At 69.2% G+C, this 115,343-nt stretch carries 88 protein-coding genes and 3 pseudogenes (2 of these 91 running past the window's edge); 52 read left to right on the top strand and 39 right to left on the bottom strand.

Annotation, left to right across the window (positions count from 1 at the left end; all coding sequences use genetic code 11):
- A protein-coding gene (locus HDA32_RS15935) for an acyl-CoA dehydrogenase family protein (protein ID WP_179643944.1) crosses the window boundary here: on the bottom strand, positions 1-744 show its 5' portion. The gene continues 411 nt to the left of window position 1, outside the view; 744 of the gene's 1,155 nt are visible here — the first part of the coding sequence; it begins with the start codon at positions 742-744; its stop codon lies beyond the left edge, outside the window.
- Positions 745-926: 182 nt separating this feature from the next.
- On the opposite strand from HDA32_RS15935, the gene HDA32_RS15930 reads away from it, so the two are divergent.
- The 3 genes from HDA32_RS15930 (at position 927) to HDA32_RS15920 (ending at position 3,969) form a co-directional block, all read left to right on the top strand.
- Complete coding sequence (locus tag HDA32_RS15930) at positions 927-1,670, top strand: TetR/AcrR family transcriptional regulator (RefSeq protein WP_179643943.1); 744 nt, start codon at positions 927-929, stop codon at positions 1,668-1,670.
- A gap of 83 nt (positions 1,671-1,753) precedes the next feature.
- The gene (locus tag HDA32_RS15925; protein ID WP_179643942.1) at positions 1,754-2,587 is read left to right on the top strand and encodes an alpha/beta fold hydrolase; all 834 of its coding nucleotides are present in this window, start codon (positions 1,754-1,756) and stop codon (positions 2,585-2,587) included.
- Positions 2,584-3,969 carry a hypothetical protein gene (locus HDA32_RS15920; RefSeq protein ID WP_179643941.1) on the top strand — a complete coding sequence of 462 codons (1,386 nt, stop codon included), beginning with the start codon at positions 2,584-2,586 and terminating at the stop codon, positions 3,967-3,969. The genes HDA32_RS15925 and HDA32_RS15920 overlap by 4 nt, the downstream gene beginning before the upstream one ends.
- Positions 3,970-3,976: 7 nt before the next feature.
- Here HDA32_RS15920 and HDA32_RS15915 read toward each other — a convergent pair whose 3' ends face one another.
- Complete coding sequence (locus HDA32_RS15915; protein ID WP_179643940.1) at positions 3,977-4,183, bottom strand: hypothetical protein; 207 nt, start codon at positions 4,181-4,183, stop codon at positions 3,977-3,979.
- Positions 4,180-5,163 carry a non-homologous end joining protein Ku gene (ku, locus tag HDA32_RS15910; RefSeq protein ID WP_179643939.1) on the bottom strand — a complete coding sequence of 328 codons (984 nt, stop codon included), beginning with the start codon at positions 5,161-5,163 and terminating at the stop codon, positions 4,180-4,182. Before ku ends, HDA32_RS15915 begins: the two co-directional genes overlap by 4 nt.
- Before the next feature lie 182 nt (positions 5,164-5,345).
- Between ku and HDA32_RS15905 the strand changes: the two genes are divergently transcribed.
- Positions 5,346-5,576, top strand: coding sequence for a hypothetical protein (locus tag HDA32_RS15905; protein WP_179643938.1), 231 nt, complete (start codon positions 5,346-5,348; stop codon positions 5,574-5,576).
- A complete protein-coding gene (locus tag HDA32_RS15900) occupies positions 5,573-5,962 on the top strand; it encodes a hypothetical protein (RefSeq protein ID WP_179643937.1) in 390 nt (129 codons plus the stop codon). The genes HDA32_RS15905 and HDA32_RS15900 overlap by 4 nt, the downstream gene beginning before the upstream one ends.
- A gap of 83 nt (positions 5,963-6,045) precedes the next feature.
- On the opposite strand, the gene HDA32_RS15895 is transcribed toward HDA32_RS15900, so the two are convergent.
- Genes HDA32_RS15895 through HDA32_RS15875 form a run of 5 tightly spaced genes read right to left on the bottom strand, consistent with a single transcriptional unit; the run spans position 6,046 to position 11,081 of the window.
- Positions 6,046-7,329, bottom strand: a complete 1,284-nt coding sequence (locus HDA32_RS15895) for an ABC transporter substrate-binding protein (protein WP_179643936.1) — start codon at positions 7,327-7,329, stop codon at positions 6,046-6,048.
- The gene (locus tag HDA32_RS15890) at positions 7,326-8,528 is read right to left on the bottom strand and encodes a branched-chain amino acid ABC transporter permease (RefSeq protein ID WP_312863201.1); all 1,203 of its coding nucleotides are present in this window, start codon (positions 8,526-8,528) and stop codon (positions 7,326-7,328) included. The genes HDA32_RS15895 and HDA32_RS15890 overlap by 4 nt, the downstream gene beginning before the upstream one ends.
- Positions 8,521-9,411, bottom strand: a complete 891-nt coding sequence (locus HDA32_RS15885) for a branched-chain amino acid ABC transporter permease (protein ID WP_179643935.1) — start codon at positions 9,409-9,411, stop codon at positions 8,521-8,523. The genes HDA32_RS15890 and HDA32_RS15885 overlap by 8 nt, the downstream gene beginning before the upstream one ends.
- Before the next feature lie 3 nt (positions 9,412-9,414).
- Positions 9,415-10,278 carry an ABC transporter ATP-binding protein gene (locus tag HDA32_RS15880; protein WP_312863200.1) on the bottom strand — a complete coding sequence of 288 codons (864 nt, stop codon included), beginning with the start codon at positions 10,276-10,278 and terminating at the stop codon, positions 9,415-9,417.
- Complete coding sequence (locus tag HDA32_RS15875; RefSeq protein ID WP_179643934.1) at positions 10,266-11,081, bottom strand: ABC transporter ATP-binding protein; 816 nt, start codon at positions 11,079-11,081, stop codon at positions 10,266-10,268. Before HDA32_RS15875 ends, HDA32_RS15880 begins: the two co-directional genes overlap by 13 nt.
- A gap of 474 nt (positions 11,082-11,555) precedes the next feature.
- Here HDA32_RS15875 and HDA32_RS15870 point away from each other — a divergent pair, with 474 nt between their 5' ends.
- Complete coding sequence (locus HDA32_RS15870) at positions 11,556-12,176, top strand: TetR/AcrR family transcriptional regulator (RefSeq protein ID WP_179643933.1); 621 nt, start codon at positions 11,556-11,558, stop codon at positions 12,174-12,176.
- 300 nt (positions 12,177-12,476) lie between these two features.
- On the opposite strand, the gene HDA32_RS15865 is transcribed toward HDA32_RS15870, so the two are convergent.
- Together HDA32_RS15865 and HDA32_RS15860 are read right to left on the bottom strand one after the other, a co-directional pair.
- A complete protein-coding gene (locus HDA32_RS15865; RefSeq protein WP_179643932.1) occupies positions 12,477-14,084 on the bottom strand; it encodes a glycerol-3-phosphate dehydrogenase/oxidase in 1,608 nt (535 codons plus the stop codon).
- Positions 14,085-14,242: 158 nt separating this feature from the next.
- Positions 14,243-15,010 (bottom strand): IclR family transcriptional regulator, encoded by a 768-nt coding sequence (locus tag HDA32_RS15860; RefSeq protein WP_179643931.1) that lies wholly within the window; start codon positions 15,008-15,010, stop codon positions 14,243-14,245.
- A gap of 506 nt (positions 15,011-15,516) precedes the next feature.
- Between HDA32_RS15860 and HDA32_RS15855 the strand changes: the two genes are divergently transcribed.
- Both HDA32_RS15855 and HDA32_RS15850 read left to right on the top strand, forming a co-directional pair.
- Positions 15,517-15,696: a hypothetical protein gene (locus HDA32_RS15855; RefSeq protein WP_179643930.1), complete on the top strand. Its 180-nt coding sequence runs from the start codon at positions 15,517-15,519 to the stop codon at positions 15,694-15,696.
- 37 nt (positions 15,697-15,733) lie between these two features.
- Positions 15,734-16,207, top strand: a complete 474-nt coding sequence (locus tag HDA32_RS15850) for a TetR-type transcription factor C-terminal domain-containing protein (RefSeq protein WP_179643929.1) — start codon at positions 15,734-15,736, stop codon at positions 16,205-16,207.
- A gap of 24 nt (positions 16,208-16,231) precedes the next feature.
- Here HDA32_RS15850 and HDA32_RS15845 read toward each other — a convergent pair whose 3' ends face one another.
- From HDA32_RS15845 to HDA32_RS15805, 10 genes are all read right to left on the bottom strand, one after another.
- Entirely contained in the window at positions 16,232-17,629 is a 1,398-nt protein-coding gene (locus HDA32_RS15845; protein WP_179643928.1) for an FAD-binding oxidoreductase, read from the bottom strand.
- Between the two features lie 32 nt (positions 17,630-17,661).
- Complete coding sequence (locus HDA32_RS31825) at positions 17,662-18,309, bottom strand: NUDIX hydrolase (protein WP_179643927.1); 648 nt, start codon at positions 18,307-18,309, stop codon at positions 17,662-17,664.
- Between the two features lie 10 nt (positions 18,310-18,319).
- On the bottom strand, positions 18,320-18,733 hold the full coding sequence (locus tag HDA32_RS15835; RefSeq protein ID WP_218882486.1) for a dTMP kinase: 414 nt from the start codon (positions 18,731-18,733) through the stop codon (positions 18,320-18,322).
- Positions 18,734-18,743: 10 nt separating this feature from the next.
- Complete coding sequence (locus HDA32_RS30775) at positions 18,744-19,547, bottom strand: aminoglycoside phosphotransferase (protein ID WP_179643926.1); 804 nt, start codon at positions 19,545-19,547, stop codon at positions 18,744-18,746.
- A gap of 15 nt (positions 19,548-19,562) precedes the next feature.
- Positions 19,563-20,429, bottom strand: coding sequence for a GNAT family N-acetyltransferase (locus HDA32_RS15825; RefSeq protein WP_179643925.1), 867 nt, complete (start codon positions 20,427-20,429; stop codon positions 19,563-19,565).
- 74 nt (positions 20,430-20,503) lie between these two features.
- Positions 20,504-20,635, bottom strand: coding sequence for a hypothetical protein (locus HDA32_RS31460; protein WP_281370391.1), 132 nt, complete (start codon positions 20,633-20,635; stop codon positions 20,504-20,506).
- A complete protein-coding gene (locus HDA32_RS15820; RefSeq protein ID WP_179643924.1) occupies positions 20,632-21,753 on the bottom strand; it encodes a radical SAM protein in 1,122 nt (373 codons plus the stop codon). Before HDA32_RS15820 ends, HDA32_RS31460 begins: the two co-directional genes overlap by 4 nt.
- Before the next feature lie 201 nt (positions 21,754-21,954).
- The gene (locus HDA32_RS15815) at positions 21,955-22,176 is read right to left on the bottom strand and encodes a hypothetical protein (protein ID WP_179643923.1); all 222 of its coding nucleotides are present in this window, start codon (positions 22,174-22,176) and stop codon (positions 21,955-21,957) included.
- 548 nt (positions 22,177-22,724) lie between these two features.
- Positions 22,725-23,162: a hypothetical protein gene (locus HDA32_RS15810; RefSeq protein ID WP_179643922.1), complete on the bottom strand. Its 438-nt coding sequence runs from the start codon at positions 23,160-23,162 to the stop codon at positions 22,725-22,727.
- On the bottom strand, positions 23,159-23,533 hold the full coding sequence (locus HDA32_RS15805) for a recombinase family protein (protein WP_179643921.1): 375 nt from the start codon (positions 23,531-23,533) through the stop codon (positions 23,159-23,161). The genes HDA32_RS15810 and HDA32_RS15805 overlap by 4 nt, the downstream gene beginning before the upstream one ends.
- Positions 23,534-23,715: 182 nt before the next feature.
- Here HDA32_RS15805 and HDA32_RS15800 point away from each other — a divergent pair, with 182 nt between their 5' ends.
- Positions 23,716-24,747, top strand: coding sequence for a hypothetical protein (locus HDA32_RS15800; protein ID WP_179643920.1), 1,032 nt, complete (start codon positions 23,716-23,718; stop codon positions 24,745-24,747).
- A gap of 4 nt (positions 24,748-24,751) precedes the next feature.
- On the opposite strand, the gene HDA32_RS15795 is transcribed toward HDA32_RS15800, so the two are convergent.
- From HDA32_RS15795 to HDA32_RS15785, 3 genes are all read right to left on the bottom strand, one after another.
- Entirely contained in the window at positions 24,752-25,639 is an 888-nt protein-coding gene (locus tag HDA32_RS15795) for a 1-aminocyclopropane-1-carboxylate deaminase/D-cysteine desulfhydrase (protein ID WP_179643919.1), read from the bottom strand.
- A gap of 45 nt (positions 25,640-25,684) precedes the next feature.
- Positions 25,685-27,013 (bottom strand): MFS transporter, encoded by a 1,329-nt coding sequence (locus HDA32_RS15790; protein WP_179643918.1) that lies wholly within the window; start codon positions 27,011-27,013, stop codon positions 25,685-25,687.
- A gap of 141 nt (positions 27,014-27,154) precedes the next feature.
- Entirely contained in the window at positions 27,155-27,547 is a 393-nt protein-coding gene (locus HDA32_RS15785; protein WP_179643917.1) for a PPOX class F420-dependent oxidoreductase, read from the bottom strand.
- 307 nt (positions 27,548-27,854) lie between these two features.
- On the opposite strand from HDA32_RS15785, the gene fdh reads away from it, so the two are divergent.
- The 3 genes from fdh (at position 27,855) to nrfD (ending at position 33,116) form a co-directional block, all read left to right on the top strand.
- Entirely contained in the window at positions 27,855-31,103 is a 3,249-nt protein-coding gene (gene fdh / locus HDA32_RS15780; RefSeq protein ID WP_179643916.1) for a formate dehydrogenase, read from the top strand.
- Between the two features lie 82 nt (positions 31,104-31,185).
- Positions 31,186-32,055, top strand: coding sequence for a 4Fe-4S dicluster domain-containing protein (locus tag HDA32_RS15775; RefSeq protein ID WP_246335010.1), 870 nt, complete (start codon positions 31,186-31,188; stop codon positions 32,053-32,055).
- Positions 32,052-33,116: an NrfD/PsrC family molybdoenzyme membrane anchor subunit gene (nrfD, locus tag HDA32_RS15770; protein ID WP_218882485.1), complete on the top strand. Its 1,065-nt coding sequence runs from the start codon at positions 32,052-32,054 to the stop codon at positions 33,114-33,116. Before HDA32_RS15775 ends, nrfD begins: the two co-directional genes overlap by 4 nt.
- A gap of 31 nt (positions 33,117-33,147) precedes the next feature.
- Here nrfD and HDA32_RS15765 read toward each other — a convergent pair whose 3' ends face one another.
- Positions 33,148-34,680 carry a PucR family transcriptional regulator gene (locus HDA32_RS15765; protein WP_246334369.1) on the bottom strand — a complete coding sequence of 511 codons (1,533 nt, stop codon included), beginning with the start codon at positions 34,678-34,680 and terminating at the stop codon, positions 33,148-33,150.
- 145 nt (positions 34,681-34,825) lie between these two features.
- Here HDA32_RS15765 and HDA32_RS15760 point away from each other — a divergent pair, with 145 nt between their 5' ends.
- From HDA32_RS15760 to HDA32_RS15730, 7 genes are all read left to right on the top strand, one after another.
- The gene (locus HDA32_RS15760; protein WP_179643912.1) at positions 34,826-36,316 is read left to right on the top strand and encodes a sodium:solute symporter family protein; all 1,491 of its coding nucleotides are present in this window, start codon (positions 34,826-34,828) and stop codon (positions 36,314-36,316) included.
- A 74-nt stretch (positions 36,317-36,390) separates the two neighbouring features.
- On the top strand, positions 36,391-37,353 hold the full coding sequence (gene speB, locus HDA32_RS15755) for an agmatinase (protein WP_179643911.1): 963 nt from the start codon (positions 36,391-36,393) through the stop codon (positions 37,351-37,353).
- Positions 37,350-38,984, top strand: coding sequence for a thiamine pyrophosphate-binding protein (locus HDA32_RS15750; RefSeq protein WP_179643910.1), 1,635 nt, complete (start codon positions 37,350-37,352; stop codon positions 38,982-38,984). The genes speB and HDA32_RS15750 overlap by 4 nt, the downstream gene beginning before the upstream one ends.
- A 106-nt stretch (positions 38,985-39,090) precedes the next feature.
- A complete protein-coding gene (locus HDA32_RS15745) occupies positions 39,091-40,653 on the top strand; it encodes a purine-cytosine permease family protein (protein ID WP_179643909.1) in 1,563 nt (520 codons plus the stop codon).
- Between the two features lie 160 nt (positions 40,654-40,813).
- Positions 40,814-42,241 (top strand): aminobutyraldehyde dehydrogenase, encoded by a 1,428-nt coding sequence (locus tag HDA32_RS15740; RefSeq protein WP_179643908.1) that lies wholly within the window; start codon positions 40,814-40,816, stop codon positions 42,239-42,241.
- A gap of 115 nt (positions 42,242-42,356) precedes the next feature.
- Complete coding sequence (locus tag HDA32_RS15735) at positions 42,357-43,895, top strand: sodium-dependent transporter (RefSeq protein ID WP_179643907.1); 1,539 nt, start codon at positions 42,357-42,359, stop codon at positions 43,893-43,895.
- Positions 43,895-44,020, top strand: a complete 126-nt coding sequence (locus HDA32_RS15730) for a methionine/alanine import family NSS transporter small subunit (protein ID WP_179643906.1) — start codon at positions 43,895-43,897, stop codon at positions 44,018-44,020. The genes HDA32_RS15735 and HDA32_RS15730 overlap by 1 nt, the downstream gene beginning before the upstream one ends.
- Before the next feature lie 84 nt (positions 44,021-44,104).
- On the opposite strand, the gene HDA32_RS15725 is transcribed toward HDA32_RS15730, so the two are convergent.
- Entirely contained in the window at positions 44,105-45,001 is an 897-nt protein-coding gene (locus HDA32_RS15725; RefSeq protein WP_179643905.1) for a hypothetical protein, read from the bottom strand.
- A 91-nt stretch (positions 45,002-45,092) separates the two neighbouring features.
- On the bottom strand, positions 45,093-46,058 hold the full coding sequence (locus tag HDA32_RS15720) for a bile acid:sodium symporter family protein (protein ID WP_246334368.1): 966 nt from the start codon (positions 46,056-46,058) through the stop codon (positions 45,093-45,095).
- Positions 46,059-46,673: 615 nt separating this feature from the next.
- On the opposite strand from HDA32_RS15720, the gene HDA32_RS15715 reads away from it, so the two are divergent.
- Positions 46,674-47,072: a hypothetical protein gene (locus HDA32_RS15715; RefSeq protein ID WP_179643904.1), complete on the top strand. Its 399-nt coding sequence runs from the start codon at positions 46,674-46,676 to the stop codon at positions 47,070-47,072.
- 509 nt (positions 47,073-47,581) lie between these two features.
- Here HDA32_RS15715 and HDA32_RS15710 read toward each other — a convergent pair.
- A complete protein-coding gene (locus tag HDA32_RS15710; RefSeq protein ID WP_179643903.1) occupies positions 47,582-50,179 on the bottom strand; it encodes a penicillin acylase family protein in 2,598 nt (865 codons plus the stop codon).
- Between the two features lie 682 nt (positions 50,180-50,861).
- Positions 50,862-51,572, bottom strand: coding sequence for an IS1634 family transposase (locus HDA32_RS15705; RefSeq protein WP_376767018.1), 711 nt, complete (start codon positions 51,570-51,572; stop codon positions 50,862-50,864).
- Here HDA32_RS15705 and HDA32_RS15700 point away from each other — a divergent pair.
- Positions 51,509-52,123 (top strand): annotated as a pseudogene (locus HDA32_RS15700) (transposase); the annotation flags it as partial. The gene HDA32_RS15705 and the pseudogene HDA32_RS15700 sit on opposite strands and share 64 nt — an antisense overlap.
- On the opposite strand, the gene HDA32_RS15695 reads toward HDA32_RS15700, so the two are convergent.
- A complete protein-coding gene (locus HDA32_RS15695; RefSeq protein WP_218882484.1) occupies positions 52,104-53,600 on the bottom strand; it encodes an APC family permease in 1,497 nt (498 codons plus the stop codon). The pseudogene HDA32_RS15700 and the gene HDA32_RS15695 sit on opposite strands and share 20 nt — an antisense overlap.
- A gap of 199 nt (positions 53,601-53,799) precedes the next feature.
- Here HDA32_RS15695 and HDA32_RS15690 point away from each other — a divergent pair, with 199 nt between their 5' ends.
- The 7 genes from HDA32_RS15690 (at position 53,800) to HDA32_RS15660 (ending at position 65,997) form a co-directional block, all read left to right on the top strand.
- Positions 53,800-54,723, top strand: a complete 924-nt coding sequence (locus tag HDA32_RS15690; protein ID WP_179643902.1) for a LysR family transcriptional regulator — start codon at positions 53,800-53,802, stop codon at positions 54,721-54,723.
- A gap of 519 nt (positions 54,724-55,242) precedes the next feature.
- On the top strand, positions 55,243-56,865 hold the full coding sequence (locus tag HDA32_RS15685; protein ID WP_179643901.1) for an amidohydrolase: 1,623 nt from the start codon (positions 55,243-55,245) through the stop codon (positions 56,863-56,865).
- A 157-nt stretch (positions 56,866-57,022) separates the two neighbouring features.
- Positions 57,023-58,258, top strand: coding sequence for an MFS transporter (locus tag HDA32_RS15680; protein ID WP_179643900.1), 1,236 nt, complete (start codon positions 57,023-57,025; stop codon positions 58,256-58,258).
- 137 nt (positions 58,259-58,395) lie between these two features.
- Positions 58,396-60,450: an amidase gene (locus HDA32_RS15675; RefSeq protein WP_179643899.1), complete on the top strand. Its 2,055-nt coding sequence runs from the start codon at positions 58,396-58,398 to the stop codon at positions 60,448-60,450.
- 150 nt (positions 60,451-60,600) lie between these two features.
- Positions 60,601-62,256, top strand: coding sequence for an amidohydrolase (locus HDA32_RS15670; protein WP_179643898.1), 1,656 nt, complete (start codon positions 60,601-60,603; stop codon positions 62,254-62,256).
- 252 nt (positions 62,257-62,508) lie between these two features.
- Entirely contained in the window at positions 62,509-63,978 is a 1,470-nt protein-coding gene (locus HDA32_RS15665) for an aldehyde dehydrogenase family protein (protein WP_179643897.1), read from the top strand.
- Between the two features lie 672 nt (positions 63,979-64,650).
- Positions 64,651-65,997, top strand: coding sequence for an aspartate aminotransferase family protein (locus HDA32_RS15660; RefSeq protein WP_179643896.1), 1,347 nt, complete (start codon positions 64,651-64,653; stop codon positions 65,995-65,997).
- A gap of 781 nt (positions 65,998-66,778) precedes the next feature.
- On the opposite strand, the gene HDA32_RS15655 is transcribed toward HDA32_RS15660, so the two are convergent.
- Positions 66,779-68,296, bottom strand: coding sequence for a helix-turn-helix domain-containing protein (locus tag HDA32_RS15655; RefSeq protein WP_179643895.1), 1,518 nt, complete (start codon positions 68,294-68,296; stop codon positions 66,779-66,781).
- Here HDA32_RS15655 and HDA32_RS15650 point away from each other — a divergent pair.
- Together HDA32_RS15650 and HDA32_RS15645 are read left to right on the top strand one after the other, a co-directional pair.
- Positions 68,264-69,928: a purine-cytosine permease family protein gene (locus HDA32_RS15650; protein WP_218882483.1), complete on the top strand. Its 1,665-nt coding sequence runs from the start codon at positions 68,264-68,266 to the stop codon at positions 69,926-69,928. The genes HDA32_RS15655 and HDA32_RS15650 overlap by 33 nt on opposite strands.
- Positions 69,929-69,991: 63 nt before the next feature.
- On the top strand, positions 69,992-70,891 hold the full coding sequence (locus HDA32_RS15645) for a polysaccharide deacetylase family protein (protein ID WP_179643894.1): 900 nt from the start codon (positions 69,992-69,994) through the stop codon (positions 70,889-70,891).
- A 179-nt stretch (positions 70,892-71,070) separates the two neighbouring features.
- Here the strand turns inward: HDA32_RS15645 and HDA32_RS15640 are convergent, their stop codons facing one another.
- From HDA32_RS15640 to HDA32_RS15630, 3 genes are all read right to left on the bottom strand, one after another.
- Positions 71,071-71,883 carry an IclR family transcriptional regulator gene (locus HDA32_RS15640; RefSeq protein WP_179643893.1) on the bottom strand — a complete coding sequence of 271 codons (813 nt, stop codon included), beginning with the start codon at positions 71,881-71,883 and terminating at the stop codon, positions 71,071-71,073.
- A 111-nt stretch (positions 71,884-71,994) separates the two neighbouring features.
- Positions 71,995-73,215, bottom strand: a complete 1,221-nt coding sequence (locus tag HDA32_RS15635) for an aminopeptidase P family protein (protein ID WP_179643892.1) — start codon at positions 73,213-73,215, stop codon at positions 71,995-71,997.
- Positions 73,216-73,273: 58 nt separating this feature from the next.
- Positions 73,274-74,593: an MFS transporter gene (locus tag HDA32_RS15630; protein ID WP_218882482.1), complete on the bottom strand. Its 1,320-nt coding sequence runs from the start codon at positions 74,591-74,593 to the stop codon at positions 73,274-73,276.
- 470 nt (positions 74,594-75,063) lie between these two features.
- Here HDA32_RS15630 and glyA point away from each other — a divergent pair, with 470 nt between their 5' ends.
- From glyA to HDA32_RS30770, 7 genes and pseudogenes are all read left to right on the top strand, one after another.
- The gene (gene glyA / locus HDA32_RS15625; protein WP_179643891.1) at positions 75,064-76,374 is read left to right on the top strand and encodes a serine hydroxymethyltransferase; all 1,311 of its coding nucleotides are present in this window, start codon (positions 75,064-75,066) and stop codon (positions 76,372-76,374) included.
- Positions 76,374-77,606, top strand: a complete 1,233-nt coding sequence (locus HDA32_RS15620) for a sarcosine oxidase subunit beta family protein (protein WP_179643890.1) — start codon at positions 76,374-76,376, stop codon at positions 77,604-77,606. Before glyA ends, HDA32_RS15620 begins: the two co-directional genes overlap by 1 nt.
- 23 nt (positions 77,607-77,629) lie before the next feature.
- Positions 77,630-77,908 (top strand): sarcosine oxidase subunit delta, encoded by a 279-nt coding sequence (locus tag HDA32_RS15615; protein ID WP_179643889.1) that lies wholly within the window; start codon positions 77,630-77,632, stop codon positions 77,906-77,908.
- Complete coding sequence (locus HDA32_RS15610) at positions 77,905-80,769, top strand: sarcosine oxidase subunit alpha family protein (protein ID WP_312863199.1); 2,865 nt, start codon at positions 77,905-77,907, stop codon at positions 80,767-80,769. The genes HDA32_RS15615 and HDA32_RS15610 overlap by 4 nt, the downstream gene beginning before the upstream one ends.
- Entirely contained in the window at positions 80,762-81,367 is a 606-nt protein-coding gene (locus HDA32_RS15605; RefSeq protein WP_179643887.1) for a sarcosine oxidase subunit gamma, read from the top strand. The genes HDA32_RS15610 and HDA32_RS15605 overlap by 8 nt, the downstream gene beginning before the upstream one ends.
- Positions 81,364-82,719 (top strand): L-serine ammonia-lyase, encoded by a 1,356-nt coding sequence (locus HDA32_RS15600; protein WP_179643886.1) that lies wholly within the window; start codon positions 81,364-81,366, stop codon positions 82,717-82,719. The genes HDA32_RS15605 and HDA32_RS15600 overlap by 4 nt, the downstream gene beginning before the upstream one ends.
- 474 nt (positions 82,720-83,193) lie before the next feature.
- Positions 83,194-83,821, top strand: a pseudogene (locus tag HDA32_RS30770) (transposase); the annotation flags it as partial.
- Here the strand turns inward: HDA32_RS30770 and HDA32_RS15595 are convergent.
- Positions 83,822-84,088, bottom strand: a pseudogene (locus HDA32_RS15595) (IS30 family transposase); the annotation flags it as partial. It lies immediately after the preceding pseudogene.
- On the opposite strand from HDA32_RS15595, the gene HDA32_RS30765 reads away from it, so the two are divergent.
- Together HDA32_RS30765 and HDA32_RS15590 are read left to right on the top strand one after the other, a co-directional pair.
- The gene (locus tag HDA32_RS30765; protein ID WP_246334367.1) at positions 84,018-84,242 is read left to right on the top strand and encodes a hypothetical protein; all 225 of its coding nucleotides are present in this window, start codon (positions 84,018-84,020) and stop codon (positions 84,240-84,242) included. The pseudogene HDA32_RS15595 and the gene HDA32_RS30765 overlap by 71 nt on opposite strands.
- Before the next feature lie 147 nt (positions 84,243-84,389).
- Positions 84,390-84,656 carry a hypothetical protein gene (locus tag HDA32_RS15590; RefSeq protein WP_179641197.1) on the top strand — a complete coding sequence of 89 codons (267 nt, stop codon included), beginning with the start codon at positions 84,390-84,392 and terminating at the stop codon, positions 84,654-84,656.
- A gap of 597 nt (positions 84,657-85,253) precedes the next feature.
- Here HDA32_RS15590 and HDA32_RS15585 read toward each other — a convergent pair.
- The 4 genes from HDA32_RS15585 to HDA32_RS15570 form a co-directional block, all read right to left on the bottom strand.
- Positions 85,254-85,541 carry a penicillin acylase family protein gene (locus HDA32_RS15585; RefSeq protein WP_179643885.1) on the bottom strand — a complete coding sequence of 96 codons (288 nt, stop codon included), beginning with the start codon at positions 85,539-85,541 and terminating at the stop codon, positions 85,254-85,256.
- An 866-nt stretch (positions 85,542-86,407) separates the two neighbouring features.
- Positions 86,408-86,752, bottom strand: a complete 345-nt coding sequence (locus HDA32_RS15580; RefSeq protein ID WP_179643884.1) for a hypothetical protein — start codon at positions 86,750-86,752, stop codon at positions 86,408-86,410.
- 25 nt (positions 86,753-86,777) lie between these two features.
- On the bottom strand, positions 86,778-87,032 hold the full coding sequence (locus tag HDA32_RS15575; protein WP_179643883.1) for a hypothetical protein: 255 nt from the start codon (positions 87,030-87,032) through the stop codon (positions 86,778-86,780).
- A gap of 69 nt (positions 87,033-87,101) precedes the next feature.
- Positions 87,102-87,497 carry a hypothetical protein gene (locus HDA32_RS15570; RefSeq protein ID WP_179643882.1) on the bottom strand — a complete coding sequence of 132 codons (396 nt, stop codon included), beginning with the start codon at positions 87,495-87,497 and terminating at the stop codon, positions 87,102-87,104.
- Positions 87,498-88,011: 514 nt separating this feature from the next.
- Here HDA32_RS15570 and HDA32_RS15565 point away from each other — a divergent pair.
- From HDA32_RS15565 to HDA32_RS15550, 4 genes are all read left to right on the top strand, one after another.
- A complete protein-coding gene (locus HDA32_RS15565) occupies positions 88,012-88,392 on the top strand; it encodes a hypothetical protein (RefSeq protein ID WP_179643881.1) in 381 nt (126 codons plus the stop codon).
- Between the two features lie 323 nt (positions 88,393-88,715).
- Positions 88,716-89,708 (top strand): ArsR/SmtB family transcription factor, encoded by a 993-nt coding sequence (locus tag HDA32_RS15560; protein ID WP_179643880.1) that lies wholly within the window; start codon positions 88,716-88,718, stop codon positions 89,706-89,708.
- A gap of 826 nt (positions 89,709-90,534) precedes the next feature.
- Complete coding sequence (locus HDA32_RS15555) at positions 90,535-91,779, top strand: exonuclease domain-containing protein (RefSeq protein ID WP_179643879.1); 1,245 nt, start codon at positions 90,535-90,537, stop codon at positions 91,777-91,779.
- Positions 91,780-93,393: 1,614 nt separating this feature from the next.
- Positions 93,394-95,691: an AfsR/SARP family transcriptional regulator gene (locus HDA32_RS15550; RefSeq protein WP_179643878.1), complete on the top strand. Its 2,298-nt coding sequence runs from the start codon at positions 93,394-93,396 to the stop codon at positions 95,689-95,691.
- A 26-nt stretch (positions 95,692-95,717) separates the two neighbouring features.
- On the opposite strand, the gene HDA32_RS15545 is transcribed toward HDA32_RS15550, so the two are convergent.
- On the bottom strand, positions 95,718-97,475 hold the full coding sequence (locus HDA32_RS15545; RefSeq protein ID WP_179643877.1) for a non-ribosomal peptide synthetase: 1,758 nt from the start codon (positions 97,473-97,475) through the stop codon (positions 95,718-95,720).
- A 377-nt stretch (positions 97,476-97,852) separates the two neighbouring features.
- On the opposite strand from HDA32_RS15545, the gene HDA32_RS15540 reads away from it, so the two are divergent.
- From HDA32_RS15540 to HDA32_RS15500, 9 genes are all read left to right on the top strand, one after another.
- Positions 97,853-102,571: a non-ribosomal peptide synthetase gene (locus HDA32_RS15540; protein ID WP_179643876.1), complete on the top strand. Its 4,719-nt coding sequence runs from the start codon at positions 97,853-97,855 to the stop codon at positions 102,569-102,571.
- A gap of 239 nt (positions 102,572-102,810) precedes the next feature.
- Positions 102,811-104,148 (top strand): condensation domain-containing protein, encoded by a 1,338-nt coding sequence (locus HDA32_RS15535; protein ID WP_179643875.1) that lies wholly within the window; start codon positions 102,811-102,813, stop codon positions 104,146-104,148.
- A gap of 85 nt (positions 104,149-104,233) precedes the next feature.
- The gene (locus tag HDA32_RS15530; protein ID WP_179643874.1) at positions 104,234-105,604 is read left to right on the top strand and encodes a Zn-dependent hydrolase; all 1,371 of its coding nucleotides are present in this window, start codon (positions 104,234-104,236) and stop codon (positions 105,602-105,604) included.
- The gene (locus HDA32_RS15525) at positions 105,577-107,376 is read left to right on the top strand and encodes a carbamoyltransferase family protein (RefSeq protein ID WP_179643873.1); all 1,800 of its coding nucleotides are present in this window, start codon (positions 105,577-105,579) and stop codon (positions 107,374-107,376) included. The genes HDA32_RS15530 and HDA32_RS15525 overlap by 28 nt, the downstream gene beginning before the upstream one ends.
- The gene (locus HDA32_RS15520; RefSeq protein ID WP_179643872.1) at positions 107,373-110,942 is read left to right on the top strand and encodes a non-ribosomal peptide synthetase; all 3,570 of its coding nucleotides are present in this window, start codon (positions 107,373-107,375) and stop codon (positions 110,940-110,942) included. The genes HDA32_RS15525 and HDA32_RS15520 overlap by 4 nt, the downstream gene beginning before the upstream one ends.
- Positions 110,939-111,199 carry an MbtH family protein gene (locus HDA32_RS15515; protein ID WP_179643871.1) on the top strand — a complete coding sequence of 87 codons (261 nt, stop codon included), beginning with the start codon at positions 110,939-110,941 and terminating at the stop codon, positions 111,197-111,199. Before HDA32_RS15520 ends, HDA32_RS15515 begins: the two co-directional genes overlap by 4 nt.
- 16 nt (positions 111,200-111,215) lie before the next feature.
- A complete protein-coding gene (locus HDA32_RS15510; protein WP_179643870.1) occupies positions 111,216-112,046 on the top strand; it encodes a thioesterase II family protein in 831 nt (276 codons plus the stop codon).
- A gap of 13 nt (positions 112,047-112,059) precedes the next feature.
- Positions 112,060-113,928 (top strand): asparagine synthase (glutamine-hydrolyzing), encoded by a 1,869-nt coding sequence (asnB, locus tag HDA32_RS15505; RefSeq protein ID WP_179643869.1) that lies wholly within the window; start codon positions 112,060-112,062, stop codon positions 113,926-113,928.
- A 31-nt stretch (positions 113,929-113,959) separates the two neighbouring features.
- On the top strand, positions 113,960-115,343 hold the 5' portion of the coding sequence (locus tag HDA32_RS15500) for a non-ribosomal peptide synthetase (RefSeq protein ID WP_179643868.1). The gene runs 443 nt beyond the window's last position; only the first 1,384 of its 1,827 coding nucleotides appear in the window; it begins with the start codon at positions 113,960-113,962; its stop codon lies off the right edge, out of view.

Here is a 115,343-nt window from a genome sequence, read left to right as displayed (position 1 = left end):
CACCCGGGTGTGGTCCAGCGTGCGCAGCGCGATCCGCAGGCCGTCGCCGAGGTTGCCGACGAGCCGGTCGCCGGGGATGCGGACGTTGTCGAACAGCAGCTCGCGCGTCGGCGAGCCCTTGATGCCGAGCTTCTTCTCCGGCTCGCCCACCGAGAAGCCCTCGTCGTCGGCGTGCACGACGAACGCGCTGATGTTGCGCCCCCGGGGCCCGTCGGGGTCGGTGACCGCCATGACGGTGTAGTAGTCGCTCACGCCGGCGTTGGTGATCCAGGACTTCTGCCCGGACAGGATCCAGTCGTGGCCGTCCGCGGTCGCCCGGGTCCGCATGTTCGCGGTGTCGGAGCCGGCTTCGCGCTCGGACAGGCCGTAGGAGAACATCGCCTCACCGGACGCCACCGGCGCCAGGTAGCGCCGCTTGACCTCCTCGGACCCGGCCAGGACGAGCGGCATCGTGCCGAGCTTGTTGACCGCGGGGATCAGCGACGAGGACGCGCAGGAGCGCGCGACCTCCTCGATGACGATGCACGTGGCCAGCGCGTCGGCTCCGGCACCGCCGTAGGCCTCGGGGATGTGCGGGGCGTGGAAGTCGCCGGCCCGCAGGGCGTCGTAGGCGGCCTGCGGGAACTCGGCGGCGGCGTCGACCTCCGCGGCGTGCGGGGCGATCTTGTCCTCGGCGACGGCGCGGACGGCCTCGCGCAGCGCGTCGTGCTCCTCGGTCGGGCGGTACAGGTCGAAGTCACTCATTGGCTCTCCTTCGCGGCGACGCCTCTAGTATGACACTGGGTTCCAAGGAATGAAACTGAGTGTCAGCGTACTCGCCGGATCCGCTGCCGCGCGGTGCCCGCCCCCGCGCGAAGGGGCGACAATGAGGCCGGTGAAGCGGCCGGGGCGGGTCCGGCGCGCGGCGCGGAAGGGGAACGGGAGCCATGGGGGAGCGCGGTGGCCGGGGCAGGCCGACGCAGGAGGTCCGCGACGCCGGCCGGACGACCCGGTCGCGCGCCGTCGTCGTCACGGCGCTGCGGCTCTTCGCCGAACGGGGTTACGAGGCCACGACGATGGACGACATCGCCGTCGCGGCCGGGGTGAGCCGCAGCACGCTGTTCCGGCACTTCGGCTCGAAGGACGACATCCTCTTCTCCGACCAGGAGCAGCTCCTGGAGTCCGTCCGGCGGCACCTGCGCGCCTCCTCGGGCGAGGACCCGCGGGCCGCGGTCTGTGCGGCCGCGCGGATGGTCTTCCACGGATACGTCTCCGACCCCGACGTCGCCCTCCCGCGCTACCGGCTGGTCCGCGCCAACGCGGCGCTGCGCGACCGGGAGATCGCCATGTCGGCCCGTTACCAGGCGCTGTTCACCCAGCACCTCTCGCACGGCCACAGCGACGCCCGGCGGCTGCTCGCGGCCGAGGCGCTGGCCGCGGCGGTCATCGCCGCGCACAACCACGTGCTGCGCTCCTGGCTGAAGAACCCCGGGCAGGACCTCCCCGCCGGACGGCTCGACGAGGCGCTGGCCTTCGTCACCGAGGAGATGGGCCGGGGCCTGGCGGAGGCGGGGCGGCCGGACCCGCCGCGCCGCGACAGCACCGTGCTGGTGGCCGTCTACCCGGCGGACGCCCCCAGCGGCGACGTCCTCGCGCGCATCCACACCGCCCTGGAGGCGCCGGGGGAGTGACGGGGCGCAGCCTCCCGCGCCGTCCCGCCGCGCCGGTTTAGCCCGCGACCTGGTCGGTAGCGTGAGGGCACGAGGAGGTCCGGATGGCGCTGACCAGGTACGTGGACGGGCTCGCGAGCGGCGGCACCGTGAGCTGGCTGGCGGCCGGCCCCGGGCCCCCGGTGGTCTGCGTGCACGGGGCCGGCGTCTCCTCCCGGCTGCTCATGCCCCTGGTGTCGGCGATGGAGGGGGTGCGCGAGACCTGGACGGTGGACCTGGCCGGGTTCGGGCGCAGCACCGGCGACCAGGACGCGGTCAGCGTGGGGCTGCTCGCCGACGCGCTGCTCGACTGGATCGACGCCAGGGGGCTGCGGCGCCCGTGCCTGCTGGGCATGTCGTTCGGCTGCCAGGTCGTGGTCGAGGCGGTGCTGCGCCGGCGCTCCCCGCCCGGTCCCGGCGCCGCGCGGGAACCCGAGCGCCCCCTGGTCCTGATCGGCCCGACGCTCGATCCGCACGCCCGCTCGCCCATGGGGATGCTCCTGCGCTGGCTGCGCAACTCGCCGGGGGAGCGCCCGCGCATGGTGCTGCCGACCCTCGCCGACTACCGTGACGCCGGCACCCGCCGGATGTTCGCGGCGTTCGCGGCCTCCATGCACGACCGCGTCGAGGACCGGCTGCCCCACGTCGACGCGCCGACCCTGGTCGTGCGCGGCGAACGGGACCGGATGGCCCCGCAGGACTGGGCCGAGGAGGTCACCCGGCTGCTGCCGCGCGGCCGGCTGCGGGTGGTCCCCGGCAGCGCGCACACGGTCAGCTACCGGGACCCGCTGCCGCTGGCCCGGCTGGTCGACGCGTTCATCGCGGAGGCGGCGGAGGCCGCGGCGACCGGCGGAACGGCGGACGGGGCGACGGGGAAGACCGCGGAGGGCGCCGCGTGAGGGCCGGGTCCGCGGTCGCCTCGTTCGACTCGGCGACCGGCATGCTCCGGGCGCTGGCGCGCTTCCGGCGCGGCCGCGACGTCCGGGTGCTGGGGGCCGTGCCCGGCGCGGAGGCGCTGGCCCTGCCGGTGCTCGGCGCGGCCAACCGGACGCCCCGCCGCGTCAGGGAGCTGCTGTACTCGGCCGGCGGCTGGTCCGAGGCCAGCGCGGCCCGGCGGCTCGGCGACGTCCGCTCCGAGGCGCTGGCACGCTGGGTCACCGGGCACTACGCGCCCGAGCGCGCCCCGGTCGCCTTCATCGGCTCCTCCGACGGCGCGCTGGTCCACCTGGCCGCGGCCACCGGCGGCCCCTGGCTGCCGCAGACCCTGCTGCTCCCGGTGCGCCGCCGCGGAGGCCACCCCGACAACGCGTGGGCCGACCTGCGGCTGCTGAGCGGGGCCGCCGAGCGGCTGCTCGACGCCAACCCCGACCTCGTGCTGCACCACATGCACGACCCCAACCAGGACCGCCTGATGATCGCCGGGATGTCCTACTTCCGGGTCAAGTGGCGGCGGCTGCCGGCCGCCTACCGGGACTTCCTGTGCGCGACGCTGCCACCGGGGGCCACGCTCGTCGTCGGCGAGTGCGAGCTGCGCCACCCGGTGCTGCGGGTCGCCGACCGCTACATCTTCCAGCACGGTGCCGTGGGCGGCGCCACCTCCGAGGAGTACCAGCGGGGCGGTCCGCGCGTACACGACCTGCTGCGCCGCTATGGCTCGCCGGTGCGCTCCTTCCGCGCCCCCGAGCCCGACGGCGAAGCCCCCGAGGCCGAGTGGGGGTTCGAGCCGGAGCTCCTCGACGACCTCGCCGAACTCGCGCGCGAGCGGCGCTGGCGGCTGGTCCGGATGCGCTACGCCGAGCCCGGAGCCCTCAGCGCCCCGGTGGCCGACCTGCACCGGCACCGCTACCGCGCGCGCGGCATCCCCGACACCCGGCTGCTCGCGGAGAGCTTCCTGCTCATGGACCCGTTCTGGGCGCTGCGCACGGGCTCGGTGCCGTACTGGTGCGTGTTCAACACCGAGTCCTCGCGCGCGGCGCTCAACGGTTACCTCGACGCCGCCGGGCCCTTCGAGGAGATCCGCCTCATGCTGTTCGCGCACGGCACCGAGTCCATCGGGCTCGCGCCGATCGGGGCGTGGCAGGAGGTCCTGGACCGGGCCACCAAGGTCGGCTCCCTGCTCGGCGCCGACCCGCGGCGCTTCCCGCTCGACCTCGCCGTCCTCGGCCGGGCCCAGCGCGACCTGCGCCGGGTCCGCCGGACGTGGCCGCTGCCCCGGCCCGCGCCGTGGCGCGAGGCCGAGGAGTTCCTCGACACCCGCGAGGAGTTGGCCCTGGAGTCCTGAGCGGCCGCTACTCTCCGGTTCCGGCGCATTCGCAGGCCGGGACCAGCCGTCCGCACGGGGTCGTCCACGCGTGCAGGTGCGGCGAGGCCGAGCAGTCGTCCTCGGTGCACTCGACGGCGCCGTCGGTGTGCACGATCAAGGTCCCGTGGCAGTGGTCCCACTCCCGTTCGCATCCGGGGCAGTCCCGGACGGCGGGCTCGCTCGGTCGGGTCATGACGCCTTCCTCCGCCGCGCCGAGCGCCGCCTGGCCTTGCGCACGGCCTCCTCCAGTTCGGCCCGGTCCATCTTGGAGCGCCCCGGCACGTCCAGCGAGGTGGCCAGGCGGCTCAGCTCCCGCTTCGACATGTCCTTCAGCCGCGGCTCCCTGTCCCCGGCGCCGTCCACCCGGTCCCGCGCCCGGCCCCGCTGCGCGCCCCCGTCCCGGTGGATGCTGGAGCGCAGCGCCTCCATGAGGTCGACGACGTTGGTCTCCCGCGGCGGCGGCGCAGCGGGCCGTTTCACCGGCTTGCCGCGCGACTTGGCGGCGATGAGCGCCTCCAGGCGTTCGCGGTGCACGTCGCGGTGCTCCTCGGGGCGCCAGTGCCCGCCCATGGCCTCCACGAGCCGCACCGCCATCTCGACCTCGTGCCCGCTCAGGCCGGAGCCGTCGGGCATCGAGGCGAGCACCTCCTCGGGGGCGCGCACCTCGTCGGCGTAGAACAGCGTGGTCAGCGTCAGCGCGCCGTTCTGCGGGCCGATCAGCGCGAGGTGCCGGCGGTCCTGCAGCACCAGTGAGGACAGGCCGAGCCGGCCCGAGCGTTCCAGGGCCGAGCACAGCAGCGCGTAGACCTTGGGAGCCTCGGTCGAGTTGGGCGCGAGGTAGTAGGTCCGGTCGCGGTGGATCGGCTCGACCTCGTCGGCCGGAACGAAGGCGTCGATGTCCAGCGAGCGCGAGCGGTCGGGCGCCACCGACTCCAGGTCGGCCGCCTCCAGCACCACGTAGCCGCCGGACTCGGTCCTGGCCCCCCTGACCACGTCGCGGTAGGGGACCTCCTTGCCGGTGCGCTCGTTGACCCGCCGGTAGCGGATGCGGTCGGACGTGCCGCGCTCGATCTGGTGGAACCCCGGCGTGCGGCCCGCCGTGGCGGGGTAGAGCCCCACCGGGACGCTCACCAGTCCGAACGACAGCGCACCGGTCCATATCGGCCGTGCCATGTCGCCTCCCGTGTGACGTGTCCGCCCACCTACCCCGAAACGCGCGTTTCACCACCCTGGACTCCCCGCCCCGCTGTACGGGGCCGCGCGGAAGGCCGGGGACTCGGGCGCATACCGGCCGCCGATTCGGGCAGCGGGCGCCGTGAACCGATCCGCGCGACGAGACGGAAAGTGAGGCGGCCATGGCCGACACGCCTTCGAGCCCGCTCAAGGACAAGAACTACAACCTGGTGACCGTGCTGCAGCTCTCGCTGGAGAACGCCTGGCAGATGCAGACCTACATCGAGGACGCCGAGCGGCAGGGCGACAGCGAGCTGGCCTCCTGGTTCCGCCGCATCCAGGAGAACAGCCAGAAGGCCGGCGAGCAGGGCAAGCAGATGCTTCTCCAGCGGCTGCAGAAGGAGAACGGTTGAGCGCTTCCGCTCAGCGGTTCGACTTCCCGGTCGAGCCCCGGTTCGCCCGCCCGCTCGCCCTGATGGGCGTGCGGGCGGACCGCGCTCATGTCGAGGTGACCGAGCGCGAACTGCGCGTGCGCTTCGGGCCGTGGCGGGTGCGCACGCCCCGCTCCAACGTGACCGGTTTCCAGATCGGCGGCCCCTACCGCTGGTGGCGGGTGATCGGCCCGCACCTGTCGCTGGCCGACGGCGGGCTGACCCTGGGCACCAACACACGGCGCGGCGTGTGCCTGGAACTGCGCGTCCCGGTGCGCGGCATGGAACCGCTGGGCCTGGTCCGGCACCGCGGGATCACGGTCACCGTCGCCGACCCCGACGCCCTGGTGCGGGCCCTGGGCCTGTGACCCCGCCCCGCGGCGGGAGCCGGGCGCGGCCGCGGGCGGGCGGGGCCTCGCACCGCCCGGCGCCCCGCGGCCGCGGGGCCGACTCAGCCCACGGGCGAGACGTAGTTCTCCAGCATCTCCGAGCCGAAGGCCTCCTTGTGCACGACGAGCCCGCCGACGGCGTCGGCGTCGGGCTTGAGCACGTGGCTCTGGCGGGCGGCCGAGGCATCCCAGATGGACAGGTCCATGTCGACGCCGTAGGGGTTGTCGTACTGGCTCTGGGACCGGTGGGCGCTGGTGATGCCGTCGCGGGTGAGGTCGCCGTTCTCGCACGCGGTCCTCAGGGCGTCGCCGATCAGCACCGCGGAGGAGTAGCCGGAGATCACCGCGGTGTCCAGCGGGTCCTCGGGGTAGGCGGCGGAGTAGTCGTCGGCCAGCCGCTGCACCTCATCGACGTCAGCGGCGATGGGCAGGCCGGCGTTCATCGAGTAGAAGTTCTCCAGCAGCGGCTCGGCCGCGGGCGTCTCCAGCAGTTGCGGGGCGAAGCCGGAGTTGCTGGCGACGATCGGCACGTCCATCCCCCGCGCGGCGGCGACGCTGGCCAGCGAGGCCGACTGCTCCGGCCCCGCGCTCATCAGGACCGCGTCGACGTCGGAGTCCTCCAGCGCCGACACCGCCGCGGTCATGTCGGTGTCGCTGGAGGTGATGCGCTGCTCCACGAGCTGGATGCCCTCGGTCTCGGCGGCGTAGACGGCGCCGTGCAGCGCGCTCTCGCCGTAGTCGCCCTCGAAGTAGACGTGGCCGATCGCGTCGCCGGACTCGATCCCGTGGTCCTCCATCAGGAACTGGACGGCGTTGATCATGTCGACGTCGTAGGTGGTCCCGGTGACCTGGATGTACTGGCTGCCCAGCAGCGCGGTCGACCAGGCCTGCGGGATGGTGAGGACGTGGTCCTCGCCGATGCGGTCCTTGACCGCCATCACCATGGGCGAGCCGAGGAACTGCGGGAACGCGGCCACATCCGAGGAGATCTCGGTGTAGTTGGCCACGGCCTGCTGCACGTCGTAGCCGTGGTCGCGGACGACGACCTCCACCTGCCTGCCGCAGATCCCGCCGTCCTCGTTGACCTGCTGGAAGTACAACTGCTGCGCCTGGGTCAGGCTCTTGCCCAGCGCCGCGTAGACGTTGGTCATGTCGGTCATCAGGCCGACGGTGACGGTGTCCTCGGTGACGCCAGGACCCATGGCCACGCCCTCGTCGTCGACCCCGCCCTCCCCGTCGGAGGCCTTGGAGCTGCACGCGGTGAGCACGAGGGCGAGCGCGGCCGCGGCCGCCACGCCGGCGTGCAGTCGGCGCGGTCTCGATGCGGTGGTGCCGGTGGAGGTCATCGTGTCTTCTCCTTGTCGTCGGAGGGGGGAGGTGCGCTGTTCGGGCGAGGGCGCGCCACTGCGTCGCGGCAGCGTTGCCACAGCGGGAGCAGGCCGCCGGGGATGAAGAGCACGACGGCGACGACGGCCGCGCCGTAGAGGATGCGGGCCGCCTCGGCGGGGGCGAGCCCGTCACCGGTGCCGGCGGCGACGACCAGCGGCAGGGAGTCGGCGTAGCGGGTGAGGACCTGGGGCAGCAGGGCGACGAACACGCCGCCGAGCACGGCGCCGCCGACGGAGCCCAGCCCGCCGATGACGATCATCGCCAGGTAGTCCAGGGACAGGAAGAGGTCGAAGTAGTCGGGGACCGTCTGCTGGAACACCAGGGCCAGCAGCACACCGGACAGCCCGGCGTACATCGAGGACAGCACGAAGACGCCGGCGCGGTACCGGGCGACCGGGATGCCGATGACCGCGGCCGCGGTCGGATGGTCGCGGATGGTGTTCATGGCCCGCCCCGGCCGGCCGCGCAGGACCCCGCGGGCGAACAGCGCCGAGCCGGCGGCCAGGGCCAGCCCCAGGTACCACAGCCGCTCCAGCGCGCCGAAGGGCACGCCGGCCAGGACGAGCTCGGGGGTGTCGGCGAAGGAGAGGCCCAGCAGGGTGAACTCCGGTACGATCCGGCCGTTGAAGCCCCCGGTGACCGACGCGGCGTTGAACAGCAGGTGCTGGCCGATGAAGACCAGGGCGATGGAGGCGATGCCGAGGTAGATCCCGCTCACCCGGCCGGCGATCGGGCTGAACGCCAGCCCGGCCAGCCCGGCCAGCAGCACCGCGCCGACCATCGCGACGGGGGTGGGCAGGCCCAGCCCCAGCAGCTCGCCGCCCCCGCCCGCGGGCTCGGCGGCCATCGCCACGTAGCCGTAGGCGCCCACGGCGATGAAGAACGCGTGCCCCAGGGAGAGCTGGCCGGTCGCGCCGGTCAGCAGGTTCAGCCCGATCGCCCCGATGGCGGCCGCCATGGCGAACAGGCCGGCCTGGAGCCAGAAGACCTCGACGTAGAAGGGGATGGCCAGCAGGACCACGGCGGCGGCGGCCGTCAGGTACCCGCCCGGCCTGCGGTACCACGACGGCCGGCCCGGGCCGCCTCCGGCGCCGCCGGCGGCCGCGCGCACCGCGGACTCCGGCGGCGCGGGGTGGGACACGGAGGACTCAGACACGGGCCGTCTCCTTCACGCCGAACAGCCCGGTGGGCCGGATGAGCAGGATGGCGACCATGACGATGAACGGCGCCACTTCGCCCAGCCCGCGCCCGAGGAAGGTCAGGTCCCCCTGGTAGCCGGTGACCAGGGACTCGGTCAGCCCCACGATGAGGCCGCCCGCGAGCGCGCCGTTGGTGGAGTCGAGCCCCCCGATGATCGCGGCGGGGAACGCCTTGATGGCGGCCAGGCTCGTCGCCCGGTCCAGTCCGGGGGTGGGGAACACGGTGAGGAACAGCGCCGCGAGCGCGGCCAGCCCGCCGGCGACCGCCCACGCCGACATCGACACCCGGCCCAGGCGCACGCCCATGAGGGAGGCGGTCTCGTCGTCCTCGGCGGCGGCCCGCATGGACAGCCCCCACGAGGTGTACTTGAACGCGAGCACGAACCCGGTCAGCACCAGGGCGGCGATGACGAATGCGGCGATGCGGGTCTGGGCGATGCTCACCTCGCCGATCCGCACGACCTGGTTCTGCCAGGGATCGCCCATCGCCAGGACGTCGGCGCCGATCATGCGGGTGAGCTGGGCGATGATAACGATGTCGATGCCGATGGTGGCGATCGCCAGGATGTGCCGGTTCTCCGCCTTGGACCGGCGGATCAGCAGGAACTCCAGCGCCGCGCCGAGCACGGCCGCGCCGGCGATCCCCAGGCCCAGCGCCGGCCAGAACCCGATGTGCTGGTGGGTGACCGCGGTGATGTAGCCGCCGACCAGCACCAGTGAGGCGTGCGCGAAGTTCACGACCTCCGTGGCGCGGTAGATGATCACGAAGCCCAGCGCGATCAGCGCGTAGACGGCCCCGATCGAGACGCCGTTGACCAGCAGTTCGAGAAGCTTTATCACGCTTTAGTCCTTGTCGGTGGGGGGAGTGGCGGGCGCGTCCGGCCCCGCGCCGCGGTCGGCGTCGGCCTCCTCCGCGCCCAGGTAGGCGCGTATGACAGCGGGGTCGCGCTGGATCTCCTCGGGGACGCCGTCGGCGATGCGCCGGCCGAAGTCCAGGACGGTGACGGAGTCGGCGAGCCGCATCACGATGCCCATGTCGTGCTCCACCAGCAGCACCGAGATGCCCAGGCTCCGGCGTACCGCCGCGACCAGTTCGGCCATGACGCGGCGCTCGGCGCTGGTCATGCCGGCGACCGGCTCGTCGAGCAGGAGCAGGCGCGGCTCCATCGCCAGCGCGCGGGCCAGCTCCACCCGCTTCTGGATCCCGTAGGGCAGCAGCCGCACCTCGGTCTCCAGGTGTTCGCGCAGGCCGACGAAGCCGGCGATCTCGCGGACCCGCTCCGCGTGGGCGGCCTCCTCGCCGCGGGCCCGCGGCAGCCGCAGCCCCGCTGAGAGGAAACCGGAGCCGGTGAGCCGGTGCCGACCCGTCAGCAGGTTGCTGCGCACCGTCTGGCTGTGCGAGAGCGCGATGTTCTGGAAGGTCCTGGCCACGCCCACGCCGGCGACGCGGTGCGGCGCCATGGCGGTGAGCTCGTGCCCGCCGAAGCCGACGCGTCCCGATGTCGCCCGGTACACGCCCGACAGTACGTTGAAGCAGGTGGACTTGCCCGCGCCGTTGGGACCGATGATCGCGTGGATCGCGCCGGGAGGCACCGTGAAGCTCACCCGGTCCAGCGCCGTCAGCCCGCCGAAGCGCACGGTGACGTCGCGGACCTCCAGCGCCGGCCCCGGACCGGCCGTCGCCGCGGCCCGCTTCACGACGCCCACCTGGACAGCGTGCGCCCCCGCGCGGCGGACAGCCCCGCCACGGCCTCGTCCTCCTCCAGGCCCTCCTCGCTGACGCCGAGGTAGCGGCGCCGGACCTCGTCGCTGGCGGCCAGCTCGTCCGCGGGTCCGGACAGCACGACCTCGCCGACGTCGAGCACGTAGCCGTCATCGGCCATGCGCAGTGCCAGCGCCGCGTTCTGCTCGACCAGCAGCACGGAGATGCCCTGCCGGTTGATCTCGCCGATCGTGGCCGCGATGCGGGCGGCGATCTGCGGTGCGAGTCCCAGCGTCGGCTCGTCCAGCAGCAGCACCTTCGGCCGGGCCATGAGCGCGCGCCCGATCGCCAGCATCTGCTGCTCGCCCCCGGAGAGCAGTCCCGCGCGCTGGCCGGCGCGCTCACCCAGCACCGGGAACAGCTCCAGCACCCGCGTCCGGATCCGGCGCAGCTCGCCCCTGCCCACTCCGCTCAGCCCGCCGGCCTGGAGGTTCTCCTCCACCGTCATCCGGGCGAACACGCGCCGCCCCTCGGGCACCTGCACGATGCCCCGCCGCACGATCGCGGCGGGGTCCAGCCCGTCCAGCCGTTGGCCGCCGAAGGTGATCCGGCCGGAGTCGATCCCGCCGCGGTGGAAGCGCAGCGTGCCCGAGATCGCGCGCAGCAGCGTCGACTTCCCGGCGCCGTTGGCGCCCAGCACCGCGGCGACGCCGCCCTGGGCGACCTCCAGCGACACCCGCCGCAGGGGGCGCACCGCGCGGCCGTAGTGCACGGCCAGGTCGTGGACGGTCAGCGATCCGCCGCTCATCGGCGCCCTCCGGATCTCTTCCGCGCAGGTGCGGGTCGCGGCGCGACCGCGCCCTCAGCCTCCGGTCCGCTCCATGGAACTGAATGACGATTCATTGATGTCCATCCCGCTCAATGTCTTGAAGTTCGGGTCGGTTTGAATCAATATTCAGGGCTAGATGTGAAGTGCTTCACAAGAAGGTCGTGGCGATCGTAGCTGAATTGTGATCTAGGTCACATGATGGAAATGGGGGACGGGCGCCCGGTGCGGGCGGACGGGCGGGGAGGCCGCATCCGCGGGGCGCACCGGACCGGGACCGCGGGCCGGCCCTATCGTTGGGCGGGTCCGCGCTGCTCCGCGGCCGTGTTACGGAGCAGCGCGGAGGCGATGACGCGTGCGGAGGCGCGGTCGCGACGACGCGCGAAACGACAACCGGATGACGCGGCGGCCCCGCCACCCCTGGGCGGGGCGGCCGCGTCGGGACTGGAGGGAACCATGACCGTGGACGCCCATCGGGGGGCGGCCGACAAGGAGGCGCGGCCCTCCAGGGACCGCCTGCTGACGTCGGCGGAACAGCTCTTCGGGGAGCGCACGTACCGCGACACGACGGTCGCGGGCATCTGCTCCCGCGCGGGAATCGCCACGGGGAGCTTCTATTCGCACTTCGAGTCGAAGCAGGAGATCTTCTCGGCGGTCGTCGACCGCATCAACGCCGACGTGCGCGCCGCCATGCGCAGGGCGATGGAGGCCCACGGCACCAGCACCCAGCGCGACGTCGAACGCGCCGGGTTCCGGGCCTACTGCGATGTCATATCGCAGCGCCCGTGGATCCACCGGATCATCCGCGAGGCCGAGTTCGTCGTCCCCGGGCAGTTCCGCGAGTACTACGAGACGCTGACGCGGCGCTTCGCGCGCGGAGTGCGCCGGGCCCAGATGGCCGGCGACATCGACCCCGGGTTCGATCCCGAGGTCATCGCCTACCTCTACACCGGGATGGGCAACTTCGTGGGCATGCGCTGGGCCGAGTGGACCGGGGGCGGGAGGGTCCCCGACGACGTCCTCGACGACGTCTTCGCGCTGCTGGCCCACGGCCTGCCACCGCGCGGGGCGGCCTGAAGGCCCGCTCCGGGAGGGGGCTCGCGCGGGTGCGGTTCTCTCATGTGGCCGAAGGCTCCGTGAGGTGGACGTCGCATCCGCGCGTGCAGCAGGCCCGCCTTGGGTACGGACCGGAGCCGCGGTTTCGGTCCGTACCACAGAACACCCGGTGTGCTTCGCGCGGAGCCGGGCGCCCCGCCCACGGGCCCTCGGCCGCACGGCGGGCCGCCCGTTCTCCGCGGATCCTTGTGGTCGAGGTTCCCCCGGTGGTCGAGAGCGGCGGGTACGGTTCCCGTTCACCGCGAACCCTGTGATCGAGCCTCAAACCCTCCGGTGGGCAAGGGCGTCCGCCGCATGGGCCCCGGACACCAGGAGCCGGGCCGTCCGCTCCCGGATCTCGGGGGTGTCCAGGCCGCGCACGGTGACGGTGGTGCGCCGGCGCAGGACGTCGTCGGGCGTGGCGGCCCACTCGTTGTCGCGTGCGAACACCGCCTGGGCCCAGATGTCGGGCCCGTCGGGGTGGATGCGCTCGCCCAGCGCAGGGTCGGCGCGCACCAGCGCGGCGATGTCCAGGGCCAGGCTGCCGTAGTGCGAGGCCAGGTGCCGGGCCACCAGCGCGTCCATGCGCGCACCGGGCTCCCGGTCGACCAGCAGCCGGTGGGTGATGGCGTCGGGGGCCCCGATCCCTGGCAGCGGCACCGTCCTGAGCGGCGGCGTCATGTCCTCGGCCAGCGGGACGGCCGAGAGCCGGCGCAGGCGCTCGATGACGCCGCGGCCGATGTGGCGGTAGGTCGTCCACTTGCCGCCGGCGACCGAGAGCATGCCGCCGCGGCCCTCGCTCACCACCGTCTCGCGCTTGGCCGCGCTCGTGCCGCCGGGGCCGCCCGGCAGCACCCGCAGCCCGGCGAAGGCGTAGGTGATGTTCGAGGGGTCCAGGAAGTGCGACTCGATGCCCAGGCCGGCCTCGTCGAGGATCTGGTCGATGTCGGTGCCCACCGCGCCGACCTCGGCCGGGTCGCCGTCGTACTCCTCGTCGGTGGTGCCCAGCAGCAGGTGCCCCTCCCACGGGATCGCGAACGAGACGCGGAACCGGTCCACCGGGATGGTCAGCGCCGCGCGCCAGGGCCGCTGCGTCCTCAGCACCACGTGGGCCCCCTTGGACAGCCGCACGCTCGGTGCGGCGGAGGGGTCCTCCATGCGGCGCAGGTGGTCCACCCACGGCCCCGTGGCGTTGAGCACCAGGCGCGCGTCGACGCCGAACTCCGCGCCGCCGAACCGGTCGCGCACCTCCGCGCCGCTGACCCGCCCGTGCGTCCTGCGCAGCCCGACCACCTCGGCGTGGTTGAGCACGACGGCGCCGGCGTCCACGGCCGCGCGCACCGTCATCACGGCCATGCGGCTGTCGTTCATCTGGTGGTCGTGGTAGGCGGCGACGGAGCGCAGCCCCTCGGTGCGCAGCGACGGCACCAACCGCCGGGCCCTGGCCGGGGAGATGACCCGGCCGACGCCGTCGCCGAACGCCGACAGCGCCGAGTACAGGAAGACGCCGGCGCCCAGCTTCGCCGCGCCGTGCGGGCCGCCCTTGTAGACCGGGACCAGGAACGGCATGGGGTTGACCAGGTGCGGCGCGACGTCGGCGGCCAGGGAGCGGCGCTCCCGGTGGTTCTCGGCGACCAGCCGCACGTTGCCGGTCTGCAGGTAGCGCAGGCCGCCGTGCACCAGCTTGGAGGAGGCGCTGGAGGTGGCGCCGGCGAAGTCGCCGGCGTCGACCATCGCCACGCGCAGGCCGGCCTGGGTCGCCATCCACGCCACGGCCGTGCCGAGGATCCCGCCGCCGATGACGAGCAGGTCGAAGGTTCCGCGTGCGAGCTCAGCGCGGGCCTGGGCCCGGGCGTCGTCGAGTCCGAGGGGGGTGGGCGTGCTGATCATGGCCGTGCTTCCTGTCCGATCCTTAGCGTCGCCTCTGCGTGAACGACGGTTCTCGCGTACGCGATTATGTCGGCCACTGTACGACATTGCCGAACGCTCAATCGAAATGATGCCTCCGGGGCGGAGAGGTGTCAACCGTCTTCGGCGGGCGCCGGCGCTCAGCGCCGGTTCTCGCCCAGGTCCCTGGAGATCGCGCGGGCGGCGTCGCGCACGTAGGAGACGATGTCGCGGCGCGGCTCGCGGTCGTCGCACAGCCGCTCGACGGCGCCCGAGACGCCGATGGCCCCGACCGTGTGCCCGCGGCCGTCGCGGATCGGCGCCGCGACCGACACCTCGCCCTCCACCATCTCCTCCAGGTCGCAGGCCCATCCGCGGTCGCGGACCCCGGCCAGCTCGGCCAGCAGATGCCCGCCCGAGGTGATGGTGCGGGAGGTGAAGGCCTTCAGGTCGGCCATCTCCTCGGGGGCGCCGGCGGTGTGCGGTGCGTAGGCCAGCAGCACCTTGCCCAGCGCCGTTGCGTGCACGGGCAGCAGCGCGCCGACGTCGAGCACCTGGAAGCTGTCGTCGGGCCGGAAGACGTGGTGCACGAGCAGGACCTGCTCCTCGTGCGGGACGCCGATGCGCACGCTCTCCCCGCTGCGGGTGGCCAGGGCGTCGGACCAGTTCAGCGCGCGCGTGCGCAGCTCGTTGACGTCGAGGTAGCTGTTGCCCAGGTGCAGCAGCGCGGCCCCCAGGTGGTACTTGCCGCTGTGCTCCTCCTGCTCCACGAAGCCCACGTGCTGCAGCGTCCGCAGAATGCCGTGCACCGTGGCCTTGGGCAGGCCCAGCGCCGTGGCCAGCTCCGCCACCCCGAGCCGGCGCCCCGCGGCGGCGAGCAGGCGCAGGACGGCGGCGGCGCGTTCGACTGACTGGATTCTCCCCGGCACTCCATCATCCTATCGACACGGCGTTCGACATTGTCGAAAACAAGCCTGGCATATTCGCGGCACCGGGCCGGATCCCGCCGGGGCGGCGCCGCCCCGGCACGGGCCCGGCGGCACGCCCGGACCGGCGCTGTAAGCCGATCGGAAGCGGAACCGAAGCGCCGACCGCGAGAATCGGCTACGAACCGCGCGGGGGCTTCACGCCACCGGAACAAGGGGCATTCCGAGGGGGCCCGCGCGGTTCACCCCGCGTCCGGCGGCGCGGGAGAGGGACAGGGCGGGGGGACCGGCCGCGGCGCCCGCGGCGTCTTCGGTGATGTCACAGGGGCGCACTACGTTGACGTCCGATTGGAAGGCCCGTCGGTGGGAAGAAACAGCAAAAGCGTGCCGGCCGCCGGGGAGTCCCCACGCGCGGACGCGTCGCCGAGTCCGAGGAGGAGCATGCTCACCCAAGCCCGGTACACGGCGGACGGGGCCGGTCTGCGGCCGATCGATTCCGGGGAGGCGGCGTGAATCGGGTTCTCGGGGTGCTGGTGACCTCGGCCGCCTGCGGTTTCGCGGCGGTCGCCGCGTCAGTGGCCACGCTGGGGTTCGTGTGGTGGCTGTGGGCGTGGTGGGCCGTTCTCGCGGCCGTGACGGTCACGCTGCTGCTGTCGGCGCGCAGCCTCGAACGGGCGGCCTCCTGCTGACGACCCCCGGGCGCCCGGACGCCCGGAGCGGCGCCGGATGTGGTGCACGGTACTCGCAGCGGGCCGCGCCGCCATAGGCCGCGGTCACGCCGTCGCCGGCGTCCGCGGCGCCATGGACGACGCGGTCGCACCCGAGCGCCGGCTCTGGGAGGGGCTGCGCTCGTTCTTCCACTTCGTCGCCGAGCACCGGGACAGCTGGGCGGTGCTCTACCAGCAGGCGCGGGTGTCGGGGGAGCCGTTCTCCTCCGATGTCGTCCGTGCCCGCCGGCGCGTCATGGAAGAGGTGGACGCGCTGGCGGTGCGCGCGACGACGCTGCCGTGCGGGCGTCGGGTGATCTCGGCCAAGGACGCCGACGTGGTCGCCCACGTGGTGGTCGGGGCCGCCGACTCCCTCACCGACTGGCTGCTGGACCACCCCGAGGAGTCGCCCGAGACCCTGGCCCTGCGGGTCATGAACCTCGCCTGGGTCGGCATGCAGCGCCTCATCGAGGGCGACGTCTGGAGGCCGTGACCCCGGGGGAAGCCGCGCGGGCCGCTACTCGACGACCTTGCCCGGGTTGAGGATGCCGCGCGGGTCGAACACCCGCTTGATGCCGGCGTGCAGGCGCGCGCCCAGCGGCCCGACCTCCTCGGCGAGCCACCGCCGCTTCAGCAGGCCGACTCCGTGCTCGCCGGTGATGGTGCCGCCCAGCGACAGCCCCAGCTCCATGATCGCGCCGAAGACCAGTTCGGCGTGGCGCACCTGCTCAGGGTCGTCCCGGTCGAAGATGACAGTGGGGTGCATGTTGCCGTCGCCCGCGTGCCCGGAGCACGTCGTGACCAGCCCGTGCTCGGCGCCGAGCGCGGCGACGCCCTCCACCAGCTCGGCCATCCGGGAGCGCGGCACGCACACGTCGTCGACCAGGTTGGTGCCCAGGCGCTCCAACGCGACGTGCACCATCCTGCGGGCCTGCAGGAGCGTGCGCGATTCGGCGGCGCTCTCCGCCTCGATCACGTCGAGCGCACCGTGGTCGGCGAACACGCCGGCGAACTCGGCGATGTCGGAGGCCGCCCGCTCGCCGCGGTCGGACTGCACCAGCAGCATCGCGCCGGCCTCGGCGGGCAGGCCCATGTCCCGGTGGTCGTTGACCGCGGCGATCGTCGGCCCGTCCATGAGCTCCAGCAGGGACGGCCGCAGCCGCGTGCTCATCACGCCCGCCACGGCCTTGGCGGCGTCGGCGACGGAGGGGAACGTGGCGACCGCGGTCAGGGCGGCCTCGGGCGCGGGGACCAGGCCGACCGTGACCTCGGTGACGACCCCGAGCGTCCCCTCGGACCCGCAGACCAGGCGGGTCAGGTCGTAGCCGGCCACCCCCTTCGCGGTGCGCCGCCCGGTGCGCAGGACCTCGCCGCCGGGCAGCACGACCTCCAGCCCGCGCACGAAGTCGGCGGTGACCCCGTACTTCACGCAGCACAGCCCGCCGGCGTTGGTGGCGACGTTGCCGCCGATGGTCGACACCTCCCAGGAGGAGGGGTCAGGAGGGTAGAACAGGCCGTGCTCGGCCGCCGCGGCGGAGAGCGCGGAGTTGACCACGCCGGGCTGGACCACGGCGGTCTGCTCATCGGGGTCGACGCGCACGATCGCGTCCATGCGCTCCAGTGACAGCAGCACGCAGCCGTCCACGGCGTTGGCCCCGCCGGACAGGCCCGTGCGCGCCCCCTGCGGCACGACCGGCGCCCCCAGCTCGTGCGCGACGGCCAGGACGCGGCGGACGTCGTCGGTGCCGCGGGCGCGCACCAGCGCGGCGGCGGTGCCCGCGGAGCCGAAGGCCGCCTCGTCGCGGCCGTGGGCGGCGAGCACGTCCGGATCGGTCGTGACGGCGTCGGCGCCCAGCGCGTCGCGCAGGCGTCCGCGCAGCTCGGGATGCTCGCGGGGCGTGGAGGACGATGTCATGGAGGGTCTCCCGTGCTGGTCGCCGCAGTCGGTCACCGCGTAACCGTACCCCCGGCCGCGCGCCGTTCGCGCACCTGGTCGGGGGTCTCGGGGATGTACAGCACGGCGACCAGGCTGACCAGGCCGACCGCGGCCATGTAAGCCGACACCGGAATGACCGCGTGACCACCGGTTTCGACGTGGCCTCTCCAGTTACCGATAAGCCGTTTCGATCGTCGGACCAGGCTGGACCAGGCGAACCCATCCCAGTCGTGGGAGGCGTAGCCGGTGCCGGACAGCCACGCCCGAATGCCCTCGGCCGGATAGTCGATCGTGGTGGAGGGCAGTACGCGAGGATCAGCCCATTGGAGCTTGCCGCATTTGTGGGGTTCGGCGTTGAACGGCTCGCCCGTCCACGTTTCGGTGTGGAGGAACATGCCGACCCGGGCGAGATCCGCGCGCTGCCGGTGGTGGACGACCGCGGCGAGAGCGAGATCGTCGGGGTCGATGGTGACCCCGACCTCCTCGTGTGCTTCGCGGGCCGCGCCGTGCGGGATCGGTTCGCCTTCGTCGAGGTGGCCGGAGGGCAGGTGGAGCATGCCGTCGCAGTATCCGGTGCCTTGGCGTTCCAGGAGCAGGATCTCGCCGTCGCGTTGCAGGATCACGTGGACGTCGATGATGCTGCGGTAGCGCTCCGGCATGCTCGACCTCTCAGGCGGCGGGTTCCTGGTGTTTCTGTGACCATAGCGCGCCGATGGTGCTTGCGAGGTGTGAAATCGTCTTCTCCACACCGGGGGCGGTGTCGACCACCAGTGTCGTGATCCCGGCCTGCTCCAGTAGCGGGATCACCTCCCGGTACAGGGTGACCTCTCTGTCGGTGTTGGCGGGGTCGTTCTCGAATCGGCCGTGCGAGCCCCGTGCGGCCAGCCTGCCGTGCAGGACCTCGGCGGGCGCGGTCAGGATCACGTTCAAGTCGGGCGGGTTGGCGTGGGCGTTGAGACCCTGCACGAACTCCTTGGGGACCCGGTCGATCCCGGCTTGCAGCACCAGGGACGAGGCGATGTAGCGGTCGCACAGCACCAGCCGCCCCTCGGCGAGCGCGGGTCGGATCTCGGTCAGCCGCAACCCCGTCGTTTCAGGTCCGGTGCTCCTTCCACCGCGCGGCGGCCTGGGCAACGCCCACCGTCCATGGGTTCGGATCGGCTTCGGCGATCCCCGCCCAGAGCCGGGACTGGACCCGGGCGAATACGGCGAGCGCGTCGTCGTCGCCCTGCTGCCAGGCCGGTACCGTTGCGGCGTGCTGCTCGGCCTCGGCCGGGGTGTGGTCGGCGGTGATCAGCCAGACCACCCAGCACGCCGCGTCAACCCAGGCGGCGGCACGGGTCGGCCACGCCCAGTCGACCAGGAGCGTCCGGCCGCCGTCGCCGACGAGGACGTTGCTGGAGTTGGGGTCGGTGTGCAGCAGCGCGTCGCCGTCGAGTCGGTCCAGGTCGCTTGGGGCGTCGACGTAGTCCCGCCACCGCTCGACCGTTTTCACCGGGACATCGCCGGGGCATGCGGCCTTGCCGAGCAGTGCCAGCGCGTCGGCGACCGCGGGCAGGTCCGGGGAGCCGGGCGTGTAGTCGGCGTGGCGGCCCTCGACGTGCTCCCAGCCGAGTAGATTCCACCCGCCGACGCGGATCTGCCACAGCAGCCGCGGAGCCGCCTCGGCGAGGTGCGGGGCGATGGCGGCCTCCCGGTCCTGTGTCCATGCCTGCGGGTGGCCCAGTGGCAGTCCCTTGACGAACACGGCTCCGTCGAGGCTGTGCACAGTGGCGGCGATACCGGAGTTCAGTCCGCCCCGCGCTGCCTTCACCTTCGTCACGGGGCCGGTGTGCTCCACGACGGCGGCGCGCACCTTATCGGGCAGGTCGGCCCACTGCCGCCGCTGCACTCCCATAGGGGCGCCCCTTCTTCAGACGGTGATGGTGGTGACGAAGCCGAGCGTCGTGAGCCCTTCGGCTTGGCACAGCCGGTCCGATGCGCCGCCGAGCTCGGTCTGCAACAGCTGATAGTCGGCGCCTGCTCGCCGGCCCCAGCGCATGGCGGACCGCCACAGTGCGCGCCCGTGACCGGCGTTACGGTGCTCGGGCAGGACACCGAAGTACTGCGGGAGCAGCCGTACCCTGCCGATGGGATCGGGCAGTGTGGCCATGGGGCCGATCGCGCCGACGATCCGCCCGCCGGTGGCGGCGATGAGAACCGGCCCGTTCAGCGTGCCGGTGCGCATCCGGTCATCGAGTGCTGAGAAGCCCTCGTGCCCCAGGACCTGGGTGAAGGCGGGCCAGGTGGCGCGGATGTCGGCGGGCTGAGCGTGCAACGGGCCGACCTGGTCGCCGTCGGGCGGAGGCTCGATTCCGCGGAAGGTCTTCAACTGGATCCGGCGGCACCGGCCCGCATCCGGATGCGGCTCCTGGGTGAGCCAGAGAATCCGGGCATCACCGGCGCCGTGGTCGGCGGCGAGCTTGCCCGCCTCTTCGCGTGCCCGGCCGGTGTCGAGCAGCCCGTAGTGGTGGACCGTGAGGAGGCTGTTCCCCCGGCCGAGGAGCGTGGGCACCATCATTCGCTCGGGGGCGGCGACAACAGTCTTGACGAGGACCTGCTCGTCTTTGGCGCCGCGCCAGCGGGCGGCCGGATCGTGCGTGAGGAACCGGCCGGTGCCGCTGTTGCCGACGACCTCGCCCCACAGGCCGGGGGTGACGGCATCGGGGTGGACCGGGCCGAGCGTCGGCACGTAGGGAACGGGAAACACCAGTCCCGTCGAGGCGCTGTCGTCGCGCATGCGCACATGCTACTCACCTGAAACAGGCTCCGGAGGCAGAACCACCGGAGCCCGCTTCAAGCGGTCATGCCTGATCAGTAGGGGTTGTCGTCACCGGCGTTGCAGCTGCACTTCTCGGATTCGAGCACGACGTCCATGTCGTCGACGAACTCGATCTCCTCACTCCGGCGGGTGGGCGTCTCGATCTCAACGAACACCGCGGTCATGTGGTCACCTCCTCTCGTTTCCCGTGCTGGCAGTACATCTGGAGGGGGGCCTTGGCCTGCTGGTACTGCTTGGCCAGCGGGCGGCACACGGTGCAGGAGCCGGACAGTGCGCAGCCGGAGCATCCACCGGTGCGCAACATGAGCCGGTCGGCGATCTCGCCGAGGCGGGACAGGCCCTCGACGCCCTCGCTGATGAGGTCGATGGCGTCATCGCGGCCGATCTTGCAGATCGAGGCGCGGCCGTGCGGGTCGGCGTGGAAGAAGGTGTGGCCGGCGTTGCAGCCGGTGAACACTTTGCGTTCTCGAAGATGTTCTGCTGACTGGGTGGTCAGCACGCTCCCGTCGCCGTGGATCGTCGGCGACATGTTCACGTACACGTGGTGGGTGATCCCGCGGGATTCGGCCATGTCCACCATGGCGTCGATCTCGTGGGTGTTGTGGCTGCTCACCACGACACTGAGCTGGACCGGGAGGTCGGCTTCGACGGCGGCGTCGAGGCCTTTGACGAACCTGCGATACGACCCGCGGCGGCGGGTCATGCCGTCGTAGGACTCTTCGGTGGCGCCGTACACCGACAGGGTGAGCCGGTACGGGCGGTAGGTGGTCAACAGATCCAGGATGTGCGGATTGGACAGCCGGGAGCCGTTGGAGGAGATGCTGATCATCATGCCCAGCTCGTAGGCGAGCCGGTGCACGTCGGGGAACAGCCGGTCGATGAGTGGTTCGCCGCCGGTGAGCTGCACCCACACGACTCCGGCGTCACGCATGATGTGCAGCAGCCGTTCACGGCCAGGCCAGTCAAGCCCGGCGAACGGCCGCTCACCCAAGTAGCAGTGCTCGCAGTCGTAGTTGCAGCCCAAGTTCAGTTCGTAGCTGGCTCGGACGCATCCGTAGGGCGATGGGCGGCGGATCAGGGCGGTCGGGTGCAGGGGCCGGCCGGTGAGGTTCAGGTTGAATGCGCGGTCGGCAGCGGTGACCAGCCAGTCGGGGATCGGCGCGTTGGTGGGGGCGTCGGCGAGTTCGAGGTAGCGGTGCCGTGGCAGCTTGAATCCATTGGTGCGGCCGGGCATTAAAACGAGATGGTCATCGAGGAATGGGCTGACGATGAGGTCATGCACTGGGAGCCTCCTTGTGCCTGGCGGGTGTCCGGGGTGCCTTGCGTTGGACAGAAGAGATGTGTCTGTTTCCCCTAGGGACACACCTCGCTGTATGGGGTTGTGGTTTCTGTCCGGTTACGGTCATGGAATGTGGATGCCCGTGCCGCTGGTTTCGGGCCGCCCCGCCCTGTGGGAGAGGGGAAGACAGGACAGGGCGGTGGCTCAATAGGAGTTCCGTGTGCCGGGCCAGTAGTTCTTCGACCGGTCACGGCGCGGTAGTGGCGGTCGGGCCTTACGGCGGCGGCGCGGGATCCCGATGGCGTCAAGATGGCGGTAGATCGTCGTCTTCGGCGCCTGGTATTTCATCGCGATCCGGGGTCCTGACCATCCTTCAATGGTGTAGAGGCGGCGGAGTTCGTCGGGGTCGATCTCGATCCTGCGCAACGGTGGTCCCTTGAGGTTGTGTGGTGGCCGCTCGGCCCTGGGAGAGGTCACCAGGGCCGGGCGGCGGTCTCGGGGGCGGCCGGGGAGGGGACGGGGCTCCTCCCGGCCTGGGGAGAGGGGCTGCCCGGCAGGGTGGGGGCCGGGTAGCCCTTCGGTCTCGGTTCTCCTTCCTCAAGGAGCCCGAGGGGCCGCGCGCCGGGGCCTCTCTCCGAACCCGATAGGGCCTGAACCGCCGGCGCGAGGCTGGCCGCCAGCCGCTCAAGCCGAGGCCGGAGGGCCTTCGTAGACGGGGAGCTTCCCTTCGTCCTGGAGTCCGTATAGGCCGGCGCGCAGCTCGGCGGTCAGCGTCCCGTCTTGCCGAATCTCCGCGTCCAGCGCGGATGGATTCGCGTGGGCAAGGAATGGTGGTATCAGGTCCCCGGCATGTCGAGGGTTGACGCGTGCGGCGTGGTACAGGCCCGTCTGCGGTCTCCATTCCGCGCGCCAGCCCGGGGTGCGGATCTCCAGCAGTCGCGCGCACGCGTCCTCAGCGCGCCTCCGCTGACCCATCACCGCGCCTCCTCACCGAGGAGCGGCGTCAGCTTCTCGGGGGAGAACCCACGCGGACTCCCGATGCGCCCGTCCAAACCGACCCACACGGTGGGCAGCCGCGACTGGCGGGACACGGTCGCCTCCACCACCTTCCCGGACCCGTCCGGGGTGGACACCCGCAGCCCGACCGGCCACCGCTCGGCGAGAGGCTGGGGCCGGATCTGGTCGGAGGCGTCGACGAGCGCGGACAGGGCGGCGTCGATCTCGTCGAGCCGCCCGCCGTAGGTGGCGGGGTAGACGTCGGGCAGATGGACGGTGATGGTGCGGCTGGTGATCTCGACGCAGGCCTGCTGCTCGCCGTCTCCGACGGTCACGGTGTCCGTCTTTTTCTGGAGCGTGCCCGTGGCTTCGGGGTTCGCCAGCAGCGGCTCGAAGCCCGGGACAGAAGAAGTCACTGTGCCTCCACAGGGGATTGTTGGTCGGGTTCCATCACCAGCACGCGGGCGCCTGCGTCCGTCTCGATCACCAGCCGCATAGCCACCTGCAATGCAGGCATTCGCGCCAGGTGGTGGAGCGTAGGAACGACGACGATGGCGCCAGGGTCAGTTCGGAGCGCATCCATGAGCGCCGCGAAAGCCGAGGGGGAGCGGGGGTGATCAATGAAAACGTTCGCCATGCGGTGGCCGGCCGTCCGAGCGAACCGCCGCAGCTCGTTTTTCAGGCGCTGGATATCGTCTCCTGTCACCTGGGAGGAGACCAGCGCGTACCCGTAGGCGTGTGTCTCTGCGGCGACGGGTGGCGTCTCCTGCTCGCCCACGAGGACCATCACGAGCTCCTTTTCGGTCAACAGCCAGTGACATCACCCTCGTGGAGAGCACGCCCAGGAGCCACCCAGTAGGGCCGTGATCATGGAAGGCCATATCTCCCTGTCCACCGGGGAGGTTTTCCATCAGGGGGCGCACCCGCTACCGTCCGACCAACAGCTGAGGACCGACCGGGACGGTGCCTATGGCCACACGCAGCCTGCGCCAGAAGCAGCTCGCTCTCGCAGAGCAGCTCCGCGGAGAAGGCAAGCCCTGGGCAGAGGTCGCCGAAGTGTTCCGCGACCGCTACCGGGTCAACGCCCGGGTCGCGTTCCGGCTCGCTCACGGCTGGAGTCAGCGCCGCGTCGCCGATCTCTGGAACGAGAAATGGCCGGCCGACCCGAAGACGGACAAGAATGTGTCGTACTGGGAGCTGTGGCCATCGCCGACCGGTTACGAGCCATCACTCGCGGTCCTGGCCCGGCTTGCTGAGCTGTACGAATGCCACTTGGCGGATCTGCTGGTGGACTGCGCAGACCACCGTCCGGCTGACGACGCTCATCGTGCACGGGCGAGCCTGGACAGGCTGGCGTCAGCTGGCGCCTCAGAGACGAACGAGAAAGTCGCCGTGATCGCCGAGCAGATCCAAGATATGGACGTCCACGACATCGCTCGCGGTGTCACCGAGTGGTCCACGCGGGTGGCCGATGGAGTCAACAAGCGCGGTCTGTTCTTAAAGATCAGCGCCGGGCTTTCGCTGGCCGCCACCATGCCCGCGGTTGCTGCCACCGACCCGGCGCTCGCCCGCTCCCAGCCAGCCAACGGCACCGGCCCCGACTACTCCGGGATCTGGCACAGCCGCTACCTGTACTACAGCAGCGGCCGCGACGCAGAGTTCGAAGACGAGCACTATGTCGTGCTCCGCCACGAAGGCGACAAGCTGCACGGGCAGAGCCTGCCGCACACCACCGGATCCCGGCTGGACCTGCAACTGACCATCGACGGCATGACCGCCGGCGGCGCTTGGTCGGAACGCACCTCGCCCACCGGTTACTACCGGGGCGCGACCTACCACGGCACGCTGCAACTGCTCATCAGCCCGATGGGGCGGGGGATGAGCGGCAAGTGGGTGGGGTTCGGCAAGAACTTCAAGGTCAACACCGGCGAATGGGAATTGACCTGGGTGGATCACGCCGCGTCGACGCGCACGATCCGCGAGTACCACATGAAGGCCTGACCGTTCACCCGGTGATGACCGCGATGACCGTCGTCCCCTCCGGGAACGTGCCCTGCTCGATCAGCGCGAACACACCGGCCAGCATCTTGGCGACGTAGACCCACTCCAGCGTGATGCCGTGGCGCTGTCCGAAGTCGGCGATGAACTCGTCCAGCTCCGGACGCCGCTTGGCGAACCCGCCGAAGTGGAAACCGGTCTCGATCCGCCAGTTGCCCGTGGGCGTCCCGGCCGTCGCCTGAAGTCCGCGCACGTCCTCGGTGAGGAACGAGCCGCCCTTCAACGCGGAGAACCCGATCGCCCGCGCGCCTTCCGGCAGTCCGGCCGCGATACCGGCCAGCGTGCCGCCGGTGCCGACCGCACAGCAGATCACGTCGAACGGTTCGGCGATCTCGGCGGGGATCTCCATGCAGCCGCGCACCGCGAGCGCGTTGCTGCCTCCTTCGGGCACGAGGTAGAAGTCGCCGAACTCCTCACGGAGCCGGTTGGTGACTTCGGGCTCGTGTTTGACCCGGTAGGTAGTGCGGTCCATGTAGGCCAGCCGCATGCCGCGGTCGGCGGCGTAGGCGAGGGACGGGTTCAGCGGAGTGTGCTCCTCGCCGCGGATCACTCCGATGGTCGCCAGTCCGTAATGGCGGCCGGCTGCTGCGATGGCGCGGATGTGATTGGAGTAGGCGCCACCGAATGTCAGCAGCGTGTCATGCCCCTGTTTCTGGGCGGCGTCGAGATTGAGGCGAAGCTTGCGCCATTTGTTCCCGGGGACCTCCGGGTTGATCAGGTCGTCGCGTTTGAGGAGCAGGCGCACGCCTCGCGCGGCCGCCCGATCGTCGTCCAGCTCGACCAGGGGGGAGGGGAGTTGGAGGCGGAGGCCGGCGGACCGCTCGTGAGGAGACACATCACCAGGGTAGGGCGATCGGCTCTTGTCGTGCTTTCGTGCGGGTCACCGCGTAACCGTACCCCCGGCCGCGCGCCGTTCGCGCACCTGGTCGGGGGTCTCGGGGATGTACAGCACGGCGACCAGGCTGACCAGGCCGACCGCGGCCATGTAAGCCGACACCGACATCGAGGTCCCGGTCGAGGCCTGCAGCGACGCCGCGACGAACGGGGCGAAGCCGCCGCCCAGCACCGCGCCGATCGCGTAGGAGAAGGAGGCCCCGCTGTAGCGCACGCGCGAGGGGAACAGCTCGGCGTACAGCGCGGCCTGCGGGCCGTAGGTCAGGCCGAGGCCGACCGAGAGCATCAGCACCGAGGGCAGCATGACCGGGATGGAGCCGGTGTCGAGCAGCAGGAAGAAGGGGAAGGCCCAGCCGATGATCCACAGCGAGCCGACCAGGTAGACCCTGCGCCGCCCCACGGCGTCGGACCAGCGCGCGGCCAGCAGGGTGGTGCCGACCCAGGACAGCGCGCCGGTGACCACGACCAGCAGCATCGCGTCCTGGCCGACGTCCAGCTCCGCGGTCGCGTAGCCGAGGATGTAGGCCAGGAAGATGTAACCCACCATGTTGTTGGCGATGAAGACCCCCGCCGCGATGAGGAAGGGCCCGCGGTGCTCGCGCAGCACCTCGCTCAGCGGGCTCTTGGCCCGCTCCCTGGCGTCCTTCAGGCGGGTGAACTCCGGGCTCTCGCTGACCCGCGCGCGGATGAAGAAGCCGATCGCGATCATCACCGCGCTGAACAGGAACGGCAGCCGCCAGCCCCACGCGGCGAACTGGTCGTCGGTGGTGGAGAAGGTGACCAGGAAGAAGACGGCGTTGGCCAGCACCAGCCCGGCCGGCGCCCCGAGCTGGGGAAAGGCGCCGAAGAGCCCGCGCCTGTGCCGGGGCGCGTGCTCCACGGCCATCAGCGCGGCCCCGCCCCATTCGCCGCCGGCGCTCAGACCCTGCAGCAGCCTCAGGAGGACGAGCAGGACGGGTGCGCCCAGGCCGATCTGGGTGTAGGTCGGCAGCAGCCCGACCCCCACGGTCGCGATCCCCATGAGCAGCAGCGACACCACGAGCATCGTGCGGCGGCCCAGCAGGTCGCCGAAGTGGCCCATGACCACGCCGCCCAGCGGGCGGGCGATGAAGCTGACGCCGATCGTGGCGAAGGACGCCAGGCCGGCCGCCGCGGGTGACAGGTCGGTGAAGAACTGGGAGGCGAAGACGAGCTGGGCCGCGGTGCTGTAGATGAAGAAGTCGTACCATTCGATGGCGGTCCCGACGAAGCTGGCCAGTGCCACCCGCCGTATCTCGGGATTGGGGACTCCGACGCCGGTCGAGGCCTGCTCCATGGACGACTCCTCCCACCGAAGTTCGATTATCGAACGAAAAGTTCGGTATCGGAGAAGTCTAGGTGTGGGGCAGGTCACCCGACAAGGCTCCGGCCCCCCGTCACCACCACCATGGCGGGCCGCGTCCTCCCGGCCCGCACCTCACTGCTGCGTGGTCCGCTCGGGCAGCACGAACACCACGACGCGCTCCTCGCCGGGTTCGGTCCACGGGTAGACGTCCTCGTCCAGGTACTTCCTGGCCAGCCTGTTGATGAACGCGTTGTCGGTGTCATCGTCGAAGTGGTCCACGCGGCCGCGGATCTCCAGGTAGCGGTGCGGATCGTCGGGGTCGTGCACCGACAGCGCGATCCGCGCGTCCCTGAGCAGGTTGAGGTACTTCTGCCGCGATGTGGTCTGGCTGAACTTCACGAACTCGCCGTCCCAGTCGATCCACACCGGACTGGAGTGCGGCTCGCCGTCCGGGCCGATGGTCGCGATGTGGGCGAAGGCGCGCTTGGTGAGGATCCCCGCGCGGTCCTCGGGCAGTGCCGTCATGGTGTCTCTCCCCTTCTCCCCGGATCCTGCCGGCGTGGCCGCCGAGTGCGGCCGGGACCGGCGGTGAGCACGCTCCCCTACCCGGTGACGCGCTCCGGTACCACCGCGACCGCGACGAACGCATCGACCGGGGACGGGCGGGCGCGGACCGGCGGGATCCGCTCGCCGCACTTTTTCGTTTCACGCCCGCGCGCCCGGGTAGCGGCTCCGCACCATTGCGCCGGAAGCACCGCGCAGGCCCCGATCCGGGGCCTGCGCGGTGCCGGCCGGTGCAAGCGACCGGCTGCGAGAGCGAGGAGAGGGCCCTATGGGTGTGCGCACGTGGATCGAATCATGGCCGGTGTATCGGCAGTTGACCGGGGACGATCCCTCGGGCCGCGGTGCCGCTGTCTCCTCCGCGCGCACCAAGGCCCTCACCCCCCGCACCCAGGACGCCGACCGGATCGTGAAGTCGGTCTGCCCGTACTGCGCGGTCGGCTGCTCGCAGAACGTCTACGTCCGCGACGAAGAGGTCGTCCAGATCGAGGGCAACCCGGACTCCCCGATCAGCAGGGGGCGGCTCTGCCCCAAGGGGGCGGCCTCCCTCCAGCTCACCACCGGGCCCTCGCGCCGGCACACGGTGCTGTACCGGCCGCCGCACGCGACCGACTGGCAGGAACTCGACCTCGAGACCGCCATGGACATGGTCGCCGACCGGGTCATCGAGACCCGCCGCCGGACCTGGCAGTGGGAGGACGACGACGGCACGCGGGTCAACCGCACGATGGGCATCGCCAGCCTCGGCGGCGCGACACTGGACAACGAGGAGAACTACCTGATCAAGAAGCTCCTCACCGGACTGGGCGTGATCCAGGTGGAGAACCAGGCCCGGGTCTGCCACAGCGCGACCGTCGCCGGCCTGGGCACCTCCTTCGGCCGCGGCGGCGCCACGACGTTCATGCAGGACCAGCAGAACTCCGACTGCATCGTCATCGAGGGCTCCAACTACGCCGAGAATCACCCGGTGGGCTTCCAGTGGGTCATGGAGGCCAAGGCGCGCGGCGCGGTCGTCATCCACGTCGACCCGCACTTCAGCCGCACCAGTGCGCTGGCCGACCTGCACGTGCCCATCCGCGCCGGGACCGACATCGCCTTCCTCGGCGGCATCATCAACCACGTCATCGCCAACGACAAGTACTTCAAGGACTACGTCGTGGCCTTCACCAACGCCGCGACCATCGTCAACGAGGAGTTCCGCGACACCGAGGACCTCGACGGCCTGTTCTCCGGCTTCGACACCGACAGCCGCGACTACGACGTCACCACCTGGATGTACGAGGGCATGCAGGTCGCGGCGGCCTCGGGCAAGCGCGACCAGTTCCACCCCGAGCGGATGCCCGACGAGGACGTCAGCAAGTCGGCCCGGCCCGAGCAGCAGGGCTCCGGCGGCGCCCCGATGAAGGGCGAGGCGCACCAGGACGAGACGCTGCAGGACCCCCGCTGCGTCTTCCAGATCCTCAAGCGCCACTACGCGCGCTACACCCCGGAGCTGGTCGAGGAGGTCTGCGGCATCCCCCAGGACGTGTTCGCCGAAGTCTGCGAGCACCTCACCCGCAACTCCGGACCGGACCGCACCAGCGTCTTCTGCTACGCGGTCGGCTGGACCCAGCACACGGTCGGCTCCCAGTACATCCGCGCGGCCTCCGTGCTGCAGCTGCTGCTGGGCAACATCGGCCGCCCGGGCGGCGGCATCCAGGCGCTGCGCGGCCACGCCAGCATCCAGGGCTCCAGCGACATCCCCACCCTGTTCAACCTGCTGCCCGGCTACATCCCGATGCCGCACGCCCACGAGCAGCAGGACATGGACGCGTTCGTGGCCGCCGACGCAGCCCGCAAGGGCTACTGGGCGAACATGAAGGACTACCTGGTCAGCCTGATGAAGGCGTGGTACGCGCCGGCGTCGGCCGACAACGACTTCTGCTTCGACCACCTGCCCAGGATCACCGGCTCGCACAGCACCTACGACACCGTCATGGAGCAGTTGGCGGGCAACTGCAAGGGCTACTTCCTGATGGGGGAGAACCCGACCGTCGGCTCGGCCAACGCCAAGGCCCAGCGCATGGGCATGGCCAACCTGGAGTGGCTGGTCGTGCGGGACTTCTCCCTGATCGAGAGCGCCACCTGGTGGAAGGACGGCCCCGAGATCGACTCGGGCGAGCTGCGCACCGAGGACATCGCCACCGAGGTGTTCTTCTTCCCTGCGGCCTCCCACACCGAGAAGTCCGGGACCTTCACCAACACCAACCGGATGCTGCAGTGGCACGACCGGGCCGTCCTGCCCAAGGGCGACGCCCGCAGCGACCTGTGGTTCATGTACCACCTCGGGCGCAGGATCCGGGCCAAGCTCGCCGGCTCCACCGACCCGATGGACCGGCCGATCCTCGACCTGACCTGGGAGTATCCGCTGGAGGAGGGGGAGGAGCCCAGCGCCGAGGCCGTGCTCGCCGAGATCAACGGATACGACGCCGAAGGCCACCCCCTCAGCGGTTACGAGCAGCTGCGCGACGACGGTTCGACCTCGTGCGGGTGCTGGATCTACTGCGGCGTCTACGCCGACGGCGTCAACCAGGCCGCGCGCCGCAAACCGGCCGGGCACCAGGACTGGATCGCCGCGGAATGGGCGTGGTCGTGGCCGATGAACCGGCGCATCCTCTACAACAGGGCCTCCGCCGACGCCGACGGCAACCCGTGGAGCGACCGCAAGGCCCTGGTGTGGTGGGACGCGGAGAAGGAGCGCTGGCAGGGCCACGACGTGCCCGACTTCGAGGTCGGCAAGGCCCCGGACTACCGGCCCGAGGAGGGCGTCGAGGGGGTCGCGGCGCTGACCGGGACCGACGCCTTCATCATGCAGGCCGACGGCAAGGGCTGGCTGTACGCGCCGGCCGGGCTCACCGACGGCCCGATCCCCACCCACTACGAGCCCCAGGACTCTCCGTTCAGCAATCCGCTGTACAAGCAGCAGCGCAGCCCCACCCGGCTGATCTATCCCGGAGAGCACAACCGGTACCACCCCGACCCGGGCGACCCGGGCTCCGGCGTCTACCCCTACGTAGTCACCACCTACCGGCTCACCGAGCACTTCACCGCGGGCGGGATGAGCCGGTGGACCCCGTACCTGGCCGAACTCCAGCCGGAGTTCTTCTGCGAGGTCTCGCCCGAACTCGCCGAGGAGCGCGGGCTGCGCCACGGGGAGTGGGCCACCATCATCAGCGCGCGCAACGCCATCGAGGCCCGCGTGCTGGTCACCGACCGCATGGCCCCGCTGCGGGTGCAGGGCCGCACGATCCACCAGATCGGGCTGCCCTACCACTGGGGGCCCAACGGGCACAGCACCGGTGACGCCGCCAACGAGCTGACCTCGATCAGCCTCGACTCCAACGTCCACATCCAGGAGGTGAAGGCCCTGACCGCCGACATCCGGCCGGGACGGCGGCCACGCGGACCGCAGCGCCCCGAACTCGTCCGCCAGTACCAGCGCCGCGCCGGCGTCACCGACGCCACCGGAACGGAGGTGTGAGGATATGACCGCGGATCCGTCCCGCGTCCGGCCCGGCGAGGCCGACCCCGCGGCCCTCAGCGGCTACGACGGGCAGCCGCGCATGGGGTTCTTCACCGACACCAGCGTGTGCATCGGCTGCAAGGCCTGCGAGGTCGCCTGCAAGGAATGGAACATGATTCCCGAGGACGGCCTGAACTTCACGGGCATGTCCTACGACAACAGCGAGGGCCTGAGCGCCGACACCTGGCGGCACGTCGCCTTCATCGAGCAGCGGCTTCCGCTCGGCGAGCAGGAGACCAGCGGCGCCCGACCGGCCTCCGCCGGCGGCGGAGGCGCACCGGTGGACCTGGGGATGCCCTCCTTCGACCTGCCCGGTGCGCAAACCGGCGAGGCCGAGCGCGGCGACTTCCGCTGGCTGATGTCATCGGACGTGTGCAAGCACTGCACGCACGCCGCCTGCCTGGACGTCTGCCCGACCGGCTCGCTGTTTCGCACCGAGTACGGCACGGTCGTCGTCCAGGAGGACATCTGCAACGGCTGCGGCTACTGCGTGCCGGCCTGCCCCTACGGGGTCATCGACAAGCGCGAGGACGACGGCAGGGTGTGGAAGTGCACCCTGTGCTACGACCGGCTCGGCGACGGACTGGAGCCGGCCTGCGCCAAGGCCTGCCCCACCGACTCCATCCAGTTCGGCGACCTCGACGAACTGCGGGAGCGGGCCGCCGGGCGCGTCGAACGACTGCACGAGGAGGGCATCACCTCGGCCCGGCTCTACGGCGACGACCCCGACGACGGGGTCGGCGGCGCCGGCGCGTTCTTCCTGCTCCTGGACGAGCCGGAGGTCTACGGTCTGCCGCCCGACCCGGTCGTGACCACCCGGGACCTGCCCGACATATGGAAGCACGCCGGCGTCGCCGCGCTCACGCTGCTGGCCGGCCTGACCGCGACATTCGTGAGGAGGCGGGGTTGAGCACCTCGGACGTGACCAAGCAGGGGATGCGCGGCGCCCGGCCGGGGCGCGAGGCCCTGACCGGATCCAAGCGGGTCCGGCGGCGGCGCGGCGACCGGCACGCGATGGTGCCCGAGGCCGAGTTCCGCTCCTACTACGGCAAACCGGTCCTCAACCAGGTGCCGTGGGCGGCCACCGACATCGCGGGCTACCTGTTCCTCGGCGGCCTGGCCGGCGCCTCGTCGGTGCTGGCGGCCGGGGCCGAGCTGACCGGCCGCCCCGACCTCGCCAGGGCCATGAAGGTGGGCGCGCTCGGGGCGATCTCCGGCTCCGTCGTCGCGCTCGTGCACGACCTGGGCCGGCCGGCCCGGTTCGTCAACATGCTGCGCGTGTGCAAGCCGTCCTCGCCGATGAGCATGGGCTCCTGGCTGCTGGCCGGCTACGGGCCGCTCGCCGGAGCGGCCGCGGCCACGAGCGTCACCGGCCTCTTTCCGCGCCTGGGCACAGCGGCCACGCTGGGAGCCGGACTGGTCGGGCCGGCCGTCGCCTCCTACACCGCCCCGCTGATCTGCGACACCGCGGTCCCGTCCTGGCACGAGGGGTACCGGCAGATGCCGTTCGTCTTCGTCGGCTCCGGCGCCGCCGCGGCGGGCGGGCTGGGCATGCTGGCCGCCCCGGTCGGGCAGGCCGGACCGGCCCGGCGGGCCGCGGTGCTGGGCGCCGGGCTGGAGCTGGCCGCGACCGAGCTGATGGAGCGGCGGATGGGCATGGTGGCCGAGCCCTACCGCACCGGCAGGGCCGGGGCGCTGATGCGGGCGGCCAAGACGCTGACGGCCGCCGGGGCCGTCGGCGGGGCGCTGCTGGGCGGCCGCAGCCGCCTCGCCTCGGCGCTGTCCGGAGCGGCCCTGATCGCGGGCTCGGCCTGCACCCGCTTCGGCGTCTTCCACGCCGGGGTGCAGTCCGCGGCCGACCCCAAGTACACCGTCGTGCCCCAGCGCGAGCGCGTCCGGGAGAGCGGCCTGATATCGGACCAGCCGAAGGTCCCCAAGGCCAGGGAGGCGAGCGAGCCGGCAGCGGGGTGAGCCGGGAGCGGGGTCCTCGGCCCGGCACCCTTTAGCCGCCCTCTGACTCCAGCCAGCTCAGGGCGAACCACAGGCGCATCCGGTGCTCCGGGTCGGTCAGGTCGACGTGCAGGTCGCGTTCGATGCGGCCGATCCGGTAGCGGACGCTGTTGCGGTGGGAGCCCAGGTCGGCGGCTGCCCGGTCCCAGTTGCCGTGCCGGGCCAGCCAGGCCCGCAGCGTCTCGCGCAGGCTCCGCGCGGCGTCGGTGTCCTCGGACAGCGGGCCGAGCAGTGAGCGCGCGGCGGCCCGCGCCCGTTCGGCGTCGATCACGGCGCTGAACGGGTCGGCCCGCTCGGGCCACACCAGCGGCTCGCCCATCGCCCTGGCCCGCACCAGCAGCGACGACGCCTGCCGGTCCGCCGCAGGCAACTCGGCCGGGCGCGCCGGGCCGCTCAACGCGGCCAGCCAGCCGTCGCCGCGCAGCTCCTCCAGCCCGCTCAGGTGCTCGGCCGCGGCGCCGAGATCGGCCACCACCGCGCGCACCCCGCCCTCCACGGCCTCGACCAGCCCGGTCCCGAAGAGGGGGGCGGGGTCGGCGAGCGGAGGCGGGGCGCCCCGGCCGGCCCAGCAGGCCCGCAGCACCCGCAGCGTCGCGCCGGCCCCCGGAACCAGTTCGGCCAGCAGGGGGGCCAGATCGTCGCCGCGTCCGGTCTCCAGCAGCAGCCGGGTCAGCAGCCGCCCGGGGACGGGCTCGGCCCGCCGGTCGCTGCGCAGCAGCAGCCCGAGCAGCGCCACGGCCGTGCCCAGCACGGCCCGGTCGGTCATGCCGAACGGCGTGGGCCGGCCCAGCAGCAGTACATCCCTGGGGCGCGGGTCCTCGCCGACGGCGTGCAGGAACACCTCATCGGCGCGCATCCGCGCCTTCGCGCTGCGCGGGCCGTGCGGCGCGCGCAGCTTGGCGATCAGCTCGGTCACCTCGTCGGTCAGCGCCGGCACCGAGCGGGCGTGGGTGAGCAGCCGGTCGCCGACCAGCGCCACCCAGCAGTCCAGCGCCTGGGAGAGCGTGCGGATCGCACGGTCGGTCGGTGCGGCCGCCGTGACGGCCTTGGCCAGCGCACGGTGCGCCTCGCCGAGCCGGCGCACGTCGGCCACGTGCAGCCGCTCCAGTTCCTCGCCGACCGCCTGGCCGACCGCGACGAACGGCGTCTCGCCGGGGACCTCCAGCAGCGGCAGGCCCTGGCCGCGGCACTGGGCGATCAGGGCCGGCGGCACCGCGTCGTGCACCGGCGTCACGCCGAAGCCCAGGACGCTCACCCCGGCCTCGACCAGCCCGGTCACGTAGCGGCGCACCGCGGCGGGCGTCGCGGACATGTCGACCCCCGCGGTCAGCAGCAGCTCCCGGCCGTTGAGGTAGGGAACGGGATCGGGCAGCTCGCTGACCACCGCCCAGCGGATCCGCGGCTCCTCCGGGCCCGGCGGCGGCACCAGGACGCGCAGGCCGAGCCCGCGCCGCTCGACGACCGTGCGCAGCGGAACCGTCTGGCCGTCGTGAGCGCCGTCACCACCGTGTGCGAGTGCCGACAATGGGCGGACCATCCAGATCAGAGAGGCAAGCGGTGCGATTCGTCCACTTACTCGCAGCTTACCGAGTGCCTAGCGTTCTGACATCCCGCTGACCTGGCCCCTCGGCCGGGCGAACGGGCGGACCCCACCTGGATGAGGAGGCCGCGTGGCCATCGACCTGGCGGTAATCGCCGCCTACCTGCTCGGCATGATCGCCCTGGGGTGGTGGGGCATGCGCCGCACCCGCGATCGGGCCGACTACCTCGTGGCCGGCCGGCGCCTCGGCGTCTTCATGTATTCCGGCACCATGGCCGCGGTCGTGCTGGGCGGCGCCTCCACCATCGGCGGCGTCGGGTTGGGCTACACCTACGGCCTGTCCGGAGCCTGGCTGGTCGGCGCGATCGGCCTGGGCATCATCGCCCTGCACGCCTTCTTCGCCCGCCGGATCTCCCGGTTGAAGGTCTACACCGTCTCCGAAATGCTCGACCTGCGCTACGGCGGCAACTCCAGGGTGGTCTCCGGGCTGGTGATGTGGGGCTACACGTTCATGCTCACCGTGCCCTCCACCCTGGCCTTCTCCACCGTCTTCAGCGGCCTGTTCGACATGCCGCGGGCCCTGGCCGTCATCCTGGGCGGCTCGATCGTCGTGCTGTACTCCACGCTGGGCGGCATGTGGTCGGTGACCATGACCGACATCGCCCAGTTCGTCATCAAGACCGTCGGCCTGCTGCTGATCCTGACCCCGGTCGCCGTCTGGCACGCCGGCGGGTTCTCCGGCATGCGCGCCGAGCTGGACGCCGCCCACTTCGACCCGCTCAACATCGGCGGCGGCACGATCCTGACCTACTTCCTGATCTACACGCTGGGCCTGCTCATCGGCCAGGACATCTGGCAGCGCGTCTTCACCGGCCGCAACGACCGGGTGGTGACCACCGGCGGGCTGGGCGCCGGGGTCTACTGCCTCGTCTACGCCGTCGCCGGAGCCCTCATCGGCACCGCGGCGGCCGTGCTCTTCCCCGGCCTGGACAACCCCGACGACGCCTTCGCCCTGATCGTCTCCGACACCCTGCCCGTCGGCCTGGCCGGCCTGGTGCTGGCCGCGGCGCTGTCCGCGGTCATGTCCACCGCCAGCGGCGCGCTGATCGCCTGCTCCACCGTCACCTCCAGCGACCTGTGGCCGCAGGCCCGCCGGCTGCTCGGCCGCGGCGGCGCCGACCAGCCCCTCTCCGGCTCGGCAGGGCGCGACCACGACGAGGTGGCGGCCAACCGGGTCTCCACCCTCGTCCTGGGCGTCGCGTCGATCGGCGTGGCGCTGCTGGTCAACGACGTCGTCTCGGCCCTCACCGTCGCCTACAACATCCTGGTGGGCGGCCTGCTGGTGGCGATCCTCGGCGGCCTGGTGTGGAAGCGCGGCACCCGCGTCGGCGCCCTGAGCTCCATGCTCGTCGGCGCGGTCGTGGTCATCGCGACCATGGCGGTCAAGGGCCTGCTGGCCAACGAGCCCATCTACTACGGGCTGCTCGCCAGCCTCGTCGTCTACGTCGCCGTCAGCCTCGCCACCCGGCCCACCGACGCCGCCGTGCTCGCCACGTGGCAGCGGCGGGTGCGCGGCGAGGCCGATCCCGAGGAGGAGCCGACCGGCGCTCGGGCCGGATGAACCTCCCCTCCCGCAGAAGTCCCGCACATCCCCGCACCAGCGGACAACGAGAGCAGAGAAGAGGCATCCCTGACATGACCACCCCGATCGGACCCACCGACTCCAGCCTGGTCCCCAGGTTCGCCGGCCCGGCCACCTTCGCCCGGCTGCCCCGGCTGGACCAGGTCGAGCGCGCCGATGTCGCGGTCGTCGGTGTCCCCTTCGACACGGGGGTCTCCTACCGGCCGGGCGCCCGCTTCGGCCCTTCGGCGATCCGCGAGGCCAGCCGGCTGCTGCGGCCCTACCACCCGGGCCTGGACGTCTCGCCCTTCGCCGAACTCCAGGTCGCCGACGGCGGCGACATCGCGGTCAACCCCTACTCCGTCGGCGACGCCGTGGAGACCGTCGACGCCGCTGCCACCGACTTCGTCCGGGCCGGGACCCGGCTGGTCACGCTGGGCGGAGACCACACCATCGCGCTGCCGCTGCTGCGCTCCCTGCACCGCCGGCACGGGCCCATCGCGATGCTGCACTTCGACGCCCACCTCGACACCTGGGACACCTACTTCGGCGAGCCCTACACCCACGGCACGCCGTTCCGCCGCGCCGTCGAGGAGGGCATCCTCGACACCGAGGCCATCGCCCACGTCGGCACCCGCGGCCCGCTCTACGGCAAGAGGGACCTCGACGACGACCGGCGCTTCGGCTTCGGCATCGTCACCTCCGCCGACGTGATGCGCCGCGGCGTCGACGAGATCACCGACGCGCTGCGCCAGCGCATCGGCGCGCGCCCGCTCTACGTCTCGGTCGACATCGACGTGCTCGACCCGGCGCACGCCCCCGGCACCGGGACCCCCGAGGCCGGCGGCCTGACCAGCCGCGAACTGCTGGAGATCCTGCGAGGCCTGGCCTCGTGCCACCTGGTCGGCGCCGACGTCGTCGAGGTCGCACCCGCCTACGACCACGCCCAGATCACCGCGACCGCGGCCTCCCACGTCGCCTACGACCTGGTCAGCGTGCTCGCGCTGAACGGGGCCGGGGGAGGGGCGCGCAAGTGAGCGACTCCCGCGCCGACGCCCGCACCGGCGGCGACCTCGCCGTCGAGACCCTGGCGGCACTGGGCGCACGCACCGCCTTCGGGATCCCCGGCCAGCACGCGCTGGGCCTCTTCGACGCGCTGCGCCGGCAGCCCGCGCTGCGGTTCGTCTCCAGCCGGGTCGAGAACAACGCCGCGTTCGCCGCGGACGGGCACGCCCGCCTCACCGGCGAGGTCACCCCGCTCCTGGTCTCCACCGGCCCCGGAGCGCTGCTGACCCTGGCCTCGCTGCAGGAGTCGCGCGCCGCCTCCGTGCCGGTGCTCGGGATCAGCAGCCAGGTCCCCGGCGCGGGCCTGGGCGGCGCCCGGCGCGGCTTCCTGCACGAACTGCCCGACCAGCAGGCCGGCTTCGCCGGTGTCGTGAAGTCCACCCACGTCGTGCGGCACGCCTCGCAGATCCCCTCGGCGATCGCCGAGGCCTGGCGCAGCGCGGCCGGCGCACCCGCCGGCCCGGCCTGGGTGGAGATCCCGCAGGACGTGCTGCTCGGCCCGGCCGGCGCGCCGCCGGTGCGCGACGTCGACGCCGCGCCCGCGCCACTCACCCCGCGCGCCGAGCTCGTCGAGGAGGCGGCCCGGCTGCTCGACGGCGCGCGCCGGCCCGTCATCCTGGCCGGCGGCGGCGTCTCGCGCTCGCGCGGCCAGGCGGCCCTGCGCGACCTCGCCGAGCGGCTGCGGGCCCCGGTGGCCACCACGTTCGGCGGCAAGGACGCCTTCGCCTGGGACCACCCGCTGTCGCTGCAGTCCTGGCTGGAGGACCGCCACGTCACCGACTACCTGGAGCGGGCCGACGTGCTCGCCGTGGTCGGCTCGGGGCTGGGCGAGCTGTCCAGCAACTACCACACCTTCCGGCCGCGGGGCCGCCTCATCCAGATCGACGCCGACCTGGGCAAGCTGGAGGCCAACCACCCGGCGCTGGGCATCTGCGCCGACGCCGCGGCCACCCTCGCCGAACTCGCCCGGCGGGTGGCGGCGCGCGGCGCCGACGAGGCGGTCACCGCCGAGGTCGCCGGCGTCAAGGACGAGGTGGCCCGGCGCCTGGCCGGGCAGGGCCTGGAGCTGGAGCGCGACGTGCTGGCCGCGGTGCGCGCCGCGCTGCCCGACGACGCGCCCAGCTTCTGGGACATGACGATCCTGGGCTACTGGGCCTGGTCGGCGTGGGACCCGCGCGCGGCCGGGATGCACTCGGCGCAGGGAGCGGGGGGCCTGGGGTTCGGGCTGCCCGCCGCGCTCGGGGCCGCGGCGGCCCACGACGGGCCGGTGCTCGCGGTCTCCGGCGACGGCGGCGCGATGTACTCCATCGCCGAGCTGGCCACCGCGCGCCAGCACGACCTCGACGTCACCTGGCTGATCGTCGACGACGGCGGCTACGGCATCCTGCGCGAGTACATGACCGGGGCGTTCGGCGAGGCCACCCACACCGAACTGGCCCGCCCCGACTTCACGGCGCTGGCGCACTCCTTCGGCGTCCCCGCCGTGCGCAGCACACCGGAGCGCCTGCGCGACGACCTCGCCGCCGCGCTCGCCGCACCCGGCCCGAGCGTGGTGGTGCTCCCCGCCGTCCTGCGCATGTTCGAACCGACCCACCTCCGGTAGGGCCCCGCCGCCGAAGAACCCGGACCCGCGCCAACGGCGTCGCGGGTCCGCCCATCCCCACATCCCGCACCGGCCGTCCGCCGGACGCACGAACAAGGGATCGCCCATGACGAACCCGACGAACCCGGTCGGCTCCGCCGAAGCCGACGCCGCACCCGTGACCGAGGGCATCACCGCGGTGGAGTCCTACGGCATCGCGCCGATCCCGGTGCGCGCCCAGAGCTCGCGCCCGCTGGACCTGTTCCGGCTGGCCTTCGGCGGCGCCAACACCTTCGCCACCATCATCCTGGGCACCCTGCCCATCGCCTACGGGCTCGGCTTCTGGGCCGCGGCCTCGGCGACGCTCGTGGGCGTCGTCATCGGCGCGCTGATCCTGTCGCCCATGGCGCTGTTCGCGCCGCGCACGCGCACCAACAACGCCATCTCCTCCGGTGCGCACTTCGGGGTCGTCGGCCGCGCGCTGGGCTCGTTCCTCTCGCTGCTCACCGCCGTGACGTTCTTCTCCATCTCGGTGTGGGTCAGCGGTGACGCCATCGTCGGCGCGGCCCTGCGGTTCGGCTACGACGGCGGCGCGGTGCTGCGGGCGCTGGCCTACGGCGCCATCGCCGTCGCGGTGTTCGCCGTGTGCATCTTCGGCTACCAGTTCATGCTGCTGGTCAACAAGGTCGCGGTGATCGCCGGCAGCGCCATCATGCTGCTGGGCGTGTTCGCCTACGGCGGCACCTTCGACCCCTCCTACGCCGGCACCGGCTCCTACGTGCTCGGCGAGTTCTGGCCCACCTGGGTGCTGGCCGTCGTGACGGCCATGGCCAACCCCGTCTCCTTCGGGGCGTTCCTCGGCGACTGGGCGCGCTACATCCCGGCCACGTACTCCCCCCGCTCCCTGCTGGCCGCGCCCTTCCTGGCCCAGGTCGCCACGCTGCTGCCGTTCCTGTTCGGCGTCGCCACAGCCACGCTGGTCGCCGACCCCGGCGACTACGTCACCGGCCTCGCCGCGGTGTCCCCGCTGTGGTACGCGCTGCCGCTGATCCTGGTCGCGCTCATCGGCGGACTGTCCACCGGCACCACCGCGCTCTACGGCACCGGCCTGGACTTCAGCTCCCTGTTCCCCCGGCTCAACCGGGTCCAGGGCACCGCCGTGGTCGGCACGCTCGCGCTGGCGCTGATCTTCGTCGGCAGCTTCGCCTTCAACATCGTGGCCAGCATCAACGCCTTCGCCACCCTCATCGTGCTGCTGACCTCGCCGTGGATGGTCATCATGATGGTCGGCTACCTGTTCCGCCGGGGCCACTACCTGGTCGAGGACCTGCAGGTCTTCAACGAGGGCAAGAAGGGCGGCGCCTACTGGTTCCACCGCGGCGTCAACTGGCGGGGGATGGCGGCCTGGCTGCCGGCCGCCGTCGTGGGCCTGCTGTTCGCCAACACGCCGCTGATCGTCGGCCCCTTCGCCAACGCGGCCGGGGGCGTCGACCTGAGCTTGGTGGCGGCGCTGCTGACCGCCCTGGTCGTCTACCCGATCACCGTCGTCGCCTTCCCCGAGCCGCGCGGCGTCTTCGGACCGGACGGGCCGCGGCTCGTCCCGGTCTCCGAAGCCCCGGTCGAGGCCGTCTCGACCCGCGCGGCGGCGCACGGCGCCGACGCCCGCGAATCCGCGGACACCGCGGTGTGAACGCGGTGCCGCGCCGCCGCACGACCGCCGGTGCGGCGCCGGCGCGCGAGGCGGCCGGGGCGCGCGCCCCGGCCGCCGACGAGGCGATGCGGCGCCCGCGGGGCGACCCGCGGGCACCGGCCCCACCCCTCAACGACGAGCGAGCAGAGGAAGAAACCTGTTGAGCACCATCCTGGCCAACGTCATCGGCGGCGAGCACGTCCTCGCCGCCGACGGCCGCACCTCCCCCCTGATCGACCCGGTGACCGGTGAGCAGGCCGGCACCGCCACCGTCTCCGCCGCACCCGAGGTCGAGGCCGCGATGAGCGCCGCGGCGAAGGCGTTCGCGACCTGGCGCAGGGCCACCCCGGCCCGGCGCCAGGACGCCCTGCTGGCCATCGCCGACGGCCTGGCCGCGCGGGCCGAGGAGATCGCCGACGCCGAGTGCCGCGAGACCGGCAAGCCCCGGGCCGCCATGACCGGCGAGGAGATCCCGATGTGCGTGGACACGCTGCGGTTCTTCGCCGGCGCGGCCCGCCACCTGGAGGGCAAGGCCGCCGCGGAGTACATGGACGGCCTCACCTCATGGATCCGCCGCGAGCCGATCGGCGTGTGCGCCCAGATCACCCCGTGGAACTACCCGCTCATGATGGCGGTGTGGAAGATCGGCCCCGCGCTGGCCGCCGGCAACACCGTCGTGCTCAAGCCGGCCGAGTCCACCCCGACCTCGACGGCCATCCTCGCCGAGGTCGCCGCCGAGGCGCTGCCGGCCGGCGCGTGCAACGTCGTCCTGGGCGACCGCGACACCGGCCGCCTGATCGTCGGCCACGAGGTCCCGCAACTGATCTCCATCACCGGCTCGACCCGCGCAGGGATCCAGGTCGCCCGGTCGGCCTCGGCCGACCTGAAGAAGCTGCACCTGGAGCTCGGCGGCAACGCCCCGGTCGTGGTCTTCGACGACGCCGACATCCCCGCCGCGGTCGAGGGCGTCATCGGCGGCGCGTTCCTCAACGCCGGCCAGGACTGCACCGCGGGCAGCCGAGTGCTCGTGCACTCGGCGGTCCACGACGCGTTCGTGGCCGAGCTGGCGAAGAAGGCCGCGGCCCAGCGCACCGGCCTGCCCTCGCGCGAAGACGCCGACTTCGGCCCGCTCAACAACGCCGACCAGCTCGACCGCGTCCTGGGGCTGCTGGAGCGGCTGCCCGACCACGCGAAGGTGCACACCGGCGGCCACCGGGTCGGGGACCGGGGCTACTTCATCGCGCCCACCGTCATCTCCGGCCTGCGGGCCGACGACGAGATCGTGCGCGAGGAGATCTTCGCCCCGATCATCACCGTGCAGCCCTTCGGGACCGAGGCCGAGGCGGCGGAGCTCGCCAACGGCGTCCCGCAGGGCCTGGCCTCCTCGGTGTGGACCACCGACCACGCCCGCGCGCTGCGGATGAGCGCCGAACTGGACTTCGGCGCGGTCTGGCTCAACAACCACGGCGCGCTGACCTCGGAGATGCCGCACGGCGGCTTCAAGCACTCCGGCTACGGCAAGGACCTCTCCGCCTACAGCCTGGAGGACTACACCCGGGTCAAGCACGTGATGAGTTCGACCGGCTGATCCCGAGTACGGGGAGGAGGATGGGCGGCGGGAGCCTGACGCGCCGGATGGCCTGTCACGTCCGGGGCTGCTAACGTCGGCTCGCGATGGAGCGGATGATCAAGGAGCCCTGAACATGCAGAACCAGCACCGGGAGCAGTGGGCGACCCGCGCGGGCTTTTTGATGGCGGCGATCGGATCGGCCATCGGCCTCGGCAACATCTGGCGATTCCCCTACATCGCCTACGACAACGGCGGTGGGGCGTTCCTCCTGCCCTACCTCATCGCGTTGCTGACCGCGGGTATCCCGCTGCTCATCCTCGAATACACCATCGGCCACCGCTTCCGGGGGTCCCCGCCGGCGGCGTTCCGCCGGATGTCGCGCCCCGCGGAGCCGATCGGGTGGTGGCAGGTCGCCATCTGCTTCGTGGTCGCCACCTACTACGCGGTCATCATCGCCTGGGCGGTGCGCTTCGTCGGGTTCTCCATCGGACAGGAGTGGGGCGACGACCCCAACGCCTTCCTGAACGGGGAGTTCCTGCAGGTCGCCGACGCGCCGGGGATGATCTCCTCCTACGTCGCGGGCGTCGCGTGGCCGCTGATCGCGGTCTGGGTGTTCACCCTGGCCGTGCTCGCCCTCGGCATCCGGGGCGGCATCGAGCGGGCGAACAGGGTCTTCATCCCGCTGCTGGTCCTGCTGTTCGTGATCCTGGTCGTGCGGGCGCTGTTCCTGCCCGGCGCGGCCGTCGGCCTGGACGCGCTCTTCTCGCCCGACTGGTCGGCGATCCTGGACGGCGGCGTCTGGGTCGCGGCCTACGGCCAGATCTTCTTCTCGCTCTCGGTCGGCTTCGGCATCATGATCACCTACGCGTCCTACCTGCGGCGCCGCGCCGACCTCACCGGATCCGCCCTGGTCGCCGGGTTCGCCAACAGCTCGTTCGAGATCCTGGCCGGCATCGGCGTGTTCGCCACGATCGGCTTCATGGCCGCCTCCAGCGGGGTCGCGGTCGACGAGGTCGCGACCTCGGGTGTCGGGCTGGCCTTCGTCGCGTTCCCGCAGATCATCTCCAGCATGCCGGGCGCGGCCCTGTTCGGGGTGCTGTTCTTCGGGTCGCTGGTGCTGGCCGGACTCTCCTCGCTGGTCAGCATCGTCCAGGTCATCGTCTCGGCGGTGCAGGACCGCACCGGCATGGGGCGCCTGCCCGCGGTGCTCAGCGTCGGCGGCGCCACGGCGATCGCGTCGATCGTGCTGTTCCCGACCGACCAGGGGCTGTACCTGCTGGACGTGGCCGACCACTTCATCAACCAGTACGGCATCGCGCTCGCCGGACTGGTGGCCGTGGTCGTGGTGGCCTGGCTGCTGCGCCGCCTGCCCGCGATGCAGGCGCACGCCAACGAGACCTCGGCGGTGCCCCTCGGCGGGTGGTGGCGTATCACCCTCGGACTGATCACCCCGATCGTCCTGGGCTGGATGATGTGGGACAGCCTGAGCGCGGAGTTCGCGCAGAACTACGGGGACTACCCGACCTGGTTCCTGCTCGCGATCGGGGGCGGTGTCGCCGTGGGCGCGATCGTCATCGGCGTCCTCGTCGCGCTGGTGCCCTGGAAACGCGAGCGCAACGCGGAGGCGTCCGCCGGCACCGGGCCGGACGCACGAGACGGAGGGAAGCACTGATGTCGATCGACGCCATCGTGATGATGATCATCGCCATCGTCATCGTCTGGGGCGGGCTGGTCGCCGCGATCATCCAGCTCCGCCGCCACCCCGACCGCCCCGACCAGGACCCCTCGACCGGCTGACGGCAGGCGGTCGAGGATGCGCCGACGAAAAGGGCGCCGCCCCCACTCTCTGGGGTGGCGCCCTTCTTCACGTCGGCGGCGGGGTCAGCCGAAGACGTCTTCGGCGCGGTCGGCGGTGACGGCGCGGCGCAGCCAGGCCATGAGTTGGTCGGGGTCGGTGCAGGAGGTGATCCGGTCGCAGACGTCGTCGGAGACTTTGATCCCGCGGGTGTCGAGGATCGCCAGCACGCTCTTGGCCTCGCCCCTGGCCTCGCCCTTGGCCTCGCCCCTGGCCTCGCCTTCGCGGAAGATGCGGCCGACGAACTCGCTCTTGAACTCGTAGGTGCCGGTGGTCACGGTCTCCTCCAGATATTTCCTGGCCGCGACGGGCAGTGCCGCGAGCACATAGTCAGAATACAAAGTGGTCTTCGACTCATCGAGTTCATCCAAGGCGGGGAGCAGCGCGTCCAGGACTGCCGTGTCCTCGGTATGGTTGGCGGCCGCGGCCAGGATCGCATACTCCGGGGCGACCCTGGCGGCCTCGGGATCGGTGACCGGTTTGAGGGCGGGCAGTCCCAGGGCGAGCGGCCGGTGCACCAGATAGCCGCCACCCAGGTCGATGGGCGTCGCGCACCACCGGGCCAGTGATTCGGTCGGGGTCAGGATGAGCAGGACCACCGGGCAGTTCAGTCGGGCGCGCAGATTCGCCACGTAGGCGGGCCAACTGAAACGCTTGCGGTTGTCGTGTCCGGTCTGGCACTCGGTGACGATCGCCAGCACCGGGGCCGCGCCGTCTCCGCTCGCTTCGGGGCCGCGTTCGAGGACGACGACGGAGTCGGCGCGCAGCTCCGGCGGCGCGGTGGTGGTGGCGTCGCCCGCCTCACACCGAGCCCGGGTGAACTCCGGAAGGGGAAACTCCGAGGCGTGGTCGAGGAGTTGGGCGGCCAGTTCGGGGGCGTGCCTGATGAGGTCGAGCGGGAACTCGTGTCCGAGGGAGGGCATGCGAAGACGCTAGAGAAGTCGGGTCCGCGTTCGCGGCGGAACGCCGAAACGTCCGGATATGTCGATCACCCGGATGCGCAGGCCCCGGCGGTCATTCCGCGGTCGTGGGGGAGGGGGCCGGGATGCCGCGCCTGGCCCAGTAGGTGGCGACCAGCGCGCCGGACAGGTTGTGCCAGACCGAGAACAGCGCGGCCGGCAGCGCGGCCAGCGGAGCGAAGTGCACCGTTGCCAGGGTGGCGGCCAGCCCGGAGTTCTGCATGCCGACCTCGACGCCGACCGCCCGGCGCGCCGACTCCGGCAGCCGGGCGACCCGTGCGGCGCCGTAGCCCAGGCCCAGGCCCACGGCGTTGTGCAGCACGACGGCCAGCGCGAGCAGCGCCCCGGTCTGCAGCACGGACTCGGCGTTGGCCCCGACGACCGCCGCGACCACCAGGACGATGCCGCCCACCGAGACCAGCGGCAGCACCGTGAGCACGCGCTCGACGAACCGGTGGGCCAGGGCGCGCACGATGACGCCCGCCACCACCGGCACCAGCACCACCTGCAGGATCGAGACCAGCAGGCCCCCGGCGTCCACCGGCAGCGTGGAGCCGGCCAGCCACAGCACCAGCAGCGGGGTGAGCAGCGGCGCCAGCAGGGTGGAGATGGCGGTCATGGCCACCGACAGCGCCACGTCGCCGCGGGCCAGGTAGACGATGACGTTGGAGGCGGTGCCGCCGGGCGACGCCCCCACCAGGACCATGCCGACCAGCAGCAGCGGCGGCAGCTGGAGCAGCAGACCGATGCCGAGTCCGGCCAGCGGCATGATGAGGAACTGCGCGAGCACGCCGATGAGCACCGCCTGCGGGCGCTTGACCACGATCGCGAAGTCGCCGACCCGCAGCGTCAGGCCCATGCCGAACATGATCACGCCGAGGAACCAGGGGATGTAGGGCGCCAGCGTCGCGGTCCCGTCCGGCAGCAGCAGACCCACCACCGCGCCGAGCAGGACCAGTACGGCGAACCAGCGCCCGACGAAGTCGGCGATCCGCGTCACCACGTTGCCCATCGTGCCCATGCCCCTCTCCGCCGCCTCAGGGGGCGGCGGCCTCGCCTGGAACCGGACTGATCTACGCCGTAAAGGAAGCGGCTTCGATCACATCCGAAACAACACCGGCGACTCTAGCCCGCACACCACCCCACCGGTAAAGGCACCCCGGCCACACGGCCCCGAGGACGGCCCGGGCGGCTTCGGCGGACACCGCCTGCCCCGGCCGCAAGAGCCCCGGTATGGCATCCCGGACTCAACGAACGCCGATGTTCGCTCCATGACACAGCTTGATTCTTTGTATGGGACCGACGCCGGAAATCATCTTTTTTAAGGAGTACATTCCGAGGCGGCATGGGTAATCTTTGGGCTGCCGAAATCCCGTATTCCCGTCAGATGGGATCTGAGCCGCGGATACGGCTGGGAGCGGGGTCGGCAATCGAGACATGGACGCACAACGCCGGCTCCCGGGAGGCGAATATGAGCGGACCGCGTGAACCGGAATCGCGGCCTCACCTCACCGATGGAAGGCCGCTGTCCGGCGAACCCGTGAACCCTCCGCAACCGGGGGTCGGCGCTCCCGGATCGCCGACGCGTCCCGTCGCACCATGGGTCCTTCCCTCAATCACCGGAGTGATAGGGGCCGTGGTCGGCGCGACCGGGTGGGCGCTGATCTCCGCCGGCTGGGAGGCAAGGGAGGCGCGAGCCGCCGAAGAGGCTGAGGCCGCCGCGTACGGCAGCACCTTCGAAGACGCGGTGGACGAATGCGGACTGGGGTACTCCAGCGGCGCCGATATCGGCGACGAAGGGGCCAGTCTGGTCATCGACCACCGAGGACAAGACGAAACCGGTGGTCTCTCCTATGCGCAACTGGACTGCGTGACCAACGCGGTGGACGCGCCCGACCACGTCACCGCGCATATGGAGAACACGACCGCGATGGACGGACGCCAGTCGGCCTCGTGGGACGGCATCACCGCGTCATGGTCCTACCATCCCGACCGCGGGCTCGACATCGTCTTCTCCCTCGACCGTGACCGATGAGCGGGTCCGGCCGAGGCGGCCTTACCACCCGGCGGCACCGCGCACCCGGCTCGAAGGGAACCCCTCTCTCAGAACCCAGGACCAGGGCCGGTCCCTGTACACGCCGTTCACCTTCCCAACGACGCGGCGGGGCCGAGGCGAAGATGCATCAGCATTTCGCGGACAAACGGGTCAATCGAGTCGGCAACCGCCGTGAGCTCTTCCACGCCACCCCGCCGAAGTACGCGAATTACTGGCCGGCGTCGCCGGTGACCTCATCGAAAACGACGAGAGCCCCGAGGCCCTGGAATACCGCCAGAGCATCGACGCGACCGAGAGCGATCACGCCGGGACGGCGGTGGACAGGCGCGCCGTCCGCTGAGTCGGCGCACGGCGTCCACGGCGCCTGCCTTCCGACCCCGGCACGGCAGGGGCCCAATCCCCCCGGTCCCTGCCGCCGTCACCGCCTTCTCCTCCCGCGCCCGGCCGGACCGGCTACCGCCGGGCGCGCCGTGCGACTTCCGGAAGACTCAGTGAGGCCGCAGCACCAGCTCGTGCTCGGCGTCCTCCTCGATCGCCTCGCGGGTGGAGCGCATCGGGGTCGTCTCGCCGGCGGCCCACAGCTCCATCTGGTCGTCGTAGTCGTCGTGGAAGGCGTGCCCCGAGGTGCCGGTGAGGTTCACCCAGCGCGAGGCGTCGAGGTCGGAGAGGTCCACGACCATCCGCATCGACGGCACCGAGGTCACGGCGTAGCCGTCGGTGAGGCTCCAACCGCTGGCGTTGACGATGCTGGAGCCGCCGGCCGCCTCGACCGGGCCGCGGTTGAACAGCCACTCCACCGCCGCGATCCCCGAGGTGCCGAAGGACTGGTTCTCGGCGGTGAGCGTGTGCAGGTCGCCCCAGCGCCACTGCGCAGGGTCGTCGCCCAGCCGCTCGGTCAGCTCGGCCGCCGCCTGCTCCATGGCCAGGGACAGCACCTCGTCGCGGCCGCCGGCCTCGGTCCCCTCCCACCACGGGGAGTCCGGGTCCTCCAGCAGGTCCGCCACCACCAGGAACCCCCGGGAGCCGCCGTCCATCGGATGGTCCTCGCCCAACTCGTCGAAGGTCAGCGGCACCAGGTGCCGCCAGGTGGCGTTGTAGAACGCGGCCGCGGCGGAGTCGACGTCCTGCTGGAAGTCCCAGTCGGCCAGCAGCCGCCTGGCCTCGGCCACGGTGCCGTCGTCGCCCGATCCCTCGATCTCCGCGTCGAGCAGGTGGGGGACGACGGCGCGGGCGCCGGAGTTCTCGCTGTCGAACTGGATGCGCGACATGTCGTCGGCCGTGGCCCCGCCCTCCGCGATAGCCTCGGCGAGCAGGTCGTCGATGCGCTGGGCGCGGTAGCCGTAGTCCCAGTCGGTGGTGAGCAGGTGCGCGTAGTCCGACCCGATCGCGGCCTGGTTGGCGGTGACGATGTAGCCGGATTCGGGGTCGCGCACGCTCGGCAGCTCCTCGAAGGGGATGTAGCCCTCCCAGTCGTAGTCGGAGTCCCAGCCGGGCGCGGGCCAGCGGCCGTCGCCCTTGCCGCGCACCGGGATCCTTCCGGGGGCCTGGTAGCCGATGGTGCCCTCGACGTCGGCGTAGACGAGGTTCTGCGCGGGCACCTCGAAGGAGCGCGCGGCCTCCCGGAAGTCCTCGAAGCCGCGAGCGCGGTTCATCTGGAAGATCGCGTCGGCGGTGGTGCCCGGCTTCAGGGCCGTCCAGCTCAGGGCGACGGCGTATTCGGCCTTCTGCGCCTGGTCGGCGGGCTCGCCCTCGGACGTCACGGGGGCGTCTTCGCCGAAGGCGCGCAGGTCGGCGGCTGCGGCGGCGTCGGAGAGCAGCGGGCCGTGCCCGGTGGAGCGCACGGTGATCTCGACGTTCTCGCCGCCGGCCACCTCGATGGTCTCTCGGCGGGTCTGCATCGGCACCTTCTCGCCGTCCACGATGACGGAGTCGCCCTCCACCTTCTCCAGGTACAGGTCGGTGACGTCCGGACCGAGGTTGGTGAACCCCCAGGCCACGGTGTTGTTGTGCCCGATGACGACGCCGGGCAGCCCGGCGAAGCCGAACCCGGTCACGTCGAAGGGGCAGGCGTCGCCGACGGTGGTGCAGTGCAGGCCCATCTGGTGCCAGACAGAGGGCATGGCCGCGCCCAGGTGCGGGTCATTGGCCAGCAGCGGCAGGCCGGAGGCGGTGTGCTCGCCCGAGACCACCCAGGAGTTGGAGCCGAGTTCGGGGGAGGCCGGGCCGAGCATCTCCGGCAGGCCGGACAGGCCCTCGCCGACCGCGGCGACCGTGTCGGCGGCCCGGATCGCGTCGGCGGGCGGCAGGGCGGCGTCGGCCGCGGGGGAGTCCGCGTCGGAGTCGGGATCGGCGCCGGTGAAGGCGCCGTCGCGGACCTCGCCGTCGGTGACGATCGGCGCGTGCTCGGCCTCCGGGTATTCGGGGTAGAGCTCGTCGACCTGGTCGCGGGTCAGCCCCGCGGCGAGCAGTCCCGCGCGGTCGATCTCCTGCTCCATGTTGCCGCGCAGGTCCCAGGCCATCGCCTTGAGCCAGGCCAGGCTGTCGATGGGCGACCATTCCTCGATCTCGTAGTCGCCGTTGGTCAGCCCGAGCACGGCGTACTCCAGGCTCACCTCCGCCCCGTCGCGGTCGGCGAGGTAGGCGTTGACGCCTTCGGCGTAGGCGTCGAGGTAGCTCCGGGTGTCCTCGGCGAGCAGGTCGTACTCGGCCTCGGCGACCCGGCGCCAACCCATGGTGCGCAGGTAGGCGTCGGTCTCGATCTGAGCGGGCCCGAACAGCTCCGCCAGTCGCCCGGCCGTGGTGTGCCGGTTGAAGTCCATCTGCCAGAACCGGTCCTGGGCGTGCACGTATCCCTGGGCGGTGAACAGGTCCTCGGCGGTGTCGGCGTAGAGCTGGGGGATGCCGTGGGCGTCGCGGTACACGGTCACCTCGGCGCTGAGCCCGGGCAGCGCCAGTTCCCCGTCGTAGTCGGGAAACGACCGCTGAACAGTGAAGACAGCGACTCCGGCTGCGACGAGGACCAGGACGACAAGTCCGGCGAGCAGGCCCAGCGCCCAGCGCTTCAGGCGGGATCGAGGAGTGGACATGGGATGACCTTAGGGGCGCCCGGCCACGGTAGAACCCGTTGCAGATATCGCTTCCGCAACACCGGCCGGTCCCGGACACTTCCGGCGGGTTCCCGGACACATGCTGACGAATGCCGCAGGGTCGGGCCGGTAGGGGGCAGGCCCTCCTGGCCCCTCGGGGACAGAGAGAAGAGCGGAGGCGAGAGCTGACTTCGGCGTTTGACCCAGCGGATTAAAAGTCCCCTCCGGGGGTGGTGTCCAGGGGGTCCTCGTGGTGTTTCGTGCCGTTTTGTCCATCGGTGTGGGTGTTCTGCTGCCGGTGTGTGCCGCCGTATGCCGGGCGGGTGCGGAACTTACGAGCACAAGCGGAGCACATGCGCTCCACCACAGTGAGAAGTCCAAGGTTGACCGGCGGGAGCCGAACCGGATTTTTGGTGGTGCGCTCTGTCATATAGATGGCTGAGCGTGCAGACTCCAGATCGTGCTCGGTTGTTCTTCGCTGCGGTTCGGGTAGCTGAGAAACGACCGCTTCTCGGACGGATCGATGCGGGTGGGGAACATCGAAGACCCGCTCCAGAGGCGCGCATCTCGCCGGGCGGAGGGCATGGCGTGCGTTCACCTCTGGCAATGGATGGTTGCCATCCTCGTCCAAGTGCTCACCTGACTACATACGGAAAGCGCGTCTGTCCTGACTTGGACCTCTTTAGTGACCCACTGATTTGCCGGTATCGATTGCGGTGATGATGTGAGGGGCGTCGTCGGTCAGTGGTTCGGTCGCGGTGTGGGTGTGGCCGCCGATGTCGACGTCGACCTCGAGCACCGGACGTAGGGTGCGAATGATCTTGCGGATGCTGAATCCGGTCTTGGCCTGCATGTATCTGGACATCGCCAGCGCGGTGAACACGATGGTGAGGTGGGCTTCGATCGCGTCGCGGGTGCGGTGGAACATGGGCCGGGCGCGCAGGTCTGTCTTGGACATCCGAAATGACTGCTCGACGTGCCACAGGTCGTGATACGAGCTGATCACCTCGGTCGGGGCCATGATTTCGGCGGGGATGTTGGTGACATACCCCTTGAGTCCGACCAGGCGCCGTGCCCGCTCGAGGGCTTTCTCATCGAGTTTTCGGCCGGCGGCGGTGGTCTTGACGAATCTCGTGGACTTGACCTGGGCGTCACCGTCGATCACGGCGCGGGCGCGGTTCTCCTGCGCGGTCAGCGTCTTGCCATCCCTTACGGCGCGTTTGCGGGAGTAGGCCCAAATCGCCCGCCAATGCCCCGGATATTCCTCGGGGTTCCAGACCGGCTCCGTCCGCTTCGTGCGCTTGCCCCCTCGGGTGTCGCCGTGGCGGGCTGCGCCAGCAGGGCGCCCACCGGGCCAGCATCGGCTCCATCGTGGACAAAGCCCTCGTGGCAGCAGCGGCCCAAACGGTCTCGCTGCCCGGTGAAGCCACCACCGCCAGGCTGATCACACGCTTGGCGCGGCAGTCGCTGGAGCTGGACCGCGAGATCAAAGACACCGACCGACTGGTCGCTGACCGATTCCGCCAGCATCCGCAGTCGCCGATCATCGAAAGCCTGCCCGGCGTGGGCCCGCACCTGGGCGCGGAGTTCATCGTGGCCACCGGCGGCAACCTGGCCGCCTTCGCCACCTCGGGCCGACTGGCTTCCTACGCCGGACTCGTGCCCGTACCGCAAGACTCCGGCCGGGTGCGTGGCAACCTGCGCCGACCGAAACGTTACAACCGCCGCCTGCGGCGGGTGTTCTACATGGCCGCACTGTCCAGCATTCGCGCCGACGGCCCCTCGCGTACCTTCTACCAGCGCAAACGCAGCGAACGATGCCTGCATAAACAAGCCCTACTCGCCCTGGCCCGACGCCTGATCGACGTCCTGTGGGCCCTGCTGCGCGACGGACGCCTGTTCACACCCACCGCACCTACGCCCGCTAACACCTCGGCTGCTTGACACGATCATTGAGATTCCCTTCTTCGGTGCTGCAGGCTCCAGCGGTCTCCGGGGCCGTAGTGATTGCGGGTGTGGCAGAGGCAGCGAGGTCCACGGTGCGCCCACGAAGGGACGCCACGCTTGCTGCCGCGAGCGTCAGAAGCGCAGCACCGGGGATCAACCACGGAAGCAGGAACGCCATGCCACTACTGATCCCGATGAGGACATCGAAGTTGATGATGGCGAGCACGATCCCGACCGACAGACCCAGCGTGCCGAGCAGCGGCGCCACCAGGGTCTGCCAGAGAGGGCCCCCGCCACGACGGCGGAAGAACGCGATGACCGCGACGGTCACCACCGCCTGCAGCACGAGGACGGCCAATGTCCCCAAACCCACGAACCACGCGAACAGCTGCTCGAACGGATCCACACCTGCAGCCATGAAGGCAGCCAGGATGATCAGAGTGATCACGCTCTGCACCACACTGGCCCGGTGCGGGCTCTGGAAGCGGTGGTGGGTACGGGCAAGCTGCACCGACAGCAGACCTCCACGGCCCAGCGAGAACATGTACCTGGTCAGCGTGTTGTGGAAGGCCAGCAGCACCGCGAACACGCTCGTGACGACGAGGACCTGCATGAGGTCGGTGGCGAACTGCCCGACGAAGGCGGTGTTGACTCCGGTGACGAAGTTGACCGGGTCCTCGCTCGCCCGGGTCCTGACGTCCGAGCCGTGTGCCAGACCGATCGCCCAGGTCGTGACCGTGTAGAAGAGGCCGATCAGCACCACCGCCACGTAGGTCGCACGCGGAACCGTGCGGCGGGGGTCTCGAGCCTCCTCGCCGTAGATGGTCGTGGCCTCGAAGCCGAGGAAGCAAGTGAAGGCGAACAGCAGCGCAATGCCGGGAGCCCCGGAGAACACGTTGCCGGGGACGAAGGCACTGCCATCGAGGCCGTCGGCGCCGCCCCGGACGATGACCACGGCGTCGAAGACGAGAAGGATCAGAACCTCGGCCAGCATGAGAACGCCGAGCACCTTCGCGGAGAGGTTGATCTCCAGATAGCCCAGGATCCCGACGAGAGCCAGTGCCACGACAGCGAGTGTCTGCCAGGAGACGTCCCAGCCCCAGTGGCTGACCAGATCCCGGGCGAAGACACCGAACTGGCCGACGAGCCCCAGCAGCATGCAGTTGTAGGCGAAGAGGGCGACCCCTGCTGAGGCCTGACCCGTTCGGTTGCCGAGCCCCAGGGATATGTAGGCGGTGAATCCGCCGGCGCTCGTGACGTGGCGACTCATGGCGGCGTAGCCAATCGCGAAGAGCAGGAGCACGACGCTTGCCACCAGGTACATGCCGGGTGCGCCGAGGCCGTTCGCGGCGAAAACGACAGGGCCTGCTCCGAGCGTGGCTCCCAGTGGTGCCGCGGCCGCCACGACGAAGAAGACGATGCCGGAGGTTCCCACGGCCGACTTCTTGAGCTGTCTGGAAGGCTCGGTACTCATCGCATCACCTCTCGAGGGTCTGCCGTCACCGGGACGGCGTCGCATGTGTTGACGACTATGAAGAGACCTCTGAGTGCTGGACAACGACGAGTTCGAGAACAGACAATCGTGTGCCACGATTACCGAGACCGGGCGCGACCGCAGCGCCATGAGGTCGCGCCCAGGAGGTGGGCGTGACCTACGGCGGTAGGGAGTCGATGTGGAAGTACGCCAACTCCGATATGTCGTGCGTCTGGCTGAGACGTTGCACTTCGGTCGCGCCGCGCAGCTGGAGCACATCGCCCAGTCCGCGTTCAGCGGCCACGTCGCCCGGCTGGAGCGCGAACTCGGTGTCCGACTGTTCGACCGAAGCCACCACCGCGTCGCCCTGACCCCCGCGGGCGCAGCCTTCGTCGAGCGAGCCGAACAGATGCTGACGCAGCTGGCCGACGCCGCAGCGGAGGCGAGGGCACAGGCGATGCCGGAGCAAGAAGTTCTGCGAGTCGGCACCTTCGCCGAGGCTGCCGGAGAGTTGATGCCGATCATCCTGTCCCTCTACCGCGAGTTGCGGCCGGATGTCCGACTCGAGTTCACCGAGCTTTCGATGGTCGACCAGCTCGAGAAGCTGGTGTCCGAGGAGGTCGACGTGGCCGTGGTCCGTGCTCCCTTCGAGGACGACCGGATCGCATTGCGGCCGATCTTCTCCGAGCCTCGAGTGGCGGTGCTCCCGCGGCAGCATCCGCTTGCGGACGCGGAGAGCATGTCGGTGGACGACCTGCTGGATGAACCGTTCGCCGCCGCTGATACCGGCGCACCGGCCGGCTGGGCATCGTACTGGACCTGCGATGACCGCCGTGGTGAGCCAGGCCGAGTAGCGACCCACGTCCGATCGGTGGGAGAAGGCCTGATGGCCATTTCCTGCCTCGGAGCGGTGGACACCTTCCCACAGACAGCCGCCCGCCTTTTCCGGCACTCCGGTGTCGCCTACGTGCCGCTGCCCGACGCCACGCCGAGCACTATCAATGCTGCCACTCGGCAGAAGGACACCCGCCCGCACGTGCAGGCCTTCCACCTGGCGGTCAAGCACGCGATCGACGGACACCTCGACGTGGTACCCGAGGCTGTTCGATCAGCAACGGCCTGAGACGCCGGAGCATCGCGCACGTGTTCGCACAAGGAGCCGAGGCCACGCTGTGGACGTCCACAAAGCCATGGCGAATCGGTCTCGCGACATTGCCGGTGGCCCCGAGACCCAGGCAGAACGGTAGGCCGCTGCCGTGGCCGTGGTCTCTGCCGCCCTCGCATTCATCGCGATGTGCACAGGCTGGTTCGCACCCGAGTCGACTTGCTCTTCGCTGAGGTCGGGTCACGCTGCGTTCGCGCCTCGGCCTTGCCGATCGCAGCAGGAGATCGCTCTATCGCAAACTGATCATTGCCCCGCTCTCCGGCGTTCCCGCATAGTCCGTTCCACGGACCACCACCTCGCACGGCTCGGCGCATTCGACTGAGGTGGTGCTGATGAAAAGCACGGCATGAGGCGGCAGCAGAGGTCGCCCAATGTTGGCTCCGCAGAGCGTTGTTCATTGCCTGCCGGAGCGGACATGCAAAGCGAATTGGCAGCGAGTCCGTGCGGTATTTCCGACGCTTGCGGGGAGGATTCGTGATGATCCAGGGCCAGGACTTAGTGATCAAGAACGCGGTCGTTCGCACCGTCGACGGACGGGATTCGGTTCATGACGGGGTTCTGCTCAGCGGCGGCCGCATCGCCGCGGTAGGCACGGAGGAGCAGGTGCGGGCGGCGGCTATCCGTGATGCGGAGGTCTTCGACGCGGGCGGCCGGACGGTGGTTCCGGGATTCATCGATGCGCACAACCACATGAGCATCGCAGCGTTCGAACCGGACTCGGTGGATTGCTCGACGCCGCCGTTGGCTACGCTGGACGAGGTTCTCGCCGTCATCGAAACGCACTGCAAGGGCATGCCGGCCGGACAGTGGGTGCGTGGTTTCGGCTTTCACATGTCCAAGATCAGCCAACTGCGCAACCCGACCCGATACGAGCTGGACGAGGTCGCCCCGAACAACCCGTTCCTGCTCGTCGACTCCAGCTGCCACGCCGGCTACGCCAACAGCGCAGCGCTCGAGGCGGTCGGAATCACGCAGTGCACACCCGACCCGTGGGGCGGTGCGATCGAGCGCGACGGCAAGAGCATACCCACCGGCACATTGCTCGAGGCCGCGGCGAATCTGCCGCTCTCCGCCTCGTGGAACGACTACGCCGAGCGCGACTGGGACAGGGCGATCGAACTGCTGGAAGCCAAAGCCAGGCAGTACCTGGCCGTCGGGCTCACCGGTATCGGTGACGCGTGCGTCACCACGAAGGCCGCCGAGCTCTACCGCCGCGCGGATATGGCCCGGAGGCTGCCGCTGACCCTGCAGCAACTTCACGGTGGCGACCACTTCTTCTCCCAGCAGAACCTCACACGCACCGACATCGTCGACCGCATTCACCGCAGCGACAGCCCGATGCTGCGCGGCGGCAGCATGAAAATCTTCGTCGACCGTGCCTACCCCGACGGCGCCGCGATCGATCAGATCCACGACGGCTGCACACGCCACGTGGGGACCAACTTCTACACTGCGGACGAGGTCCACGAACTCGCCGTGCAGGCCGGCAGACTCGGCATCAACCTCGCCATCCACGCCATGGGCAACCGTGCGGTCGGCATGGTCATGGACTCCTACGAGGCCGTCCGCAGGCACGCCGGCGACGAGGCCATCCTGCGACTCGAGCATGCGTTCGTCGCCGAGCCCGCCCAGGCTCCTCGCATGGCCGCGCTCGGTATCGACCTGGTCGCCAACCCCGGCCTGGCCCACCACGATGGCGATATGTTCACCGAGTGGCGCGGTCGGGGACAGGACCACCTGCGGGTGCTCCCCGTCCGGAGCATGATCGATGCCGGTGTCCGCGTCAGCTTTGCCTCTGACCATCCCTGCGGCACCTTCTCCCCAGCCGAGATCATGTGGAACGCCATCGCCCGCCGCCACTACACCGGCGCCCCGAACGAACCCACCGAAGCCGTCACCGCAGCCGAAGCACTACGGGCCTACACCATCCACCCCGCACACTCCTCCGGGCGAGCCGGCGAAGAGGGCAGCATCGAGGTCGACAAACGCGCCAACATCCTCGTCCTCGACCGCGATCCCCTCACCTGTCCAACCGACGACCTGCGCTCGATGACGGTCGACCGCACCTACGTCGACGGTCGACTGGTTCACGAACGGTAGCTGACTCCCACGGCGTGAGGTTCTGAACCATTCCGGTTCACGGCCGGTGGGTGACCTCACCAAACTCCCATGCGCTGACAGCGCAGCCTACGCCCATCTCCGGGTTGGGCCCTTTCGCCCTGAAACAGGGGAGCGGCCTTGAGATAAGGAGACCCTGATGCGTCGAGCTAATGCCCCCGCCATTGAAGTGCGGAGCGAAGACCCGAATGCGAGGGGACGGACAGCACTGATCGTCTCCTTCTCCGCCCTCGCAGCGTCGGTGCTGCTCGTGGCTCCTGCGGTCGCAACCCAGTTGCAGCTGCAGCTGGGGCTGAGCCCGACCCAGACCGGGGATCTGTTCGCTGTGGAACTCGGCGCCACGAGCATTGCCTCTCTCCCTGCTCTCTACTGGATCAGGAAGGCAAACCTTCGGATGGCTGCCCTGGCGTTCGGCCTGGTCTTCACTGTGGGAAGTGTCGTCTCTGCCTTCGTCGCCGGCTTCGAGACCTTGGTGCTGGTTCGCGCTGTCACCTCCTTCGCAGGCGGTTCTCTGATGGTCCTCACCATGTCCTTGGCCGCCCAGGCCCGGAACCGCGACCGCGTCTTCGGTTGGTGGGCCGTTGGGCAGATCGCCTTGGGTGCTGTCGGGCTGGCCGTCCTTCCTCCGCTCTTCGGGGCCTTCGGCGTCGGGGCTTTCTACTTGTTCATGGCTGTCCTGATGGCATTGTCGCTCCCGCTGATCCGCTTCCTTCCCATGCGACCGTTGACACGTTCAATGGAGGATGGGCCGATGGGCGACGCGCAGAATCCGAACATCGCGAAGGTGGTCGCTGCGTTGGTGGCGTGCCTGCTGTTCTACGTAGCGCTGATTTCCGTCTGGACCTTCATGGGAGGGTTTGCTGAAGCGGCGGGAATCGCGCCTGAGACGTCCAGCCGGATCCTGTCCACCGCGACGATCATCGGCGTAGTGGGCTCCTTTGGTGCGACGATGGTTGGAGGGTCCATTAATCGCCGGATCAGCCTCCTTGGCGGATATTGCGCGATGGCCCTGTCCATTACACTCCTGTTCGGAGTCGACAACGCTCTGCGCTTCGGGGCAGCGGCTGCAATCCTCAAGTTCGCCTGGCCGTGGACCCTGCCCTTTCTCATGTCCACGCTGGCAGACCTGGACCCTCTCGGCCGGGCCACCAATCTGGCCAACTTGGCCATCGGCGGCGGGCTGGCCCTCGGCCCGCTCATGGCGGGCCGGGTCGTGGAAGCCACGGGCGGATTTGGTGCCTTAGTGATCATCGGAATCCCCGTAGTCGTTGTCTCGCTCCTGCTCATCCTCGTTGCTCAGCCGAAGAAACGGAAACTGATTGCAGCGGAGGAGCCTGGTGAAATGGTTTTCCCAACAGGTGCGTCTTCCGATTGAGGTTCGCCTGTCCGCGAAGTGAGCAGGAGAACTCATCACCCTTTGCACAATCGACCAACTGGACGCGGTAACTGCGCGGCCTGAGTCAGAGGAGAAATGCCGTGAACACTCGATGCCTGGAGGACGGGCAAATAAGCGTGGGGCATGACGACCGGGACCCCGAGGGGCAGCGAGTCGATGTCACCGAACTCAGTATCGAGCAAACGCTCGAGTACCTCAACGCCGGCCAGTTGACGAGCGTCGACCTCGTCTGCGCTTACCTCAACCGGATCGCCTACTACGACCGGAGCGGCACCTGTTTGAACGCTGTCCCGGTACTCAACCCGGATGTTCTCTCCGAGGCGGAGGCTTCGGACGAGCGGCGTGCCCGCGGCGATTCCCTCGGCCCCCTGGAGGGCGTCCCGTTCACGGTGAAGGACAGCTTCAAAGCCCGGGGCCTGACGGTTGCATCGGGAAGCCCTGCGTTCGAGGAACTGGTGGCCACCGGAGACGCGGCCAGCGTCGAGCTGCTTCGCGATGCCGGCGCGGTCCTGTTGGGGAAGACCACCATGCCGCCGATGGCAGCGGGCGGCGTGCAGCCGGGCGTCTACGGCTATGCCAAGAGCCCGTACCACCCGGGCTACCTGACGGCCGCCTACGGATCCGGATCCTCCAATGGCGCGGGAACTGCCGTCGCGGCCAGCTTCTGCTCCTTCGGCCTGGCGGAGGAGACCCTCTCATCGGGTCGGTCGCCGGCGTCGAACAACGGGCTCGTCGCCTACACGCCGTCTCGCGGACTCATCTCTATCCGGGGTAACTGGCCGTTGTTCCCGACGTGCGACGTGGTAGTGCCCTACGCGCGCTCCGTCGACGACCTCCTGCGCCTGCTCGACGTGCTGGTGGCCGAGGACGCAGACACCTCCGGTGACTTCTGGAGATCCCAGCGCTTCGTCGACCTGCCCGCCCTCAAGGACGTGCGCCCGCCCTCCTTCCTGCGCACACGCAGAGAGGATCTGACGGGACTGCGTCTGGGCGTGCCGAGGATGTTCACCGGTAGTGACCCCCACAAGCTCAACCCCGTGGCCTTCCGAACCTCAGTCGAAGCACTGTGGAACCGGGCAACTGAGGATCTGGTCGCGTTGGGGGCGGAAGTGATTCCCGTGGACTTCCCCGTCGTGTCCAACTACGAAACTGATCGTCCGGAGGCGCAAGGGCTCGTCGAACGCGGCCTTGTCGATGCCAACTGGCAAGAGACCGAGATGGGGCCGATGATCGCACGCGCGTGGGACGAATTCCTGCAGTACAACGGCATGGACGGACTGTCAAGCCTGGAAGACGTGGATGGCGATCAGATCTTCCCGGACATGCCTGCCGAGGTGTACGCGAACGCCGGCACGGCCTTCGACTTCGTCCGGCTCGTGGAACTCGCGAAGGCCGGACTGCCGGGGTGGAACGAGATGCAGGGCATCGGACAGTCACTCCATGGGCTGGAGCAGGCCCGCAGGGACGACTTCGAATCCTGGCTGACCAAACTCGGCTTGGACGCCGTGGTCTTCCCTACGAACGGTGACGTAGCGGCAGCGGACCTCTTCGAACGGCCCGAGAGGATGGAGGAAGCGCTCCGCAACGGCGTCCTTTTCTCGAACGGCAACCGGACTATACGCCACCTCGGCATCCCAACAGTCAACGTGCCCATGGGGAGGATGGCCGACATCAGCATGCCGGTCGGCATGACGATCGCCGGTCCCGCCTATTCGGACGACTTGCTGCTCGACATCGCCTCCGCCTACGAAGCGCGGACCTGCCGCAGGCCCGCTCCGCCACTGACGCCGTCGTTGCCAAGCGGCATCGTGGACTGGGCAGGCACCCACGCCGGAAGCGCCCACTCGCATGACCGGGTACCACCCCTGACCGTCTCCACGGACGTTTCCGAGGATGCATCGGGGTGGCAAGTCCGAAGCGATATCCGAGTCAGCGAGGGGCAACACCGGCAGCTCCGTGTCCAGGCATGGCTCGACGGATGTCGGCTCACGGTCCGTGGCGACCTGAACGGGGGCTGGACGGCCACAGGTCGAGTGTCCCGGCAGCGTGCACGGTTAGATAACTACGCCCTGCTCATCGTGAAGGCCAGCGCGGCCGGTTGCCGGCCCGCGGCGCACTGGGAATGCTTGGTCCTCCCGGAGATGACAACAATTCATCCCCAGACCACCTGAGTTGCGGCATGTCGGCATTTTCGTTCTGCAACGTATCGGTTGAAAACCCGCCCCCAGCATACTTTCTCGCGATTCGTCGGCGCACGCCAATCGCGCCAGAAACGCTGGAGCTCGCCGGACGACGACCGAAACGGAGTGAAGGAGTATATCGTGCAGAAGTCGGACCTGCTAATCATCAATGCGGTCGTGAGGACCATGGACTCCCAGGACTCGGTACACAGCGCGGTACTGGTCTCGGACGGGGTGATCGCCGCGGTGGGCTCGGACGCGGAGCTCAGGACGGCCGCGGATCAAGCCACGGTGTTCGACGCACAGGGGGGTACGCTTACCCCCGGTTTCATCGATAATCACAATCATCTCCTGCATGCCTCGTTCATGCCGCTCGATCTCGACTGCTCCACGCCATCACTTGCCACACTCAACGAGGTCCTCGAGCGGATCGAGCAGCACTGTCGAACGATGCCCGCTGGCCGGTGGCTCCAGGGCTTCGGCTTCGCGGCGGCCAAGATCAGGGAGGGACGCAACCCCACGCGCTACGAACTCGACGAGGTGGCTCCCCACAACCCGTTTATCCTCGTCGAGTCGAACACCCACGTCGTCAATGCAAACAGCGCCGCGCTCGAGACCGGAGGCATCGGTGAGTGCTCTCCGAATCCCTGGGGCGGGGAAATCGAGCGCGACCGGCATGGTGTTCCGACCGGGACACTCTTCGAGACAGCGGCTCATCACCTCCAATCGATCGGTTGGGAACGAACCGTGAAGCGCGACTGGGAAGCCGCGACCGCGCTGGTCGAGGCAAAATCACGAGAGTACTTGTCGCACGGAATCACCGCGATCGGCGACGCCGCCGTCACCCCTGTCGGCACCGAGCTATACCAGCGGGCTGCCAAGGCCGGCCGCCTTCCGCTTACTGTTCACCAGATCCACGCCGGGGATGCGCCGTTTTTCAAGCAGGATCTGCGTCGGGGCGACTTCATCGACCGGGTGCATCAGGACGAGTCGCGCATGTTGAGGACCGGGGCCATGAAGATCTGGGCCGACCGCGCCTACCCCGACGGTCCTGGGCTGCACAAGATCCACGACGGCTGCCAAGTGCATGCGGGGCAGAACTTCTACAGTCCCTACGAGATTCGCGATCTGACGCAACGGGCGACAGACCTGGATATCGGCCTCGTCATCCATGCCATGGGCAACTGCTCCATTGACTCCGTCACCGACGCCTACGAACTGGTGCGCCGGCAGCACGGCTACGATTCGATCCTCCGCATCGAGCACGCCTTCGTCGCCGAGCCCGCGCAGGCGCCTCGCATGGCCGACCTCGCGATCGACCTAGTGGCGAATCCCGGTCTCGCCTACAACGACGGGCTCTTCTTCAACAGCTGGCGAGGCGAGGGACAGGACCACCTCAAGGTCCTCCCGCTGCGCAGCATGATTGACGCAGGCGTCCGGGTGAGCCTGGCCTCGGACAACCCCTGCGGCTTCTACCATCCGATCGGCCTCATCTGGAGCGCAGTGACGCGGAAACACTACAGTGGCGTACTGATCGACCCTGATGAGGCGATCACCCCACTAGAAGCGCTCCGGGCCTTCACAAGCATCCCTGCGGTCGTCGCGGGTAGAGAGCATGAAGAAGGCAGCATCGAAGTGGGTAAGCGGGCAAACCTGGTCCTCCTTGACGCTGATCCCCTCACTGTCGTACCTGACGACATCGTCGACATCACGGTGCTCAAGACCTTCGTCGACGGAGTGGAAGTGTATGACTCAGCAGCTGCAGATCCTTTCTCACGTGTACCGAAGACGCCATAGTCACGGACAGCCTCTGCAGCCGTGATCTCCTTACAACGTTTCGGAATGATGTTGATGGTTGGCGTTAGGGGATCCGACAGTGGATCTATCCAAGCGGCGATCGCGTAGGCAGATCGTCCGTTCGCAAACTGGGTATTGCCCCTCTCCACATCCACTCTCCATAGTGCGGTTGAGGCGGTGATGACCCTTTCCCATAAGAGACCGTCCCAATAACACTCGTCCCTGATGAGGGACATTCACAAAGGAGTACCGATGACGACGCAGGGGCAGGCCCCGGTGTGGGACGGCAAGCTGTTCTTGGATGGTTGGTCCACTGGGGGCGGGGAGGTGATCGAGGTCCGTTCGCCGGCGACGGGGGAGCGGATCAGCTCGGTGTCTTCCGCCAACAAGGGGGACTTGGATCGGGCGGTGGAGTCGGCTCGGGCTGCTCAGCAGGAATGGGCGGAGCTGCCGTATGGCAAGCGGGCGGCAGTACTGCTGAACGCGATGCAGCTGCTGAGGGAGAAGCCGGACCGGTTGGCGCACTGGCTGATTCACGAGGCTGGGTCGGGGCAGGGCAAGGCGGCCTTCGAGGTCGGTTTGGTAACCGGTGAGTTGCAGGAGTCCGCGGCGTTGGCCTCCCACCCGTATGGGGAGATGTTGCGCTCGGTCAAGCCGCGGATGTCGGTGGCTCGTCGGGTGCCGGCCGGCGTGGTAGGGGTGATTTCCCCGTTTAATTTCCCAGGAATTTTGTCGATGCGTTCGGTGGCACCGGCGTTGGCGCTGGGCAACGCGGTGATCCTGAAGCCGGACCCGCGCACCTCCATTTCGGGCGGCATGGCGTTCGCGGCGCTGATGGAGGAGGCCGGCCTGCCCAAGGGCGTGCTGCAGGTGCTGCCCGGCGGCGGTGAGTTGGGGGCGGGTATGGTCGCCCATTCGGGCATCCCGTGCCTCTCCTTCACCGGCTCCACCGCTGCCGGGCGGAAGATCGGTCAGGCGGCCGGGCCGCTGCTGAAGAAGGTCCACCTGGAGCTGGGCGGAAACAACGCCCTGCTGGTGCTACCGGATGCCGATGTGGAGGCGGCGGCCTCGGTCGGCGCGTGGAGCTCCTTCTTGCACCAGGGGCAGATCTGCATGACCGCGGGCCGGCACATCGTCCACTCGTCAATCGCGGAGGAGTACGTCTCGGCGCTTGCAGACAAGGCCAAGAACATCCGAGTCGGGGACCCGGCGGACCCGAACAACGCCCTGGGCCCGATCATCGACGCCCACCAGCGTGACCGGATCCACGAGCTGGTGACCTCCTCGGCCGAGCAGGGCGCCACGGTCATGGTCGGTGGCGAGTACACCGACCTCTTCTACACGCCGACAGTGATCACCAACCTTACCGTGGACTCCCCCGTGTGGGCCGAGGAGATCTTCGGGCCCGTGGCCCCGGTGATGACCTATGGCACGGTCGATGAGGCGATCGAGCTGATCAACGCCTCGGAGTTCGGGCTCTCAGTGTCGATCCTGACCGGCAACGGGAACGCGTTCAAGGCGTACGAGCTGGCGTCTCGGATCGAGTCCGGCGCGATCCACATCAACGACTCCACGGTGGACGACGAGGCCGTTATTCCGTTCGGCGGGAGCAAAGCCTCCGGAGTCGGCGGCCGGTTCGGTGGCCCGCACGCCAACCTCGACACCTTTACCGAGACCCAGTGGATCACCATGCAGAGCGAGATCGAACGCTACCCATTCTGACCCCGTGGGGGCCGGCATGACGTCCGCCTTCATCGCCCGATGCCGGGCCTTTCGCCGGAACCTGAATGTCGTCAAACTCTGACTCCCGGGGAGCCCTTTATGAGCCGACGTCCTCGTCCTCGACCGGCACCTGCCGAGCTGCACGGCCGAGAAGATCCGGGACATGAAGGTCGATATGACCTATGTCCGCGGTGAACGCCTCTTCGAACGCGTGGTGGACCCAGCGTGATGTTGCAACAAGTGCGAATGGTCCGAGGAACGGAGCCTCCGCAACGGTGTTCCCCTCGGTTGATCTCATCTATGAGCAAGGTGCCCTGCCAGGAGCAATACGACTCCCCGGTCCGGATAAATCACACAAGCAGTGTGCTATGGACGCACTCCCACACGGTGCCTCGTTTTCATGGCGGGTCAGGGATTTGTGTTGGACCACGGTGCTGCACGACCCTGAATCGTGGAGGATCGCCTATGCGGTTCATACCGGGTCGCATGGCGAGGACCCATGTATCGGAATGGCCTCGCGCTGGCTCACAGGCGGAAGGCTGGAGCATTGCACCTGTTGGTGATCGTCCAGTCCGATTGGAGCGATCTCGAACCGGGCGTTGACGCCGCCGGAACGCATACCCAGAATTATGTTGCGTCTCGCCCGGAGCGTGTTGTTAAGATGGAGAATGAATGAATCGGTTGAGTATCGAATCGAGTCTTAAAAAATTCACCGCGAAGTTCGCTGAATCAGCGGCGATGACTCGTGAGGCCAGGGAAGTGATCCCTGGCGGTTACAGCAGGAACTCGTTCAATTTCGGCCCGCACGCCGTTTTCGTCGAACAGGGTGACGGTGCCCACATCGAGACGGTCGACGGCCACCGGCTGCTCGACCTCAACAACAACTTCACCGTCAACGTCCTCGGACATGGCCACCCCGCGATCACGCGGGCACTGATCGACACAATCCCGTCGGGAATCTCTTTCGGCAACCCAGGTCCGCCGGAGGCAGACCTGGCCCGCATTCTGATCGAGCGCATTCCGTCCGTCGAGAAAGTGCAGTTTTCCTGCTCTGCAACGGAATCGTGCATGAGTGCCATCCGCATCGCTCGCGCTTACACGGGCAAAACCAAGATCGCGAAGCTTGAGGGCGGCTACCACGGTTTCAGTGACATCCTTCAAATCTCGTCGCACACTCAGCCGGATCAGGACGGAGGCACCGATACCGACCCCAAGGCTGTCGCGGACAGCGGCGGGATCCCGACGGCCACCCTTGATGATGTCGTGGTTCTCGGACAGAACGATCGAGACGGCGCAGAGCGGATCCTTCGAACACACGCAGGCGACCTTGCGTGCCTGATTCTCGAGTTGCAGAGCGGATCCGGCGGTCTCGTGACGCTGGAGCAGGAATTCGTCGAACAGCTGCGATCGCTGACCAAGGAATTGGACATCGTGCTCGTCTTCGACGAGACCATCAGCCTTCGCGCTGGCTATCATGGTCTCCAGGGCGTCTACGGAGTGGTCCCTGATCTGACAGTCATGGGCAAGATCATCGGTGGCGGGATGCCGCTGGGGGCCGTGGGCGGGTCGGCCGACGTCATGGACGTGCTGGAAACGGGAAAGGTGTCGATCTCCGGGACTCACCACGGACACAAACTCGCCCTGGCGGCCGGGACGGCGTGCATGCGGACGCTGGACCACGCCGCATTCGAGAAGCTGAACTCCCAGTCCGCTCGAGTCATCTCGGAGCTGAACGAGTGGAGCGAGGCGAGGAAGAGTCCGCTCCTGCTCTACGGTCAGGGCTTCTCACACATGGCCTACAGCTATATGAAGGCGCCGGATCTCAAGGTTCGCAATCACCGGGACTACTGGCACAACGTCGACAGCGAGAAGACGCAGATCCTCTCGCTTGAGCTCGCGATCCGCGGATTCTTCCCCGTGCACCGCGGTGAGTTGTCGCTATCCCTTCCAATGGCCGACGATGACATCTCGTCCTTCATCGAGACCCTGAAAGAGATAGTCGAGGACCTCGAAAGCTGAATAGAAGCAAACGGTCTCGGACAGAGCGGAGGGAGGAAACAGCTCAAACCCGACCGGTCAGGTCCGCAAGCCAGATGAGATCCGTGCCGACTCGAGTTGAATACAACGGGGTCGCCGTAGTAGTCGCCGAGAATCGTGCGGAGATGTCTCGCTAGGCTCTGAGTCGGTGATCGTCGGGTTCTGGCGGGAGGCTCTGGTTGGCCACGCAGGTGTTCACCGACGAGGAGCTGGAGACTCTGCGGAGGCTCCCGGAAATCGGCCGGGAGGAGCTGTTCCGGTTCTTCGCGTTGACCCCGGCGGATGTGGCGTTGGTCGATCCCGGCCGGGGTCGGCTTTGCAGCCGCCCTGTGCTCGTCGCCGTGGCTCGGTTCGTTCCGGATGACGTGCCTCGACCCTGCGGACGGCGGTGGTGCACCTGGCGGAGCAGCTTGGGGTGGATCCGGACGTGCTCCGCCCGTATGGGCGTCGGGCGAAGACACGACGGATCACTTGCGGCGGTCGGCGCGGTATCTGGGGTGGCGGCCAGCGGGTGCTGGAGTTGAAGGAACTGGGGTCGACGACCCACGCCCTGCAGCCGGTCGCAGAGACTAGCGTCAGCGGCACAGACTCCGAGTTCGCGGACGACGTGGACGATCGGGCGCGGCCCGTCGAGCACCATGCGGACCGCTTCGTCCTTGAACTCCTGAGAGTCGGAGTTGGACGGCGAGCTGTACGCGCTTTGCTGTCGCGGCTGCCGCGAGGAACTCCTGGAGAAACAACGCAGAGTGGCCGCCCGAGCCCCTCACGCTTCGCCGCGCTCGTGAGGCCCATCGATGGTGCGGCCGGCCCGCAGCAGCCGCACCGCCACCTGGAGGCCGGGCAGGGCGGCGGGGTCGGTGACGTCGCGCCCGAGGGAGTGCGTCAGCCTGTCCAGCCGCTGGTACAGCGTCTGTCGGTGCAGATGCAGGCGGCGCGCGGTCTCGGTCTTGTTGGCCGAGCAGTCGAAGAACACCTCCAGGGTGTGCAGGAGCCGCCTGCTGACCTCCGGGTCCTGGTCGAAGAGTCCGCCGAGCTGTTCGTCGACGAAGTCGCGTAGGAACTCGTCGGCGTCCAACCGGTGCACGAGCCGTTCGAGCGCGCAGGTTCCGGAGTCGGTGACTCCGACGGCATCGGTGAGGTCGAGGCAGCGATGCGCCTCGAGCACGGTGTACGGAAGGCGCTCGGCGCCGCGCACGAGAGGGCCGATGCCGACGGGGCGCATCTCAGCGCCGGGGGAGTCGCGCAGGTCCTCGACGAGCGCCCGCCGGGCGTCGCCGGGGCGCTGTGGCGGGAGGGCGGCGATCGCCAGCAGTTCATCGTCCTCGATGTGGCTGAGAACCCGTCGGCCGCGCAGCCGCATGGCGTGCTCCAACGGCCCGAGCCGCCCTCCTCCTCTGGCCTGCCGGGCGACCACCGCCACGAACAGGCCGGGAGTGGGCAGGCCCGCCGCCGCAGCCAGCGGTGCCAAAGGGGCCGGGGGAGGGGCGGATCGGCGAAGCGCATGGAAGAGAGTACGGGTGGCACGGCTGCCCGGCGTGACTGGCCGGGTGCGCAGCAGCGCCAGCCCGAACGATTGTGGTGCGCGGTCGAGAGCGGCGTCGAGCAGCGCCGGGTCACCATCGGCGATGGGAGTGAGCAGCAGCCGTGCCACGACGACCCCGTAGGCGGTGATCGGTGCTTCCACGGTGTCGGCGGAACGCCGAGCGGAAGGATCTCCCGGCGCGGTCGCGGCCGCGAGCGGCTCGCCGGCTCCGTCGCGGACGCCGACGTCGGCGTTGACGGCCTCTGCAAGGGTCTCGACCAGTGTCTGCAGGTCACCGCCCGAGGTCAACCGGGCCGAAAGCCGGTCCGACAGCGCGTCCGCGAGCCGCAGCCGGTGCACTGACTCATTGATCAGCAGGCTGTTGATGGTCTCTGCCACTTCGACGAACGGGGCCGTCCTGCGAAGCTGGATCAACGGGAAGTCGCGCCGCTGTGCCTCCTCAACCAGGGCGTCGGGGAGTCGCGGCATCACCGTCCCGGTCTCCACGGCGACGGCGGCGACCCCGCGTGCGGCCAAGTCGCGGATGTAGCGGCGCTGGCGTTCGGGCGCGGCCTCGGCCAGCATCAGTCCGCCGGTGAGCAGCAGCTCCCCGCCGCGCAGGAGATGGGCCAGATCGATCACCTCGCTGGAGTGCACCCAGCGCACCGCGCGGGTGCGATGCTCCCCGCCGGTCAGCAGGACGGGTGCGGCAGGAGCAAGGCAAGGGTGCAGCAGCACATCGCGCAAGTGGATCGCCATGACGATTCGTCCATTTTCGTCGCCCGTCTGATCGACGGATCGTACATTGTGGAACGTGGCGCAGGCCACAAGTATGGCGCCATCGACTGCTGCCATGCGGAGGCACTCATGGGAAACACGGTTCCAGCGGCCCGTGATGACGGCGACGTACACGATCTCGAAGAGGTCCTGCAACCCATTCCGGAAGAGAGACGCACAACCGGCGTATCGGGGCAGTTCTGGATCTGGGCCGGGGCGAACATCGCGCCGATCAACTGGGTGCTCGGGGCGCTGGGGATCCACTTGGGCCTCGGTCTGGCCGACACGCTGATCGTCCTGGTAGCGGGCAACCTTGTGGGAATGTCCCTCTTCGGGGTGTTCGTTCTGCTCGGCCAACGTACCGGGGTCACCGGCATGGTGCTGGCACGGGCGGCCTTCGGCCGCAGGGGCGGCTATCTGCCGGCGGCGATCCAGGCGGTGCTGGCGGTGGGCTGGTGCGCGGTCAACACCTGGATCATCCTGGATCTTGTGATGGCGCTGTTCGGGGAGCTCGGCCTGGTTTCCCCGGAGGCCGGCAACCACCTGGCGAAGGCGATCGTGGCCGCGCTGATCATGGTTGTCCAGGTGGTGATCTCCTTGATCGGCTACCGCGCCATCGCGGGGTTCGAGAAGTGGACGGTGCCGCCGACCTTGGTCGTGCTGATCGGCATGTCGATCGTCGCTTGGACCCGCCTGGACATCGACTGGGGCTACGCCGGGCCACCGGGAGCCGTTCTCAGCGGCTCCGATCGGTTCGCCGCGATGACCGCTGTCATGACCGCGATCGGGATCGGATGGGGAATCACCTGGTTCACCTACGCGGCTGACTATTCGCGCTTCGTCAGCAGGCGGGTGCCGCGTAGGAGGCTCTATGCGGCGAGCGTGCTGGGGCAGTTCCTCCCGGTCGTGTGGCTCGGCGTGCTGGGCGCGTCGCTGGCGACCAAGAACGGTCAGGTCGACCCCGGTCAACTGATCGTGGAGAGCTACGGGGCACTGGCGATCCCCGTGCTCTTCCTGGTCGTGCACGGTCCCATCGCGACGAACATCCTCAACATCTACACGTTCGGCGTCGCGGCGCAGGCGCTGGACGTCAGGACGTCGCGGCGCGTCCTGAGCATCGTCGTGGGGGTCTTCGCGCTGCTCTGCGTCGTCTTCTTCATCTACCAGGGCGACTTTGCGACGGTACTCGACTCCTGGCTGGTCTCGCTGGTCGCCTGGGTGGCGACGTGGAGCGGGATCATGCTGGTCCACTTCTTCTGGATCGAGCGCGGCGGGGTGCACACGCAGCGGCTGTTCGACCCGGTGGGGAGCCGGCGCCTGCCCGATGTCAACTGGGCCGCCATCACCGCTTTCTGCGCCGGCGTGCTGGCGACCTGGCTGTTTATGTACGGGGTGATCGATCTCTTCCGCGGCCCCATCGCCACGGCGATGGGCGGGATCGACCTCTCCTGGCTGGCCGGAGGGGTGGTCTCCGCCGCGGTGTACGCCGCGCTGGGTCCCCGCGTCCACCGCCGTTACGCCGTCCGATTGCTCGCCGCGAAACCCGAGTCTGCGGAACCCGGGGCCGCGGAGGACGGCGCCCGGGCCGAGAAGGCGGCCGCCAGTGATTCCTGATCGAGCCGGACTCCTTCCCCGAGCTTCCCTTCGATTTCGTTTGGAGTGTGTGCAGTGCGCGCTATGACATCCCACAACGGTGCCGCGTTCCGTTGGCCCGACGGTGTGCGGGCCGCGGCGTCCTTCACCTTCGACGTCGACGCGGAGTCGTGCGTGCTGGTGCACGATCCAGCCGCGTCCGGTCGCATGTCGCTGATGGGCCACCAGTCCTACGGTCCGCGAGTGGGAGTCCCCCGGCTGCTGCGCCTGCTGGAGCGTCAGGAGGTGCGGGCGACGTTTTTCGTGCCCGGGTTCACCGCCGAGTGCTACCCCGACATCGTCCGCGCCATCATTGACGGCGGGCACGAGATCGGCCACCACGGCTACCTGCACGAGAGGATGCAGGGGATCGATGCGGTCACGGAGGCCGGCTACCTGGACCGCGGCCTTGACGCGCTGGAGCGCGTCTGCGGAGAGCGGCCCGAAGGCTACCGCGCGCCGTGGTGGGAGATGAACTGGCACACCCCGCGCCTGCTGGCGGAGCGGGGGTTCGGCTATGACTCCAGCCTGCTCGACGACGACATGCCTTACCGCATGGCGGTGGTCGGGCCGGGATCGGCGTCGATGATCGAGATTCCGGTGGATTGGGCGCTGGACGACTGGGAGCAGTACGCCTTCTACCCGGGGTGGACCGGCAGCGGTGTGATCGAGAGTCCGGAGAAGGCCCTGGAGATGTGGCTGCTCGAGGCGCGGGCGCGGCACGCCGAGGGCGGCTGCTTCGTGCTGACCAACCATCCGTTCCTGTCGGGGCGTCCGGCCAAGGCCCACGCCCTTGAACGACTGATCGAGCAGGTCAAGCATCTGGACGGGATGTGGGTCGCACCGCTGCGTGAGATCGCCGCGCACGCTGAGAGGGTGTGCGGTCCGGCGCGCGTGCATGAACGGCTGCGGGCCGAGGCCTCCCCCGCGCCCGAGTCCAGGTGATGTGCCCGCCGCGCGAGGGTCTCCCGGCTCTCGCGCGGCGTTGGCGGGATGGCGGGGCCTCTTCTTGCTCCCCGGGCCTCGGAGGCCCGCGAAGAGAGTCGAGTCCTCCGCGTGCCGCCGGGACCGCATCCCTGTGACGGACGACCCGCCCTCGCCGGCCGAGCACCCGCCGACCCGATTCATGATTTTCCGGTGGCTCCGGGCTTGGTGGCGCCGAGGCGTTCCGAGACCGCGTGGGCCGTGTCGCGCACCACCTCGGCCAGCTGGCCGCGCAGTTCGGGGGAGACTCGGAAGCTGGGAGCGGAGAGCAGGACCGCGGCGACGATCCCTCCCCGGTGGTCCCGGACCGGTGCGCTGATGCCGACCTCTTCGACAGAGGTTTCCCCTGCGTTGACAGCCACTCCGCTGGCCCGCACCGCGGCCAACCGGTTCAGGTACTGCTGGATCGCGTGCTCGTCGCGGTGGGCGCCCTGCAGCAGCCCGCGCTCCAGCAGCTCGCGCACCCGGCCCTCCGGCATCTCGGAGAGGAAGACCTGGACCGAGGAGCTCGCCGATGTCGAATAGCGTGTTCCGATGGGCACGGTGTGTTTGACCTGCTTGGGACTGGACACCTGCTCGACGGTGACGGATTCGTGTCCGCTCCACACGGCCAGGGCGCTGGTTTCCTGGGTACGCTCGGTGAGCTCGGCCAGTGCGGGATGGGCGAGGCGGCGCACATCGAGGTTGGCCAGCAGCGGCCCGGCCAGGCCGATCAGCCCCAGGCCGAGGCGGAACCGGCCGCTCTCGAAGTCGCGCACGACGAGGTCCTCGTGCTCGAGCTGACCGAGAATCCGGGAGACCGTGCTCTTGTGCAGATTGACCCTCTGGGCGATCTCGGTGACGCCCAGAGCCGGTTCTCCGACGGAGAAGGCGCGCAGGACCCGGATTCCGTTGTGTAGCACCGATGGGGGATTCCGGTGCTCGTGCCGCTCGGGCTCATCGCTGTGTGTCATGGTGGTGCGAGCTCCTCCGCCTCAGGTTATCCGTGCGCGCCGTGCCCCAGCGGGAGCCGAAGCGCGCGGAAACCTGAGGGGTTCCGCGCGCTTCGGAGCGTCGTCGATCGATCAGGCGTCGATGATGTTGTGTTCAGGGCCGTAAGGGAATCCGGTGATGTTCTCCGCGCCGTCCTCGGTGATCACGAGGATGTCATGCTCGCGGTACCCGCCCGCCCCGGGCTTTCCTTCCGGGATCATGATCATCGGCTCCATCGACACGACCATGCCCGGCTCCAACACGGTCTCGATGTCCTCACGCAGTTCCAGGCCGGCCTCCCGACCGTAGTAGTGGGACAGCACACCGAAGGAGTGCCCGTAGCCGAAGGTACGGTTGCCGAGCAGCCCTTCGGCCTCGTAGATCGTGTTCAGCTCGGCGGCGATGTCCCGGCACACCGCGCCGGGCCGGATGAGCTTGAGCCCGCGCTCATGGACCGCCGTGTTGACCTTCCAGTAACGGAGGTGGTCGGCGCTGGGCTCACCGTAGAACAGAGTACGCTCCAGCGCGGTGTAGTAGCCGGCGATCATCGGAAAGCAGTTCAGACTGAGGATGTCGCCGCGCCGCACCTCGCGCGAGGTGGGCCAGTTGTGCGCACCGTCGGTGTTGACGCCGGACTGCAGCCACACCCAACTGTCGCGTAGCTCCGCGTGAGGGAACGTCCGCGCGATCTCGCGGACCATCGCCTGAGTTCCGGCCAACGCGATCTCGTACTCCGGCACACCGGCGGCGACCGCCTCGACCACCGCCGTTCCCCCGAGGTCGGCGATGCGCGCGCCCTCCTTGATCAGCGCGATCTCCTCCGCCGATTTGACCATCCGCTGCGCCATGGTCGCTGCGGACACGTCGACGAGCTCGAAGCCCGGCAGGGCGTCGGCGATCTGGGCGCGCAGCAGCGGAGGGATGTGGTCGTCCTCCACTCCGAGTCGACCGCTCCGCACGTCTGCGTCGCCGAGCACGGTGGTGACCGCGTGCGTGAAGTTGTCCCGTCGCCAGTCGGTGTAGACGACATTGTCGCCGAAGCTGCGTCGCCATGGCTGGCCGGCGTCGATGTTCGCCGAGATCGTCACGTGCCGATCCGCGGTGACCACCAGCGCGTAGTTACGGCCGAACGCGGTGTAGAGGAAGTCGCTGTAGTAGTTCACGTTGTGATAGCTGGTGAACACCACGGCGTCGACGCCGATTCGGCTCATCTGCTCGCGCAGCCCGGCCACTCGGCGCTCCATCTCCGCAGGGGAGAATGTCGGCTGCGTCCGCTGGCCGTTGTGGATCCTCTTCAGCCGTTCCATGTTCATCGAGGGACTCCTTGTCCGTGTGTGAGCGGGATGGGAATGCGGGGTGTCGCTCCTGTGGTCATCCCCGCCGTTCCTGCGGCAGGAGCGAATGGAAGATCCGATGCGCGGCGGGCATGCAGACCACCCCGACGGCGCCGGCGGCGGCGAGGTACCAGGCCGGGGCGATCGAGCTGCCGCTGATGTGAATGAGGAAGGTCGCCATGAACGGCGCCGTCCCACCGAACAGCGCGTTGGCGGTGTTGAAGCTGAACGCGAACCCGCTGTAGCGCACGCGGGTGGGGAACAGGTCGCAGAGGTAGGACGGCAGGGTCCCGTCGTTCATGCTGAGCAGTACGCCCAACCCGAGCTGGATGAGTGCCATGCCGACGACGCCGGTGACACCGAGCAGGAGGAAGGCGGGCACGGAGAACACCGCGAACAGCGCTCCGGCCGCAGCGAGCATCGCGGGGCGGCCGACGCGGTCGGAGAGCCGACTCATAGCGAACACCGATGCGATGTATCCGCAGAGGGCCACGGTGGTGGACAGGAAGGACGTTGTCGCCTCGACGCCCAGCTCGGTCGACAGGTAGGTCGGCATGTAGGTGAGCAGAGTGTAGAACCCGACGGCGTTGAGGCAGGTGGCGCCGAATGCGACGACGATGGCGCGCCTGTTGTCGCGAAGTGTCTCGGTCATGGGGGCGTGGGCCGGTGGTTCGGCCTGCCCCAGCGCGCGGAATTCCGGTGTGTCCTCAAGCTTGACCCGGATGTAGCGGCCGATGAGGCCGAGCGGAGCGGCGAGCAGGAACGGCAGCCGCCATCCCCATGAGGCCATCTGATCGGTCGACAGGACCGCCGTGAGTGCGGTGACCAGTAGCGATCCCAGCAGCAGACCCGTCGCCGTGCTGGCCGGGACAACGCCGGCGTAGACCCCGCGGCGGTGGCGCGGCGCGTATTCGTACAGGAACGCGGCCGCCCCCGCGTACTCACCGGCCGCCGAGAAGCCCTGCACCATCCGGACGGCCAGAAGGAGGACAGGGGCCATGAGGCCGATCTGCTCGTATCCGGGGAGCAGCGCGATCACGAAGGTCGCCGCCGACATGATCAGGATCGACAGGGACAGTGCTGTGCGCCTGCCGATCCTGTCCCCGAAGTGGCCCCAGACGATGCCGCCGACGGGGCGGATGACGAAGGACAGCGCGAAGATGCCGAAGGTGGCGAGCAGGCCCGCCGTCGGCGAGGACTGCGGGAAGAACACCACGGAGATGGTCGCGGCGAGGTAGCCGTAGACGGCGTAGTCGAACCATTCGACGAAGTTCCCGATGAAGCTCGCCGCCACGACGCGGCGCAGTGTGGCTGAGCGCTGATTCTCGGCGCTTGCACTGGAGCTGGTTCCGGTCATGGCCACCATTCCTCGGTGGGACGTGCTGACGGGCCGGTGGAGTCCGGCTGGCATCGGTGGTTGACATGGGGAGTCGGCGGTGGCCACGCCTGGACATGCAAGTGCAGTAGTGAATGCAACTGAGTTGCATTAACCGCAACATAGATGTCTCGCATTGACGTGTCAAGGGTCACACCTCAGATCGGCCTTCCGTGTCAGATGATTCTGATCTCCGCTGCTCTCAGTCGGACTGGCTGAGACGCCTCGGTGTCGGTGAAGCCATTGATGGCGGTGTCGAGTCGTCGGTGTGATTGATTTCGGCAACACCGTTGCATTGAATGGGACGGTGTTGCATGCTGTGGCTCACACCGCCGCGGTGTCCCCCGGTCCGGCCCGGCCTTTCTTCCGGCCCTCTCAGCCTCCTCGGCCCTGCTCATCCCGCACGTCGTCCGACCGCAGCGCTGCCGCGGCAGCGCGGAACGGAGATCCGCATGACCCCGTCCACACCGAACACGGCAACGGACCCGCTGTCCCTTGGGCTCTCCGAACTGGATCCCGAGGTGGCGGCCGCCGTCGGCGCCGAACTGGATCGCCAGCGGAGCACGTTGGAGATGATCGCCTCGGAGAACTTCGCGCCGCGGGCCGTGCTCGAAGCGCAAGGGTCGGTGCTGACCAACAAGTACGCCGAGGGCTACCCCGGGCGGCGCTACTACGGCGGCTGCGAGCACGTCGACGTCATCGAGCAGCTCGCGATCGACAGGGCCAAGAAGCTCTATGGGGCGTCCTTCGCCAACGTGCAGCCGCATTCGGGTGCGCAGGCCAATGCCGCTGCGATGTCCGCGCTGCTCAAGCCGGGGGACACGATCATGGGTCTGGACCTGGCCCACGGTGGCCACCTCACCCACGGCATGCGGATCAACTTCTCGGGCAGGCTCTACAACGTCGTTCCCTACCGCCTGCGCGACGAGGACCACCGCGTCGACATGGACGAGGTGGCCCGGCTGGCCGGTGAGACCAGGCCGCAGCTGATCATCGCGGGCTGGTCGGCCTACCCGCGCCGACTCGACTTCGCGTGGTTCCGCGAGATCGCCGACGAGGTCGGCGCGTACCTGATGGTGGACATGGCGCACTTCGCCGGACTGGTCGCCGCGGGCCTGCACCCCAATCCGGTACCGCATGCCCACGTTGTCACCACGACCACGCACAAGACCCTCGGCGGACCGCGCGGCGGTGTGATCCTGTCTCGCGACGAGGAATTCACCAAGAAATTCGACTCAGCGGTCTTTCCCGGCCAGCAGGGCGGTCCGTTGGAGCATGTCATCGCGGGCAAGGCGGTGCTGTTCAAGATCGCGGCCACCGAGGAGTTCGCCGACCGGCAGCGCCGCACGCTGACGGGGGCGCGGATCCTCGCCGGTCGGCTGCTGGCCGAAGACACGGCAAAGGCCGGGGTGCGGTTGGTCAGCGGCGGGACCGACGTCCACCTCGTCCTGGTCGATCTGCGCGATTCCGAACTGAACGGCCGGCAGGCCGAGGACCGGCTGCACGAGATCGGCATCACCGTCAACCGCAATGCGGTCCCCAACGACCCGCTTCCACCGATGGTGACCTCCGGTCTGCGCATCGGCACCCCCGCGTTGGCCGCACGCGGATTCGGTGAGGAGGAGTTCGCCGAAGTCGCCGACATCATCGCGCAGGCCCTGCTCCCCGGATTCGACGATGCGGCCGGCGAGTCGCTGCGGCGACGCGTGGCGGCCCTGGCCGCCGCACACCCGCTGTACCCGAATCTGAACGGAGGGTTCTGATGGCATCCCGATGCCCGGGAGCCGATCTCCCCGAACACCCGGACCGGCTGTGGCGCACTCCCGATCCCAAGCGGGCCTACGACGTCGTGATCGTCGGCGCCGGAGGCCACGGACTGGCCACGGCGTTCTACCTCGCCCGCAACCACGGCATCACCAATGTCGCGGTGCTCGAACGCGGCTGGCTCGCGGGCGGCAACATGGCGCGCAACACCACGATCATCCGATCCAACTACCTCTGGGATGAGAGTGCCGGGCTGTACGAGCACGCGTTGAAGCTGTGGGAGGGACTGGAGGCCGAACTCGACTACCCGCTGCTGTTCAGTCAGCGAGGCGTGCTCAACCTCGCCCACTCGCTCCAGGATGTCCGCGACAGCGTCCGGCGGGTCAACGCCAACAAGCTCAACGGGGTGGACGCCGAATGGCTGGACCCCGAGCAGGCCAAGGAGGTCTGCCCGATCCTCAACATCTCCCCTGACGTTCGCTACCCGGTGCTGGGCGCGACCTACCAGCCGCGTGCGGGCATCGCCAAGCACGACCACGTCGCATGGGGCTTCGCCCGTGCCCTGGACCGCATGGGCGTCGACCTCGTCCAGGACTGCGAAGTCACCGGTATCGACCTGGTCAGAGATCGCGTCGTAGGGGTCCGGACCAGTCGGGGGCCCATCCGGGCCGGCAAGGTCGCCCTCGCCGCCGCGGGCCACACCTCCGTGCTGGCCGACACCCTGGGGCTGCGGCTGCCGCTGCAGAGCCATCCGCTGCAGGCCCTGGTCTCCGAACTGCTCGAACCGGTGCATCCGACCGTGGTGATGTCCAACGCGGTGCACGTCTACGTCAGCCAGGCGCACAAGGGCGAACTCGTCCTCGGCGCCGGCATCGACTCCTACAACGGCTACGGCCAGCGCGGCTCGTTCCACATCATCGAGCGGCAGATGTCGGCGGCCGTCGAGCTTTTCCCGATGTTCTCCCGCGCCCACGTGCTGCGGACCTGGGCCGGGATCGTCGACGTCACCCCCGACGCCTCCGCGATCGTCGGGCCCACCCCCTTCACCGGCCTCTACGTCAACTGCGGCTGGGGGACCGGAGGGTTCAAGGCGACCCCCGGTGTGGGCTGGTGCTTCGCCCACACCATCGCCCACGATGAACCGCATCCGCTCAACGCGCCGTTCTCCCTCGAGCGTTTCACGACCGGCGCTCTGGTCGACGAGCACGGCGCGGCCGCCGTCGCCCACTGACTCACCCAGCGAGGAGGACCACCATGATGCTCATCCCCTGCCCGTACTGCGGGCCGCGTGACGAGACCGAGTTCCACTGCGGCGGCCAGGCGCACGTGAACCATCCCAATGACCCGCACGCGGTGTCCGACGAGGAATGGGCCGACTTCCTGTTCTTCCGAGCCAATCCCAAAGGTGTCTTCGCCGAACGCTGGGTGCACGCCGCCGGATGCCGCCGCTGGTTCAACGTGCGGCGCGACACCGTGACCAACGACATCCAGTCCAGCTACCGCATCGCAGAGCCGGGGACGGTGAACGAGTGAACGACACCTCATCGAACCGGTCGGCGCGGCTGCCGGCCGGCGGGCGCATCGACCGCGGGCATCCGCTGCGCTTCGCCTTCGACGGTCGCGAGTACCACGGCTGCGCGGGCGACACGCTGGCTTCGGCGCTGCTGGCCAACGGTGTCCACCAGGTCGGGACGAGCATCAAGTACGGACGACCGCGCGGGATCTTCGCGGCCGGGGCCGAAGAGCCGACCGCCCTCGTCCAGATCGAACGGCCGTTCCCCGAGCCGATGCTGACCGCCACCACGGTGGAGCTGCGCGACGGCCTCGAAGCGAGCGGGCTCCCGGGGCAGGGCAGGGTCGCCGCCGAAGCCGACCCCGCGCGCTACGACTCCACGCATGCGCACTGCGACGTGCTCGTCGTCGGCGCCGGTCCGACCGGCCTTGCCGCAGCCCGGACCGCTGCGGGAAGCGGTGCGAGGGTGGTCCTCGCCGACGCCGACACGGAATTCGGCGGCGCGCTGCTGGGTGCCACCGAAGAGCTTAACGGCGCGCCCGCGATGTCCTGGGTGGAGCGGATCACCGCCGAACTCGCGGCGCACGACGAGGTGCGACTGCTTCCCCGGACCACGGTGCTCGGGTACTACGACGACAACTACCTGATCGCCGTCGAGAAACGCGGGGAGGAGGCGGAAGCCACATCCCGGCAGCGGGTCTGGCGCATCCGGGCGCGCGAGGTCGTGCTGGCCACCGGAGCCCACGAGCGGCCGCTGGTCTTCGCCGGCAACGATCGCCCGGGGACGATGCTGGCCGGAGCGGCCCGCACCTACCTCAACCGCTACGGGGTCCGGCCCGGTCACAGAGTGGTGGTGTTCACCACCAACGACAGCGCCTACGCCGCGGCGTGCGAGCTGGCCGATGCGGGCGTGGAGATCACAGCGCTCGTCGAAGCCCGGCCGACCGCTCCGGTGCACTGGGCCACCGAATGCGCGCGGCGCGGCATTGAACCGCTCGCAGGCCACGCCGTCGTTGGTACCAGCGGTAAGAGCCGGATCATCGGCGTCCGCGTCGCGGGTACGGCTCCCGACGGAGCCCCGATCGGCCCGCAGCGGGAGATCGACTGCGACCTGCTGCTGGTGTCGGGGGGCTGGAATCCGGCCGTCCACCTGCACAGCCAGGCTCGCGGTGCGCTGCGCTACGACGAGGGGATCGGCGCGTTCGTCCCTGCCGGGACCCGGGCGGCCGCGCGCTCCGCAGGAGCCGCGCGGGGACGGTTCGGCACGGGGGAATGCCTCTCCGACGGAGTCGAGGCGGGCGCGGACGCCTGCCGGAGCCTCGGTTTCTCGGTTCCGCGAGTAGAGGTCCCCATCGCCGCGCCCGTCCCCGTCGAACCGCCGTTGTGCCTGTGGTCGGTCGCCGACCCCGGGGACGCCGAGCCCTGGACCACCCACTTCGTCGACCTGGCCCGCGACGCCACCCTCGCTGACGTCCGGCGCGCCACCGGAGCGGGCCTGCGCTCGGTCGAGCACGTCAAGCGCTACACGACGATCGGCACCGCCCATGACCAGGGCAAGACGTCGGGAACACTGGCCACCGGCGTCATCGCCGAGGCGCTGGGAGACGACATCACCGCACTTGGCACGACCACATTTCGCGCCCCCTACACCCCCATCGCCTTCGGCGCTCTCGCCGGGCGGGACCGGGGCCCCCTCTACGACCCGATACGCGTCACCGCCATGCACGACTGGCACGTCGATCAGGGGGCGCCCTTCGAGAACGTCGGCCAATGGAGACGCCCGTGGTACTTTCCGCGGTCCGGTGAGGACATGACTACGGCGGTGCTGCGGGAATGCCGCGCCGCCCGGGAGTCCGTCGCGATCCAGGACGTCTCCACGCTCGGCAAGATCGACGTGCAGGGTCCCGACGCCGCTGAATTCCTCGACCTCGTCTACACCAACATGATGAGCACCCTCAAGGTCGGCCGGATCCGCTACGGCCTGATGTGCAAGGCCGACGGCATGGTGTTCGACGACGGGACAGCCATCCGTCTCGGGGACGAGCACTACCTGATCACCACGACCTCCGGCAACGCAGCCGCTGTGCTCGAATGGCTGGAGGAATGGCTCCAGACCGAGTGGCCGCACCTGCGGGTCCATCTGACCTCCGTTACCGAGCAGTGGGCGACGGTGGCTCTGGTCGGCCCGCGTTCACGCGAGGTCCTCGCCCGGGTGGCGCCCGGCCTCGACGTGTCCAACGACGCCTTTCCGTTCATGTCATGGCAGGACGGTCTCGTCGCGGGCCACCGGGCCAGGGTCTGTCGGATCAGCTTCTCCGGTGAGCTGGCCTATGAGGTCAATGTCTCCTGGTGGCACGGCCGTGAAGTCTGGGAGGCACTCATCGACGCAGGGAAGCCGTTCGGCATCACCCCCTATGGCACGGAGGCCATGCACGTTCTGCGTGCGGAGAAAGGGTTCCCGATCATCGGCCAGGACACCGATGGCACGGTCGCCCCGCAGGACCTCGGCATGGATTGGGCGGTGTCCAAGAAGAAGGCCGACTTCATCGGCAAGCGCTCCTTCTCGCGCCCGGACAACCTGCGCCAGGACCGCAAACAGATGGTGGGCCTGCTGCCGGCCGACCTGGAGCTGGTACTGCCTGAGGGCTCCCAACTGGTCGAGACCCCCGAGCCCGGTCCGCCCCCGGTGCCGATGCTGGGGCACGTCACCTCCAGCTACCGCAGTGCCGCGCTCGGACGCGGCTTCGCCCTGGCGATGGTCAAGAGCGGCCGGGCCCGGATCGGCGAGACCGTGTACAGCCCGGTGGGTGACCGGCTCGTCCCGGTCACCATCACCGACACGGTGTTCTACGACAAGGAAGGAGCCCGCCGCGATGGCTGAGGCGCGCGGACAGAGTCCTCTGGGCGGCGTCTACGCCGACGTGCTTGAGCAGGGGTCGGCGACCGGTCAGGTGTGGTTCGCCGAGCTCCCGTTCCAGACCCAGATCGGCCTGCGGACGGACCCCAAGGGCCCGGCCGTCGAACGGATCGGCGCCGCCATCGGCGCGACGCCGCCGACCGAACCCGGGGAGGTCGCCGTCGCCGGGGAGCTGAGTGTCCTCTGGATGGGGCCGGACGAATGGCTCGTGGTCGGACCGGAGAGGGCGCACCGACACGTCCAATCCGCCCTGCGCTCGGCCCTCGGCGACGAACATGGCGCGGTGACCGATCTCTCCGCGCATCGGACGACCATCGCGGTTCGGGGACCTCGTGCTCGAGACGTCCTGAGCAAGGGATGCGCCATCGACCTGCACCCGCGCAGGTTCGGCCGGGATCGCTGCGCTCAGACCCTGCTGGCCCGTGCCCAGGTGATCCTCGTCTGTCTGGACCAGGACATTCCCGACTACCGGCTGCTGGTCCGCTCATCCTTCGCCCGCTACGTCGCCGACTGGCTCACCGACGCCGCAGCCGAGTACCGGGAGCATGGAGCGGGCGCATGAGCATCAGTGTCTTGGATCTGTTCTCTGTGGGCATCGGTCCCTCGAGTTCACACACGGTCGGTCCGATGCGGGCGGCGAAGACGTTCGTCTCCCGGTTGCGCGACGAAGGCCGGCTGCCAGAGGTCGCCCGGGTGGCGGCGGAGCTGTTCGGCTCGCTCGGGGCGACCGGGCACGGACACGGCAGTCCGAAGGCGGTGCTGCTGGGATTGGAGGGGCACAACCCCGAGACAGTCGATCCGGCGGCGGTGGAGGAACGAGTGGCCGAGGTCCGCTCCACCGGCCGGGTCCGGCTGGACGGCGTACACGAGATCCGGTTCGCCATCGACCGCGACCTGGTGATGCACCGGCGGGGATCCCTGCTGCGCCATCCCAACGGGATGCGTTTCAGTGCGACGGACCGCGCCGGGGCCGAGGTGCTGACGGCCGAGTACTACTCGGTGGGCGGCGGCTTCGTCGTCGGTGACGAAGCCGCCGGGGTGGACCGGGGCAAACCCGACGAGACACCGCTTGCCCTGCCATTTGGCACCGGCGCGGAGCTGCTGGCACGCACGGCCGAATCGGGTCTGCCGATCAGTGGTGTGATGCTGGCCAACGAGCTGGCGTGGCGCGACAAGGAGGCAGTGCGCAAGGAGCTGCTGCACATCTGGGCCGTCATGCGCGAGTGCGTGGCGAACGGTTGCGCCAACACCGGTGTGCTCCCCGGCGGGCTGAAGGTGCGCCGCAGGGCCGCGACGCTGCGGCGTGGCCTGACCGGGCAGGACGACCCGATGGAGTGGGTGACGTTGTTCGCGCTCGCGGTCAACGAGGAGAACGCGGCGGGCGGGCGCGTGGTGACCGCACCCACCAACGGCGCGGCCGGCATCGTCCCGGCGGTGCTGCACTACTACACGCGATTCGTTCCGGGATCGGACGAAAACGGTGTGGTGCGCTTCCTGTTGACCGCCGGCGCGATCGGTGTGCTGTTCAAGAAGAACGCCTCGATCTCCGGCGCGGAGGTCGGCTGCCAGGGCGAGGTCGGTTCCGCGTGCTCCATGGCGGCCGCCGGCCTGGCCGAGGTCCTGGGCGGCACGCCCGAGCAGGTGGAGAACGCCGCCGAGATCGCAATGGAGCACAATCTGGGACTGACCTGCGACCCCGTCGGCGGCCTGGTGCAGATTCCGTGTATCGAGCGCAACGCCGTCGCCTCGGTGAAGGCGATCACGGCGGCCCGGATGGCCCTGCGCAACGACGGCGACCACATCGTGTCCCTGGACAAGGTCATCAAGACCATGCGCGACACAGGCCGGGACATGAAGACCAAGTACAAGGAGACGGCAAGAGGAGGACTCGCCGTCAACGTCATCGAGTGCTGACGGCTTCGGCGCAGGCCCTGGAAACCGCACGGTTCACGGGGCCTTCCGGGATTTCGATCTTCGACGCAGGCCGCCCTCGATCGCGTACCCCTGGTTACCACCCATCAGGTCAGGGGCCTCGGCGCCGCCCCGAGGCATATTCGAGACTCGACTTACGATTAATTGCGCCCGCCGACTGGGCTCCTATTCTCTTTCGTGCTTTAGGCGAGGTTGACAGCGGCTGCGGTAGGCGTCCCGGTCGAGGCCGGGGCGGGCCTGTCAAGTCAAGGACTCTGTCTCACTTTCGGTGGTGACGGAGCGTTCGCTGATGACACGATGAGCCACGTGTAGTGTCAACTGGCTTGTGAGCACGGTGTTTTCAGGGCTGTCGGACCTGGTTATCGAGGATGTCGTGGATGAGGGGGACCGGATCCGGGTACGGGCCCGTACCCGGGACGGCCCGGCCGCCGGGTGCTGTCGGCTCTGGCCGTGGAGGTCTCCCGACATACCGCCCTGCGGCTGCTGCTGCGCCTGCCGCTACCGCCGCTGCGGGTGCCCAGGGTGCTGGGGGTGGACGACGTTTGCCCTGCGCCGGGCGCCACCGCTACGCCACCGTCCTGATCGACGCGCAAGACCCGCGAGCGTATCGACGTTCTGCCCGACCGCAGGGCCGACACCCTCGAGGCGTGGCTGCGCGCGCACCCCCGAACCGGACCGGTTGCGCCGGGCCCCGCAATACCGGCCCACCCTGGTCGATCCCTGCCGCGAGTACCTGCGGCAACGCCGCACCGAAGACCCCGCCGTGCCCTGCTGCGCTTGTTCAAGGAGATCAAGGCCCTCGGCTACCAGGGCAGTCTCAACCTGCTCTACCGCTACATCGACCAGGGCCGCCTGCAGGCCGACCGGCCGCCCACCTCGCCGCGCCGCCTGGCCGAACTGATCCTGGCCGACCCCGCACGGCTCCCCGCCCAGCAGCGCGGCCTGGTCGGACGCCTTACCGCCGCCTGCCCGCAGATGAGTGCCCTCGCCGAGCACGTCCGCTCTTTCGCGCGCCTGCTCACCCCCCACCCGGGACAACGCCGAGCGCCTGCAGGAATGGATCACCACGGTGCGCGCCGGCGACCCATCGCGACAGGTCTGTGCCCTTGGGGAAGTACTGGCGCAGCAGTCCGTCGGCGTTTTCGTTCGCGCCCCGTCGCCAGGGGCTGTGCGGGTCGGCGAAGTAGACCTGCAGCCCGGTGTCGATGCGGGGTTGGGCATGCCGGGCCGGCTCCTTGCCGCGGTCCCAGGTCAGCGAGCGGCGTAGTTGCTCGGGCAGCGTGGTGATCGCACCGGTGATCGCGGCCTTCACGGCCTCGGCGCCGCGGCCGGCCAGCGCCGTGCCGTTCTTCATCGACCGGCGGATCAGGGGAGCGGTGACCGTGACGGTTCCCAGGCATCGGATGGACCCGGATCGTTCCGATCAGACAGCCCGCGTTGTCCGTCAGGCCGCGTCCAGGCTGACCAGCTTGTTCTCAACCGAGCCCGTTGCACATGCGCGCTGACGGCAGCGCAAGGACGACCACTGCCGCGGTGCGGTATGTCGGCTCGGTGACCAGGCGCGTGTACAGACCGCTGACCCAGCCGGGGCGCAATCCGGCGCCGTCGGCGCGGTGAGTCGAAAATGCTTCACGACCTGCGCCAATGCGCCAATGCGCCACTTTATTGAGCCTGGCGACGAGGTTGACGTCAAGACGGCCTCGCCCGAACTCGGTTACTCCGCCACCTTCTTCACCCAGGATGCCTACCAGACGGTGTTCCCCGAGGTCGCCTGCACCGCCACCCTGGTCCCCTGCGTCTCGCCGCACCGGCACCCGGTAACGGGGGCACACGGCCCCGTGGCGGTCCCCGGGAGGGGCGCGGGGCCGTTGGCGTGGAGGCGCCGATCGCCGCTGGCTGCGTGCCGGATGCCGTTGTGACGGCGATAGGACCTGGTTCGATGGGGTTCTTCGCGCTGAGATTCGGCTAGCGAGTCAACATGGAGCCAACAGGCCCGACAAAACGAGCACCTTGAAGGAATCTGGTGAATGCTATAGGCCGATGACCTGAGAAAATGGGGTGCACCTGACAGGATTCGGACTTGCGACCGTCGGATCAGAAGTCCGCTCTGAGAGCGTCAGTGTCAAACAATATAGCTACCTGGTCTTTGTTGACCCGATAGCGTGAGCCAATGCTGTTTTCGTTCCGCCGTGTGCGTCCGCAACTACCGAACACCAACGGAGCCACGCCATCCGGGGCCACCATGTATTACCGCCTCAACCCCCTTTCACCTGTTTTCTTGGTCGATCCAGGTGCGGATGATCGTGTGGTTGCGCCGGGCGGCCCCGGTTCTTCGTTGACGTGAACGAGGAGCCGGGGGCGCGGGGGCGCAGCCGGCCGAGGGGCGGGAGACGGCCGTGCCGCCGGCCGGATGGGGGAGTGGTCCCGGAATTGAGCGTCTGAGGGGCGGTCTGTCGGGAGCAGGCGGAAGCTGCGGGGCTCGTTCCGTGCAGCCGTCCGGCCTGCATGCCATGGAATTATGCGGTGGTGAGGTCTGTCTGCCGGAGCCGGTCCTGGGCGTGCACGTATCCCTGGGCCGTGAACAGGTCCTCGGCGGTGTCGGCGTAGAGCTGGGGGATGCCGTGGGAATCGCGGTACACGGTCACTTCGGCGCTGAGCCCGGGCAGCGCCAGTTCCCCGTCGTAGTCGGGAAACGGTCGCTGAACAGTGAAGACAGCGACTCCGGCTGCGACGAGGACCAGGACGGCGAGCCCGGCGAGCAGGCCTAGCGCCCAGCGCTTCAGGCGGGATCGAGGAGTGGACATGGGATGACCTTAGGGTCACCCGGCCACGGTAGAACCCGTTGCAGATATCGCTTCCGCAACACCGGCCGGTCCCGGACACTTCCGGCGGGTTCCCGGACACATGCCGGCGAATGCTGCGGGGTCGCACATGCCCTGCAGGGGAGAGGCTGCGGGGGTGCAGGAGTTGACCTCGGCGTTCAGACCATCGGATTAAAAGTCCGCTCCGGTCGTGATGCTCGACGGGTTCTCATGGTCTTCGTGTCGTTTTGTCCATTGCTGTGAGTGTTCTGGTGCCGGGGCGTGCCACCGTGTGCCGGGCGGGTGCGGAACTTACGAGCACAAGCGGAGCAAAGGAGTCCTGCCTACCGGGCTTGACCGGCATGTCGGGGCTGCGCATAAGCGAGATCTCCGGTAGAAGAATCAACGACCAAGAAGACCGTCTACGCGGAGACCCCGGTGGCCAGGGGATCGATCGGAGGGCGCAAAGACCTCACCGACGGGCAGTGACGTGTCCTGGAACCGCTGCTGCTCCGCAGGCCCCGGTGCGGCAGGCCACAGTTCGCGCGGGTACTGGAGCAGATCCGCAACGGCCGCAGCGGGTCGGGGCGCCCGCGCACTCGCCCCGACCGGGTGCTGGCCGACAAGGCCTACTCCTCCTGGCCCAGCCGGGCCTCACTGAGGCGACGCAGGATCCCGGCGACCATCACCGAGCCCGCCGACCAGCGGGCCCACTGCAGGGCCCGGGGGGTCGGCGGGCGGCAGGCCGCCGGCCTTCAATGCGGACCTGCGCCGGCTGCGCCACGCGGTGGAGCGCGGGGTGTCCTCATCGGTGTCGCTGCTCCTGCACGGACGCACGGTTACGGTCGGGGGGCGGCTGCGGGTGCCTGCTAGCCCTCCCAGCACTCGATGATGGACATGTTGTCGTAGGTGCGGTAGATCCAACCGCGCTCGACGTGCCGGTAGGACCACACCCAGACCGGCGCCTCGCCGCGGGGGTTTTGACCCTGGACGAGGTCGCCGGGTTGCTGATACGCGATGTCGCCCGAATCGAGCTGGATCTTCGTCGTCTTGAGCACCCGGAAATGGCACTGTTGAACAGCTGCCTGTGTGGTGGTGTTGCGCTGGTCCGAAGTCGCCGGCGCGTCGCTCGCGCCGGCGGGCGCCGGCGTCGACAGCACCGCCGCGCACCCGATGACCACGGCGGCGGTGCGGAGATGTGTTCGTTTCACCATCTTCGGTCCCCCTCTCCGCCCGTGTTCAAGGGCAGTTCAGGTAGTTGGAGTGGATGAAGACCCCGTCTGCGACGCGGGGGATACTGCCGCCGCGCCAGTAGCCGTCGCGGACCTTGGCGTCGAACCGGGTGCCCGCGTTCACCCAGCCCTGGATCTCGCCTCCGCGGCTCGGTGCTTGGGAGTAGTAGGGGACGACGTCGGTCTTGACGTAGCATGTCTCGGCCGGTGCCGCGCTGCTCATGGCGGTCCCGGCGAACGCCGCCGCGGCCGCCAGTGTCATCGCGGCGGCCGTACGGCCTGTTCGGGGCGCGAGCCTGTTCATCGAATGGTCCCCTCCGGTTCGGATGAGTCAGCCACAGTTCAGGCGCACCGTCCTGCTGAAGTGGACCGGGTAGTCGAATCCGGTCGGACTCGTCGCATACAGGGCAACGCGGTGATCGTGTTCGCCGCTGCAGTTGTAGTCGTTGAGGACGCGGTGCGTGCTGCCGTACCAGTTGACAGTGTCGTCGGGGTTCCAGCCGTCCCAGCGCGAGCTTTGCAAGGTGGCTGAGAAGGTCCATCCGTTGCTGCATCCGTAGCTGGTCACGTCCGCCTTGACCGTGGTACCGACGCGGTAAGGAGTACCGGCCATCGGTGCGCAGTCGGCGATCGCCTGTGCAGCGTTCGCGGTCCCAACGCCTTGGGCGGCAACCGGCTCCGACGCGTAGGCCGCGGTTGGCACGGCCGCGGCCAGCCCTGCGAGCATGGCTACGGCCGGTATTGCAGTGGCTTTCGGGTGAAGTCGCATCTCTGTCTCCTTGGACGAATGCGGTCGCGGATGCCGGTCTCCGGCACCCGATGTGGCCGGCACATCACCTGTAACTTTCAGATCACCTTCAAAACTGGTTTCAGGTACATGGCCATTGGGGCTAAAGGTAGAGCGAAGCCGGCGCACTGGTCACCACAATTAGAGGAATATCGAACTGTCCGCCGTCACCGTGTTCATCATCTTCGGCCGCCTGGCAACCCTCCGCAGAGGGAGAAGCCCCAGCGCTGCGGTGACCGCATTATGGGCAATTAACCGAAACCGCCGAGATTGTGCGGCACCAGGCTGTGCACCAAAGAGATCCCGTTGCTGCCAATGTGGGGTCTCAGGAGTTCCTTGGCGGTTTGCCGTCGGGAGACGCTTGACGCTTCTCCCGGGTGCCCATAGCTCGGACGTGGAGCCGGGTGAGGGGGCCGGGGTCCTTGCGGGGTCGGACCGCGATCTCTTCTTCCCCGTGAAGGACCCGGAGGTGGATGTCCTCGACAACGACGGTGACAAGCTTTCCGGCGTGGCGCGGACCGAGCTTGATGCACTGGTCGGCGACCGACGTCCGGTCACTGGCATGAACTTTGCGCCGGGCACGCAGGGAACCGGCGGGCAGCGGTGGAGGCGGAAGCGCACCGGCAGCACGGGGCATGTTGGTCACGCTGTCACCTGCCAGGGCAACACGCCCCACGAGAGGTTTCGCGCGGAGGTCTCCTGCTACGACGGCCGCCCCAGAGGTTATTCCCATACCCACTACGGCAACTGGGTCAGCACCGGTCACACCTCGGTCGCGTGGTGCGCCGCGGGCGACGCCACCGGCTCGTACCCGTTCTGGGGCGCCGACACGTAAAACCCGGTGACCGGATAGGCCGATCCCGGACATCTGGAGATCTGGGGACTCGACCCACCGGTCCCGCGCTATCAAGCGTCCATTCGCCGACACAGCAAGGCGGCGACCGCTGGATTCATTGAAAGAGCGCTGGATTCAAGCGGTTCACAGCCGCATTGCAACCGAGAATTATAGAATGGTTACGGGGAGGAAGGGCTCGCTATGCGCGCAGCGGCCGGGCGGGCTCCGTGGCGGTCGCCTTGAGTCGAGCGCCCTTCGGCCGCGGGGAACGGCGGCGCGGCCCGACGCCGCAGCCGACGAGTAGCGCCAGAAGGGTGGTCCGAGTGAAATCCAGCCAGTCGTGCACCCGCGTGGACTTCGCAAGCATCGCAACGATCCGCGTCGGTGTCACCTTCAACCTCTACGCCAGCGTGTTCGCCCTGGCCTGCGACGGCATATGCGCCGTGCGCGGGACAGCTGCGCGCTCGCCCGCGGCGGTGATGGTGGACTCGCTGCCTGTGGCGTCCAAGCGTGCGCTTCTGCCGATCGTGGCCCGAGGCCACTCACTCTCTCCCGACTGCCTCACCCCCGGTATCCCCACGCGCGATAGCCCGCTGGCCGAGGAGTTGGACCGGCTCCGCTCTCTGAGCCGCGACGACGTGCGCAGCGACCTCGAACGCACCTTCGCCGACACGGGGGTGCCCGCACATTGGCTGCCGGTGTGGCGGAATCCGCGCCGCTGGGTCGAAGAGGTGACCTTCGCCTTCGACCACATCGGCACCTACCTGGAAGGCACCTGGAGGCGCAGCACCGGCCAGCGCGAACGCGAGGCCCAGCGAATCGGGACTGCCGTGGCCCGCGGCGGGATCGACGTCGCTCTGGCCGCCGCTCACCCTCGCGGTCGGCTGCGTGGCATGAGCCTGCAATTCCCGGACTCCGATCCGGTCCAGTTGAGCGCGGATGGCCGCTGGATCGTGCTGACTCCCATGGTCGGACGGCCGCGGTCGGCGCCCTGCAATCTCGACCGCCCCGATGTCCTGTGGTTCGGCTATCCACTGGACGGGCCGTGCGAGGAGGCCGAGCACGCGCGCTCGTGCGCCGAGCTCGACGCGCTGCTCACACCGATCCGTGCCCACCTGCTGCGCTGCCTGGACCGCGAACTTCCAATGAGCGCCGTTCCCGCCCTGCTCGCTTGCAGCCCGCCCACCGCGACCCATCACTGCGCGCAGCTCGCCAAGGCCGGGCTGATTCACCGCCACCGGCGGGGGCGCTCAGTGAGCATCGCCCGCACTCAGAGGGGCGATCTGTTGCTGGAAGCCTATTCGGCGAGGCCATAGCGCACGATAGCCTGCGGCGACTAAGTGTGCATCTGCCGGAGTCGGGCTGCACCCGGGGCCGGGGTTTCTGCTTGAGGTGTTCGTAGGAGTCTGCCCACTGAGTGCGCCGTGGGGGGGGCGATCGTAGTCGTAGTAGTCCTCCCACTCGCGGAGCCGGTCGTTGAAGAGGCCGGTGTCGTCGACGACAACCCCCTTGTTGGGTTTGCGCGGTGGTGTGATCGCCTGGTCGGGTGGTCGCGCCGCAGCCCGAGGTAGCCGTCGTCGAGCAACACCTCCACCTGTAGGAAGTGGCAAAAGCAGGCGGCGATGCCCGTGAGGCGGGCCGCGGTGGCGCCGTGCATCCGCCCGGGGCGCAGGGCATCGGTCCACAACGTGCGCCCGCGCTCGTCGGCGATGACGGTGGCCTCCATGGTGTTCTGCTTCTTCTTGCCCGAAACGAAGGCGCGGCTCCCGCTCCGGCCGCCCGTTGTCCTGCGCCGCCTCGCGCCTCGTTGCGGCGCCCTTCAACACGCGCCTGCCAGGGGGCTGCCGACTCGTTGACGAGTTCGCCGAGATGATCCTGCGAGATCCCGGTGAGCCACCGGTGGGCGAGGAGGGCGCGATCCACCGTGATCGTCACGGTCGGATCATGCCATCTTCGGCGACTGCAACAATCCCGTCCGCTATCACGCACCAGCTCGTTAACCAGCCGCCGGTGTCGAAGAGCACCTGCGCGTTCGCAATTTCCGCTTTTTCCTCCCCATCCGGCGACAGCGCAGGTAATCTGGTCCGACCTCGTGACCCGCGACGAGCCTATTGCCATCCCCTGGCAGAAAGGTCGCCGACGATGACCGGATACGCCGTCGTGGACGTGGAGACGACCGGGATCACTCCCGCCGGCCGCCACCGCGTGGTCGAGATCGCCGTGGTCCACCTGGACGAATCCGGCGCCAGCACCACCGAGTGGACCACCCTGATCAACCCCCATCGCGACCTCGGCGCCGGCCACATCCACCGGATCCGCGCCCGCGACGTCCGCAACGCCCCCGAGTTTCAGCATGTCGCCGGGGAACTGGCCGACCTGCTCACCGGCCGCGTGGTAGTCGCCCACAACCTGGCCTTCGACACCCGCTTCCTCGTTGCCGAATACGCCCGTATGAGTATCGACGTCCCCTTGGCCACCACGACCGGGCTGTGCACGATGGCCATGGCGCGGCGCTACCTACCAGCCGGGCATCAGCGCTCCCTCGCAGGCTGCTGCCGTGTCGCCGGCGTCCCTTTGACCGACGCGCACAGTGCGCTCAGCGACGCGCGTGCGGCGGCCGGACTGCTGCGCCACTACCTGGCCCTGGCCCCCGACCCCCGGCCGTGGTCCGACCTGCTGCGCACCTGCGCCACCTTCGACTGGCCATCACTGCCGCGCACCGTCTTCACACCGGTGACACGCTCCTCGGCCGACGAGCCCGAGAAGCACTTCCTGGACCGGATCGTCGAACGGCTACCCGTCGATGCAGGCGAGGCCGGCGTCGAGCCATACCTCGCGGTGCTTGACCGGGCGCTGCTCGACCGCCATCTCTCGGCCACCGAGTCCGACGAACTGGTGGACACCGCTCGCTACCTCGGACTCTCACGTGAGATAGTCGCGACGGCCCACCGCCGCTACCTGGCCGCGCTGGCCGACGCCGCCTGGGAGGACGGCACCGTCACCAGCGACGAGGCAGACGATCTGCGCGGCGTCGCCGGAATGCTCGGCCTTGCGCCGGGGGCCGTGAAGGACGAGTTGCGCCGCGCCGAGGCCGTGCGTTCCGCGGTCGGTACCGTTCCTTCCACGGCCCCGGCCGCATCGCGGTGGGCTCTGCAACCGGGCGATCAGGTCGTGTTCACCGGCGCCAGTCGGCGCAGCAGGGACGAGTGGCACGCATTGGCGGCGGCAGCGGGTCTCGTGCCCAAGGAAGGGGTAACTAAGAAGACCCGGGTCGTGGTCGCGGCCGACCCGGACTCGCTGTCCGGCAAAGCACGGACGGCGCGCGACCGCGGCATTCCGGTCATCACTGAGGACGCCTTCGAAAAGTTCGTAGATGACATGGGTTGATCCGATCGGCTCTCTCGTCTGGCGGACGCTACGCGGATTCCCGCGTTCCGGGGGACGAATCAAACTGCGGCTGCATCGAGGTTGACTTCGAACAGTTCGGAGGGGCTTTCCTTGGAACCGGGGTTGCGTGATTCCGGCTCGGTTACGTCGATGTCTTGACGGGGCCGTTCATCAGGGTGAGGTTCAACGTGTAGCCGAGCCCGCCCTCCTCTTCCACCTGGACCGAGGCGGCGGTCAGGACGGCGAATGAGAGCACGCTCCATCACCAGGCCCACCCCGGCTGCCTCCCGCCCGCAGACACGAGGTCCAAGTCGAGATCCCCGATTCCCCATTCGGCTGCCGAACCGCATCGCCCACGACATTGACCACGGTGACGCCGGCCAGCGCCTTTACGTCGGCGACGGAGTCATAGCCCCGGTTTTCTCCCGAGGCATGGGCCTACGGCATCGGCGGCATGCGGGTGGTCCGCAAATGGTTCGCCTCACGCCAGGCCACCCCACGACACAAGCGCCGCGGCTCCCCGCTGGACGATATTCGACACGACCCTGGTCCCCCGCTTCACCGATGAGCTGGTCGACCTCGAACCAAGCCAGGCCCGACTACTCCAGGACGTGTGCGCCGGACCGCAGATCACCGTAGTCGGCCTCGAAGAACACGGCGTCCTCCCCCCAGACCCGGGCTATCGAGAAAACCTCCCCGCGGCTCAGGGCGAGGAGGACTTTCCCTGCGGTAGCCACACATTCCGTTCCGGGAAGACCCCCAGGCCCTTCACGGCGCTTGGAGTAAAAACGCCGGCATCCCGGATGTGTGGCGAATCCTCAACCCCTGGTCATGAGCGGTTTCGACCGCATCCCGCCCCGGGCCCGCCTGCTGTCCGAAGCGATCGGACGTCTGAGGAGTCGGGACGCCGCTATGCCCCCTGCGGGGTTTCACCGTTCCCTCAAACAGAAACGAGTCGTCCACGGGATGACAGTCCGCCGCGGAAGACCGAAGTCAGCGATTTTGGAAACACCAGGCATAACATCGGTCTTCCTGCCATGAGGGTTACATTTTTGATGCTTCCGGGGGAAGATGTTGAGCTTCGCGACTCGGGTATGGAACCCTTGGCCTCTGGCAGAGAAATTCGGCTCCAGAAGAGCTTGAAGCAATGCACGACCACGGCGTCTAAGATCACGTATTAATTAGGCAGGCTGGTGACCAGCGGCGTGACGAATGAGCGCAGGGCTGATTTCTTGCGGCACCCAGCTACAGGGAAGTCGTGGAGCGCCACTACTCCTCACCGCCCTCCCTCTCTCCCCGTCGGAAGGGTGGCGGCCTCGTTCCTGCCTTCAGCCGAGATCCGCTGTGGCGGCGGAGGTGATCATCCGGGAAATGCCCGGCCTCCACGACCGACGACCGGCCCCTCACCCATCTTCGCGCTTTCAAGGCCCCTCCGCGACAAGGCGGACGAAACGGCGTCCGCACCGTGCGCCACTGAGACCGCCTGGACGGATGGACGCCCGCATGAAGCTCGGCCACCATCGAGTCGCCAATGCACACAAAGAGAATCAACTCGTTGCGAGTGAATGTCACATTAATACGCCCTTGATGCGCGGCATCGACCAGGGAGGATAAATGCAGACAGGACGTTCCATGATTGGGGATTCGGAAGAGTCGGAAAGAGCTGTTTACAGAATTCTGGGACCACTGCAGATCGCAAGTGCGTCAGGTGGTCCTCTGGTTCCTCCCGGACGCCAGAGAAAACTTCTCAGCGCGCTCTTGCTCGAACCGGGCCGTATCATTTCCACAGACCAGCTCGTGGATGTGATCTGGGAGAGCAGTCCGCCGGAAACCGCTCGGACGCAGGTGCAGATCTGTATATCTCGGCTGCGCAAGCTCCTCAAAAAGGCGTCCGGCGATGCCCGGATCGTCACCCAATCCCCCGGGTACTTCCTGCAACTGGATAGCAGCAAGATCGATTCCCAAATCTATGCTCGGCTTGTCGCCGATGCGGACACCGCAGCCAGGAAGGAGGAGCCAGAGGAAGCCCTGCGGCTTGTCAGGAAGGCTCTCGCTCTGTGGAGAGGGCCAGCGCTGAAAGGGATTACCAGTGGTGCGCTGCGGGCAAAGGCGACGAGACTCGACGAGGACTGGTTGAGCACGGTAGAGAAGTGCTTCAGCCTCGAGCTGGCCCTTGGGCGTCATCACCAGTCGATCGGTGAACTGCGTGAGCTGGTGGAACAGTACCCGCTTCGAGAACGATTCCGCGCTCAGCTCATACTCGCGCTCCACTGGTCCGGCAGAAGGGCAGAGGCCCTGGAAACCTACAGATCGGGCAGGGAGCTCCTGGTAGCGGAGTTGGGCCTGGAACCGGGGCCAGAGTTGCGCAGCTTGGAAAAGACAGTCCTCACGGAGGAGTCAACGCCCAAGGCAGCAGGGGGCGTGCCGGGCCGGCCCGCAACCTTCCCCGGTTCTTCCGCGACGCTCACGGAGCACCGAGCCTCCCGGGGTCCGCTCGCCTCGGAGCCGGCGGAGCGGGCCGCCGACACACGACGGCCTCGGCAACTACCGTCGGACATCAAGGACTTCGTCGGCCGGGACAAGGCACTGAGCCAGGCACACGATGAGCTCCTCGACGCACGCACCCCGGGCGCCGCCAACGTCGTCGCGTTCACAGGCTTACCCGGGATCGGCAAGAGCACCACGGCCGTGCGTCTAGCGCACACTCTCGTCGCGGACCACTTCCCAGACGGTCAGCTGTTCTGCGACATGCGGGGTAACAGAGGCAGTCCCGTCAGTCCGTACGACGCGCTGCGGCGGATCCTCCGGACACTTGGCGAAAAGCGTTTGGCCGTTCCGGCGGGACTGGACGAACGGTCGGCACTCTACCGAAACCTGGTGGCCCACCGGCGTATCTTGCTCGTCCTCGACGACGTGGCTTCCGAAGAGCAGGTCATACCGCTATTGCCCGGCAGCGGCACATGCGCGGTCCTCCTCACGAGCAGGAACCGCCTAACAGGCCCTCCCGGTGTGCGGCGGATCGAGCTCACGGAGTTCTCGAAAGGCGAATCCCTGGAGCTTTTGAGCCGTGTGGCCGGGCGCGAGCGAGTCGCCGGCGACAAGGACGCGGCCACCGCCCTAGCGGAGAGGGCGGCCCACCTTCCGCTCACTGTGCGTGGCATCGCTGCCTGGCTGGCGGCACGTCCCCATTATCCACTGGCGTGCATAGCGAATCGGCTTGGCGATGGACGTCCCTGGCCCAACGGCCCGGTACGCGAAACGCTAAGAACGCGAGCCGAGCTGGCGATCGTCTACGATCGGCTTGAGCCCGAGAGCCGCCGCGCGTTGCGGATGCTCGGGCTCACCCCCGAGTCGAACATTCCCGCCTGGGTGATGAACGCCCTCACGGACCTGCCGGGTCCGCGCCATCTGGACATCCTCGATGCACTGCTGGACGCCCACCTACTGGATATGGAAGGCATGGACGTAGGGGGAGCGCCCCGCTACCGCCTTCCTGCGATCGTTCGTCTCTTCGCCCGCGACCGCCTGGCCGCGCAGGAGACGGCGCAGGAGTGCCGGGCGGCTACCGAGAGGATGCTCGGCGGCTGGATATCGCTCGTGGACGAGGCGAACCGGCGGATCCATGGAGGTGGACACAGTGGCCCGGGCAGGGGGACCTACCACTGGAATGCTCCCCCTCGCTACGCCCAGCAGGCACTCGCCGATCCGCTGACCTGGGTCGAAGTCGAACGACGCAATCTCTGCTCGGCACTCGCCCAAGCCTCGGAGCACGGACTGGACGAGTTGCGCCGGGAACTCGGCACGGGGATCGAAGCCCTCGGTCTGTTCCCCGGCCTGGTGGGAACCGGGAGAAGGGCCAGGCATCACTCCTGCAACGGTGCCCCCGGCATCAAAAAGCGGAGGACCGCATAGGAGCCCACTGCCGGTGGCGGCGTTACCTATCTCCGGACGGTGCCGGCAACATCCCGTGTGGCGGCTATCTCGGCGATCGTCGGTCGCTCGAAGAGCTCTTTGACCGTGATGTCGATCCCGGAGTCCCGCAGCCGCGCCACGATCTGCAGGCCGCGGATGGAATCGCCCCCCAGGTCGAAGAAGTCGTCCTGGACACCGACGGGGTCCTCCACATCCAGGACCTCACCCCAGACCCGGGCGATGGCCTCCTCCATGGGGGTGCTGGGAGCCACGTACTCCATTCCGGCGATCCGGCGACCGTAGTCGGGGACCGGCAGTCGCTCCCGGTCGACTTTGCCGTTGGGCGTCAGTGGCAGCTCATCCAACTCGACGAACCTGTCGGGAACCATATACCCCGGAAGGCGTTCGGCGAGGAAACCGGCCAGCACGGTCGAATCGGGACTTTCCCCCGCGGCCGGGACCACATAGGCGGTTAGGCGGATCGTGTCCTGATGGTCGGGGGCGGCCAGCACCACGGTCCGGGCGACGTGTGGACAGCTTCCCAAGACCGTTTCGACCTCGCCCGGCTCGACCCGATGCCCCCGGATCTTGACCTGGTCGTCAACGCGCCCTCGAAACTCCAGCCCGCCCTGCGGCAGCCGGCGCACCAGGTCGCCCGTACGGTACATCCGCCCGCCTCCCCCGGACAGGTCGGGGAGGAAGCGCTCCGCCGTCGTCACCGGCTGGCCCAGGTACCCGCGGGCCACGCCCGTGCCTGCGATGTAGAGCTCTCCGGTCACGCCTTGGGGGACGGGGCGCAGCCATTCGTCGAGCACGTGAGCCCGCATCCCCGCCATGGCTACACCGATCGGGGCCACTCCAGCGTCCAGCAGGCCCGGGGCCGGCGATGCACAGGTCGCGAACGTCGTCGTCTCCGTGGGGCCATAGACGTGAACCAGGTCCGTCCCGCCGGTCGTGTCGAGTACCCGCCGCATCGCCACCGGCGAGGCCGTCTCGCCTCCGGTCCAGATCTCCCGGACACCGCGGAAGCACTCCGGATCCTCCTCGGCGAGGAGGTTGAACAGTGCGGTGGTGAAGAACATCCCGGTCACGCGATGCTCGTCGATCATCTGGCGTACCACCGCGGCATCCATCGCGCCCGGCGGCGCCATCACTACTGTGCCCCCTGTCAGAAGCGGCACCCAGATCTCGTACGTTGAGGCATCGAACGCGAGGGGGGAGTGCGCCAGCACGCGTTCATGCCCCCCGGACGTCCAGCGCCCATCCGCAGCGAGGGCCGTTACATTCCGGTGGGTGGCCACGACCCCCTTCGGTCTCCCGGTAGACCCGGAGGTATACATTATGTACGCCGCGTCGCCGGGATACGCCCGCACGGCCTCCCCTCCGTCCGGCTTCGCCACGGCCACCGCGGCTTGGGACCGGGCCAGGCCCGCCTGCACCACTCGCGCTCTCAACCCCGGCGGTATCCGCGCGGCCATCGCGGAGTCAGCGACCAGGACACCCGCCCCGGTGTCGTCCACCACTCGCCGGATCCGCTCGCCCGGATCCCCATGGTGCACCGGTACGCACACCCCTCCGGCCTTGACTACCGCGAGCAGCCACACCGGCACGTGTGTCGATCGCTCCAGCATCAGCACGACCGGGCTCTCTCTGCGGACGCCCAGCTCGCCCAAATAACGCGCCACCCGCTCGGAGCGCGCGTCCAGCTCCGCGTAGCTCAGTTCCTCCCCGCCGCCAATCACCGCCGGCGCCTCCGGCCTCTCCGCCACTCGGGCCGCGAACACGTCCGCGAGCGAGGGGCCGGAAGCATCGGAAGCAGTGCCCGGGGCATTTTCACCACTCACAACGACCTCCGGTGTCGACGTCCAAGGGTTTCGTGGAACCGGGGCGCTGACATGGGGACACGGGCGGCGCTCCCCGCGCGCCAGCGGCCCGGTAGCGAGCCCGGCCCATACTCCGCCATTCACCTATCGGCTCCCTTTCCGCCACCAATCACGCCGGGCGGGGCCGTGCTTAGTGTGGGGATAATCCCGCGATGCCGGGCTTCCCTAGGCTCTCCGATCGATGTCTGCGGCTGAGGAAACGTACGCCCCAACCGTGGACACAAGCGAGGAGGAGGGGAATCCCGGGCATGCGCGATGATTTCACCGGTCCTGCCGGCATGGAATTCGAGGAAGACGTTCCAGGGCTCCTTACCTCGGGCGACGGTGAACTACCGCAGAATTGGGAAACTGAGAACGGGAGCCACTCCCAACGGACGGGTCACGCCCCTCTCTCGTTCGCCCAGCGCCGCATCTGGTTCTTCGAGCAGTGGAACCCCGGAACCCCCACGTACAACATCAGTAGTGCCCATCGGATCGAGGGCGAACTGCGCCCCACGGTGCTGCGCGACGCCTTCACCCGAGTCGTCCAGCGGCACGGAGCACTGCGCACCAGCTTCTCCGTCCACCGTGGCGAGCCACGACAGACGGTCCGGGACGACGCCGGATTTCCATTTCTCGTCCACGACCTGAGCACGACGACAACTCCGGACGAGGAAGCGCTACGGCAGGCCGAGCAGGAGGCACGCCGGCCGATTCGGCTGACCGATGACCCACCACTGCGCGTGCTGCTACTGCGATGCGCGGAACAGCGGTGGCTACTCGTCCTCACCATTCACCACATCGTCTGCGACGGGCACTCCGTCGGACTCGTCCTCGACGAGGTGTCCGAAACCTACGAGGCCCTCGAATCCGCACACCTCGAGCCGCCGCCTTGTCCACGTCTCGACCAGATCGGAGTCGCAGAGAAAGAGATCGAACGCTGGAGTGCTGGTCATCTGGATGACCAGGTGCGCTACTGGCAACGGCGCCTGGCCGGCGGTCCCGAGCATTCGGCACCTCCGCCGGACCACCCCAGGCCGCCCCTACAGACCTTCGCGGGCCGCACCCACATTGCGCCGCTTCCTCCGCGGCTGATGGAACGAGTCACCGAGGCGGCCCAAGCAGCGGCGACGACCCCCTACGCCGTGCTGCTCTCCGCCTTCTCGGTCTTCCTGGGACGCTACAGCAACCAGGATGACGTCATCGTCGGGGCGCCGTTCTCCACCCGAGATCCGGCCACCGATTCGACAGTGGGGTTGCTCGTCAACATCCTGCCGCTGCGGCTCACCCTCAGCGAGGGAGACCTGTTCCGGGACCTCGCCTGCCGAGCGCACGCGGCCGTCCTCGAAGCCCTGGAGAACAGGGACGTCCCCTTCGAAAGGCTGATGGCCTCCCTTGAGGTGGAGCGGGACCTAAGCCACAGCCCTCTCATCCAGATCCTGTTCGGTATGGACAGCGAGGGACGTCACGGGCGTCGCCTCGCCGGCACCCCCCTCACCCAGGTATTCGTGGAACGGGCCACCGCGAAGTTCGACATGACCTGGCTGGTGGTCGGGGAGGACCCGCACCACATCGAGATCGAGTACAACACCGATCTCTACGAGCACAGCACCGTGCGGCGGATGGCGGACGACTTCGTGCGGCTACTGGGTCGCCTGCTGGATCGGCCAGATGCCCACGCAGTCACCGAGGAGTTCGTCGACGCGGACGTCCTGGCCCGGCTGAACGCCGGAGCGGCTCGTATGGCGCTCGACGACGGCGACTGCGTCCCCGCACGGATCGCCCGCCGTGCTGCTGAGTGTCCCGACGCTCCCGCGATTCACGAAGGCAAACAGTGGATCAGCTACGGGGAACTCGACGAACGCTCCAACCGTCTCGGGCACGCGCTGCGCGCGTGGGGTGTCGGTCCGGAGCGGATCGTGGGTGTCTACCAGGAGCGTGGCATTGACCTGGTCACCACGCTCCTGGCGGTGCTCAAGGCGGGAGGCGCGTACCTGCCGCTCGACCCGGCCCACCCCACTGAGCGGACACGGTTCATGCTGTCCGACAGTGGTGCGGAGCTCGTCGTAGCGACACCAGGGCTCGCGGGTCGCCTGCCCAGGGGAGACTGGTCGGTGCTCGAAACGGACGGGAGTGCGGCCAAGGGCACCGAGATGCTCCCCCCGCCCGCGCTCGACGACCTCGCCTACCTCATCTACACGTCGGGGTCCACCGGAACGCCGAAGGGGGTGCAGGCCACCCACCGCAACCTCGCCCGGCTCTTCCCCGCCACCGGCCTCTGGTTCGATTTCGACGCTTCCGACGTCTGGACCTGGGTCCACTCCCCATCCTTCGACTTCTCCGCCTGGGAGATCTGGGGTGCCCTGGTCCACGGCGCCCGGCTGGTCGTGGTCCCAAAGGAGGTCACGCGGTCCCCGGAGGACCTCCACGCCCTTCTTCGGGCGAGGCAGGTCACGGTACTGAGCCTGACCCCGTCGGCGTTCCGGAACCTCGTCACCGTGGACGCCGCGGGTGGGCACCCGTCGGAGGCGTCACCCGATCTCGCCCTCCGCTACGTCGTCCTCGGGGGGGAATCGGTGGACATGACCAGTGTCGGGCGCTGGTTCGGCGCCCATGGTGACCAATCGCCGCAGGTGGCGAACCTGTACGGCATCACCGAGACCACGGTCCACGCCACCTGCCGGATCCTGCGGGCCGACGACGTTGCGGGAAACGGCAGCCCGATCGGGGAACCGCTGTCCGACCTGAGTATCGAGGTGGTCGATCGCTGGGGAAACACCTGCCCGGCCCTGGCCCCCGGGGAGATCCACGTCCACGGGGACGGGGTCACACGCGGTTACCTCGGGCGGCCGGCACTCACCGCGGAACGGTTTCCACCCGCCCGTTCCGGCGGTCCTCGGCACTCGTACCGCAGCGGCGATCTCGCCCGCCTCACCCCCGGTGGCGAACTGGAATACATCGGGCGCGACGACCACCAGGTCAAGATCCGTGGCTTCCGTGTCGAGCCCGGAGAGATCGAGGCGGTGCTCGGTGCGCATCCGGAGATCAGCGGCGCGGTCGTGCTCGCCCGCCCGGACGAGGGCGAGCGGCCCGCGCGACTGGCCGCCTATGTCGCGTCCGACCGCCAGCTCACCACCTCCGAGGTGCGCGCGTTCCTGTCCGAGACACTTCCCGAGCACATGCTCCCCGCAGCTGTCGTCCGGATCGACGAATGGCCGCTGACGTACAACGGCAAGATCGATCGGGACGCGCTTCCGGCGCCGGATACCCGCCGCCCTCGCCTGTCCAGCGAATTCGTGGGACCGCGGGACGGTGTCGAAGAGGCGCTCGCCGACGTTTTCCAGCGGGTTTTGCAGACCGATCGCGTCGGGGTGCACGACAGTTTCTTCGACCTCGGTGGCGATTCCATTCGCAGCCTGCAGATCATCGGTCTCGCCAAGGAGCACGGGTTCTCCTTGCGCCTGCAGGATCTCTTCCAGCGGCCCACGATCGCGGAGTTGCGGCAGTGCGTCGCCAAGAGAACCGAAAGCGTCGGCCCCGCAGACCGCGCGCCCTTCTCCCTGCTCTCCGAGGAAGATCGCCGCATCGTGCCTGAGGGGATGGTCGACGCCTATCCCCTCTCCATGCTGCAGGCCGGAATGGTCTTCCACATGGAGCTCGAACCGGAGAGCCTGCCGTACCACAACGTGAACAGCTTTCATGTCCGCGCTCCGTACCACGCCGACATGTTCCGCCGCGCGGTGGCCGACGTCATGGCCCGGCATCCCATTCTCCGGACGTCCTTCGACCTGTCGAGGTACAGCGTCCCGATGCAGTTGGTCTGGGAGTCGGTTCCTCCACCGGTGACCGCCGAAGACATCCGGCACCTCGATGTCGAGGCGCAGCGCGACCACCTGCTAGCCGTCCTGCGCACCGAACGCGCCCACCCGTTCGACATCGGTAGGGCACCGCTCATCCGGTTCGCGCTGCACCGCAGGACGGACTCGACCATGCAGTGGACCGTCACGGAACACCACGCGATCTTGGACGGCTGGAGCCTGTTCTCGACGCAGACGGAGATTCTGCGGCGGTACCTGGATCTACTGAGGAACCCGGACACCCCGCGCAAGGCCACGCCGGAGTCGCAGTACCGGGACTTCATCCGGCTCGAACGAGAAGCGCTGATCTCCTCCGATTCCGCCCGCTTCTGGAGGGAGAGGCTCGCCGGATTCCGGCCGGCGCGACTGCCGGCTCCCGCCCCCGAGACGGCCGGGTTCTCCCCAAGGCTGGGGGACACCCATATCGAGGGCGACAGCGTGGACGGCATCCGCCAATGGCGCTCCACCGTCACCAGGAGCGCGTCACACCGGTCACTGGAGGCCCTCCTGCCCGAGGCGCTGTGCGCGTCGCTGGGCGACCTCGCGGCCCGGACGGGGGTTCCACTCAAGAGTGTCCTCCTCGCAGCCCATCTGAAGGTCCTCAGCCTTGCCACCGGTTCTCCCGACGTCATCGCCGGAGTCAGCTCGCACGGCAGGCCCGAGGAACCCGGTGCCACCGAGGCGCGCGGCCTGTACCTGAACCTGCTTCCCCTGCGCCTGACCCTGACCCCAGCTCCGTGGTCCGACCTGGTACGCGCCGTTTTCCACGCGGAGCGCGAGCTGCTCCCGCACCGCCGATACCCGCTGGCCCGGATCCAGCAGGACCTCGGCGTGGAACTCTTCGACAACACGTTTCTCTACAACCACTTCCACATGCTGCAGAACGTGATCGGCCCCGACATCGAATTCATCGACGCCCGGATCAATGCCACGACCGAATATCGGGCCGAGCCGACCAGCCACTCCCTGTCCACCGGATTCATGCGCCATCCGAACTCCGAGCTGCTGCTGCTGCGCTTCGACTACCACACCGGCAAGCTCTCTGACGACACCGCGGAGCTACTCCGACGCTGCTATCTAGAGGTCCTTCAAGCGATGACACGGGACTCCGACCCGCACCACGAGTTCGAGCCCTCCCGGAGCACCGGAGCCCCTCCCTGAGGTCAGGAACACCCGGCCCCGGCGCTCCCGGCTGACTCGTCGGGACCGCCGGCATCAACCCGCCGAGCCCCACGCCGCCGCAGTACGTACGGCCAGGAGGAAACGTGTCGGCACGACGCCGCGACAGCGAAAGCCGGAACCATGCCAGGGGCGACGGATACGCCCACGGGCCAGACTCAGCGGGCTACCCACGCTCCAGTACCCCGGCGGCGCCCGCCGCTGCGGCGGCATGCGGCACGGTGGACGACACCATGCCGCTCTCGTGCGCCCAGCGCGGACTGTGGTACCTGCACCACCTGGAGGAGCCGACCACGGCGTACAACGTCCCGCTGCACGTCCGGCTGTCGGGGCGGCTGGACCGGCGAGCACTCGCGTTCGCGCTCTCAGACGTCGTCGGGCGCCACGAGCCGCTGCGCACCGTGTACCCAACCGTGCGAGGGGATCCCCGGCAACGGGTCCTGGAGGAGGAACGGCTGCCGTCGCTGCTCAGCATCGACGACCGGCCCGAGACGGCCGGGGACCGGCTGAGCCAGGCCGAGCGCCACCATTTCGACCTGAGCACCGAGCCACCGATCCGGGGCCACCTCCATCGGCTGGGGGCGGACGAGCACATGCTGCTCCTCGTCATGCACCACATCGCCGTCGACGGCTGGTCGTGCCCTATCCTCCTCCGCGACCTGGGCATCGCCTATACCGCGCGGCTGAACGGAACCCCGCCCGCGTGGCCTCCCCTGCGGACCAGCTACGGCGAGTACGCCCGACGCCAGCAGGAGCTACTCGCTGACGCGGAGAAGCCAGGACGAGGGCTGGCGGCGCAGCTGGAGCACTGGCGCGGCACTCTCGCCGGCCTGCCGGAGGAACTCGAGCTCCCCTTCGACCGCGACCGGCCGGTCCTACCGAGCCACAACAGCGGCACGGTGTCCCTCCACATCACTCCCGAGCTCCACCGACGACTCCTGCGGACCGCGCGGCGGAACCGGTGCACGTTGTTCATGGGGCTGCAGGCCGGGACGGCCGCGCTCTTCACGCGCTGCGGCGCGGGCACCGACATCCCCATCGGAGTGCCCACGGTCGGCCGCACCGAAACCGACCTCGAGGATCTGGTCGGCCTATTCGTGAATCCTCTCGTGCTGCGCTTCGACACCTCCGGGGATCCGTCCTTCAAGGAACTGCTGATGCGCGTTCGCTCGACCAGCTTGGACGCCTACGCGAACTGGGACCTGCCATTCGAGTACCTCGTGGCACGGCTCAACCCGCGGCGTTCCCCGGCTCACCACCCGCTTTTCCAGACCATGCTGGCGTTCAACAACGACCTCGGCACCGGGCACCAATTTCCCGGGCTTTCCGTCGAGGCGGCCCTCGCCGACCCAGGTACCGCCAAGTTCGACCTGGACGTGGGATTCAGCGAGAAGCGCACCGGGACAGGGGAAACAGCGGGCGTCACCGGATCCCTGCAGTACTCGCGGGACCTGTTCGACCACGGGACGGCGCAGTGGCTCGCGGCGGGGCTTGTCGGGCTCCTGGACTCGGCTTCCCGGAACCCCGAGCGGCCGATCAGCGCGATCGTGGAGGACTGACGTGTACCCGGACCACGCACCCAGAAGCGACAGACCGATGACGACCACCGATTCGGCGGGTGAGACCCGGCGAACGGGAGTGCCCATGCCGACCACCCTGAGTACAGCCGAAGACGGCTTCCACCGTTTCGGCGGTTCGGTCCGCGTTGACGGGGCACGGCTGATCCGCCGGCTCGGCGAGCTGGGAAGGATCGGTTCCGCAGCAGGGAAAGGCGTCTCTCGGCTCGCCTTCAGCCCGGAGGACCAGCAGGCCAGGCAGCTGGTGGTGGAGTACATGCGGGAGGCCGGGCTGGCTCCGTACGTCGATCCCGCGGGAAACATCGTGGCCCGCGACCGCGAGGCCGACTCGGGTGAGCCGGTCCTGATGCTCGGATCACACATCGACACCGTGCCGGGCGGGGGCGCTTATGACGGGAGTGTGGGGGTGCTCGCGGCGATCGAGGTCGCCCAGACCGTAAAGGAGAACTCCCTCCCCCTCCGCTCTCCCCTGGTCGTCACCGTCTTCGCCGATGAGGAGGGGACCAGGGGAACCCCGCCCATGTGGGGCTCCCATGCGATGGCCGGCTCACTGACCGAGGAACACCTGGCCACGGTGACCACCGCGGGCGAACCCATGGACACCCTGGTGGCCTCGGTGGGGGGCGACCTGAGCCGGATCGCCGCTGCCGCCTGGCCCGCAGGTGCCATCGACACCTACCTGGAGTTGCACATCGAGCAGGGACCCGTACTCGAACACCACGAGGTGGACATCGGAATCGTTGAGGCGATCTCGGGCCGGGTCTCGATCACCGTCGATATCGACGGTAGGGCCGCCCACGCCGGAACCACCCCGATGGAACTACGAAGCGACGCCCTCGTGGCGGCGGCCCGGATCATCCTCGCGGTCCAGGACATCGCCGACCGCGAGCGCCTTGTGCGTGTCGCGACAGTCGGCCGCTGTGAGGTCACACCGGGAACGTGGAACGTCGTCCCCGGCCGGGTTCGAATCCCCATCGATCTCCGTGACATCGACCTCGGCGCACTGGACCGGGCGATCACCGCCGTACGCCGGCTCACCGCCCAGATCGCCGACCAGACCTCGACCACCATCACCGCGACGACGATCGATCGCGTCCTCCCCGCACCCTGCGACCCGACACTGCGCCGGCTCCTCGCCGAAGCGAGCGACGAGCTGAAGCTCACCCGGATCGAGATGGCAAGCGGCGCGGGCCACGACGCCCAAGTGATCACCTCGATCGCTCCCGCCGCGATGGTGTTCATCCCCAGCGTCAACGGCATCAGCCACGCGCCCGACGAGTACTCCGAGGCCTGCCACATCGTCAACGGCGCCGACATCCTTCTGCGCGCCGCCACCTCCCACGTGCCGGGCAGCTGCCGGACGCCGGCCTCGGCGCCTCCCCAGAACGCGACCACGCGAGAGGAGCATCGGTGCGGGTCATCGGGATCAGCGGAATGAACAAGACGGTCGACTTCAAACGGCGGGAACTCCCGGACCTCGACAGCCGCAGCTACCGCATCGTCCAGGGACTGGACGCCGCGGCCGCGCTCGTCACCGATGACGGCGTCGTAGCGGCAGCGGCGGAGGAACGCTTCACCGGGGAGAAGACGACAGGCGACTTCCCGGTCAACGCGATCCGGTACTGCCTCGACGCGACCGGCCTGACCATGGCCGACATCGACCTGGTCGCCCATTCGTTCGACTACGGCGATGCCGGGAACGCTCACCTGAACGAGTACGCGGCCAAACTGCACCGCGAGATTTACGCCCCCCGTGTGGTGCGCGCCCTGCTGGCCGAGCACTGGCCGGAGACGCAGGCCCGGGACATGTTCACCCCAATCCGGCATCATCTGGCGCACGCGGCGAGCTCCTACCACCTCAGTGGGTTCGATGATGCGCTCGTCCTCGTCGCCGACGGCATGGGCGAGGCGGAGAGCATGACGGTCTTCTCCGGCCACAACGAAACGTTGAAGACCTTGCACACCGTGCCGGCGCTGCACTCACTCGGCACGCTCTACGGCGTTGTCACGCTCTACCTGGGATTCGAGTTCGCGATGGACGAGTACAAGGTGATGGGGCTGGCGCCCTACGGCGACCCCGGCGTGTACGGCGCCGAGATGCGCGAGCTGGTGCGGCCGGCGGGCAACGGGGGGTGCGTCGTACCGCTACTCGCCGAGAACCGGTCGGCCGTCGAACGCGAGACCCACAGCGGCGCGCTCCGCGCCCTGGCCAGATCGTTCGGACCGCCCCGAGGGCCCGGCGAACCGATCGAGCAACACCACATGGACGTGGCGGCCGCAGCGCAGTCGGCGCTGGAGGGCTGCCTGCTGCACACCCTCCGCCACTTCCAGGCCGCCACTGGTCACCGTAACCTCTGCCTGGCCGGGGGTGTGGCCCTGAACTGCACCGCCAACGGGGTAATCGCGCGGACCGGGATATTCGACGACATCTTCGTCCAACCCGCATCCGGCGATGACGGCTCAGCGCTCGGAGCCGCGCTCCACGCCCACGCCCAGGCCACCGGTGCCGGGCCCTCTAGCGGGATGTTCATGCCCTACTGGGGCCCGCACTATCCGGAGCGGGAATACGAGGAGGCAGTCGCCAGAGAACCCGCCGTGGTCGCCCAGCGGTACGTCCACGACGACCTCGTCCGACGGGTCGCGCGCTCCCTGGCCAACGGTGACATCGTGGCGTGGATGCAGGGGCGGATGGAATTCGGCCCCCGCGCCCTGGGGAACCGGAGCATCCTCGCTGACCCCGGCGATCCCGATATGCGTGACCGGCTCAACGCCGTCGTCAAACAGCGCGAAGGCTTCCGCCCGTTCGCGCCGGTCGTGACCGAGGAGGATGCGGACACGTACTTCGAACTGCCCCTCCCGGCCAAGCGTTACGCGCACATGCTGTTCGTGGTCCGTACCCGCGCCGAATGGCGAGACCGGCTGCCCGCTGTCACCCACGTCGACGGGACAGCACGCGTGCAGGTCATACGCAGGAGCGACAACGAACGCCTGTGGCTCCTGCTCAAGGCGTTCAGTGAGATCACGGGGGTTCCGGTCCTGCTCAACACCTCTTTCAACCTGCGTGGGCAGCCGGTAGTCCGGGACCCGGAGACCGCGCTGCGCACCTTCCTCAAGTCCGAGATCGACTACCTGGTCATGGGGCGGGACATCATCGGCAGGGCTGGCGAAGGCGTCCGAGCGACGGAGGCGGACGGAGGTGTGGACGCATGAGTACACCCGGCCAGACCCGTGGGGCTTCCCCGCACGGCCACCTGGAGCAGGCGATCGCGCGTATCTGGTGCGACGTGCTCGAAGTCGAGGGCCTCGACCGCGACACGAACTTCTTCGCGGAGGGAGGCGGTTCGCTCCACGCGCTGCGGGCCGTGCGCCACATGAACACGCTCGTGCGAACCGAAATCCCCGCCGACCTGGTTTTCACCGCCCCGACGGTTGCCGAGGCGGCTCGGCGTATCGCCGAGCTGTGGTCACACGAGCGGGAGGAGGAACCGGATCGTCGAGCGCCCGTGATCAGGTCCGCCACACCCAGCGAACGGGCGGAACAGAGAGGCTGCGAGAACCAGCCCGGCAAGGCCTCTCCCACCCAGGAGCGAATCTGGTTCTTCGAGGTCTGGCAGCCGGGAACCCCCTGCTACCACATGCCGTGGGCGGTGGACATCCACGGGGAGCTGGACGCCGATGCCGTTGATCGCGCCGTGGCCACCCTTATCAACCGGCACGAGGCGCTGCGCACGGTCTTCCGCGATCATGAGGGCCTGCCCGTCCCGCACACGCTGGCACACCTGGATGTCGCGCCGCGCCGCCACCGGGTGTCGGACGCCACCCGGGCCGCTCGACACGAACGCGCTGAACACCTGCTGCGTGAGCTCGCCACCCGCCCCTTCACCCTCGACGGCGGCCCGCTCGTGCGCGTCGACCTCGTGACCCTCAGCGACACGGAACACGTGCTGCTGCTCACCGTCCACCACCTCGTCTGCGACGGGGAGTCGATTACGATCCTGCTCGACGAGCTCGCGGCCTGCTACCGAGCCGAGGTCACGGGCGAGCGGCCAGGACTCCCGCCGGTGGCGGGGTTCGCTGAGGCTGCCGGGCACCAGGAGCGCCTGCTGGCCGACGGCGGGCGCGGACGAGCGCTCGCGCATTGGCGTGACCGCCTTGCGAAGGCGCCGCGGTACCTGGACATCCCGTGCGACCTCCCGCGTCCGGCCGTTTTCGACCCCGCCGGCGCCACGCACCACTTTCACTTCGACTCGGAACTCCTGAGCACGGTGCGCGCATTCGCCCGGGAACGCGGGACCACAATGTTCGCGGTTCTCGCCTCAGCCTTCCAGGCCCTGCTGCACCAGTGGGCCGGTGTCGACGACATCGTGATCGGCGTGACGGCCGCCAACCGCCCGCTGCCCGAGCTGCGCAGCGCCGTCGGCCCTCTCTTCAACACCCTGCCGGTCCGCTCCCGGCTAACCGGCCGAACCGACTTCAACGAGGCTGCCTCCGCGACCCACGAGGAGATCGCCGCGGGACTCGCCCACCAGGCGCTTCCCTTCGACGAGGTGGTGGCACACACCATCGCCGAACGCGAACCGGGCCGATCCCCACTGGCGCAGGTCCTGTTCGAGTTCGACACCATCGTCGGGCAGCGTACGCCGGTCTCCGGACAAACCTGGAGCCAGCGGCTCGTCGACACCGGCACCGCGAAGTTCGATCTGACGGTCACCATCACAGACGACGGGAACACACTGAGCGGTGCCGTGAACCACAGCACCGGCGTGCTGCTCCCCGAGACCGGGAAGTGGCTCGCAGACTCCTATATCGCGCTGCTGCGGATGCTGTGCATCGCGCCGGACCAGGATCTTCGTTCTCTGGACCTGCCTGAGGCCCCCCGGATCGACGTCACCGACCGTGCTGTCGGCCCGGTGGCACCCTATCCCGACTCGGCGTGCGTGCACGAGTTCTTCGAGCAGCAGGTCGATCGCGTCCCCGAGGCCACCGCGGTCCGCTGCGGATCCGTGAGGCTGAGCTATGCCGGGCTGGAAGCCAGGGCGAACCGGCTGGCGCACCACCTACGCGCCGCTGGAGTGACGCCGGAGAGTGCGGTGGGAGTGTGCCTGAGACGATCGGAGCGAACGCTGGTCGCACTGCTCGCCGTGCTGAAAGCCGGCGGCGCCTACGTGCCGATCGATCCCGACTACCCTGACGAGCGCAAGCGCTACATGACCCGCCAGGTCCATGCGCGGGTACTCGTCACCGAGGGAGAGCAGGTTCCGGAGTGGTTTGAGGGAACGGTCCTGGACACGGCACTCGCCGAAACCGACCGCACCCCGGCGCACCGCCCCCCTCGTACCGCGACGTCCGCGAATCCCGCCTACGTCATCTACACCTCAGGATCGACGGGGCTGCCCAAAGCCGTGGTCGTCGAACACCGGTCGCTCGTCAACTATCTGACGTGGGCAGTCCGTGAGTACGTGGGAGAGGGCGCCGGAGGCGCACCCGTCTTCTCCTCCTTCACCTTCGACATGATCGTTCCCAACCTGTACGCGCCGCTGCTTACCGGACAGCCCGTGTGTGTCGTTCCGGACGCGACACCCACCGAGAGGCTCGCTGAGGCGATCCTCGAACGCGCCCCCTATGCATTCATCAAACTGACCCCTGGCCAGCTCGACCTGCTGGCGGAGTTCATGACACCGGACCAGGCCCGGGACCTGTGCGAAGCACTGGTGGTCGGCGCCGACACGTTCCCCTCCCGGGTTCTGCACAAGTGGCGGGAGATGGACCCGTTCACCCCAGTACTGAACGAATACGGGCCTACCGAGGCGTCGGTGGGCAACTGTGTCCACCACGTCCTCCGGATGGAAGGCGGGGCCTCGCTCCCGATCGGCCTTCCCATCCCCAACACCACGATGTACGTCCTGGACGAGAGGATGACCCCGGTCGGGCTCGGGAAGCTCGGAGAGCTCTACATCGGTGGGGACTGCGTCGTCCGCGGTTACGCCGGCCAGCCGGGAACGACCGCGGAGAGGTTCGTCCCCGATCCCTTCGGCCGGCCCGGCGCGCGCCTGTACCGGACCGGAGACCTGGGGCGGTGGCGGCCCGACGGCAGCCTGGAGTTCTGCGGCCGGGCGGACGACCAGGTCAAGATCGACGGGTACCGGGTCGAGCCGGGAGAGATCGAGGCGGCCATCGCCCGACACCCGCGGGTCCGCGACTCCGTCGTGGCGGTCGCTGGCCCCTCGGACCACCGCAGGTTGCTCGGCTACTACGCCGCGGATCCCGATGTCGCCTCGGACGATGTCCTCGCCCACCTGCGCTCCGAGCTCCCCGCCTACCTGCTGCCAGCGGTGCTGACCCGCATCGACCAGGTCCCGCTCAACAGCAACGGCAAAGTCGACCGCAAGGCACTCCCGCCACCCGGCCAGACCGGGCGTCCCGGTACAGCCGCCTCCGCGCCGCCACGCGAGCCCGTGCGAAAGGCAGTCACCCGGCTCATGGCCGAAACACTCGGTATCCACCCCGACGAGGTCGGGGAGGAGGACCAGTTCTTCACACTCGGCGGACGGTCGCTGGACATCGTACGGCTCTCCGGCAGGATCAAACGTCTGTTCCGAACGGAAATATCAATCACGGAGCTGATGAGGGAGCCGAGTGCGGTCGGGATCTCCGAGGCGGTGATCCGGAATGAAGCCAAAACCGGCGACTCGGCAGAGCGGGCGATCGAGTATCCGGGACCGGGATCCGCATCGCCAGAGGAACACGCAGGAGCGCAAAGGAGCACCGCACCATGAGCCGCGAAAGCCTTGGAGAGACGGTAGAGGTCGACAGCGCGGGCCAGGAGTATCTCGTCGTCGTCAACGAGGAACAGCAGTATTCCGTCTGGCCGGCGACGCGGGAGCTGCCCGCCGGATGGCTGTCCGAGGGAACCCGTGGATCCCGCGAGGAATGCCTTCACCACATCGAGCGGGTGTGGACGGACATGAGACCCGCGAGCGTCCGCAGGTCCCAGGAGCTGCGGCGGGAGCAGCAGACCGAGCCCTCGAATTGAACACGGAAAATCCAGCATGAGCTCGAACAAGTACCTGCCGTTCCGCAGTAGATCAGCCGATACGGCATCGATTCGGCTCTTCTGCTTTCCCTATGCCGGAGGTGGAGCGTCGATATACCGGCACTGGATCGACGGGTTCCCGCCGGCGATCGATGTGAACCCGGTCCAGCTCCCCGGCCGGGAGAACCTGTTCGCCGAACCGCTCGTGGCGGACTGGGAGGAGCTCGTCGCGGATCTCGTCGAGGGCCTCGCGGATTCGCTCGATCGTCCCTTCGTCCTGTTCGGTCACAGCATGGGCGCGCTTCTGGCGTCTGAGATCGCCGCTCGGCTCGAACGGAGCGCGAAACCGCCACCTTCGCTTCTCGTGCTGGCGGCTCGGAGCGGGGATCCGCGGCACAGCACGTGGAGCGGCAGTGCCTCCCCGCCGCACACCCTCGACGACGACAAGCTCCTGCGCCTCACGGTGAGGCTGGGCGGAGCACCGGCGGAACTGTTCGAACACGAGGAGTTCCACGACATCCTCCTGGCGCCCCTCCGCAACGACCATGAACTCTGCGCCGGATACGTGCCCAGCTTCAAGAAGTTGAGCACTCCCATTCTCGCGCTCGGAGGCAGGGACGACTCCATGGTCCCCGTCGAGGGAATCCGGTCCTGGGAATGCCGGACCTCCGCCGGATTCCATTACCGGATGCTTCCAGGGGGCCATTTCTTCCTGCATCAGCAGATGCGGGCGATCGCGGCCGAGATCAGTGGTCATCCCTTGCTGGCACGACCGCGTGCGGACGGTGACGGGGACGGCCCCGCCACGGATCGGCCGGACCAGAAGCAGCACAACCGACAGGGATGACACGAGGAGGGTTATGTGCGGGCTGACCGGTTTCATGCACCTGCCGGACAGGCGTCCGGTCGACAGCACGCTGCTAGCGACCATGGCGGAGAAGCTGGACCACAGGGGGCCCGACTCCTCGGGGACGTTCATCGACGACGGGATCGGGATCACGCTCCGTCGGCTCAGCATCATTGACCCCGACGGCGGTGACCAGCCGATCTACAGCGAAGACGGCACCGTGGTCCTGATCTGCAATGGGGAGATATTCAACCATCCGGAGCTGCGTCGCGAACTGGCGAGGAAGGGCCACAGGTTCAGAACGGGATGCGACGTCGAGGTACTCGTCCACCTGTACGAGGAGGAGGGGGTCGATCTACTCAAGAGAGTGAACGGGCAGTTCGCCTTCGCGATCTACGACCGGAACATCCGGCGCCTTTTTATCGCGCGCGACCATCTCGGCATCCTTCCGATGTACTACGCCCGGGCGGGGGAGGATTTCGTCTTCGGGTCCGAGATCAAGTCCATTCTGGAGCACCCGGGAATCAGCCGCACTGCTGACCTGACCGGGCTCGACCAGGTCCTGACGTTTCCGGGGCCGGTCAGCCCGCGTACGATGTTTCGCGATGTGAGCAGTCTCGAAAACGGCCATTACCTGCTCGTCGACGAGGGAGCCGTCCAAAAGGTTCGCTACTGGGATTTGGAGTACCCGATCGAGGGAGAGGGACCGCGGCCGGAACCTGATGAGTTCTATATCGCCGCCCTCAGAGAACTTCTCACACGATCGGTCGGCTACCGGCAGCGGGCCGACGTCCCTGTCGGCTACTACCTCAGTGGTGGCCTGGACTCGGGGCTGATCACGGCACTCGCCGCCGAGCGGGGCAGAGGCAGGCGCCTCACCTGCTTCTCCGTGGCGTTCAAGGACCACGGCCTGGACGAGTCCGGCTACCAGCGACTCATGGCGGACAAGCTATCGGCCGACCACCACCAGCTTGTCTTCGGCCCCGCTGAGGTCGGCGCCGACCTCCGGCGCATGGTCTATCACGCTGAATGCCCGGTCAAGGAGACGTTCAACACGTGCTCCCTGGCATTGTCGGAAAAGGTCCGGGACGCCGGGTTCAAGGTGGTCCTTACGGGTGAGGGGGCGGATGAACTCTTCGGCGGTTATATAGGATACCGGTTCGACAGCGCGGGGCGGCGCGGCAGGCGGGACCAAGGTCTGGACACACTCCTGGAAGACGAAGTCCGCCGCCGGCTCTGGGGCGATTCCGCAATATTCTACGAGAAAAACTACCATGCCTGGGCGGAGACAAAAAACGAGCTTTACTCCCCTGGTGTCCAAGAGGCGTTCCCTGAATTCGACTGCCTCAACTTCCCGATCGTCGACCAGAGTTCCCTGCAGGGTAGGCACCCGCTGCACCAGCGTTCCTACCTCGATTTCAAGCTGCGCCTCACCGACCACTTGCTCGCCGACCACGGAGACCGGATGGCCCTGGCGAACTCGGTCGAGACCAGGTACCCGTTCCTCGACATCGACGTCGTCGAGTTCACCACCCGGATTCCGCCCATGCTGAAGGTCAAGAACATGACCGAGAAATACGTTCTTAAACGGGTGGCTCAAGGACGCGTTCCGGCCGAGATCATCGACCGGGAGAAATTCGGTTTCCGCGCGCCGTCTAGCCCGGCTCTGCTCCGCCAGAACAACGAATGGACCCAGGACATGCTGTCCTACTCGCGGATAGCGCGCCAGGGGTACTTCGATCCCGATGTCGTGGAGGCGCTGAAGTCCCGATACAGAACTCCCGGAAGCGACGTCCATCCACACCTGGGTGACGACCTACTGCTCATCGTGCTGACCTTCGGGATTCTCATGGACGAGTTCGGCATCCCCAGCTACTCCTGATACGGGCATTCGCACTGCGAGAGGGACGGCGATGAGGTACGAGTCAGTTCATTCGCTGGTACTCCGGGCGGCCGAGCGGTTCCCGAACCGCAGGGCCGTGGAGTGCCCGCAAGGCACGTTGACCTACGCGGCGCTGGAACGACGTTCCAGGCAGATCGCCCAAGAACTGTACACGTCGGGCGCCGGCGGCGGCCGTGTGATTCCGGTGCTCGCCGAGGACCGAAGGGAGGCCATCGCGGCCGTTCTGGGCATACTCAGGATCGGCGGGGTCTTCGCTCTTCTGGAGTGTGCCGCTCCGCGGCTCCGGCTAGAGGGAATACTCGGTGAGATCGAGCCCCACTACGCGATCGTCGGCACAGGGATCCCCACACCTGTGGAGAAGCTCGTCGGCGACCTGGTGCCCTCCGGCCGGCTAATTCACGCGGCGGTGGAGACAAAGGACCCCGTACCCGAGCGGCACGACCACCCGCCACGGGTCCACCAGCCGGACCCGAACGACCCGTACTACGTCTTCTTCACCTCAGGGTCCACCGGCCGCCCAAAAGGCGTCGTGGGCCGGGCCGAAAGCCTCAGCCACTACGTCGGGTGGCTCGCCGGGCTGCTCGACGCTCGCCCCGGTCGGCGGGTCAGCCAACTGGCCTCCCTGGCGTTCGACGCCATGGTGCGCGACGTCTTCGTCCCGCTGTGCACGGGCGGGACCGTGTGCGTCCCCCCGGCCGAAATCCGGATAAGCCCCCACGAACTCGGGCGATGGATCGAGGATTCCGGGATCGACCTGGTGAACTGCGTACCGACCGTGTTCCGCGGCATCGCCAACGCCGCCCTCATCGACGAGCTGGAGTTCACTACGCTGCGCTGCATCGCGATGGCGGGGGAGTCGGTCTCCCCGGCCGATGTCGGCCGATGGTTCGATCGTTACGGGGAGCGGATCCAGCTGCTCAATCTCTACGGCGCCACCGAGACGACGGTCACGAGGACCTACCACTTCATCACTCGCGCCGATGCGGACCGCACCTCGGTTCCGATCGGGCAGCCCATGCCCGGCACCCGGGTGGACATTCTCGACGACCGGGGACACCCCTGCCCGCAGGGCGCGGTGGGCGAGATCCACATACGCTCGCCCTACCTTGCTCTGGGCTACCACAGGCACCCCGAGGCCACTCGGGCCGTGTTCCTGCCGGCGGGGCCGGACGGAGACACAGGCGACGTCACCTACCGTACGGGGGACTTCGGCAGGCTGGCGCCGGACGGCCTTCTGGAGTTCCTGGGAAGGAGGGACCAGCAGGTCAAGATCGGGGGCATCCGAGTCGAGCTGGGAGAGGTCGAGGAGGCGCTGCGCCGGCATCCCGCGGTGGGAGACGTAGCGGTGACTGTCGACGACCAGGGCGAGGTACCCCGGCTGTGCGCCTTCATCC

The sequence above is a fragment of the Spinactinospora alkalitolerans genome (assembly GCF_013408795.1).
In the GTDB taxonomy this organism is placed as follows: domain Bacteria; phylum Actinomycetota; class Actinomycetes; order Streptosporangiales; family Streptosporangiaceae; genus Spinactinospora; species Spinactinospora alkalitolerans.
Note: the sequence above shows the minus strand (reverse complement) of the source record. Positions and strands in the feature narration are given on the sequence as shown.

What these genes read in the sequence shown, in the direction of transcription:
- HDA32_RS15850 (WP_179643929.1), top strand. Translation starts at nt 15,734, where the DNA reads ATGTGGTGCACGGTACTCGCAGCGGGCCGCGCCGCCATAGGCCGCGGT.
- HDA32_RS15575 (WP_179643883.1), bottom strand. Translation starts at nt 87,032, where the DNA reads ATGACACTGGCGGCCGCGGCGGCGTTCGCCGGGACCGCCATGAGCAGC.
- HDA32_RS15695 (WP_218882484.1), bottom strand. Translation starts at nt 53,600, where the DNA reads ATGAGTACCGAGCCTTCCAGACAGCTCAAGAAGTCGGCCGTGGGAACC.
- HDA32_RS15720 (WP_246334368.1), bottom strand. Translation starts at nt 46,058, where the DNA reads ATGGGCACGATGGGCAACGTGGTGACGCGGATCGCCGACTTCGTCGGG.
- asnB (WP_179643869.1), top strand. Translation starts at nt 112,060, where the DNA reads ATGTGCGGGCTGACCGGTTTCATGCACCTGCCGGACAGGCGTCCGGTC.
- HDA32_RS15930 (WP_179643943.1), top strand. Translation starts at nt 927, where the DNA reads ATGGGGGAGCGCGGTGGCCGGGGCAGGCCGACGCAGGAGGTCCGCGAC.
- HDA32_RS15510 (WP_179643870.1), top strand. Translation starts at nt 111,216, where the DNA reads ATGAGCTCGAACAAGTACCTGCCGTTCCGCAGTAGATCAGCCGATACG.
- HDA32_RS15600 (WP_179643886.1), top strand. Translation starts at nt 81,364, where the DNA reads ATGAGCATCAGTGTCTTGGATCTGTTCTCTGTGGGCATCGGTCCCTCG.
- HDA32_RS15645 (WP_179643894.1), top strand. Translation starts at nt 69,992, where the DNA reads ATGACATCCCACAACGGTGCCGCGTTCCGTTGGCCCGACGGTGTGCGG.
- HDA32_RS15655 (WP_179643895.1), bottom strand. Translation starts at nt 68,296, where the DNA reads ATGGCGATCCACTTGCGCGATGTGCTGCTGCACCCTTGCCTTGCTCCT.
- fdh (WP_179643916.1), top strand. Translation starts at nt 27,855, where the DNA reads ATGGGTGTGCGCACGTGGATCGAATCATGGCCGGTGTATCGGCAGTTG.
- HDA32_RS15735 (WP_179643907.1), top strand. Translation starts at nt 42,357, where the DNA reads ATGCAGAACCAGCACCGGGAGCAGTGGGCGACCCGCGCGGGCTTTTTG.
- HDA32_RS15725 (WP_179643905.1), bottom strand. Translation starts at nt 45,001, where the DNA reads ATGCCCTCCCTCGGACACGAGTTCCCGCTCGACCTCATCAGGCACGCC.
- HDA32_RS15845 (WP_179643928.1), bottom strand. Translation starts at nt 17,629, where the DNA reads ATGACATCGTCCTCCACGCCCCGCGAGCATCCCGAGCTGCGCGGACGC.
- HDA32_RS15710 (WP_179643903.1), bottom strand. Translation starts at nt 50,179, where the DNA reads ATGTCCACTCCTCGATCCCGCCTGAAGCGCTGGGCGCTGGGCCTGCTC.
- HDA32_RS15530 (WP_179643874.1), top strand. Translation starts at nt 104,234, where the DNA reads ATGCCGACCACCCTGAGTACAGCCGAAGACGGCTTCCACCGTTTCGGC.
- HDA32_RS15730 (WP_179643906.1), top strand. Translation starts at nt 43,895, where the DNA reads ATGTCGATCGACGCCATCGTGATGATGATCATCGCCATCGTCATCGTC.
- HDA32_RS15745 (WP_179643909.1), top strand. Translation starts at nt 39,091, where the DNA reads ATGACGAACCCGACGAACCCGGTCGGCTCCGCCGAAGCCGACGCCGCA.
- HDA32_RS15580 (WP_179643884.1), bottom strand. Translation starts at nt 86,752, where the DNA reads ATGGTGAAACGAACACATCTCCGCACCGCCGCCGTGGTCATCGGGTGC.
- HDA32_RS15870 (WP_179643933.1), top strand. Translation starts at nt 11,556, where the DNA reads ATGACCGTGGACGCCCATCGGGGGGCGGCCGACAAGGAGGCGCGGCCC.
- HDA32_RS15875 (WP_179643934.1), bottom strand. Translation starts at nt 11,081, where the DNA reads ATGAGCGGCGGATCGCTGACCGTCCACGACCTGGCCGTGCACTACGGC.
- HDA32_RS15785 (WP_179643917.1), bottom strand. Translation starts at nt 27,547, where the DNA reads ATGACGGCACTGCCCGAGGACCGCGCGGGGATCCTCACCAAGCGCGCC.
- HDA32_RS15800 (WP_179643920.1), top strand. Translation starts at nt 23,716, where the DNA reads ATGGCCACACGCAGCCTGCGCCAGAAGCAGCTCGCTCTCGCAGAGCAG.
- HDA32_RS15805 (WP_179643921.1), bottom strand. Translation starts at nt 23,533, where the DNA reads ATGGTCCTCGTGGGCGAGCAGGAGACGCCACCCGTCGCCGCAGAGACA.
- HDA32_RS15555 (WP_179643879.1), top strand. Translation starts at nt 90,535, where the DNA reads ATGACCGGATACGCCGTCGTGGACGTGGAGACGACCGGGATCACTCCC.
- HDA32_RS15520 (WP_179643872.1), top strand. Translation starts at nt 107,373, where the DNA reads ATGAGTACACCCGGCCAGACCCGTGGGGCTTCCCCGCACGGCCACCTG.
- HDA32_RS31825 (WP_179643927.1), bottom strand. Translation starts at nt 18,309, where the DNA reads ATGCCGGAGCGCTACCGCAGCATCATCGACGTCCACGTGATCCTGCAA.
- HDA32_RS15590 (WP_179641197.1), top strand. Translation starts at nt 84,390, where the DNA reads ATGCGCCACTTTATTGAGCCTGGCGACGAGGTTGACGTCAAGACGGCC.
- HDA32_RS15550 (WP_179643878.1), top strand. Translation starts at nt 93,394, where the DNA reads ATGCAGACAGGACGTTCCATGATTGGGGATTCGGAAGAGTCGGAAAGA.
- HDA32_RS15790 (WP_179643918.1), bottom strand. Translation starts at nt 27,013, where the DNA reads ATGGAGCAGGCCTCGACCGGCGTCGGAGTCCCCAATCCCGAGATACGG.
- HDA32_RS15630 (WP_218882482.1), bottom strand. Translation starts at nt 74,593, where the DNA reads ATGACCGGAACCAGCTCCAGTGCAAGCGCCGAGAATCAGCGCTCAGCC.
- HDA32_RS15615 (WP_179643889.1), top strand. Translation starts at nt 77,630, where the DNA reads ATGATGCTCATCCCCTGCCCGTACTGCGGGCCGCGTGACGAGACCGAG.
- HDA32_RS15775 (WP_246335010.1), top strand. Translation starts at nt 31,186, where the DNA reads ATGGGGTTCTTCACCGACACCAGCGTGTGCATCGGCTGCAAGGCCTGC.
- HDA32_RS30775 (WP_179643926.1), bottom strand. Translation starts at nt 19,547, where the DNA reads ATGGGAGTGCAGCGGCGGCAGTGGGCCGACCTGCCCGATAAGGTGCGC.
- HDA32_RS15665 (WP_179643897.1), top strand. Translation starts at nt 62,509, where the DNA reads ATGACGACGCAGGGGCAGGCCCCGGTGTGGGACGGCAAGCTGTTCTTG.
- HDA32_RS15905 (WP_179643938.1), top strand. Translation starts at nt 5,346, where the DNA reads ATGGCCGACACGCCTTCGAGCCCGCTCAAGGACAAGAACTACAACCTG.
- glyA (WP_179643891.1), top strand. Translation starts at nt 75,064, where the DNA reads ATGACCCCGTCCACACCGAACACGGCAACGGACCCGCTGTCCCTTGGG.
- HDA32_RS15825 (WP_179643925.1), bottom strand. Translation starts at nt 20,429, where the DNA reads ATGCGCGACGACAGCGCCTCGACGGGACTGGTGTTTCCCGTTCCCTAC.
- HDA32_RS15640 (WP_179643893.1), bottom strand. Translation starts at nt 71,883, where the DNA reads ATGACACACAGCGATGAGCCCGAGCGGCACGAGCACCGGAATCCCCCA.
- HDA32_RS15865 (WP_179643932.1), bottom strand. Translation starts at nt 14,084, where the DNA reads ATGATCAGCACGCCCACCCCCCTCGGACTCGACGACGCCCGGGCCCAG.
- HDA32_RS15925 (WP_179643942.1), top strand. Translation starts at nt 1,754, where the DNA reads ATGGCGCTGACCAGGTACGTGGACGGGCTCGCGAGCGGCGGCACCGTG.
- HDA32_RS15915 (WP_179643940.1), bottom strand. Translation starts at nt 4,183, where the DNA reads ATGACCCGACCGAGCGAGCCCGCCGTCCGGGACTGCCCCGGATGCGAA.
- HDA32_RS15620 (WP_179643890.1), top strand. Translation starts at nt 76,374, where the DNA reads ATGGCATCCCGATGCCCGGGAGCCGATCTCCCCGAACACCCGGACCGG.
- HDA32_RS31460 (WP_281370391.1), bottom strand. Translation starts at nt 20,635, where the DNA reads ATGACCGCGGTGTTCGTTGAGATCGAGACGCCCACCCGCCGGAGTGAG.
- HDA32_RS15660 (WP_179643896.1), top strand. Translation starts at nt 64,651, where the DNA reads ATGAATCGGTTGAGTATCGAATCGAGTCTTAAAAAATTCACCGCGAAG.
- HDA32_RS15585 (WP_179643885.1), bottom strand. Translation starts at nt 85,541, where the DNA reads ATGTCCACTCCTCGATCCCGCCTGAAGCGCTGGGCGCTAGGCCTGCTC.
- HDA32_RS15895 (WP_179643936.1), bottom strand. Translation starts at nt 7,329, where the DNA reads ATGACCTCCACCGGCACCACCGCATCGAGACCGCGCCGACTGCACGCC.
- HDA32_RS15570 (WP_179643882.1), bottom strand. Translation starts at nt 87,497, where the DNA reads ATGCTCGCAGGGCTGGCCGCGGCCGTGCCAACCGCGGCCTACGCGTCG.
- HDA32_RS15635 (WP_179643892.1), bottom strand. Translation starts at nt 73,215, where the DNA reads ATGAACATGGAACGGCTGAAGAGGATCCACAACGGCCAGCGGACGCAG.
- ku (WP_179643939.1), bottom strand. Translation starts at nt 5,163, where the DNA reads ATGGCACGGCCGATATGGACCGGTGCGCTGTCGTTCGGACTGGTGAGC.
- HDA32_RS15685 (WP_179643901.1), top strand. Translation starts at nt 55,243, where the DNA reads ATGATCCAGGGCCAGGACTTAGTGATCAAGAACGCGGTCGTTCGCACC.
- HDA32_RS15540 (WP_179643876.1), top strand. Translation starts at nt 97,853, where the DNA reads ATGGAATTCGAGGAAGACGTTCCAGGGCTCCTTACCTCGGGCGACGGT.
- HDA32_RS15680 (WP_179643900.1), top strand. Translation starts at nt 57,023, where the DNA reads ATGCGTCGAGCTAATGCCCCCGCCATTGAAGTGCGGAGCGAAGACCCG.
- HDA32_RS15605 (WP_179643887.1), top strand. Translation starts at nt 80,762, where the DNA reads ATGGCTGAGGCGCGCGGACAGAGTCCTCTGGGCGGCGTCTACGCCGAC.
- speB (WP_179643911.1), top strand. Translation starts at nt 36,391, where the DNA reads ATGACCACCCCGATCGGACCCACCGACTCCAGCCTGGTCCCCAGGTTC.
- HDA32_RS15515 (WP_179643871.1), top strand. Translation starts at nt 110,939, where the DNA reads ATGAGCCGCGAAAGCCTTGGAGAGACGGTAGAGGTCGACAGCGCGGGC.